Source organism: Flavobacterium anhuiense (genome assembly GCF_900101855.1).
Taxonomy (GTDB): domain Bacteria; phylum Bacteroidota; class Bacteroidia; order Flavobacteriales; family Flavobacteriaceae; genus Flavobacterium; species Flavobacterium anhuiense.
Genome location: NZ_FMVC01000004.1, coordinates 461,371 through 576,713 on the forward strand (window position 1 = coordinate 461,371; position 115,343 = coordinate 576,713).

General features: G+C 34.1%; 96 protein-coding genes, 2 tRNA genes and 1 pseudogene (2 of these 99 only partly in view). 51 read left to right on the plus strand and 48 right to left on the minus strand.

Annotation, left to right across the window (positions count from 1 at the left end; all coding sequences use genetic code 11):
- The 5 genes from BLP44_RS13115 to BLP44_RS13135 all read left to right on the plus strand — a co-directional run.
- Window positions 1-681 carry the 3' portion of a chloride channel protein gene (locus tag BLP44_RS13115; protein ID WP_091133527.1) on the plus strand. 600 nt of this gene lie to the left of the window's left edge, so only the last 681 of its 1,281 coding nucleotides appear in the window; its start codon lies off the left edge, out of view; it ends in the stop codon at window positions 679-681.
- An 84-nt stretch (window positions 682-765) separates the two neighbouring features.
- Window positions 766-1,365: an HPP family protein gene (locus tag BLP44_RS13120; RefSeq protein WP_066033833.1), complete on the plus strand. Its 600-nt coding sequence runs from the start codon at window positions 766-768 to the stop codon at window positions 1,363-1,365.
- Window positions 1,366-1,557: 192 nt separating this feature from the next.
- Window positions 1,558-2,100 (plus strand): IS1096 element passenger TnpR family protein, encoded by a 543-nt coding sequence (locus tag BLP44_RS13125; protein ID WP_008468204.1) that lies wholly within the window; start codon window positions 1,558-1,560, stop codon window positions 2,098-2,100.
- Window positions 2,101-2,214: 114 nt separating this feature from the next.
- Window positions 2,215-2,574, plus strand: a complete 360-nt coding sequence (locus BLP44_RS13130; RefSeq protein ID WP_091133530.1) for a four helix bundle protein — start codon at window positions 2,215-2,217, stop codon at window positions 2,572-2,574.
- Window positions 2,575-2,617: 43 nt separating this feature from the next.
- Window positions 2,618-3,676, plus strand: a complete 1,059-nt coding sequence (locus BLP44_RS13135; RefSeq protein ID WP_008468195.1) for a nucleoid-associated protein — start codon at window positions 2,618-2,620, stop codon at window positions 3,674-3,676.
- Window positions 3,677-3,767: 91 nt separating this feature from the next.
- Here BLP44_RS13135 and BLP44_RS13140 read toward each other — a convergent pair whose 3' ends face one another.
- On the minus strand, window positions 3,768-4,349 hold the full coding sequence (locus tag BLP44_RS13140; protein WP_091133532.1) for a TetR/AcrR family transcriptional regulator: 582 nt from the start codon (window positions 4,347-4,349) through the stop codon (window positions 3,768-3,770).
- Window positions 4,350-4,418: 69 nt separating this feature from the next.
- The gene (locus BLP44_RS13145; protein ID WP_091133534.1) at window positions 4,419-5,171 is read right to left on the minus strand and encodes a glucose 1-dehydrogenase; all 753 of its coding nucleotides are present in this window, start codon (window positions 5,169-5,171) and stop codon (window positions 4,419-4,421) included.
- Window positions 5,172-5,397: 226 nt separating this feature from the next.
- On the opposite strand from BLP44_RS13145, the gene BLP44_RS13150 reads away from it, so the two are divergent.
- Complete coding sequence (locus BLP44_RS13150; RefSeq protein ID WP_091133536.1) at window positions 5,398-7,767, plus strand: GAF domain-containing protein; 2,370 nt, start codon at window positions 5,398-5,400, stop codon at window positions 7,765-7,767.
- A 227-nt stretch (window positions 7,768-7,994) separates the two neighbouring features.
- Here BLP44_RS13150 and BLP44_RS13155 read toward each other — a convergent pair whose 3' ends face one another.
- On the minus strand, window positions 7,995-9,182 hold the full coding sequence (locus tag BLP44_RS13155; protein ID WP_066033828.1) for a Pycsar system effector family protein: 1,188 nt from the start codon (window positions 9,180-9,182) through the stop codon (window positions 7,995-7,997).
- Window positions 9,183-9,208: 26 nt separating this feature from the next.
- Between BLP44_RS13155 and BLP44_RS13160 the strand changes: the two genes are divergently transcribed.
- Entirely contained in the window at window positions 9,209-12,940 is a 3,732-nt protein-coding gene (locus BLP44_RS13160; RefSeq protein ID WP_091133538.1) for a metallophosphoesterase, read from the plus strand.
- Window positions 12,941-13,096: 156 nt separating this feature from the next.
- Here the strand turns inward: BLP44_RS13160 and BLP44_RS13165 are convergent, their stop codons facing one another.
- On the minus strand, window positions 13,097-13,954 hold the full coding sequence (locus BLP44_RS13165; protein WP_091133735.1) for an SdiA-regulated domain-containing protein: 858 nt from the start codon (window positions 13,952-13,954) through the stop codon (window positions 13,097-13,099).
- 76 nt (window positions 13,955-14,030) lie between these two features.
- Complete coding sequence (locus BLP44_RS13170; RefSeq protein WP_008468177.1) at window positions 14,031-15,083, minus strand: hypothetical protein; 1,053 nt, start codon at window positions 15,081-15,083, stop codon at window positions 14,031-14,033.
- Between the two features lie 106 nt (window positions 15,084-15,189).
- Between BLP44_RS13170 and BLP44_RS13175 the strand changes: the two genes are divergently transcribed.
- From BLP44_RS13175 to BLP44_RS13185, 3 genes are read left to right on the plus strand one after another with little or no spacing between them, the layout of a single operon-like run.
- Window positions 15,190-16,101: an ABC transporter ATP-binding protein gene (locus BLP44_RS13175; RefSeq protein WP_008468174.1), complete on the plus strand. Its 912-nt coding sequence runs from the start codon at window positions 15,190-15,192 to the stop codon at window positions 16,099-16,101.
- Between the two features lie 3 nt (window positions 16,102-16,104).
- Window positions 16,105-16,941, plus strand: a complete 837-nt coding sequence (locus BLP44_RS13180) for an ABC transporter permease (protein WP_091133540.1) — start codon at window positions 16,105-16,107, stop codon at window positions 16,939-16,941.
- A 13-nt stretch (window positions 16,942-16,954) separates the two neighbouring features.
- Window positions 16,955-19,306 (plus strand): T9SS type B sorting domain-containing protein, encoded by a 2,352-nt coding sequence (locus BLP44_RS13185; protein WP_244511766.1) that lies wholly within the window; start codon window positions 16,955-16,957, stop codon window positions 19,304-19,306.
- 124 nt (window positions 19,307-19,430) lie between these two features.
- On the opposite strand, the gene typA is transcribed toward BLP44_RS13185, so the two are convergent.
- Window positions 19,431-21,227, minus strand: coding sequence for a translational GTPase TypA (gene typA / locus BLP44_RS13190; RefSeq protein WP_008468169.1), 1,797 nt, complete (start codon window positions 21,225-21,227; stop codon window positions 19,431-19,433).
- Window positions 21,228-21,396: 169 nt separating this feature from the next.
- Here typA and BLP44_RS13195 point away from each other — a divergent pair, with 169 nt between their 5' ends.
- Together BLP44_RS13195 and BLP44_RS13200 are read left to right on the plus strand one after the other, a co-directional pair.
- Window positions 21,397-23,106 carry a PAS domain-containing sensor histidine kinase gene (locus tag BLP44_RS13195; protein ID WP_008468168.1) on the plus strand — a complete coding sequence of 570 codons (1,710 nt, stop codon included), beginning with the start codon at window positions 21,397-21,399 and terminating at the stop codon, window positions 23,104-23,106.
- Between the two features lie 5 nt (window positions 23,107-23,111).
- The gene (locus tag BLP44_RS13200; RefSeq protein WP_008468167.1) at window positions 23,112-23,519 is read left to right on the plus strand and encodes a response regulator; all 408 of its coding nucleotides are present in this window, start codon (window positions 23,112-23,114) and stop codon (window positions 23,517-23,519) included.
- A 206-nt stretch (window positions 23,520-23,725) separates the two neighbouring features.
- Here BLP44_RS13200 and rpsT read toward each other — a convergent pair whose 3' ends face one another.
- The 4 genes from rpsT to proS all read right to left on the minus strand — a co-directional run bounded on the left by rpsT (window position 23,726) and on the right by proS (window position 25,877).
- Complete coding sequence (rpsT, locus tag BLP44_RS13205) at window positions 23,726-23,977, minus strand: 30S ribosomal protein S20 (RefSeq protein WP_012026903.1); 252 nt, start codon at window positions 23,975-23,977, stop codon at window positions 23,726-23,728.
- 154 nt (window positions 23,978-24,131) lie between these two features.
- Window positions 24,132-24,203: transfer RNA gene (locus tag BLP44_RS13210), tRNA-Glu, on the minus strand.
- A gap of 45 nt (window positions 24,204-24,248) precedes the next feature.
- Window positions 24,249-24,320, minus strand: a tRNA-Glu gene (locus BLP44_RS13215).
- 78 nt (window positions 24,321-24,398) lie between these two features.
- Window positions 24,399-25,877, minus strand: a complete 1,479-nt coding sequence (proS, locus tag BLP44_RS13220; protein WP_066033823.1) for a proline--tRNA ligase — start codon at window positions 25,875-25,877, stop codon at window positions 24,399-24,401.
- Between the two features lie 102 nt (window positions 25,878-25,979).
- Between proS and BLP44_RS13225 the strand changes: the two genes are divergently transcribed.
- From BLP44_RS13225 to BLP44_RS13245, 5 genes are all read left to right on the plus strand, one after another.
- The gene (locus BLP44_RS13225) at window positions 25,980-26,990 is read left to right on the plus strand and encodes a hypothetical protein (protein ID WP_091133542.1); all 1,011 of its coding nucleotides are present in this window, start codon (window positions 25,980-25,982) and stop codon (window positions 26,988-26,990) included.
- A 41-nt stretch (window positions 26,991-27,031) separates the two neighbouring features.
- Window positions 27,032-28,534: an OmpP1/FadL family transporter gene (locus tag BLP44_RS13230; protein ID WP_091133544.1), complete on the plus strand. Its 1,503-nt coding sequence runs from the start codon at window positions 27,032-27,034 to the stop codon at window positions 28,532-28,534.
- Window positions 28,535-28,742: 208 nt separating this feature from the next.
- Complete coding sequence (rimO, locus tag BLP44_RS13235) at window positions 28,743-30,056, plus strand: 30S ribosomal protein S12 methylthiotransferase RimO (RefSeq protein ID WP_091133546.1); 1,314 nt, start codon at window positions 28,743-28,745, stop codon at window positions 30,054-30,056.
- A gap of 40 nt (window positions 30,057-30,096) precedes the next feature.
- The gene (locus tag BLP44_RS13240; RefSeq protein WP_066033819.1) at window positions 30,097-30,654 is read left to right on the plus strand and encodes a hypothetical protein; all 558 of its coding nucleotides are present in this window, start codon (window positions 30,097-30,099) and stop codon (window positions 30,652-30,654) included.
- A gap of 28 nt (window positions 30,655-30,682) precedes the next feature.
- Complete coding sequence (locus BLP44_RS13245; RefSeq protein WP_091133548.1) at window positions 30,683-31,588, plus strand: N-acetylmuramoyl-L-alanine amidase; 906 nt, start codon at window positions 30,683-30,685, stop codon at window positions 31,586-31,588.
- 338 nt (window positions 31,589-31,926) lie between these two features.
- Here BLP44_RS13245 and BLP44_RS13250 read toward each other — a convergent pair whose 3' ends face one another.
- The 7 genes from BLP44_RS13250 to BLP44_RS13280 form a co-directional block, all read right to left on the minus strand.
- Window positions 31,927-33,018 carry an outer membrane beta-barrel protein gene (locus tag BLP44_RS13250; protein WP_091133550.1) on the minus strand — a complete coding sequence of 364 codons (1,092 nt, stop codon included), beginning with the start codon at window positions 33,016-33,018 and terminating at the stop codon, window positions 31,927-31,929.
- Window positions 33,019-33,614: 596 nt separating this feature from the next.
- Complete coding sequence (locus tag BLP44_RS13255; RefSeq protein WP_091133552.1) at window positions 33,615-34,580, minus strand: glycoside hydrolase family 5 protein; 966 nt, start codon at window positions 34,578-34,580, stop codon at window positions 33,615-33,617.
- Window positions 34,581-34,591: 11 nt separating this feature from the next.
- The gene (locus tag BLP44_RS13260) at window positions 34,592-35,824 is read right to left on the minus strand and encodes a glycoside hydrolase family 27 protein (RefSeq protein ID WP_091133553.1); all 1,233 of its coding nucleotides are present in this window, start codon (window positions 35,822-35,824) and stop codon (window positions 34,592-34,594) included.
- 89 nt (window positions 35,825-35,913) lie between these two features.
- Window positions 35,914-36,951: an IPT/TIG domain-containing protein gene (locus BLP44_RS13265; protein ID WP_091133554.1), complete on the minus strand. Its 1,038-nt coding sequence runs from the start codon at window positions 36,949-36,951 to the stop codon at window positions 35,914-35,916.
- Window positions 36,952-36,971: 20 nt separating this feature from the next.
- A complete protein-coding gene (locus BLP44_RS13270; RefSeq protein ID WP_091133556.1) occupies window positions 36,972-38,570 on the minus strand; it encodes a RagB/SusD family nutrient uptake outer membrane protein in 1,599 nt (532 codons plus the stop codon).
- A gap of 11 nt (window positions 38,571-38,581) precedes the next feature.
- Window positions 38,582-41,773, minus strand: a complete 3,192-nt coding sequence (locus BLP44_RS13275) for a SusC/RagA family TonB-linked outer membrane protein (RefSeq protein ID WP_091133558.1) — start codon at window positions 41,771-41,773, stop codon at window positions 38,582-38,584.
- Between the two features lie 315 nt (window positions 41,774-42,088).
- Entirely contained in the window at window positions 42,089-42,967 is an 879-nt protein-coding gene (locus BLP44_RS13280) for an AraC family transcriptional regulator (protein ID WP_008468130.1), read from the minus strand.
- Window positions 42,968-43,272: 305 nt separating this feature from the next.
- Between BLP44_RS13280 and BLP44_RS13285 the strand changes: the two genes are divergently transcribed.
- From BLP44_RS13285 to BLP44_RS13305, 5 genes are all read left to right on the plus strand, one after another.
- A complete protein-coding gene (locus tag BLP44_RS13285) occupies window positions 43,273-44,409 on the plus strand; it encodes a glycoside hydrolase family 26 protein (RefSeq protein ID WP_244511768.1) in 1,137 nt (378 codons plus the stop codon).
- A gap of 37 nt (window positions 44,410-44,446) precedes the next feature.
- The gene (locus BLP44_RS13290) at window positions 44,447-45,838 is read left to right on the plus strand and encodes an MFS transporter (protein ID WP_091133560.1); all 1,392 of its coding nucleotides are present in this window, start codon (window positions 44,447-44,449) and stop codon (window positions 45,836-45,838) included.
- A 26-nt stretch (window positions 45,839-45,864) separates the two neighbouring features.
- A complete protein-coding gene (locus tag BLP44_RS13295; protein WP_091133562.1) occupies window positions 45,865-47,055 on the plus strand; it encodes a glycoside hydrolase family 130 protein in 1,191 nt (396 codons plus the stop codon).
- 6 nt (window positions 47,056-47,061) lie between these two features.
- A complete protein-coding gene (locus BLP44_RS13300) occupies window positions 47,062-48,252 on the plus strand; it encodes an AGE family epimerase/isomerase (RefSeq protein WP_091133564.1) in 1,191 nt (396 codons plus the stop codon).
- Between the two features lie 132 nt (window positions 48,253-48,384).
- A complete protein-coding gene (locus BLP44_RS13305) occupies window positions 48,385-49,671 on the plus strand; it encodes a glycoside hydrolase 5 family protein (protein ID WP_091133566.1) in 1,287 nt (428 codons plus the stop codon).
- Between the two features lie 52 nt (window positions 49,672-49,723).
- Here BLP44_RS13305 and mgrA read toward each other — a convergent pair whose 3' ends face one another.
- From mgrA to BLP44_RS13330, 5 genes are all read right to left on the minus strand, one after another.
- Window positions 49,724-50,680 (minus strand): L-glyceraldehyde 3-phosphate reductase, encoded by a 957-nt coding sequence (gene mgrA, locus BLP44_RS13310; RefSeq protein WP_066033809.1) that lies wholly within the window; start codon window positions 50,678-50,680, stop codon window positions 49,724-49,726.
- A 134-nt stretch (window positions 50,681-50,814) separates the two neighbouring features.
- Entirely contained in the window at window positions 50,815-51,381 is a 567-nt protein-coding gene (locus BLP44_RS13315; RefSeq protein WP_091133568.1) for an HdeD family acid-resistance protein, read from the minus strand.
- Window positions 51,382-51,742: 361 nt separating this feature from the next.
- Window positions 51,743-54,040, minus strand: coding sequence for a beta-glucosidase BglX (gene bglX / locus BLP44_RS13320; protein ID WP_091133571.1), 2,298 nt, complete (start codon window positions 54,038-54,040; stop codon window positions 51,743-51,745).
- 401 nt (window positions 54,041-54,441) lie between these two features.
- The gene (locus tag BLP44_RS13325; RefSeq protein ID WP_091133573.1) at window positions 54,442-55,821 is read right to left on the minus strand and encodes a sialate O-acetylesterase; all 1,380 of its coding nucleotides are present in this window, start codon (window positions 55,819-55,821) and stop codon (window positions 54,442-54,444) included.
- Window positions 55,811-56,911, minus strand: a complete 1,101-nt coding sequence (locus BLP44_RS13330) for an SGNH/GDSL hydrolase family protein (RefSeq protein ID WP_091133575.1) — start codon at window positions 56,909-56,911, stop codon at window positions 55,811-55,813. The genes BLP44_RS13325 and BLP44_RS13330 overlap by 11 nt, the downstream gene beginning before the upstream one ends.
- Window positions 56,912-57,127: 216 nt before the next feature.
- On the opposite strand from BLP44_RS13330, the gene BLP44_RS13335 reads away from it, so the two are divergent.
- A complete protein-coding gene (locus BLP44_RS13335; protein WP_091133578.1) occupies window positions 57,128-57,634 on the plus strand; it encodes a C40 family peptidase in 507 nt (168 codons plus the stop codon).
- A gap of 190 nt (window positions 57,635-57,824) precedes the next feature.
- Here the strand turns inward: BLP44_RS13335 and BLP44_RS13340 are convergent, their stop codons facing one another.
- Window positions 57,825-59,402 carry a L,D-transpeptidase family protein gene (locus BLP44_RS13340; protein WP_091133580.1) on the minus strand — a complete coding sequence of 526 codons (1,578 nt, stop codon included), beginning with the start codon at window positions 59,400-59,402 and terminating at the stop codon, window positions 57,825-57,827.
- A gap of 170 nt (window positions 59,403-59,572) precedes the next feature.
- Window positions 59,573-59,989: a DUF1573 domain-containing protein gene (locus BLP44_RS13345; RefSeq protein WP_035691979.1), complete on the minus strand. Its 417-nt coding sequence runs from the start codon at window positions 59,987-59,989 to the stop codon at window positions 59,573-59,575.
- Window positions 59,990-60,153: 164 nt separating this feature from the next.
- Between BLP44_RS13345 and BLP44_RS13350 the strand changes: the two genes are divergently transcribed.
- From BLP44_RS13350 to BLP44_RS13360, 3 genes are all read left to right on the plus strand, one after another.
- Window positions 60,154-61,419, plus strand: coding sequence for a sensor histidine kinase (locus tag BLP44_RS13350; RefSeq protein WP_091133582.1), 1,266 nt, complete (start codon window positions 60,154-60,156; stop codon window positions 61,417-61,419).
- Window positions 61,416-62,102: a response regulator transcription factor gene (locus BLP44_RS13355; protein WP_091133585.1), complete on the plus strand. Its 687-nt coding sequence runs from the start codon at window positions 61,416-61,418 to the stop codon at window positions 62,100-62,102. Before BLP44_RS13350 ends, BLP44_RS13355 begins: the two co-directional genes overlap by 4 nt.
- Window positions 62,103-62,186: 84 nt before the next feature.
- Entirely contained in the window at window positions 62,187-62,951 is a 765-nt protein-coding gene (locus BLP44_RS13360; protein ID WP_008468108.1) for an MBL fold metallo-hydrolase, read from the plus strand.
- On the opposite strand, the gene BLP44_RS13365 is transcribed toward BLP44_RS13360, so the two are convergent.
- The gene (locus BLP44_RS13365; protein ID WP_091133586.1) at window positions 62,948-65,167 is read right to left on the minus strand and encodes a B12-binding domain-containing radical SAM protein; all 2,220 of its coding nucleotides are present in this window, start codon (window positions 65,165-65,167) and stop codon (window positions 62,948-62,950) included. The two genes, BLP44_RS13360 and BLP44_RS13365, sit on opposite strands and share 4 nt — an antisense overlap.
- 112 nt (window positions 65,168-65,279) lie before the next feature.
- On the opposite strand from BLP44_RS13365, the gene BLP44_RS13370 reads away from it, so the two are divergent.
- Window positions 65,280-68,879 (plus strand): DUF7948 domain-containing protein, encoded by a 3,600-nt coding sequence (locus tag BLP44_RS13370; protein WP_091133589.1) that lies wholly within the window; start codon window positions 65,280-65,282, stop codon window positions 68,877-68,879.
- A 96-nt stretch (window positions 68,880-68,975) separates the two neighbouring features.
- On the opposite strand, the gene BLP44_RS13375 is transcribed toward BLP44_RS13370, so the two are convergent.
- Window positions 68,976-70,253, minus strand: coding sequence for an MFS transporter (locus BLP44_RS13375; RefSeq protein WP_008468105.1), 1,278 nt, complete (start codon window positions 70,251-70,253; stop codon window positions 68,976-68,978).
- Window positions 70,254-70,520: 267 nt separating this feature from the next.
- Between BLP44_RS13375 and bshC the strand changes: the two genes are divergently transcribed.
- The 3 genes from bshC to BLP44_RS13390 all read left to right on the plus strand — a co-directional run bounded on the left by bshC (window position 70,521) and on the right by BLP44_RS13390 (window position 74,148).
- Complete coding sequence (bshC, locus tag BLP44_RS13380) at window positions 70,521-72,110, plus strand: bacillithiol biosynthesis cysteine-adding enzyme BshC (RefSeq protein WP_091133591.1); 1,590 nt, start codon at window positions 70,521-70,523, stop codon at window positions 72,108-72,110.
- A gap of 125 nt (window positions 72,111-72,235) precedes the next feature.
- Window positions 72,236-73,507: an acyltransferase family protein gene (locus tag BLP44_RS13385; RefSeq protein ID WP_091133594.1), complete on the plus strand. Its 1,272-nt coding sequence runs from the start codon at window positions 72,236-72,238 to the stop codon at window positions 73,505-73,507.
- A gap of 221 nt (window positions 73,508-73,728) precedes the next feature.
- Window positions 73,729-74,148 (plus strand): nucleoside-diphosphate kinase, encoded by a 420-nt coding sequence (locus BLP44_RS13390; RefSeq protein ID WP_008468102.1) that lies wholly within the window; start codon window positions 73,729-73,731, stop codon window positions 74,146-74,148.
- Window positions 74,149-74,290: 142 nt separating this feature from the next.
- Here BLP44_RS13390 and BLP44_RS13395 read toward each other — a convergent pair whose 3' ends face one another.
- Window positions 74,291-74,587: a DciA family protein gene (locus tag BLP44_RS13395; RefSeq protein ID WP_008468101.1), complete on the minus strand. Its 297-nt coding sequence runs from the start codon at window positions 74,585-74,587 to the stop codon at window positions 74,291-74,293.
- Window positions 74,568-75,008: a lipocalin-like domain-containing protein gene (locus tag BLP44_RS13400; RefSeq protein WP_008468094.1), complete on the minus strand. Its 441-nt coding sequence runs from the start codon at window positions 75,006-75,008 to the stop codon at window positions 74,568-74,570. The genes BLP44_RS13395 and BLP44_RS13400 overlap by 20 nt, the downstream gene beginning before the upstream one ends.
- Window positions 75,009-75,274: 266 nt before the next feature.
- On the opposite strand from BLP44_RS13400, the gene BLP44_RS13405 reads away from it, so the two are divergent.
- Complete coding sequence (locus BLP44_RS13405; RefSeq protein WP_091133742.1) at window positions 75,275-76,345, plus strand: serine hydrolase domain-containing protein; 1,071 nt, start codon at window positions 75,275-75,277, stop codon at window positions 76,343-76,345.
- A gap of 241 nt (window positions 76,346-76,586) precedes the next feature.
- On the opposite strand, the gene ftsY is transcribed toward BLP44_RS13405, so the two are convergent.
- The 11 genes from ftsY to BLP44_RS13460 form a co-directional block, all read right to left on the minus strand.
- Window positions 76,587-77,540 (minus strand): signal recognition particle-docking protein FtsY, encoded by a 954-nt coding sequence (gene ftsY, locus BLP44_RS13410; RefSeq protein ID WP_008468083.1) that lies wholly within the window; start codon window positions 77,538-77,540, stop codon window positions 76,587-76,589.
- A gap of 186 nt (window positions 77,541-77,726) precedes the next feature.
- On the minus strand, window positions 77,727-77,879 hold the full coding sequence (locus BLP44_RS13415; protein ID WP_008468081.1) for a DUF4295 domain-containing protein: 153 nt from the start codon (window positions 77,877-77,879) through the stop codon (window positions 77,727-77,729).
- A 73-nt stretch (window positions 77,880-77,952) separates the two neighbouring features.
- A complete protein-coding gene (gene rpmG, locus BLP44_RS13420) occupies window positions 77,953-78,135 on the minus strand; it encodes a 50S ribosomal protein L33 (RefSeq protein WP_008253902.1) in 183 nt (60 codons plus the stop codon).
- 27 nt (window positions 78,136-78,162) lie between these two features.
- Entirely contained in the window at window positions 78,163-78,399 is a 237-nt protein-coding gene (gene rpmB / locus BLP44_RS13425) for a 50S ribosomal protein L28 (protein WP_008468080.1), read from the minus strand.
- A gap of 71 nt (window positions 78,400-78,470) precedes the next feature.
- Complete coding sequence (locus BLP44_RS13430) at window positions 78,471-79,724, minus strand: competence/damage-inducible protein A (RefSeq protein ID WP_091133596.1); 1,254 nt, start codon at window positions 79,722-79,724, stop codon at window positions 78,471-78,473.
- 183 nt (window positions 79,725-79,907) lie between these two features.
- Window positions 79,908-80,252: an Hpt domain-containing protein gene (locus BLP44_RS13435; RefSeq protein WP_008468078.1), complete on the minus strand. Its 345-nt coding sequence runs from the start codon at window positions 80,250-80,252 to the stop codon at window positions 79,908-79,910.
- Window positions 80,252-80,863, minus strand: coding sequence for a fumarylacetoacetate hydrolase family protein (locus tag BLP44_RS13440; protein WP_008468077.1), 612 nt, complete (start codon window positions 80,861-80,863; stop codon window positions 80,252-80,254). The genes BLP44_RS13435 and BLP44_RS13440 overlap by 1 nt, the downstream gene beginning before the upstream one ends.
- 93 nt (window positions 80,864-80,956) lie before the next feature.
- Complete coding sequence (locus BLP44_RS13445) at window positions 80,957-81,727, minus strand: 3'-5' exonuclease (RefSeq protein ID WP_008468076.1); 771 nt, start codon at window positions 81,725-81,727, stop codon at window positions 80,957-80,959.
- A gap of 219 nt (window positions 81,728-81,946) precedes the next feature.
- Complete coding sequence (locus tag BLP44_RS13450) at window positions 81,947-83,305, minus strand: dihydrolipoamide acetyltransferase family protein (RefSeq protein ID WP_091133598.1); 1,359 nt, start codon at window positions 83,303-83,305, stop codon at window positions 81,947-81,949.
- A gap of 84 nt (window positions 83,306-83,389) precedes the next feature.
- Window positions 83,390-84,553, minus strand: a complete 1,164-nt coding sequence (locus BLP44_RS13455; RefSeq protein WP_091133600.1) for a glycosyltransferase family 2 protein — start codon at window positions 84,551-84,553, stop codon at window positions 83,390-83,392.
- Window positions 84,554-84,584: 31 nt separating this feature from the next.
- The gene (locus BLP44_RS13460) at window positions 84,585-85,766 is read right to left on the minus strand and encodes a BamA/TamA family outer membrane protein (RefSeq protein WP_244511770.1); all 1,182 of its coding nucleotides are present in this window, start codon (window positions 85,764-85,766) and stop codon (window positions 84,585-84,587) included.
- Window positions 85,767-85,892: 126 nt separating this feature from the next.
- On the opposite strand from BLP44_RS13460, the gene BLP44_RS13465 reads away from it, so the two are divergent.
- A complete protein-coding gene (locus tag BLP44_RS13465) occupies window positions 85,893-86,471 on the plus strand; it encodes a hypothetical protein (RefSeq protein WP_091133602.1) in 579 nt (192 codons plus the stop codon).
- 180 nt (window positions 86,472-86,651) lie between these two features.
- Here the strand turns inward: BLP44_RS13465 and BLP44_RS13470 are convergent, their stop codons facing one another.
- A complete protein-coding gene (locus BLP44_RS13470) occupies window positions 86,652-87,842 on the minus strand; it encodes a DUF5009 domain-containing protein (RefSeq protein ID WP_091133604.1) in 1,191 nt (396 codons plus the stop codon).
- A 111-nt stretch (window positions 87,843-87,953) separates the two neighbouring features.
- Here BLP44_RS13470 and BLP44_RS13475 point away from each other — a divergent pair, with 111 nt between their 5' ends.
- Window positions 87,954-88,691 (plus strand): tyrosine-protein phosphatase, encoded by a 738-nt coding sequence (locus BLP44_RS13475; protein ID WP_091133608.1) that lies wholly within the window; start codon window positions 87,954-87,956, stop codon window positions 88,689-88,691.
- 4 nt (window positions 88,692-88,695) lie between these two features.
- Here BLP44_RS13475 and BLP44_RS13480 read toward each other — a convergent pair whose 3' ends face one another.
- Window positions 88,696-90,114, minus strand: a complete 1,419-nt coding sequence (locus BLP44_RS13480) for an undecaprenyl-phosphate glucose phosphotransferase (protein ID WP_066033788.1) — start codon at window positions 90,112-90,114, stop codon at window positions 88,696-88,698.
- 150 nt (window positions 90,115-90,264) lie between these two features.
- Here BLP44_RS13480 and BLP44_RS13485 point away from each other — a divergent pair, with 150 nt between their 5' ends.
- From BLP44_RS13485 to BLP44_RS23165, 7 genes and pseudogenes are all read left to right on the plus strand, one after another.
- Window positions 90,265-91,230, plus strand: coding sequence for a hypothetical protein (locus tag BLP44_RS13485; RefSeq protein ID WP_091133610.1), 966 nt, complete (start codon window positions 90,265-90,267; stop codon window positions 91,228-91,230).
- 90 nt (window positions 91,231-91,320) lie between these two features.
- A complete protein-coding gene (locus BLP44_RS13490; protein WP_091133612.1) occupies window positions 91,321-93,186 on the plus strand; it encodes an ABC-F family ATP-binding cassette domain-containing protein in 1,866 nt (621 codons plus the stop codon).
- Window positions 93,187-93,268: 82 nt separating this feature from the next.
- Window positions 93,269-93,640 (plus strand): four helix bundle protein, encoded by a 372-nt coding sequence (locus BLP44_RS13495; RefSeq protein WP_091133613.1) that lies wholly within the window; start codon window positions 93,269-93,271, stop codon window positions 93,638-93,640.
- 88 nt (window positions 93,641-93,728) lie between these two features.
- The gene (locus tag BLP44_RS13500; protein WP_091133616.1) at window positions 93,729-94,202 is read left to right on the plus strand and encodes an FKBP-type peptidyl-prolyl cis-trans isomerase; all 474 of its coding nucleotides are present in this window, start codon (window positions 93,729-93,731) and stop codon (window positions 94,200-94,202) included.
- A 21-nt stretch (window positions 94,203-94,223) separates the two neighbouring features.
- Window positions 94,224-95,003: an O-methyltransferase gene (locus tag BLP44_RS13505; protein WP_091133618.1), complete on the plus strand. Its 780-nt coding sequence runs from the start codon at window positions 94,224-94,226 to the stop codon at window positions 95,001-95,003.
- Window positions 95,002-95,178, plus strand: a pseudogene (locus tag BLP44_RS13510) (XRE family transcriptional regulator); the annotation flags it as partial. The gene BLP44_RS13505 and the pseudogene BLP44_RS13510, both read left to right, overlap by 2 nt.
- 82 nt (window positions 95,179-95,260) lie before the next feature.
- Window positions 95,261-96,226, plus strand: a complete 966-nt coding sequence (locus BLP44_RS23165; protein WP_244511772.1) for a hypothetical protein — start codon at window positions 95,261-95,263, stop codon at window positions 96,224-96,226.
- Between the two features lie 62 nt (window positions 96,227-96,288).
- Here BLP44_RS23165 and BLP44_RS13520 read toward each other — a convergent pair whose 3' ends face one another.
- Window positions 96,289-96,948, minus strand: a complete 660-nt coding sequence (locus tag BLP44_RS13520; RefSeq protein WP_091133621.1) for a DUF6565 domain-containing protein — start codon at window positions 96,946-96,948, stop codon at window positions 96,289-96,291.
- 291 nt (window positions 96,949-97,239) lie between these two features.
- On the opposite strand from BLP44_RS13520, the gene BLP44_RS13525 reads away from it, so the two are divergent.
- From BLP44_RS13525 to secA, 4 genes are all read left to right on the plus strand, one after another.
- Window positions 97,240-97,926 carry an ABC transporter ATP-binding protein gene (locus BLP44_RS13525; protein WP_091133623.1) on the plus strand — a complete coding sequence of 229 codons (687 nt, stop codon included), beginning with the start codon at window positions 97,240-97,242 and terminating at the stop codon, window positions 97,924-97,926.
- Window positions 97,927-98,055: 129 nt separating this feature from the next.
- Window positions 98,056-98,625, plus strand: coding sequence for a cob(I)yrinic acid a,c-diamide adenosyltransferase (locus BLP44_RS13530; protein ID WP_091133626.1), 570 nt, complete (start codon window positions 98,056-98,058; stop codon window positions 98,623-98,625).
- A 205-nt stretch (window positions 98,626-98,830) separates the two neighbouring features.
- Window positions 98,831-99,052: a DUF2795 domain-containing protein gene (locus tag BLP44_RS13535; RefSeq protein WP_007138072.1), complete on the plus strand. Its 222-nt coding sequence runs from the start codon at window positions 98,831-98,833 to the stop codon at window positions 99,050-99,052.
- 87 nt (window positions 99,053-99,139) lie between these two features.
- Window positions 99,140-102,484 (plus strand): preprotein translocase subunit SecA, encoded by a 3,345-nt coding sequence (gene secA, locus BLP44_RS13540; protein WP_008468051.1) that lies wholly within the window; start codon window positions 99,140-99,142, stop codon window positions 102,482-102,484.
- Window positions 102,485-102,642: 158 nt separating this feature from the next.
- Here secA and BLP44_RS13545 read toward each other — a convergent pair whose 3' ends face one another.
- From BLP44_RS13545 to cysC, 4 genes are read right to left on the minus strand one after another with little or no spacing between them, the layout of a single operon-like run.
- Window positions 102,643-103,305, minus strand: a complete 663-nt coding sequence (locus tag BLP44_RS13545; RefSeq protein WP_091133628.1) for a TrmH family RNA methyltransferase — start codon at window positions 103,303-103,305, stop codon at window positions 102,643-102,645.
- A gap of 60 nt (window positions 103,306-103,365) precedes the next feature.
- Window positions 103,366-104,334 (minus strand): sulfotransferase family protein, encoded by a 969-nt coding sequence (locus BLP44_RS13550; RefSeq protein WP_091133630.1) that lies wholly within the window; start codon window positions 104,332-104,334, stop codon window positions 103,366-103,368.
- 2 nt (window positions 104,335-104,336) lie between these two features.
- A complete protein-coding gene (locus BLP44_RS13555; RefSeq protein WP_091133632.1) occupies window positions 104,337-105,026 on the minus strand; it encodes an aspartyl/asparaginyl beta-hydroxylase domain-containing protein in 690 nt (229 codons plus the stop codon).
- A 4-nt stretch (window positions 105,027-105,030) separates the two neighbouring features.
- Complete coding sequence (gene cysC / locus BLP44_RS13560) at window positions 105,031-105,558, minus strand: adenylyl-sulfate kinase (RefSeq protein ID WP_091133634.1); 528 nt, start codon at window positions 105,556-105,558, stop codon at window positions 105,031-105,033.
- Window positions 105,559-105,723: 165 nt separating this feature from the next.
- On the opposite strand from cysC, the gene BLP44_RS13565 reads away from it, so the two are divergent.
- From BLP44_RS13565 to BLP44_RS13580, 4 genes are all read left to right on the plus strand, one after another.
- Complete coding sequence (locus BLP44_RS13565; RefSeq protein WP_091133636.1) at window positions 105,724-106,425, plus strand: SIR2 family NAD-dependent protein deacylase; 702 nt, start codon at window positions 105,724-105,726, stop codon at window positions 106,423-106,425.
- On the plus strand, window positions 106,422-107,114 hold the full coding sequence (locus tag BLP44_RS13570) for a sterol desaturase family protein (RefSeq protein ID WP_091133638.1): 693 nt from the start codon (window positions 106,422-106,424) through the stop codon (window positions 107,112-107,114). The genes BLP44_RS13565 and BLP44_RS13570 overlap by 4 nt, the downstream gene beginning before the upstream one ends.
- A 69-nt stretch (window positions 107,115-107,183) precedes the next feature.
- Window positions 107,184-108,530 (plus strand): adenylosuccinate lyase, encoded by a 1,347-nt coding sequence (purB, locus tag BLP44_RS13575; protein WP_066033777.1) that lies wholly within the window; start codon window positions 107,184-107,186, stop codon window positions 108,528-108,530.
- Window positions 108,531-108,699: 169 nt separating this feature from the next.
- A complete protein-coding gene (locus tag BLP44_RS13580; protein ID WP_091133641.1) occupies window positions 108,700-110,937 on the plus strand; it encodes a cation:proton antiporter domain-containing protein in 2,238 nt (745 codons plus the stop codon).
- Window positions 110,938-111,085: 148 nt separating this feature from the next.
- Here the strand turns inward: BLP44_RS13580 and BLP44_RS13585 are convergent, their stop codons facing one another.
- Together BLP44_RS13585 and BLP44_RS13590 are read right to left on the minus strand one after the other, a co-directional pair.
- Window positions 111,086-111,724, minus strand: coding sequence for a peroxiredoxin (locus tag BLP44_RS13585; RefSeq protein ID WP_008468040.1), 639 nt, complete (start codon window positions 111,722-111,724; stop codon window positions 111,086-111,088).
- 112 nt (window positions 111,725-111,836) lie between these two features.
- A complete protein-coding gene (locus BLP44_RS13590; protein ID WP_091133643.1) occupies window positions 111,837-112,748 on the minus strand; it encodes an AEC family transporter in 912 nt (303 codons plus the stop codon).
- Window positions 112,749-112,864: 116 nt separating this feature from the next.
- Here BLP44_RS13590 and BLP44_RS13595 point away from each other — a divergent pair, with 116 nt between their 5' ends.
- The 3 genes from BLP44_RS13595 to meaB form a co-directional block, all read left to right on the plus strand.
- Entirely contained in the window at window positions 112,865-113,272 is a 408-nt protein-coding gene (locus BLP44_RS13595; protein ID WP_008468038.1) for an RrF2 family transcriptional regulator, read from the plus strand.
- A gap of 56 nt (window positions 113,273-113,328) precedes the next feature.
- Window positions 113,329-113,970 carry an NAD(P)-dependent oxidoreductase gene (locus BLP44_RS13600; RefSeq protein ID WP_091133645.1) on the plus strand — a complete coding sequence of 214 codons (642 nt, stop codon included), beginning with the start codon at window positions 113,329-113,331 and terminating at the stop codon, window positions 113,968-113,970.
- 298 nt (window positions 113,971-114,268) lie between these two features.
- Window positions 114,269-115,343, plus strand: partial view of a methylmalonyl Co-A mutase-associated GTPase MeaB gene (gene meaB, locus BLP44_RS13605; RefSeq protein WP_091133647.1) — the 5' portion only. The gene runs 23 nt beyond the window's last position; 1,075 of the gene's 1,098 nt are visible here — the first part of the coding sequence; its start codon is at window positions 114,269-114,271; its stop codon lies off the right edge, out of view.

Consider the following 115,343-nt stretch of genomic DNA (forward strand, 5'->3'; position numbering starts at 1 on the left):
GGTTTATTGACAATTTTAAAAGAAGAGCCTTTATTTGCGGTTTCCATTACAACATGGCATTTAAAAGCAATTCCGTATTTCATTCTTTTAGGAATTTTGGCGGGAATGAATTCGGTTTACCTAACACGCTGCGTTTTATTCTTCAAATCACAATTTGGAAAAATCGATAAGCATTATTATAAAATCATTATTGGTTCTGCAGTATTAAGTATTTCATTATTCTTTTTTCCGCAATTATATGGAGAAGGTTATCACGCCATTAAAGGAATTTTTGGAAATGCACATCAAGCGCAACTGACTATAACTTTAGCTTTGACTTTTATTGGGATTTTAATTTTAAAACCCATAGTTACTTCAATCACATTGGCTTCTGGCGGTGACGGTGGTGTTTTTGCACCAAGTTTATTTATCGGAGCATTTTTAGGTTTGTTACTGGCTTCTATTTTAAATAGCTTTTTCCATGTAAATGTGATTCCCATTAACTTTATGATTATCGGAATGGCTGCTGTTTTGAGTGCCAGTATTCATGCGCCTTTCACAGCGATTTTCTTAGTTTGCGGTTTAACAAACGATTATACTTTGTTTTTCCCAATTCTGGCCGTTTGTTTGATTTCAAAATATACAGCTAAAACAATTTATCCGTACACCGTTTACAGTTATTCTCCAAGCTTAGTTAAATAATTTCAGACTAGTATAATCTGAAGATAAAAAACATACATCAAAGTATATTTAAAAGCATAACGAGTAAAATATAATACCACAATAATGCCAACAGAAAAAATAAAAAGAAGCTATCGCAAAACACGTTACATTCTTTATAAGGAAACTTTAATTGATTATAAAGAACACTTTTGGTCGTTTTTAGGTTCGTTTGTCGGAATCGGGATTTTAGCCTATCTTGAATCTTCACAATTTACAGGCAGTGATGTAGTTTATTTAATTGGCTCTTTTGGTGCATCTAGTGTTTTGATTTACGGAATCATACAAAGTCCGTTTTCACAACCACGAAATTTAATTGGAGGACATCTTATTTCAGCTTTTATTGGTGTCACTGTAAACAAACTAGTGCCAGATATTGTCTGGATAACTGCTCCTCTCGCGGTATCGCTTTCCATTATTTTCATGCAGATTACAAAAACATTACATCCGCCTGGAGGTGCAACAGCTCTAATTGCAGTTACAGGTTCAGCACAAATAAAAGGTTTAGGCTATATGTATGTGATTTCGCCAGTTCTAGTTGGTGTTTTAATTTTATTTGTAATCGCTTTGATTTTTAATAATATTACTCCAAGCAGAAGTTATCCGAGTCATAGTACTTATCACAAACATTATCATAAAATTAGAAAAAGATTGGCGAGAAAGTAAAAGTTTTCGAGTCTCGTTTGTCTCCCTGAGCGGAGTCGAAGGGCACTCCTATTGGAAAAAGGCTTCGATTCCCCTCAGCCAGACAAACTAATTTAAAATCAACTTTCTAAAATCTTTTCAACAAATCGCAATTCGAGATTCGAATTTCGTTTTTTATATTTTACCTTTGACCTCTCAATAAAAACAAAGATTATGGTTTATAAATTTAGAGTTATTCTAGACGCCGAAGAAGATATTTTTAGAGACATTGCAATTCTTGAAGATGATACTCTTGAGGATTTACACAATGCAATCTTCAATGCTTTTGGCTTTGACGGATCAGAAGTGGCTTCATTTTATACTTGTGATGATACATGGAATCAAGAAGATGAAATTCCGCTTTTTGATACAGGAGATGTTCCTGGCGAAATAAGAACCATGAACGATTATCCGTTATCTAGTATTTTAGACAAAGAAAATACAAAGATTATCTACGTTTATGATTTTATCAGCATGTGGACTTTCTTAGTTGAATTGGCTGCTATCGAAGATGAAGCTGTTGGAGCAACTTACCCAGAAACTTTATTCTCTCACGGTGAAATGCCAGACGAAGCTCTTGAAAAAAACTTCGAAGCCGATGACATGCACAATGATATCTACGGAGAATTTGAAGACGATCTAGACGAAGACGATCTTGACATGTTCGAAGGCGATGACAGCTTCGAAGATTATGGATTTGAGGAGAATTGGAATTAGTTCTTGAGTGACAAAGATACAAAGTGACATAGTAACAAAGGTTTCCCTTTAACAGTCAAATATGAATTTGTAAGTTTTTGCTTAACTTTACATTTGAATTTTTAAATGTAAAATATGAAAACTTTTCGCGATCTTTTGATCTGGCAAAAATCCATGAATTTGGTGACTGAGATTTACCAAATAACAAACTCATTTCCAAAAGAAGAAATTTATGGATTATCTTCACAAATTCGAAGAAGTTCAATATCAATACCAAGCAATATTGCCGAAGGATATGGCAGAAATGGGAATACAGAATTACTAAGGTTTTTAAATATTTCTATTTCTTCTTTATTTGAAATGCAGACTCAACTTGAAATTTCATTCAATTTAAAATATATAACCGAGTACCAATTCAGTAAAATAAATGGTGAAAGCAGGGAATTAGAACGAATGTTAAGCGCTTTTATAAAAAAATTAAAAGATTGTAGATAAAACTTTGTCTCTTTGTCACTCTGTCACTCCAAACCTAAAATAAATGATCAACTTATTCAACACCCACATCGACACGCTGTCAATACACCGCGTAGGAAACAAAAGCCGTAACGAAGCGATTTTTTTATCAGAGCAGCCGTTTAATTTAAATGACGAAATTGTGCCGCTGATAAAAGAATTCTTTTTTAAGCCTTTTAGAGAAAAAGAAGAAAACTATTATCAGTTTGCACACGAAGTGGACTTGGACTACAACGACATGTTTAAATATGCAACTGAGATTTTTGCTAACCCTTCAAATGTTCATGAGGTTTCTAAAAACATCACAAAGCATTTATTTGAGCAATCCAATCACCCGCATATTAAGAACGGAGAGGTTTATGTAACATATTTGACCAACTTAAGCATTGATAATAATGTAGTTGATGCAATTGGTATTTTTAAAAGTGAGTTACAGGCAGACTTTTTACAGTTTGAAGAAAAAGGAAGCAACCTTGAAATGATTTTACAGCAAGGAATTAACTTGAGTAAATTGGATAAAGGATGTTTGATTTTCAATTACAAAAAAGAAGAAGGATACAAAATCCTGACTGTAGACAGCAACCGTTATGATGCGCGTTACTGGTTAGAACACTTTTTATCTGTAGATGCTTTTGAAGATGAAAATTTCATCACTAAAAAATATTTAAAATTCTGTCAAAACTTCGCAAAAGACGTGGTATTGCCAGCAGAAGACAAGAAAGAGGAAGTAATGTTTATGAACCGATCTGTGAATTATTTCGCTAAAAACGATCAGTTTGAGGAGCAGAATTTCTTGAATGAAGTACTAGACAATCCTGATTTGATTCCTGAATTTAAAAACTATAAAGTTGATAAAGGAGAAAAATACAGCATCGAAGATGTAACCTCATTCCCTATTGCCAACGCAGCAGTTTCTGACGCTAGAAAATCGATTAAAAACGTAATTAATCTGGATACTCATATTCAAATTAAAATGGATTTCATTAATCCTGAAAGTGCAGAGAAATTTGTTGAAAAAGGCTGGGATGAAGAAAAACAAATGTATTACTACTTAGTTTACTTCAACAAAGAAGAAAAAAGCTAAGAAGTTTTCATTTTCTATTACTTACTTATTTAATACAAAAAACGGCGATTACAAATGTAACCGCCGTTTTTTATTTGATAGATTTTATATTCTAAAATAAAGAAAATATCGCTTTTAAAATATCATCGTAAACTTGTTTGTCTTTTTCTCCGGCTCGAGCCAAAACTCTAATTCCAGAATAATTATTGAAAATAAATCTTGCAAGTGATCTTGCATCTTGTTTCTCTGAAATCTGGCCTAATTTCTGTCCTTTTCTTACAGCATTGCAAAAAACATCTTCTACTACTTTCTGATTATCGTGAACAATTTTTGCGATCTCTGGATCATGCATTGCCAATTCAACTGCAGAATTCACCATAAAACAGCCTTTTGTAATTCGATCTTGAAGACTTTCTATAACCGCTTGCTTGAAAATTTCTGTTAATGCCGTTTTTATATTTTCAGCATTTTCAAAAAGCTCATTAAGACTATCTAAATTTTGCTTTTGATATCGTTTTAATGACTTTACAAAAAGCTTTTGCTTATCTCCAAAAGTATCATACAAACTAGAACGGCTTAATCCTAAATGATTTACCAAATCCTGCGCAGAAGTTCCGTTGTAACCTTTGTGCCAAAAAATCTCAATTGCTTTATCTAAAGCCTGATCTTCATTAAATTCTTTCGTTCTAGCCATGATATTCAAATTAAATTCTTCACAAAGATACAAAAATACGGAACAATCGTTCCTGAATTAGTTAAAAAATTATAGCACTGTATTTACAATAAGCCCACCGTCAACCACAATTTCTGATCCTGTAATAAATGAAGCATCGTCTGAGGCTAAGAAACTAACTGTTTTTGCAACTTCAGCAGATTGTCCAAAACGTTTCAATAAAATCTTTTCTCCTAAAGCAGATCCTAAACCTTCAACTTCTTCTTTTTCTAATCCAACTTTTCCATATAAAGGTGTTTCAATTGGACCAGGAGAAACCGCATTTACTCTAATTTTTCTTGAAGCCAATTCTACAGCAAAAACTTTATTTAAAGATAATACTGCTGCTTTACTCGCTGCATAAACGCTAGAATTTGGCATTCCGACATGAGCATTTACAGAAGTATTAAAGATAATTGAACCTCCGTCATTCAAAATTGGAAGCACTTTTTGAACTGTAAAATAAACTCCTTTTACATTCACATTCATAATACTGTCATAATGGTCTTCTGAAGCTGAATCTACTGGTGCAAAAGCTGCAATTCCCGCATTTAAAAATAAAATATCTACTTTTCCGAATTTTGTTTTTACTTCTTCAACTAAACCGTCAATTGATTTCAAATCAGATTGGTCAGCCACGATCCCTGTAACGTTTAGTTCCTTTTCCGCTTTCGCTAAAGCTTCTCTGTTTCTTCCTGTTACAATTACTTTTGCACCTTTTGCCACTAAATCAGCCGCTGCTGCATATCCAATTCCACTGTTACCGCCTGTTACTATCGCAACTTTGTTTTCTAAATTTTTCATTGTTATTTGTTTTTAAGTTATTGATTATTTAATTATTATGATACAAAGATACAATAACGGAACGATCGTTCCGTTATTGTGTTTGTTAATTTTTTGTTAAAACTAAAACTGGCTTTCGTGACGCGTTTATTTTAAAGGCAATCAGCTATTTAACTATAGCGAAAGAAATTACAAAATGTCGTACATTCTTAATTTATGCTTAATTTTGCATTAAAAAATAACTCAGATGGATATTCAATTTTTTAAAGAAAGTCCTTTTACCACTATAATTTCATTTCATAAGCTTATTGAATCTTTTGAAGAAATTGCTCGGTCAGATGTTGATTACAGATCAAACTATGCCAAAGCAATTTTAGAACAAATTGAATTAATTCCGGAACTTAGGACTGGAATCCAGGATTATTCGGTTATCAAAAACAATGAAGCTTTAATTAAGAATATCTTAGCCGATTTATTTCCAACTGCATTGACGCACAATGAAATAAAAGCGGTTACGATTCCATTCCAGAACATCTCATTTAATTATACGGAGCGTTTTAAGAAAATCTTGAAAAATGCCGGAGATGAATTTTATATGGAAATTCGTGATTTTAGCGAACATCAATTCTATATTAATAACTGCTGTTTAATTCTAAGCAATTATTACAAACAGCACGTTGATTTCAATCAGCCCTTTTTCTATGACATTCCGAACGAAAATGGAATTGAAAAACATTATCGTATTTTATACAATGCTGATTTCATGGAAATTACACCGACTGAAAACGCTGTTCCGCTAACTCAAGAAGATATCGATCAATTATTAGACAACTATAACGACATCAATTTATGGAAATCTAAATTTCCAAAAGGAAGTTGGATTTTAAGAGGTTTTGGAATTGTTTCATTATTTGATGCTACCACAGAAAGTGCTATTTCTATTCTAAAAAGCAATTTATTGAAACCTGGCCCTAAAACAGTTACGACTGACGAGGAAGTTTCTAATATTTTTCAATCCATTTTTAATCTTCCAAATTTGAAAGTCGGATTTATTATTTATAATTCCGAGGAAGAGAAATTTATCAGACCGGCAAAATACGAAAATCAGATGAAAAGCTTTCTTCTTTCTGACGATCAGGAAGTGGATTGCAAAAATGCTTTTTTTGGATGTTCTTTCGAAAATCTATTAGACAATCAAGAGCCTTTTGTAATTTCTAACGTCAGCAAGTTTACCAAAGAATCTACAAACAAAAGACTCGGCGAACATTTACTGTCACAAGGCATTCAAAGCTGTATTTTTGCTCCTGTCATTAAAAGTGGACATTTATTGGGCGTTGTGGAACTGGTTTCAGAAAATCCAAGAGATCTGAACAGTGTAAATGCTACAAAACTCGATTTGGTTCTGCCGTATTTAACTGATACGATTGATCGCTATAATACCGATATGCAACATCAGATTGAAGCGATTATTCAGCGCGAATATACTACCATTCACCCGAGCGTATACTGGAAGTTTAAGAGAGAATCGCAAAATTACTTTCAGAATATGAATCATACTAAAGATTATATTTTTAAAGAAATTGTTTTTAAGAATGTATATCCGCTGTATGGTCAAATAGATATAAAAGGTTCGTCTGAACACCGAAACGAAACGGTTAAAATTGATTTAAAAAGTCAACTTACAGCTCTGTTAGAGATTTTTGATAATCAAGACTCTAATTCAAATCTTGTTCTGTTGGAACAAAGAAAATTTGAATTGGAATCGCTTAGAAGCGAATTGGATTTTCCTTTAAAAGCAGACACCGAACAGCATGTACAGCGTTATATTGAAGAAGAAATTCATCCGATATTAAAAAACACTAAAAGCAATCCAAAAAGTAAAAAGCTTGAAGAATTGTATTTTGAAAAACTGGATGAAAAAACCGGCATGTTTTATCAGGAAAGAAAGAAGTTTGACAATGCCATGTCGATTATCAATAAAAGATTAGCAACGGTTTTAGACAGAAAACAAGTTGAAGCCCAGCAGATTTATCCGCATTATTATGAACGTTTTAAAACAGATGGTGTTGAGCACAATTTATATATTGGAGCTTCAATTTCGCCAACAAAACCATTCGATATTATGTATCTGCATAATCTTCGTTTATGGCAATTGCAGACTTTATGCGAAATGGAACTGGAACACCATGATCTTAAAGAATCTTTACCATATGAATTGGATGTCACGTCACTGATTCTGGTTTTTAGTTCTGCGCTTTCTATACGTTTCAGAATGGATGAAAAACGTTTTGATGTAGATGGAACTTACAATGCAAGATATGAAGTGGTTAAAAAACGAATTGACAAATCTCATATTAAAGGCACAAACGAAAGAATTACTGAAAAAGAGAAAATTACAATTGTTTACTCTCAAAATAGTGAAGAAGCAGAATATTTAAAATACATTAAATACTTGCAACACAAAAAAATTCTGGAGCCTTCTATTGAACAATTTGAAGTTGAAGATCTTCAAGGAGTTTCTGGTTTGAGAGCGATTCGCGTGAAAGTAATCAACAATAATTCGAATCCAGGAATTAAAAAAATAACCTATCAGGATTTATTAGATGAGCTCAACTAAATAGTTGAGCTTTTTTTGTTTTTAAAAACATAGATTTTGAAAACCGATAAAAGGCATTTCATTTTTTTGAAAAAAACATAGTCGCACCTAATATTGAAAAAAGCTTTGTCAAAGTCTAAACTTTGACAAAGCTTTCTGAATTTTGAGCTATGTGTGAGAAACAAGTTTCTTTCTCTATTCTTTTTTACACAAAAAGATCTATGTTTCTATGTGTTTAAAATTTTAATTTAAATAGACTTAAAAGCAATCACAAACGCAATTACCGTTATGATAATTCCAAACATAAAAAAATTGTAGGCAATTCGGAGTAAATTATATTTTCGCTGTAAAACCAATCCCAAATAATACAAATCTTTAATCATGGTTGAGTATAAATAATCACGGTCTTTCATCATTTCGTTCATTGCCCAATCATAATCTTCGAGCGGCATTTTGTAGAAATTTCCAAAAAACATCAAATTCACTTTTTTAGCTTCTACATCATCTCGAGTAAAAAATCCAGATGTTACTTTCGGGCGTGTAGAAAGAATCGCAAAAATAATTGTAATTACACTCGACATCAGCATAATAAACGTTGGCACGACCAAATGCGCATTTTTCGGACTATCCAATTTTGGAATAATAGAAGACAAAGCTATCGAAATAATAATGGCATTTACAGACAATAAAATATTGGCTTTGCTATCTGCAATACCGCTTAAACGCGTATGATTTCCAAGAGTGACACGAAATAAAGTATCAATCCCACGATCTGGTTTATCGGCTTTTTCAGCTTTCTCTCTTTTTTTATTTTCTTCTTCGAGTGCTGCGGCGGCTTTCAATTCCTGTTTATTGATTTTTTTCTGAATTAATAAAAGATTTTTTTCTTTCAGAGGCTGCCATTTTCTCAAGGCGTAATCTGTGTAGAATCTGTGTTTATTCAATAAAAAATTCAGGTTTTCTCTTGTCCATTCCTCATTAGAAAAACTCACTATACCTGCATTTTTTAATTCCAAACGCAGTAATTCGCAAGTTGTCGCATATTCAGCTCCCATTAAATGGGCATAATCTGCATCTCTGATAATCTTTTCTAAGTGTGTTCTAGGCTCATATTCTTTAACCGTAGCTAGAATCAAACTCGAAACAAGCGCGATAAATTCTTCCGATTTTCCTTTTTCTCGTAAAAACTCAGCAGCAATTTTTGTACTTGTTTTTTCATGATTTTCATACCCTTCAATATATCCCGTATCATGAAACCATGCAGCAACCAAAAGTGCTTCCTTATCCTCACCGCTTACATCTTCTTTTTTGCAAAGTTCTTTGACTGCAGTAACAACTGTAAAAGTATGATTAAAATTATGGTAAGAATATAAATTAGAAAGTTTATCTTTGAGTAAATTACTCACGAAATCTTCGGATTGTTCTATTAGATTCATAAAGAATATTTTTATACCACTAAATTATGAAATTGTTTTTGGATAATCATTTTATTGCTAAGATTAAAAACTATTCATTAGCAATTATTGCCCTATTCATTGTTTACGCCTGCGCCACTCGCAAACCGCAATACGGAAAAAATGTTAGTGCCAACGAAACAGAAAACGCAACAGACACCATAAAAATTGCACATACTTTTTTCCTTGTTGGAGATGCTGGAAATGCCGACGAAGAACAGGCGCAGCAAACGCTTGAACTTCTGCATAAAAAACTTAAGAAAGCAAGTAAGAAGTCAACGCTTCTTTTCTTAGGCGACAACATTTATCCGAAAGGATTTCCGGGCGATAAGCATCCTGAGGATAAGGCTTTAGCAGAAACTAAATTAACTAACCAATTAAAATTAACTGAAGGTTTTAAAGGAAAAACAATCGTAATTCCTGGAAATCATGATTGGTACAGCGGTATCAAAGGGCTAGAACGTCAAGCTGATTTTGTTACGAAATATTTAAATGATAAAAAAGGTTTTCTTCCAAGGAAATCCTGCCCTATTGAAAACGTAAAAATAGATAGCACGACTACTTTGATAGCTGTTGATAGTGAATGGTTTCTTGAAGACTGGAACGATCATCCAACAATCAATGATAATTGCGAAATTAAAACCAGAGAAGCTTTTTTTGAAGAACTCGAAGGCCTTTTAAACAAAAATCAAGAGAAAACCGTTGTTTTGGCTATTCATCATCCCTTACTAAGCAACGGAACACACGGCGGGCAATTTTCATTAGAAAAACAATTATTTCCTTTAGAGCAAAAAATTCCGCTTCCGATAATTGGTTCGTTTATCAATTTATTACGAAAAACTTCTGGTGTAAATCCGCAAGATATCCAGAACAAACAATATACGATTTATACTAAAAGAATTAAAACCCTTTTGCAAAAGCAGAAAAATGTGATTGTAGTTTCTGGTCACGATCATAATCTGCAATATATCAGTAAAGAAAATATCCAGCAGATTATCAGCGGAGCAGGCTCAAAATCGGAAGCCGCACGAGCGATCAATCCTTATGATTTTTCATATGGCGGAAATGGTTATGCAACATTAACTATGTTTAAAAGCGGAGACGCAAAAGTTTCTTTTTATGGAAATGAAAATGGCAAAGAAAAGTTGCTTTTTGAGCGAGAGATTATAAAAGCCAAAGAAATTAACTGGGCTTCTGATATTCCCAACAAATTTCCTGAAACTGTGACCACTTCGATTTATTCTCCAAAAATGACTCAAAAAAGTGCATTTCACAGATTTTTATTCGGCCAGCATTATAGAAAATATTACAGTCTACCGATTGAAGCGAGAATTGCTACAATTGACACTTTAAAAGGAGGCCTAAAACCCATTCGCGAAGGCGGGGGACATCAATCCGTTTCATTAAGAATGTCTGATCCTCAAGGGCGTGAATATATCATGCGTGCTATGAAAAAAAGTGCGACTGTATTCTTGCAATCAGTGGCTTTTAAAGATCAATATGTGGTAAATGAATTTGAAAAAACATACGCCGAAGATTTTTTGTTTGATTTTTACACTACTTCTCACCCTTATTCTTCTTTCGCTATTGGAAGCATGTCTGATCAAATTGGATTGAGGCATACGAATCCAATCCTGTACTATATTCCGAAGCAAAATGGTCTAGGCGAGTTTAATGCGAGTTTTGGAGACCAATTATATATGGTTGAAGAAAGACCTGCTGACAATCATCTTGATGGCAAAAATTTTGGAAAACCAAGTAACATCATCGGAACTGATGATATGATGCTGAACCTTCATAAAGATGAAAAATATACTGTTGATGAAAAAGAATATATCAAAGCGCGTTTGTTTGATATTCTTTTAGGCGATTGGGACAGGCATAGCGATCAATGGCGTTGGGCTGAATATAAAGAAGATGGTAAAGTGATATACAGACCAATTCCAAGAGATCGTGATCAAGCATTTGTAAAATACGATGGCGCCTTACTTTCACTTATAATGAATATGCCTCCTCTTCGTCATATGCGAACTTTTAAAGGTGATAGAATCAATGTAAAATGGCTTGGAAGAGAACCATATCCTATGGATTTGGCATTTCTAAAAACTGCTGGAGAAAAAGAATGGGTTGAACAAGCCAAATACATTCAGGAAAACTTAACAGATGCAGATATCGATGTGGCTTTCAAAAACATGCCAAAAGAAGTTCAAGACGAAACGGTTGATGAAATCAAAGCAAAACTAAAAAGCAGAAAAAAAGATCTTCAGAAATATGCTCGCGAGTATTCTGAAGTGTTAGATAAAACCGTTATGATTGCGGGAACAGATAAAAAAGACAAGTTTGTTTTAAATCATAATGTAAAGAAAGGTATTGAAATTCAGGTTTTCAGAATTAAAAAAGAAGGAGATGAATTGCTTTACACCAAAAACGTAACTGATGCTAAGACCAAAAATCTTTGGATTTACGGACTAGACGATAATGATGTTTTTGAAGTAAAAGGAACCGAAAAATCTAGCATTAAAATTCGTCTGATTGGTGGTCAGAACAACGATACTTATAATATTGAAAACGGAAGAAAGGTTATTGTTTACGATTTCAAATCTAAAGAAAACACATACAATCTTGATTCTAAAACGCAAACTCAGCTTACAGACGATTACGAAGTTAATGCTTACAATTACGAAAGGCCAAAATATAATGTAGTATCTGGTCTTCCAAACATTGGCTATAATCCAGATGATGGTGTAAAAGTAGGAGTTAATGTCAATTATACGGTTAACAATTTTAAACAAAATCCGTACACGCAAAGACATATTTTTAATGCCTTCTACTATTTTGCAACTGGCGGTTTAGAGTTTAATTATGCCGCACACTTCCCTGGTTTATTGGGAAAATGGGTTATTGATGTAGAATCATTGTATACAACTCCAAATTTTGCCATGAACTATTTCGGTTATGGAAATGAATCGCAATACGACGATGATTTAGGAATGGATTACAATCGTGTGCGCATTAGAAAATTTAATGCTTCGGGCGCTATTCGTCATGTTGGAAGATATGGAAGCGAATTTAGCATTCAACCCATTTTCCAAAGAATGACGGTTGAAGATACAGAAAATAGATACATCAACATTCCGGGTATTGTAAATCCAAATGTATTTGACAGTCAGAATTACGGAAGTTTAAAAGTAAAATATCTCTTTAAAAATTCAGATTTTGCCGCGAAACCTACATTAGGAATGTATTTTATGATCGCAGGAACATGGACGACAAATCTTGACGACACAAAAAAGAATTTCCCTACGCTTGAAAGCGTTTTAGGATTTACCCATAAAATTGATCACAACGGAAAATTGATATTAGCTACTTATCTTAAAGGAAAGGCCATTTTCAACAATAATTACGAATTCTATCAAGGTGCTTCTCTGGGAGGCGATACTGATTTACGAGGTTTTAGAAATGAGCGTTTCTTAGGAAATTCTTACTTCTCCCAAAGCTCTGATTTACGTTTGAGCATAGGAAAAATCCGCAAAACGATTGTGCCTTTTACGTACGGAATTTTAGGAGGTTTCGACTATGGAAGAGTTTGGCTTGATGGCGAAAATTCTAAAAAGTGGCACCAAGATTACGGCGGCGGACTTTGGCTGAATGCGATAAATGTTATTACAGCAAGAATCTCTTATTTCAAATCTCCAGACGAAATTGGAAGATTGATTTTTGGGGCAGCATATAGTTTTTAAAAAAAGAAGCTGAGATTCTGAGATGCTAAGGTTCTAAGTTTTTTTTAGCCCTGAGTTTAAAAAAATAGCCACGAATTCACGAATGATTTAGTTTAATTCGTGAATTCGTGGCTAACTTTTTTGCTTTAAAACTTAGTATCTTAGCAACTTAGAATCTTAGAGTCTAAATTCATAAACCTCACCTCCTATTTTGTTTGTTTTTTCGTCAGCGATAAGCAAAGTGTTGTTGTCTTTAAAAACGATGGCTTCTTTTTGTGAGAAATGATTTAAGTTTAATTCTGTTTGAGTTCCTTTATGGAATAAATCTCCTTTAAAGTTTTTAAACAAAAGCACTTTATCATGACTTAATAAAGCTACTTTTTTTCCGTCTGGACTTATTGTCGCACTTGTCAGGACACAATGATTGTAATTGTTGCAAGTTTTAAATTCCCCCATTTTAACTGCTTTCTGAGTTCCTGCAGCATTTCTGATTTTGTATATAAAAGCTGTTCCGTCAAAACCTTTGCTTCTATTTTTGGTAAAAAGATAGAAATAGCCACCTTGCTCAAAGAAACCTTCAACATCGTAAAACATTTCTTTTTTCTTTGGCGGAAATTCCTTTTGCTCTGGGTATGAAAATGAAATTTTATATTCAGCTTTAGCTACATCATGATTCAATTCATTTTTTGGAAGCTTATAAATGCACAAATCTCTTCTTTCATTATCATTATTTCCAAAATCGCCAATGTAGATATTTCCCGTTTTATCTCTTGTAATATCTTCCCAATCTACATTTGTAGCGTTTGAAATCGTAATGGTTTTGGCTAATTCCCCTTTAGAATCGATAGCATAAATAGCATTTTTATTTCCGCTGTCTTCCAATGTATAAAGGGTTTTGGTTTCAGGAAAATAAGCGATTCCAGAAACTTCTTTTAATTTTTTCGGAAGCGAATAAAGTTCTTTTAAATCAGAACCAGATTGTTTCTGGCAAGCTAATAAAACTATTGAACAGATAACCAAAAAAGATTTTTTCATAAAATTATTTTTTAAAACCATATAATTTAAAAAGATTGGCTTAATTGATCTTATATAATTTATATGATGAAATGATTTAAACTAAGTTAGTGTTTTTAAAATTACGGGTAATAAATTCAAATGCAGCGTGCATAATATGTCCCATTGATTTTGCATTTTTAAATTTCATATCGTTTGTATAACGGTACAATTCCATTTTTAATTGCAATAAATGCTCCTGCGTTGAGATGGTATCATGGCACATAATATTCAGCAATTTTTTTATTCTCGTTTCGGCTGAATGAATACGTTTTGCCAAAATTGCTCTTTCTTCATCCTTATATTGAATGATTGAACGTTCCTCTAATTTCTCCTTGATCAATTGAATCATCGGAAAATTTTCCTTGAAAAACTGCGGGCGATACACTTTAAAATTTCCTTCGTAACATTGCTGGTCAAAATCGATTGGACGAATTTTATAGACTACCTGATCAAAATCGTGAATCGGGACAATTACATAATTATATGCCCTCATATCTCCCAAAAGACGAATCATACAGCGTTCGTTAAATTTGACAAACTCTTTGGCAATCTGTGCTTTTTCCATTTCACTACATTTGTCTAGCAGCGTATCCATAAAAACATCACCAGGAATTCCGATAATATGCTCTTCGATCAAAGTATCTTTATAAACCAAAAAGTTAATTTTATCTGGCGAAAGAATATCCTCCAATTCCAGTCCGTAAATACGAGATGCATCTGCTTTTTTGATGTAAAAATGGACATAGTTATCGTTGAGAATATTTCGGACCTTAATTCTAAAAGGTTTTGAATTTCCGAACGTACAATAATCAATTGCATCGACGTTTAGATATTGAATAATTTCACTATTACCATCAGAATGCAGAAGCGAGTATATTTTCTTCAGATTTAAATCAATTTCATTACGTTCAAATTCGCTATAATATACCCGAATCCAAAGCGTGTCGGTATCATTTTTATCATAAACATTTATCGAACCCGAAAAACGCAGCAAGTCATCATAAAACACAGAAACTTTAGAAATACGCTCGTATCGCTCTAAATAACTTAAAAGTGGTTGTGTTAAAGGAAAAGACGGTTTTTTTAAAACCATTAAAGGCTCGCTCATTTTGAATATCTTTATTACAAATTTACGTCAATACGATTTAAAGTTAGAATTTAAAGTAACAAAAATCAACTTGGCTCGTCATACTAAAAACTAAAACCAGAAAAATTTGGAAACCATATTAACCATTGAGAATTTAAGTAAGAGATACGGCCGTATTCAGGCTCTAAAAAATGTATCTTTTCAAATACAAAAAGGTCGTGTTTATGGCATTCTAGGGCCAAACGGCAGCGGAAAATCGACTACTTTAGGAATTGTATTGAATGTTGTCAATAAATCTTCTGGCAATTATCGCTGGTTTGATGGCAATGTTGAAACTCATGACGCCTTGAAAAAAGTCGGTGCCATAATAGAAAGACCCAATTTCTATCCGTACATGACGGCAGAGCAAAACTTAAAATTGGTCTGCAAAATCAAAAACATCAACTATTCTAAAGTCAATGAAAAACTGGAATTAGTTGGTTTGAGCGAGAGAAAAGACAGCAAATTCAGCACTTTTTCTTTAGGAATGAAACAGCGTCTGGCTATTGCGTCGGCACTTTTAAATGATCCGGAAATTTTAATTTTAGATGAACCCACCAACGGATTAGATCCGCAGGGAATTCATCAGATTCGAGATATCATTAAAAAAATTGCCTCACAAGGAACTACTATTTTATTGGCTTCACATTTATTGGACGAAGTAGAAAAAGTGTGTTCTCAAGTAATTGTTTTAAGAAAAGGTGAAGTTTTATATTCTGGTTCTGTTGACGGAATGTCTTCAAACGAAGGTTTCTTTGAAGTTCAGTCAAATGATAATCTACTTTTAAAATCTTCTTTAATTGAGCATCCTGCTGTAGATAGAGTTTCTGAAGAAGACGGAAAAGTTCTGGTTTACTTAAAATCAGATTTATCAGCTTCAGAGTTAAATCAGTTTTTATTTTCTAAAAATATTGTATTAAGTCATTTAGTAAAACGTAAAAACAGTTTGGAAGCACAATTTTTAGAATTAACCAAAAACGCTATCGCTCAAAAAAACTAAACCATGAAAAGACTTCTTTCTATAGAATTGCAAAAAATCTGGATGAACAAAGCCAGTAAAATATTAACTCTAACTTATTTCATTTTACTTTCTTTTATAGCCTTAATTGCAGCTATAAAATTCGACATAGGACCTTTCAAATTTCATTTGGCAGAAATGGGAATTTTTAATTTTCCTTTTATCTGGCATTTTAATACTTATGTTGCCGCTTGGATGAAATTCTTTTTAGCAATCGTTATTGTTTCAATGATGGCAAATGAATATAGCTATGGAACTTTAAAACAAAACTTAATTGATGGTCTTAGTAAAAAAGAATTTATTCTATCGAAATTCTTAACTGTCGTTTTATTTGCCTTTGCGTCTACTGTTTTTGTTTTTGTAATGAGCTTAATTCTAGGATTATGCTTTTCTTCTTACACAGAGTTCGGGATTATCTTTAGTGACTTAGATTACCTTTTGGCCTTTTTTGTAAAACTGACAGGTTTCTTTTCTTTCTGTTTATTTTTAGGAATCTTAGTAAAACGTTCTGCTTTTGCATTGGGTTTCCTTTTGGTTTGGAACATTCTTGAAGGTATTGTTAAAGCTATTTTGGCATTCAAAGTTTTTCCCGACAGCAACACTAATCAAAAAATAATGCAATTTTTCCCGTTGGAAGCTATGTCTAATTTAATTGTCAATCCAGGCCCAAGATTATCTGTTGTCAAAAATATTGGCACACAAATGGGAATTGAAACCGATGCTGATTTTAGCGTTGATTATTTTGCTGTTTTTATTGTTTTAATTTGGACTTTCGTATTTATACATTTTTCTTACAAATTATTAAAAAATAGAGATTTGTAGTATATTTGCTACTATGAGTCCTTCAAGAATTTTATTTCTAACATTCTTTTTGTGCTGTTTTTATAACAAAATCAGTGCACAGGCTATATCTGTAAATTCTACTGCCATACCAGCCGATTTAATTCAGAATGTTTTAATAAATAGTTCTTGTATAGATACTGAAAGCGTAAGTGCTTCAGGGAATCCGACTCCAAACCAACAGAGTTATGGTTCTTTTACGGGAGGTGCAAATTTTCCATTCTCTAGCGGAATCGTTTTAAGCACTTCCCCAAGCAAAAAAGCTGAAGGCCCTTACATACAGCAAGAGTCAAAAGGCACGCAAGTGCCAGGTTGGAATGGCGATACTGATCTTAATCAGGCGCTGGGAATTAATAGCAGCACTCAAGCAACATTCTTAGAATTTGATTTTACAGCGTTGACCAACTCTATCAGCTTTAATTATATTTTTGCCTCAAATGAATATCAACTCAATTTCCCTTGTATTTATTCAGACGGATTTGCTTTTTTGATTAAAGAAGCGGGAAGCACTGAAAACTATAAAAATCTCGCTGTTTTACCCAATACTACGACAGCAGTTTCAGCAACAACAGTCCATCCAAAAATTGACAACATGAACGGAGCTGGCGGAGAACCACTTATTGGCTGTGCCGCTGTAAATGAAAACTACTTTAATGGATATAATACAACTTCTAGCCCTATTAATTATGCTGGCCAGACAGTAGTCATGAACGCTTATACAGATGTCATTCCAAACAAAAAATACCATTTAAAATTGGTTATTGCCGATGATGCAACAAGACAGTATAATTCGGCAGTTTTTATTGAGGCAGGCAGTTTTGTAACGAAAATAAATTTTGGTGAAGATAGAACTGTAGCAAATAACAATCCTATCTGTTTTGGCGAAAATTACGTTTTAGACACCAATATAAGCTCACCAGCTTACACTTTTAAGTGGTTCAAAAAAGATGCTTCCAACAATTATGTTGAGATTTCTGGAGCAACGTCTTCATCTTATCCTGTACAAACAACAGGAATGTATAAAGTCGAAGCAAACTTGACTGGCTCAACATGTATTTCTATAGGAGAAATTACCATTGAGTTTGCTCCTGAAATTCAATCAACCAACACTTCTTTATTACAATGTGATGATGATGCCGATGGTTTTACCATTTTTGATTTAACGAAAGTTGCTAATATTGTAAAAAACAATAATCCGCAGATCACCAATCAAGGATATTACGAAACTTTGGCCGATGCACAGGCAAAAACAAATCCAATTTCAAATCCGCAGCGTTACACCAATAAAGCTCAGAATCAAATTGTTTTTGCTAGGATTGAAAATGCTTTTGGCTGTAGTGCAATACCTCAAATTACATTAAATGTTTCAAGCGCTGTAATTCCAAATCAGACTCCAATTGCCAAGTGTGATGAAGATGAAACGCAAGACGGTCTATATCAATTTGATTTAGCGACAGAAGTGACTCCTCAAGTTTTAACGGGTTTGCCCCCAGGATTGATCGTCAATTATTTTTTGACAGCTTCAGATGCAGTTACAGAGACTAATCAGCTACCCAATATTTTTAAAAATACTACGCCCAATAGCCAAACTATCTACGCTCGTGCTGCTAATGGCTCAAACTGTTATGACATAACTCCTATCGAATTGATTGTACATACTTTTGACCCGCCTAATTTTGAAGATGTAACACAATATCTTTGTAAAGGTGATGAGATAACATTAGACGTTGCTACTGGCTTTAGCAGCTATACTTGGTCTAACGGAAGTACGACAAATTCAACCCAAGTTAATACCGCTGGTGATTACTCTGTGACGGTAACAGATGTAAATGGATGTAAAAAAACCAAACTCTTCAAAGTAATTTTATCTGAGCCAGCTACAATTACAGGAGCAGATGTAAAAGATTTTTCTGGAATAGACAATTCTGTAAAAATTCTGTACACTGGAGTTGGAAATTATGAGTTTTCTCTTGACGGAAACACTTTTCAAGACGATCCTACTTTCACACAAATAAGTCCAGGAATCTACAATGCAATTGCCAGAGACAAAAATGGTTGTGGTCCGTCTAATGTATTTCAAATATATGTTTTGGATTATCCGCGCTTCTTTACTCCAAACGGAGACGGATACAATGATTTGTGGGCAATTAAAAACATTGACCAAATGCCAGACTATACGATCTCCATTTTTGACCGCTACGGAAAATTATTAAAACAAATGAATCAGAATGGATCTGGTTGGAACGGAATTTTTAACGGAAGAGAAATGCCTTCAGATGATTATTGGTTCACACTTCTTTTTGTTAATGGAAAAAATGTAAAAGGACATTTTAGTTTAAAAAGATAAAACTACTTCAAATTTCAACTTTTTTAAATTCCAAATCCCAATAAATGATTAGTTTTATAGATAAAAAGAATCCCAAACTCCATAATTGGAATTTGGGATTTTTTATATTGAATTTTAAATCAGATTAGATTTTAAATCTTTTTCTATCATTTTCGTTCAAGTAAATCTTTCTTAAACGTAAAGATTTTGGAGTAACTTCAACATACTCATCTTTTTGAATGTACTCTAAAGCTTCTTCCAATGAGAATTTGATAGCTGGAATAATTCTAGCTTTATCATCAGCTCCAGAAGAACGAACGTTAGAAAGTTTTTTCGTTTTTGTAACGTTAACCGTCATATCGTCGCTACGAGTATTTTCTCCAATTACCTGACCTTCATAGATATCCTCGTTTGGATCAACGAAGAATTTACCACGATCTTGTAATTTATCGATAGAGTAAGGAATTGCTTTTCCGTTTTCCATAGAGATTAATGAACCGTTATTACGTCCAGGAATTTCTCCTTTGTATGGTTCGTATCCAATGAAACGGTGTGCCATAATTGCCTCACCTGCAGTAGCAGTAAGCAATTGGTTTCTCAAACCGATAATTCCACGAGATGGAATGTTGAATTTGATGATCATACGCTCTCCTTTACCTTCCATAGAAAGCATTTCTCCTTTACGGATAGTTACGAACTCAACCGCTCTACCTGAAAGGTTTTCTGGCAAATCGATAGTTAATTCTTCAATTGGCTCACATTTAACACCATCAATTTCTTTGATGATAACTTGTGGCTGACCAATTTGAAGCTCGTACCCTTCTCTTCTCATTGTTTCGATAAGAACAGACAAGTGAAGTACACCTCGACCAAAAACCATGAATTTATCAGCTGAATCAGTTTCTCCAACTTTCATCGCTAAGTTTTTCTCAAGCTCTTTTGTCAATCTTTCACGGATATGTCTAGAAGTAACAAATTTACCTTCTTTACCAAAGAAAGGAGAATCGTTAATTGTAAACAACATACTCATTGTTGGCTCATCGATAGCGATAGTTTGTAAAGCCTCTGGATTTTCAAAATCAGCGATGGTATCACCAATTTCAAAACCTTCAACACCTACAACAGCACAAATATCACCAGCAACAACTTCTTCAACTTTTCTACGGCCTAAACCTTCAAAAGTGTGTAATTCTTTAATTCTAGACTTGATGATTTTACCATCTCTCTTTACCAAAGAAATTGGCATTCCTTCTTTTAAAGTACCTCTTTCAAGACGACCAATAGCGATACGACCTGTAAAAGAAGAGAAATCTAAAGAAGTAATCAACATTTGAGGAGTACCTTCAGTTACTTTTGGCGCAGGCACATTTTTAATAACCATATCCAACAATGGCTCAATGTTTTGCGTTTGAACTTTCCAATCATCAGACATCCAGTTGTTTTTTGCAGAACCGTAAACTGCTGGGAAATCTAACTGCTCTTCAGTAGCTCCTAATTCGAACATTAGGTCAAAAACTTTTTCATGAACTTCCTCAGGAGTACAGTTTTCTTTATCTACTTTATTGATAACCACACAAGGTTTCAATCCTAAATCAATCGCTTTTTGCAAAACGAAACGAGTTTGAGGCATTGGTCCTTCAAAAGCATCAACTAGCAAACATACACCATCGGCCATGTTCAATACACGTTCTACTTCACCTCCAAAATCGGCGTGGCCAGGAGTGTCAATAATATTGATTTTTGTTCCTTTATATTGAACCGATACGTTTTTAGAAGTAATTGTAATACCTCTCTCACGCTCTAAATCGTTATTATCTAAGATTAAATCACCTGTGTTTTCGTTCTCACGAAATAACTGACAGTGATACATAATTTTATCAACCAAAGTTGTTTTACCGTGATCGACGTGGGCAATAATTGCAATGTTTCTAATAGATTCCATCTGTGATTTTTAATGGGCGCAAAGGTACACTTTATTTTCTAAAAAAAAATGTTTCTGACATAGTTTGCGTATATACAATCAATTAGTTAATACAAAAACACGAAAATATCGTTTTCAAAATGACATTAAGATACGTTCTGTTATAGTTAAATTAACTATATTTGAGGTGATGAAAAGTAAAACTCTCCAAATTACTCTTATTTATACCATCATCTCGATAATTATGGCGGTCTTATGTCATAAATTACTCATAACCTACTTTTCTTCTTCAGAATATCTATACTTATCTTTAATAAAAGATGTTGTTTTTATTCTAATCACAGGACTGGTTTTCAGATTTATACTTTCAAAAAACGAAAAAAGAAACATAACCATCTTTGAAAAGTTAAACAAAACCAATGAAGAAATAGAAGAATCGAATGAGAAATATGACATTGTAGCAAAGGCGACTAGCGATACAATCTGGGATTGGAAAATTCAAGAGGACAGTATTAATTGGAACAAAGGAATCGAAAGTGTCTTTGGTTACGATCCAAAAGAAGTGGGTAAAACTTCTAAATGGTGGTTTGACAAAATTCACCCGGAAGACAGCATCCGAATGTCAATAAAATTATATTCCTTCATAGAACAGAAAACTGAAAAATGGCAGGATCAATACCGCTTTAGATGTGCAGACGGATCGTATAAATATGTTTTAGACCGAGGTTTTTTATTGAAAGATGAAAATGGAAGAGCCATCAGAATGATTGGAGCTATTCAGGATATTACAAAACAAAAAGAAGAAGAACAGCGACTAAAACTTTTAGAAACCGTAATTACACAATCTAAAGACTCTATTTTAATTACTGAAGCTAATACTTCTGAAAGAAAAATACCTAAAATAGTCTATGTGAATCCCGCTTTTTCTCAAATGTCAGGCTATCAGTCGAATGAAATTATTGGAAAATCGCCAAACATTTTTAAAGGACCAAAATCAGATTCTGAAGAACTGAAAAAACTCTTAACGGCTATAAAAAATGAAGAAGAATGCCTAATTGAAACCATTACTTATACGAAAAGTAAAAAAGAATACTGGGTACGCTTTTCCATGATTCCTATTTTTAATAATGAAGGAGTGATTTCGCATTGGATTTCAATACAAAGAGATATTACTGACGAGAAAAAATTGGAGACAGAAAAAGAACATCTTATCCGAGAATTAACCCAAAACAATAAGGATTTAAAGCAATTCTCATACATAACATCCCACAACCTTAGAGCACCACTTTCTAATTTAATTGGTCTTTTAAATTTAATAGAAGACATTCCTATAGAAAATGAGGAGCTAGAAGAAATATTAGCTGGATTTACAAAATCAACGCATTTACTAAATGAAACCATCAATGATTTGGTAAAAGTCATCATTATTAAAGACAATCCTTCGATGCAAAAAGAAGAAGTATCTTTAAAAGAAGTTTTTGAAAATGTTTTCAGTCAACTTTCGTTTCAAATTGAGTTACACAAACCCATAATTAAGCTTAAATTTGATAAAGTTCCAGAACTTATTACAAACAAGGCTTATATTGAAAGTATTTTATTAAATCTGCTCACCAATTCTATAAAGTACAAATCGGAGAACAGAAAACTGAAAATATCCATAATAGCCGAACAAATAGAACAAAGAACCATCTTAACCTTTAAAGATAACGGAATCGGAATTGACCTTGAACGAAATCGCGACAAAGTATTTGGCCTTTATCAAAGATTCCATAATTATCCTGACAGCAAAGGCTTAGGGCTATATCTTGTAAAATCGCAGGTAGAAACAATGGGCGGTACAATCTCCATTGATAGTGAAGTTAATAAAGGAACTACATTTACGATAACATTTAAAAATTAATTATTATGCTTGAGCAGATTTTATGCATTGATGATGACCCTATCACATTAATGCTATGCAAAAAAGTCGTTTCAAAATCTTCATTTTCGCATGAAGTTGTTACAGCTCAAAACGGCGAAGAAGCCCTTCATCATTTCAATGTTTTAAAATACACAAATGACAAAGCAAGAAAAAGGCCTGAATTAATTTTTTTAGATTTGAATATGCCAATTATGGGCGGATGGGAGTTTTTAGATCATTTCACTTCCCCAGATTATAGAGAATTCAACATGGTTCCCGTAATTGTATTATCTTCTACTATAGACCCTGAAGATCTTGCAAAGGCAAAAAAGTACCCTATTATTGTAGATTTTCTTTCAAAACCTATTACACAGCCAATGTTGGAATATCTTAAGAGGAAAATTGATTTATAAAATTCCAATGTTCTAAATACCAAACCCCAAAATTCCTTAACATAGAAAATTAAAATTCAATAATTCAATTTTTTAAAACAACAAAATCCAAATTCCCAACATTACAAATATTAGAATTTGGATTTTCAATTGAAATTTCCTTTTCGAGTTAAAACAAAAAAGTCCTCTAAAAGAGGACTTTTTATATCTTTAGTAAATTGTTTTAATTACAATTTAGCAACATGTTTAGTTAATTTAGACTTCAAGTTAGAAGCTTTATTATCATGAATGATGTTCTTTTTAGCTAATTTATCAATCATAGAGATTACAGTAGATAATTTAGCAGCAGCATCAGATTTATCAGTAGCTAATCTTAATGCTTTAATAGCATTACGAGTAGTTTTATGTTGATATCTGTTAAGAACTCTTCTCTTTTCGTTACTTCTGATTCTTTTTAATGCTGACTTATGATTTGCCATTTTCTTTTAATTTTAGATGTAATAATTATTATAAATACTAGTTAAAAAAGAAAAACCTCCCACAATTGCTATGCAATCACTTTGGTTTTAACTAATAAAACAAAAACCGAGACACCAATTTTTGTTTTACAAAACTTATTTACAACTAATTTTGTAGTCCGTAGGGGAATCGAACCCCTGTTACCAGGATGAAAACCTGGCGTCCTAACCCCTAGACGAACGGACCTCAATTCTCCTAAGTTGGAAACTTTTCAATATGTAATATAACTTGTAGTCCGTGGGGGAATCGAACCCCCCTTACCAGGATGAAAACCTGGCGTCCTAACCGATAGACGAACGGACCGTGCTTCTGTATTGCGGATGCAAAGATACATCTATTTTTTATTTGCGCAACACCTAATGCAAAAAAATATATCTTTTTTTAATATGCCTTAGCAAAAAGCACTCTTTTAGAAGAAGGTTTCCCAGTAAACACACAGGTTCCCGCCTCTTCAACAGCGTCCAAAGGAATGCAACGAATCGTCGCTTTTGTCAATTCTTTTATCTTTTCTTCTGTCTCAGCGGTTCCATCCCAATGAGCAGATAAAAAGCCTCCTTTTCCTTCTAAAACTTCTTTAAATTCCTCAAAACTATTTACTTCCGTAATATGAGTGTTACGATAATCTAATGCTTTTGTAAATAAGTCCCTCTGAATCTGTTCTAGAAGATCATTAACATGTTCAACGATTTTTTCGCTAGCAACAACTTCTTTTGTCAAATTATCGCGTCTTGCCACTTCAAAAGTTCCGTTTTCTAAATCTTTTGGACCAACTGCAATTCGAACAGGAACTCCTTTCAATTCCCACTCTGCAAATTTAAATCCTGGTTTTTGAGTTGTTCTGTCATCGAATTTAACCGTGATTCTTAATTTTCTCAATTTAGCCGTCAAGTCCTTAACTGCTTCCGTAATTTGAGCCAGTTGTTCATCTGTCTTATATATAGGTACAATAACCACTTGAATCGGAGCCAAATTCGGAGGCAATACCAATCCTTGGTCATCAGAATGCGTCATAATTAGCGCCCCCATCAAACGAGTAGATACTCCCCAAGAAGTTCCCCAAACATGCTCTTGTTTTCCTTCAGCATTAGCAAATTTAACATCAAATGCTTTTGCAAAATTTTGCCCTAAGAAATGAGACGTACCAGCCTGCAATGCTTTTCCGTCTTGCATTAATGCTTCGATACAATATGTTTCATCCGCTCCAGCAAAACGCTCTGTTTCAGTTTTAAAACCTTTTACAACTGGAATTGCCATAAAGTTTTCAGCAAATTCAGCATAAACATTCATCATTTTTTCAGACTCTTCCAATGCTTCTTCTTTTGTAGCATGAGCGGTATGCCCTTCTTGCCACAAAAACTCAGCAGTTCTCAAGAACAAACGCGTACGCATTTCCCAACGAACCACATTTGCCCATTGATTAATTAACAAAGGCAAATCTCTATACGACTGTACCCATCCTTTATATGTAGACCAAATAATAGCTTCACTTGTTGGACGAACGATAAGCTCCTCCTCTAATCTTGCATTGGGATCAACCATTAATTTACCTGGTCTTTCCTCGTCATTTTTTAATCTGTAATGCGTTACAACCGCGCATTCTTTAGCAAATCCCTCAGCATTTTTCTCCTCCGCTTCAAACATGCTTTTCGGCACAAACAAAGGGAAATACGCATTTTGATGTCCAGTTTCTTTGAACATGCGATCTAACTCGGCTTGCATTTTTTCCCAAATAGCATATCCGTATGGCTTGATTACCATACATCCTCTAACTCCTGAATTTTCAGCTAGATCTGCCTTTACAACCAGTTCGTTATACCATTTCGAATAATCTTCTGATCTTGTAGTAAGGTTCTTACTCATATTATATTTTTTGGCACAAATTTTGTTTTAAATAATTTTAACTAAATAGTTTGACAAAACTAACTAATTTTGTAATGTGCAACAATAAAAAACACCACAGATATGAAAACTTACCTTTCACTCCGCCAAAACTCTAATCATTTTTACTTAATTGGATTACTGAGTTTACTGCTAGCATCATGTGGTTCTTACCAAAACTCCTCTTATTACGATAATGATGGCGTTTATGGTGGTTCATCTGTTAAATATGTAGCAAATGGAACAAACAACCAATACAAGGAATATTTCAGATCATTACAAGACGACAATCAGCCAACTGAAATATTCACTGACGTTGACAATTATACTAATTATTCTGACAGCACTCAAACTGCTTCTGTAGCTTATCCCGCATGGGGAAGCAGCAGTTCTGACGTTTCTGTAAACTTCTACACTACCCCTACATGGTCATTTGGATTTGGATGGGGATATCCTTATTACGGATGGGGATATGGTGGTTATTGGGGATGGGGTTACCCTTATTATGGATGGGGATATCCAGGATGGGGCTACTACCCAGGCTGGGGTTATCCAGGATGGGGATATCCTTATTACGGCTACAACTATTCATACAGCTACGGAAGAAGAGGATCTGCTGGATATTATGGAGACAGAAACTATGCTTACAATAGAAATTATAGCACCAACAGAGGCTACACAACCAATAGAAACTACACCACTACTAGAGGATACTCTACTAATAGAGGAGATTATACAACAAACAGAAATTACACCACAAATAGATCAAACAGCTATACTGACTTCAGAAGAACCTCTACTTTAAACAGAGGAACTACAAGTCCTACATTTACTAATAGAGGAACATATAACAACGGTTCTAATTATAACTACACCAACAGAAGATCTTACAACAATAGCGGAAATACCACAACAAACAGAAGCTATACGCCTAACTACAACAACGGCTCTTCTAGAAGTTATACACCAAGCAACAGTGGCTCATCAAGAAGCTACTCTCCTAGCATGGGAGGTGGTGGCGGTTCTAGATCATACAGCGGCGGTGGCGGCGGTGGCGGAATGAGATCTGGCGGCGGTGGCGGAGGAAGAAGATAATTTTCCTCAGCACACTTACATTCGAACTAAAACTTATCAAAATGAAAAAAATATTTTTCCTATTTATAACGGGACTAACTGCCTGCGCGTCATATTCTCAAGAAGTTTCAGATGCTCTACGTTATTCACAAGAAAATCTTACCGGAACTGCACGCTACAGAGCCATGAGCGGTGCTTTTGGAGCTGTTGGAGGAGACATTTCTGCCTTAAGTGTCAACCCTGCCGGATCAGCAATCTTTAATAGCAATCAAGTTGGAGTATCATTTAGCAATCAGAATATTAAAAACAACTCTAACTACTTTGGCACTCAGACTTCAGACAAGGAAAACTCTTTTATACTGAATCAAGCTGGTGGTGTTTTTGTTTTTAAAAACCACGATCCAAGAGTTGGCTGGAGTAAAATTGCAATTGGGGCAACTTACGAGAATACAAATAATTTCAACAATGAAGTTTTTTCTGCAGGAACGAATCCTACGAATTCTGTTGGCGCTTATTTCTTAGATTTCGCAAATGGCATTCCTTTAAAATATATAGATGGCTTAGACTATAGAGATTTAAACTATACAGAACAGCAAGCATATATGGGATATTGGGGACATGTCATTGACCCAGCTGCTATTGATCCCGAAAATACCCAATACCTCAGCAATATTCCTCCTGGCGGGAATTATTATCAAGAAAATGAAGTTTATACCAGAGGCTACAATAGCAAACTAGGCTTCAATATAGCAACTTCTTACAAAGACCGCCTTTATTTTGGAGCGAATTTAAATGTTCACATAACCGATTATAGAAGATCTACAAGTTTCTATGAAGACAATGACAATCCATTGCAACCATACGAAACAATTTCAAATTTACGTTTCAACAACGAGCTATATACATACGGAAATGGATTCTCTTTTCAACTTGGAGCAATAGGAAAAGTTACCGAAGCTTTTAGGCTTGGTATAGCTTATGAATCAAACACTTGGTACGAACTATACGATGAAACCTCTCAAAGCATCTACACAACTAGACAAGCAGACGGCGGACCTGCATTAAATGCTAATGTAAATCCAAATGTTGTAAACGTATATGATTCCTACACCTTACAAACACCAGACAAATGGACTTTTAGCGCTGCTTATGTTTTTGGAAAATCTGGTTTATTAAGTATTGATTACGGCATAAGAAATTATGGCAACAGCAAATTTAAGCCTACTAGCGATCCAGGCTTCAGAGGAATAAATAATGATATCAGCAATACTTTAACCAGTACAGGCGAACTTCGTATAGGAGCCGAATACAAAATCAAACAATTAAGCTTAAGAGGCGGATACCGTTATGAAGGAAGCCCATATAAAAATGGAATCACAGTTGGAGAATTAAACAGTTATTCGGCCGGTTTAGGTTATAATTTTGGATCTACAAAACTAGATTTAGCTTACTCTTATTTAGAAAGAGATTCAAATCAAGGTTTCTTCACAAGAGGATTCACTGATGGAGCTAACATCACTTCGAAATTAAACAATGTCACTATGACCTTATTATTTGAATTGTAATTAAAAATCAAAATAGATGATTGAAATTTCCGTCAGGTTTTCCTTGACGGATTTTTTTTATCCATTAAAAGAAGCCTTTAATTTTAATTCAAATCAAAAAACACAAGCAACCAAACTAGTTAACTTCATAAAAAACAGCTAAAACAAACTGCAAACTAGCGTAGTTTGAATAAAAAAAGTGTAATTTTGCACTCCAATTTATAAAAGTATGAGAACCAAGTCTTTAAAAAAGAACAAAATTAACGTAATCACTCTTGGGTGTTCAAAAAATGTTTATGATAGTGAAGTCCTAATGGGACAGATTCGCGCGAATGGAAAAGAAGTTGAACATGAAGCTCCTGCAGAAAAAGAAGGAAACATTATTGTAATCAATACTTGCGGATTTATTGATAATGCTAAAGCAGAATCGGTAAATATGATTTTGGAATATGCAGATAAAAAAGATAAAGGACTTGTTGACAAAGTTTTTGTAACAGGATGTTTGTCTGAACGTTACAGACCAGATTTAGAAAAAGAAATTCCGAACGTTGACCAATATTTTGGAACTACTGAATTACCTCAACTATTAAAAGCGCTTGGAGCCGACTATAAACACGAATTACTTGGAGAGCGTTTAACTACAACTCCGAAAAATTACGCTTATTTGAAAATCGCAGAAGGTTGTGATAGACCATGCAGTTTTTGCGCAATACCATTGATGAGAGGTTCTCATGTTTCTCAGCCAATTGAAAAATTGGTTAAAGAAGCTGAAGGTTTAGCCAAAAATGGAGTTAAAGAATTAATCTTAATTGCTCAAGACTTGACTTATTACGGACTTGATCTCTATAAAAAAAGAAATCTTGCTGAATTACTTGAGGCATTGGTAAAAGTAGAAGGAATTGAATGGATTCGTTTACACTATGCTTTCCCTACTGGTTTCCCTATGGATGTTTTAGAAGTAATGAAACGCGAACCAAAAATCTGTAATTATATTGATATTCCGTTGCAGCACATTTCAGATTCAATTTTGAAATCAATGCGCCGTGGTACAACTCAAGCCAAAACAACTCAGTTATTAAAAGATTTCCGCGCTGCGGTTCCAGGAATGGCAATTAGAACTACTCTTATTGTTGGTTACCCTAGCGAAACTCAGGAAGATTTTGAAATTTTGAAAGATTTTGTTCAAGAGATGAAATTTGACAGAATGGGATGTTTTGCTTATTCTCATGAAGAAAATACTCATGCTTACTTATTAGAAGATGATGTTCCAGATGATGTAAAACAAGCTAGAGCAAACGAAATTATGGAACTGCAATCTCAAATTTCTTGGGATTTGAATCAAGAGAAAGTTGGCAAAGTATTTAGATGCATCATTGACAGAAAAGAAGGTGCTCATTTTGTGGGTCGTACTGAATTTGACAGTCCAGATGTTGACAATGAAGTTCTTATTGATGCTTCTAAGCATTACGTAAAAACTGGCGAATTTGTTAATATCAAGATAATTGAAGCGACAGAATTTGATTTATACGGAGAACCTGCTTAAATTTACACTGCGCTATTGCAAATTTTAGACAAATACTTTTATGAAATCTACTCTTAACCTAATCGTTTTCGTTTTTACTTTATTCTGTTTCAACACTATATCTGCTCAATATGGTGGATACAATAATGGTTACGGTTATGGCAACGGCTATGGCGGTTACGGAAGAGGTGGCGGAATGGGTATGGACAGAAGCATGATGGCTGGTCCGTCTCAAGGCACGCAAAGCAAACCAAAAGAAACACCTCCTGAAGAAATTGCTGCGATTATTATCGAACAAATGAAACCGCAAGTAAATCTAGATGAGCTTCAGGCAATTGCAATTTCAAATGTTTTAGCTGAAAGCATTAGAGAGCAAGGTATTTTGCTGAAAAACGAAAGCAGCAGTCAAGATCAGAAAATTGAGCAGATTAAAGCTTTAAAAGAAAGTACTGATAAAAAAATCAGCGCTTTTTTAAATCCTGATCAAATTGAAAAATATAAGACTTTCATGGATACTTTTAAAGACATGAAAAAGTCAAAATCTAAAAAGAAAAAAGATAAAGATTCTAAAGAAGACTCAAAAGAAGCAAAAGACACAGATACGAAAATATCAGAATAATCGTTTTTAACCTATAAAACAACGTATTATGACAAAAAAACATTTTTGTTATCTGATTTTAGCTGTTATTGTCAGTGCTTGTTCTACAAATCCGTACAAGAATACTGAAAAAGCTTACGATCAGCAGCTGAAAAATTTAGAAAACCAGATTACAAGCAAAGAAGCCAAACCTATCCCAGCAGTCTCTCCTATTGTGATTGACACTTCGTATGCACAGCAGCTTAGAATTATAAAAGATACATTATCAAAAACAAACTCTACTTATTTACAAAACGGAATTAACACCGAATGGATTGGTACAGTAAATTTCAATTTAAGAAAGCCAAGTTTTGTTATTATCCATCATACTGCTCAAGATTCTCTTCAGCAAACAATTAATACGTTTACAAAAACCAAGACTCAAGTAAGCGCACACTATATCATTTCTGAAAACGGAAAAGTAGTGCAAATGCTGAATGATTATTTAAGAGCTTGGCATGCTGGAAATTCTACTTGGGGAAAAACGACAGATTTAAACTCTTGCTCAATCGGTATTGAGTTAGACAATAACGGTTTCAAACCGTTTACCGAAGCTCAAATCAGTAGTCTGGTGGCTTTATTAACCAAGTTAAAAAAGGACTACAATATTCCGACACAAAACTTTTTAGGCCATGCCGATATTGCGCCTGGAAGAAAACAAGATCCAAGTGCTTTATTTCCTTGGAAGACCTTAGCTGAAAAAGGATTCGGAATCTGGCCAGACGAAGTCTTAGAACCAGCTCCTTTTGATTTTAAAATTGAACCAGCATTAAGAATTATCGGTTACAACACTAAAAATCTAACAGCAGCGATTCAGGCATTTAAACTGCATTATATTCAAACTGATGTAACTTCAGTTTTAGACAGAAAAACAATCGATACGATTTATTCGATTTATAAAAAACAGGTTCAATAAAACCTCAACAATTAAATAAAAAAAGCGTTTCTGTAAAAACTACAGAAACGCTTTTTTTATTGTTTATTATAGAAGATTTCTTGTTTTCGACTACCAATCAAACGTTCCTACGGAACGTTTAACCCCGCAGCAATCAATTCAATTCTACCGACAAACATTCCTACGGAATGATTATTGCCTGTTCAACTTCAACTGGAAACTTCGAACTTCGAACTTCGAACTTGAAACCTGAAACCTGAAACCTGAAACTTGAAACTTGAAACAAATAAAAAAGCTGCCAAAACATTAGAATGTTTCGACAGCTCCAAAAAAAAAAAAAAAAATATCAATCTTTATCTCTAGAAAGAGTATGTTGTTGCAATTAGAGCAAAGAAGCTTCCACCAGTAGGCAATGCATCTTTATCTAAAAATATATCTTCAGACGCTGCATCGTATCTTAGCTCAGGAATTATAGTTAGTTTTCCAACTTTGTAGTTTAAAGAAACTGTGTTAGCAAATACACTTGATCCTGCCAAAGTCCCTAAACTTGGAGCTGCATCTTTAGCATCAAAATATTCCATTCTGTACGCTAAAAGCAAGGCCGGATTGAAAGAATAAGTAGCATATCCTACTAATGAAAACCAATCTCCATCTAAATTACTGTCAAAATCATTTGTCGTTTTAGCATAAGTTGCATTTAATCCAAGTGAAAAACTATCTGAAATTGCTTTAGAAGCTGTTAAATCAAACTGCGTTTTATTTTCGTCAGAAACTGGAATTGTACTTCCTGGTATTGGGTTAGTGCTTCCTGTTGTAAAATTCAAATACGCACTCCCTGTATCTCCTATATATCCTACTTGCCCTATGAACGTTTTTTGGTAAGAGCCTGCATCCATAGCCGATTTAAAGTCTGTTGGGTTGGTTAATCCTAACATGGCTGTAAATTTGCCAGAAGTATATTGTGCTTTTACCCCCGTATTGAAAAACGGTCCATAAGAAAACGCATAAGACATACTGTAGTTTTTATTATCTACCGCATCTAATACTTCATAACCGATATGGGTTCCGAAACTACCCGCTACTACTTTAAATTCATCGGTCAAATTGTACGTAAAGTATAATTGTTTAATTAAAAATTTTGCACTTGCATCTTTATCTGGTGTTTCGTTATATGAAAATTCTGCTGCTCTTTTTCCGAAACCTAAGTCTACAAACACAGAAGCTTTTCCAAAAGTATGGCCCGCTTCGATCGATGCCATTCCTAATTCAAATGAATTCTGTGAGTTGGTAAAGCTCGTTAATCCATTCATTTGTTTTGAAAAATCATATTTATAGTACGCATCTGCAGAACCTCCCCATGTGGTTGCTGGCGGAGCTGCTGCTTCCTCTTCTTGGGCAAAGGCAAAAGAACTAGTTAACATCGCGGCTAAAATGTGAAATGCTTTTTTCATGTTTTAAATTGGTTTTTAGTTATTAATTGATTCTGGTTAGTTAATCTTTTATATATCTATTTAATAGTATAAGTCATTTCTAAAACCTTTCATGCGCCTTCAAATCATCATCATTTTCATTAGCGAATTTATTAACTTTTGCATGAGTAGAATAATTCAAAAGTGCTTTTTTGACGTTTTAGACGAAGAATTATGGATTACAAAAATTAAGTCGCCAATAATCGTGATTTGATATTTATAGATAATTGTTTTTGAAAATTCAATAACACATTTTAAACCAATTTTACTATTTTCACATGGGTAAAAGTAAAAATTACTACAAAAATTAGACTAAAAACATCATTTAAAACATTTAAAAACAAAAACACCCCATAAAAAACATGGGGTAAATTTAAAATTATAAAAAACAAAGAAATACAGAACCTATAGAAAAATCAAAACAAAGATATTTTTTATCAAGAATAAATTCCTACAAATTTAATCCTTCCAAAATGCTTCTCTACATAAGATTAGGGGGCGATTTTACTCTATAGAAAAACCAAAAAAAAGCCCGTTCGTTTAAATGAACAGGCTTTTATATAAATGGCTTAAATGATCTATTCTTCTTTATTATATTTTCTTAAATATTCACGGACTTTAATTCCTGAATCTTTCAAATCTTCATCTCTCCATTTTCCATCAGATTTAGCGGATTTTTTTAGAATAGAACAAGTTTCATCCTTATCTGATACTGACCAAGTAATCCAGCTTAGTTTTTTAGACTCCATCCAATCTATATATTCTTGCCAAGCTTTATAATTGAGAGGCCCATCTCCAGACGCTTCCATCCCAGCAGATTCAGAAATAAACACTGGTAAACCTCTCTTAATAGCCAAATCTGTTCTATCTCTCAATTCTTTGCCATGCGTTGCCGCATAAAAATGCATAGTATACATTATATTAGTATAACCTCTTATTGGATCTTCGGCTGGAAGATCGATATCCTGATCCCAATGTGGACAGCCGACAAGAATAATATTATTAGGATCGTTTTCACGAATTACTTGAATTATTTCTTCTGCATAATTTTTTACTTCCCACCAAGTTTCATAATCTGGTTCGTTAAATATCTCATATATAATATTAGGATACTTGGCATACTTTTTTGACATTCCTTCAAAAAACTGTTTAGCTTCTTTCAGATTTACATTATGGCTGTGCCAATCTATAATGACATAGATGTCAGATTTTATAGCTCCATTTACAACCGCTTCTATTTTCTCTTTAGAAAACTGTGGATCCTTTATATATGAGTAATCACCCAGTTCGATTCCCATGGCGGCACGAACTACATTACAATTAAAATCTTTTTTTAACCAGCTTACTGCTTTTTCATTATAAAATCTTGGCCACATGCTATGCCACCCAAAACTTAATCCGCGAAGGACAATCGGATTGTTATCTTTATCTACAAGCTGAGTTCCGAAGACGCTTAACTGGCCGTGCTTTTTTACAAATTGCGCTTTTGAAACATTTACAAACAGCAAAAGCAAAAAGGCGGCACACCAAAACTTTGATTTCATAATGTATTGATTTAAGGAATTAGTTTTAAGGTAACAACACCATGTGAAGCGATTTCAGCATTGAAAGCTTTTTTTGTGTTTCCGATTTCTTTGTTTTTCCAAAGGTCTTTTATTTTAAAGATTGTTTTATTAAAATCTGCTTCATAACCAAAATCAGCATCTTTGATATTGTTTTTCTTCCAATCAAAATTAATCTTTTTTGAAGTTTCAGTTCTGTTTACAAAACTCACTGCCCAAGCACCATCTGAAAGCGGTTTAACCCATACTTCTACTCCATCTAAAATAGCATATTTAAATCCCTGAATTCCTAGTTTATCTTGATTTATGGCAAGAAGTTCTTTATTGGTCAAAATTGACAAAGTCTCTTTTGACATTTTTCTGTAATCATTACCTGTAAATAAAGGAGACGAAAGCATGCACCACATTGCAAAATGCGTTTTATCTTCGGTATCATTCATTTCGTTTCCAACTTCCATCATATCAAAATCATTCCAATGATCAGGACCAGAATATTTACGGATATCTTTTCTCATATCGGCAATTTTCATGAATCCCCAAGACGACCAATTTTCTGGATGCTTGAATTCGCAGTCAAAGCATGGATAGATATCTCCTGATATTCTCCAAAGGTTTCCAACTGGTTTTCCCCATTCCCATGGCTGATTGTCTCCCCATTCGCAAAGACTAAAAACAATTGGCCTTCCAGCTGTTTTTAATGCATTGCTCATTGTTGTATAAGCTTCTTTTGCTGTAATACCTTCTGTATTGCACCAATCGTATTTTAAAAAATCGATTCCGAGTTTTGCATAAAATCTAGCATCTTGATATTCATAGCCTCTTGTTCCTGGATAACCCGCACATGTTTTTGTTCCTGCACAATTATATAAACCGAATTTCAGGCCTTTATTATGAACATAATCTATAAGCGCTTTCATTCCGCTTGGAAATTTTTCTGGATCCGGCACTAAGTCACCGTTTGCATCACGCTCGTGCGTCATCCAGCCATCATCTAAGACAATATAGTTATAACCCGCTGCAGCCAAACCAGAAGAAACCATAATATCGGCCGTTTCTTTTACTAATTTTTCATCAATATTGGTCGCAAAGGTATTCCACGAATTCCATCCCATTGGAGGTGTCATTGCTAATCCTTCAAATTTTCCAGCTTGCTGTTTATGCGTGTTGCCTTGACTGAAACTTAAAACTGAAAAGCACAGAGAAAACAATAAAATTATTCTTTTCATAAATTAAATTTAAATGTGTTAAAAAAAGCATTCCCTAATTGAGTAGATTAGGGAATACTTGAAACAAAACTCAAACCAATACTAAGATTTTATTTTAAAACAAATCCCATGTCATCCATAAGAATGGTATTTCCTCCAAAACTTCCAGATTCCTGAAGCGTCAGCTGATCAAATGTTGTAGGATTTCCAATATCAGAAAACGGAATCTCAATTGTAGTCCATTTGTTCGTTAATGGCTTTTTAATTTGATAAGCCCATCCGCCAAAAACAAATATCACACTGGCATTTGCATTTGTAGAAACACTTTTTACTTTTACTCTAAAGGCTTTGTATTTAGAAACATCTCTTGAGTTAAATTTCATATCAGCTCCATTCCATCCGCCAAAAACAAATTTAATAGCTGCTTGCCCCTGGACTACATCATCTTTAAAATTTGTATCAAAAGTATCACTTCCGCTCCACATCCAATGTCCGGCATCACCTTGAATAACATCATCATACAATGCTGATCCAACTGCTTCTTCAGATGTGGTAGTTCCTGAGATATTGGTAACACTTACATATTTATCTGCAGAATTTGCTGGCATTTTAAATTTAATCTCTGTTAATGATGAAGAAACTATCTCTGCCTCTGTGGTTCCAACCTTAACTATAGGATCAAGGAAATAATCTCCATAAATGGTAACCACATCACCATCTGCCGCATTTATCGGGTTATAACTTCCAAACTTAGGCGTTGGAGGCGCTATAACAAAATCGTATAAAACTGTTCCTTGTTTTGTAACCAATTTCAATTTATTGCTTGCATCTGCATAAGGTGTTTTTTCATCGATTAAAACAAAAATTGCAGTATCGGTAACTAGTGTAGGGTTAAAATAAGTATCAAAATCATTAAAGTAGATTTTTGTTACACCTGAAAGTCCTTTTCCTTGAATAATATAATAATTTTTAGGATCTCCAACTGTAACAGGAACCAAATCACCTTCAACAGATTTTGCAACACTTGTAATGACTGGCGCTCCGGAACTTCCAGAAGAGTCATCATTGTCGCAAGATGAAAACACGCCCAGCACTATAAATGCCATTGTAATGAAAGGCAAAACGTATTTTATTTTTATATTTTTCATATCAGTCTAATTTTTAGGGATTATTTAAAAGTATACGGAACTGGAGCCTGTAACAATTTAGGATTTTTAGCCACTTCGTTATCTGGATAGTCCATATAAAAGTCATTTGTTGCGTGATCTTCACTATAAACTGGTGTATAGTAACGCTCTCCATATCTGTCTCCTCTATTTTGTGCCGACATAATAGCGATTGCTTTCGCTTTGTCTATACGCCCCAGATCAAACCAATAATCTCCTTCAAAACATAATTCTTTTCTTCTTTCTAAAAATATATCATCAAAAGTAATTGAAGTTAAAGCGGCTAAACCTGCTCTCTTTCTTACTGCATTTATTGAACTTAAAGCTGATGCATCTGAAGTGCTTGCTCCTCCAGCTAAAACTGCTTCAGCATGAATTAACAACAATTCTGCATAACGCATTACATACGTATTATTATCCATCATTGCCCATGCATCTGCCTGACCTGTAACATTTCCGTTAACTACACCAATACAATATTTTTTAATTGCTCCACCAGAAGCTTGAGCAAGATCTTTACCTGATGGAACTGTAAATCCTATTCCTTGCGTAGTTTTAATATTTGGATAAGTGTCACCGCCAACCATTACAGTTTCATGTTTTCTTAAATCTCCAGCATCATATAAAGAAAGCATAACTTCTTGGCTCGGGCCAAAAACTCCCGCATAAGATGCATTTGAAGTTGACAATGTGCCATCTTGGAATCCGAATTGTGTATTACAGTTATTTGCAGAACCATAAGCTCCGTCTCCTTTCCATTGAAGAGCAAAAATCGATTCTTCGTTATTATTGTTTGCATATGTAAACAAATCACCAAAACTTTTTCCAGGAAGCTGATCTCCTCCTAAAAGTTTAAATTCACCGCTATTGATAACATCTTCTGCCATTGCTCTTGCCTTTGCATAGTCTTTTTGATACAAATACACTTTTGCCAGCATTGCTTTTGCAGAACCTTTAGAAACGTGTCCGTTATTTGCATAATTAGCCCCTCTGTTTTTTGCCACCAATAAATCAATTGCCTTTAAATAATCAGATGTAATTAATTTATAGATATCTTCAACGGGATTTGTATTTACATAAGGATTACTGGTATAGTCTAATGGATTTTCAATAATGGGCACTGGTCCCCAAAGTCTCACTAAATCAAAATAAGCAGTAGCTCTCATAAAATACGCTTCTCCAATAGTATTATTCAAAACATCTTGAGAAACACCTGGTCCTACTCTTGCCGCAAGAAAGTTAATAATCATATTGGACTGCTGTACGTTTGCCCATAAAGATGACCAACCATTTACTAATTCTGGATCGCTTCCGTTTAAAGAGAAAGTTCTTAATCCGCTCACGTCAGGAGAACCAGAATACATGTTTCCAGATCCTACTTCCAGCGCCCACCAGAATTTATTATACATTTGAAACCAAGTTCTGCTATACATCCCATTTGTTGCCGATGACACTTGCTCGTCTGTGCTGTAATACGAATCCAAACTTATTCCATCTTCAGAAGGTCTATCAGTAAAATCGTCCTGACAAGATCCAAAAGTCAAAAATGCCACTGCCATAAAAAGCAGGCTATATCTATTTAAAAAAGATTTCTTTTTCATTTTCTTTAATTTTAAAATTCTAGGTTAAGTCCAACTAAAAATGTTCTCGCTACGGGATATCTTCCGTTGTCAATTCCTGATAAAAGCACATTCTGATTAAATGAACCAATCTCCGGATCATAACCTGAATAATTTGTAAACGTATACAAGTTCTGTGCAGACCCGTACAATCTTAATCTTGAAATTTTATATTTTGAAATTACATCTTGCGGCAAAGAATACCCTAGTGTTATATTCTGAATTCTTAAGTACGATCCATCTTCAACATAACGATCTGAAATAAGAAGGTTATTATTTGAAGAATCTGCAATTGGCCTTGGGTTATTACTTGCTGTATTTGTTGGAGAATAATAATCCATTGCCTCCACTAATTGGTTATCATATAAGGAAGCATTTGTTGTACCAGCTCTTCTTGTCAAATTCATAACATCATTTCCGTACGAACCTTGAAGAAAAATAGAAAAATCTACGTTTTTATATTTGAAATTGTTTGTAAATCCGTAAGTGAATTTTGGATGCGGATTCCCAATGAATGTTTTATCATTTGCATCAATTTTTCCGTCTCCATTTACATCCACATATTTAACATCTCCCAAAGCTGTTTCTCCTGCTCCCGTTCCTACCGCCTGACCAAATTGAAGCGGTGCATTATCCAAAACTGTTTGATCCTTGAAAATTCCGTCTGTTTTATACCCGTAGAACAATCCAATCGGATTTCCAATTGTAGTATTGGTAACTACTACTGGCTGATATCCGTTGGTATTAACCTCTTGAGTTAACACAATTCCGTTAGCAATTTCGTCTAGATTATTTTTGTAATGAGAAACCACCAAAGATGCATCCCAATTAAAGTTTCCTGAAGATCTTAAATCGTATCCAACCGTAATATCATAACCTTTATTACTCATAGTTCCCAAATTCGAGTATGGAGCAGAAACTCCTCCGTACTGACCTCCACCACCTGTCAGATATAAAGGTAACGGCACTTGAAATAAAAAACCTTTAGATTTTTTGTCATAAACATCAAAACTTGCAGAAAGTTTATTATTCAGCAATGTAAAATCAATACCTAAGTTGGTCTGATTCAAAGATTCCCAAACTAAATCTGGATTCGGATAATTTGATGGCAAGAATCCGCTTCCTAAACCTGAATTCTGCGTTCCTAACATTGCAGAGTAACTGTTATTTGGAATCTGCTGATTTCCTGTTTCTCCATAACCCACTCTAAATTTAATATTGTCTATATATTTACGAGTTCCTTCCATAAAAGACTCGTTAGACAATTTCCATGAACCAGAAATAGCGTTAAAAACCCCTTTTTGGTTATCTGTAGTCGGATCAAATTTCGAAGAAACGTCCTGTCTGATAGAAGCCGTAATACTATATTTATCATTAAAGTCATAAATAACACGAGCAAACAAAGACGAAAGTGAAGCACTTCCTTTATATTGTGTTATCGTATTATTATCAACATCTGCTAAATTAATGGTGTGAATTGAATTTGTTTTAAAACCTTGCGCAGATGCAATCAAACCTTCCCAATGAGAATCATTTGCTTCCTGACCTGCCAAAAGCGTTATTTTGTGCTTGCCAAAAGTTCTGTCGTAAGTCAGTAAATTTTTAATATTTGTAGAATACCAGTTTTGTCTTCTTACGTCCAAATCTGCCAATAAATTTACCTGGCTTCCCCATGCATACGATGGTCTGAAGTCATCATTCTCAGAAAACTCCGTATTTGCGGCAATTTCAATGCGATATTTCAATCCTTTGATGATATCTGCCTCAGCATAAACATTTCCTAAGAAATTTTTTCTAACCAATTTATTTTCCCTAGTTAACGCCTCAGCAACTGGATTATAATAGGTAACGCTTTGTTCAGAAGATGGCGGACCTGCAAATGAGCCATCAACATTTCTAACCGGAATATCAGGAGATTGCAATAATGTATTCGAAATTAATCCTGAATAACTTTGGTTTACCGTAATTCTTTCATTTGTAATACCTCCTGTTAGATTTCCACCAATTCTTAACCAAGATTTAATTTTTGAATCCAAATTCAATCTAACCGTATATCTCTTTAACCCCGAATTGATAATCGTTCCTTCATTATCCAAGTAACTTCCAGACAAATAATAGCTTGTTCCATCTTTCGCACCAGAAAATGAAAGCTGATGACTGTTAGAAATAGCCGTTCTATATACTTCATCCTGCCAATTTGTGCCAGCTCCTAGCAATTCAGGATGAGAAAACTCCTGACGAGTCTGAAAACCCCATAATTTAGCCAAATTGGTTTTTAAAGTTGCGTATTCTGACAATGTCAAAACATCCAATTTATTGCTTATTGTTGCAAAAGAAGTATAGTTCTCATACGATACTTTTCCGCCGCCTTTCTTACCCGATTTAGTTGTAATAATAATAACACCATTTGCACCGCGAGACCCATAAATTGCAGTTGCCGAAGCATCTTTCAAAATATCCATAGATTCAATATCATTTGGATTGATCATAGACAACGGACTCATAGCTGTATTACCACTTCCTCCAGAGGCAGAAAACCCGTCCTTACCTGCCAAGGTCTGCCCGCTCGTAGATTTACCAGTTGCATCTCCAGAAATTGGCACACCATCAATGACGTACAAAGGCTCATTTGTTCCTGTGATAGAAGTCGTTCCGCGAACTCTTACAGAAGCTGCACCACCCGGCTGGCCAGAGTTATTTGTTACCGAAACTCCCGCAGCCTTACCTTGAAGCATCTGATCAATAGAAACTTGTTTTAAGTTTTCAATATCTTTGGAGCGAACAGAAGAAATAGCTCCATTTACATCTTTCTTTTTCTGAGTTCCATATCCAATTACAACAACTTCTTTTAAGTCTTCTGAAGACGGTTTTAAAGAAATATTGATTTTAGTTTTGCCCGCAATGGCAATTTTTTGGGAATCAAAACCGATAAATGACACTACCAAAGTCCCATTTGAAGGGGCATCAATACTATATTTACCGTCAAAGTCTGAAGATGCGGTATTTTTAGATCCAACAACAGAAATGTTGGCTCCAGGAATTGTCATTCCTTTATCATCAGACACTACTCCTGTTATTTTAACCTGAGCAGTAATAAAATTACTAGTCAGCAGCAAGAATACAATCAAAGGAACCGCTCTGTGGTTAGCATTCCAATGAAGAAAGTGAGTCATTAGTTTTTTCATAATAATGTTTGGTTAGTTAAATTTGTTTATTGCATAATCTTAAAAGCAAATGCCAGGGTAATTTTTACTTTTAAATTATTTCAACAAATCTATAACAGCGAGAATTATCAAATCGATAATATTATATCATTTAATGATAATATTTTTACTATAGGCGATTAAAAAAACATATACAAAAATAAAACCGCCTAAAAATTAAATTATTCGCAATGACAATCCTCAAAAAGAACCTAAACAATGAATAAAAACTAATGAAATATCAAAAATCAAACGTTTTCGTTAAAAATAATATTTATTTGTGATAAAAAAGTATCACTATAAAATACGTTTCAGCCCCGAAAATTCTTCACGATATTGACTTGGCGTACAATTTTTTGTCGCTTTAAAACTGCGATTGAAGTTTGCAATGTTATTAAAGCCAGATTTAAAAGCAACCTCAGAAACACTCATGTCTTTTTCTACCAGCCAACGTGCTGCGTAACCAATTCGGATATCATTTATATAATTGACGAAAGTTTTTCCTGTACGTTTTTTAATAAATCTATTAAAAGAAATGATAGACATACTGGCTACATTTGCTGCATCTTCTAAAGTAATTTTCTCAGCGAAATTTTTCTGCACGTATTCGTAAACCAATTTCATTTTATCATAATCATCAAACGTATCATAGTCTACAGTATATGTAGAAAGTAAACGCTGATTTCTGGAATTAGCCAGATCATATAACAAAGAAGTAATCTCTAAGAAATAATCCATACCATCCAATTTAGAAAGCTTCACAAGCCTTGGCGTTAATTCTTCGGCTGTTTTTTTCGAAAACAAAATGCCGTGAATAGATCGGTTAAACATATCCCTGATCGGATTCATAATACGTCTTGCAAGCAAAGATTCATGAAATAAATCATTATGAAATTGTATCGTTATCTCGTGTATTTTTTTATTGGTGCATTTATTCAATTCCCATCCATGGTATAAATTCGGACCAATGAGAACCAACTCTACATTATCAATTTCTTCAATATTATCTCCTACAACCCTCTTTACTCCTTTTCCATTTAGAATAAAATTGATCTCAAATTCTGGATGATAATGCACCGGGAAATCAAAACTATCTTTTACGCGATCAAAAACCAAAAAGCTGTCACTAGCAGCAAGCGGCGCTATTTCTCTATAAAAATTTTTCGTAGTACTCATATTAAAAAGTATTTTTCAGAAAGGTGATATTCTATTTTTTGATTGCAATAATATGATATATAATTGATAAAATAATATTAATCACAGTTTAATCATCCGTTTATCTTTGAAAAAATTAATTATCATATCTTTAAAAAGAATATTAGTAATAAACATTAATCATTTTTAATCAAATAACTTTTTATAGTTTTAATAATGTTAAAGACAAATTGCTAAAGAATTTTAGAATAAAAAACTAACAGATTTTAAAATCATAAATATCATATCTTTAGCAGTTAGTGCCATTAACTATCAATAAATCGACAATGAAAAAACATTTTATCATGCTTCTAACGGCTGTTTTTGTAAGCACTTCATGCGAATCGCAAAAAAGCAACAGTAATACAATTTTGTCACTTTCAGATAAAAAAGCAACAGCTGAAACTCAATCACTTTATAAAAACTTAAATACATTATCTCAAAAAGGATTCTTATTTGGGCATCAAGACGATTTGGCTTATGGTGTAAAATGGAAATATGAAGACGGACGAAGCGATGTAAAAGATGTTGCAGGCGATTATCCAGCAGTTTATGGATGGGACATTGCAGGTTTAGAAAATGATAAACCTAATAATATTGACGGTGTTCCTTTCAATAAAATGAAACAATATATCATAGAGGCAAATGCACGTGGCGGAATTTCAACCATCAGCTGGCATTTTGACAATCCCGCAACAGGAAAAGATGCTTGGAATAATATTCCTAATTCTTTAAAAACCATTTTACCTGGAGCTCAAAATCATAAAAAATTCACTTCTTGGCTAGATAAAGCGGCAACTTTCTTTTTGTCATTAAAAGATAAAAACGGAAAAAACATCCCGATACTTTTTAGACCTTTTCACGAACTTACGGGCGGATGGTTTTGGTGGGGAAAAGGAAACTGCACTCCAGAAGAATTTAAAACCGCTTGGAAATTCACTTTCGATTATCTCCAGAAAAAAGGGGTTCACAACCTTATTTATGTATATAATACAAGCAGTTTCAGCAGTGAAGACGATTTCTTGGCCAATTATCCTGGAGATGAATATGCTGATATTTTAAGTTTTGACACTTATCAAAATAATGATGATTCGACTGGTGAGAAGTTTATCAGCGAAGTTCAAAAGCAATTTAAAATTTTAAACGAAATATGTCTTCAAAAAAGCAAACCAATGGCATTGGCTGAAGCTGGTTATGAAGCCATTCCAGATCCAAAATGGTGGACAGGCACTTTATTGAAAGCAATCGGAGACTATAAAATTTCTTATGTTTTAATGTGGAGAAACCATGGCTGGCAGGAAAAAGAACAAAAAATGCATTATTATGCTCCATTTTCTGGTCAAGTAAGCGAGAAAGATTTTGTTGATTTTTATAATCTAGATCAGACAATATTTGAGAAAGACATTCCGAAAAAATTAAAATAACTGCCACAAAACAAATTAAAACCTTAAAAAATAACCAATGCACGACAAAATTAGTTTAAAAGAAAAAATCGGTTACGGACTTGGAGACGCTGCTTCATCTATGTTCTGGAAAATTTTCAGCATGTATCTCCTCTTTTTCTACACCGACGTTTTCGGATTAGCGCCTGCCGTAGTGGGAACCATGTTTTTAATCACTCGAATCTGGGACTCTTGCTTTGATCCGATTGTTGGAATTCTAGCCGACAGAACCAAAAGCAAATGGGGAAAATTCAGACCTTATCTTCTTTGGGTTGCCATACCTTTTGCCGTGATTGGAGTTTTAACTTTCTATACTCCAGATTTTGACGAAAAAGGAAAAATCATCTATGCCTATGTGACGTATTCTTTAATGATGATGATTTATTCTTTAATCAATGTTCCGTACGCATCACTTTTGGGCGTAATGTCTTCTGATAGAAAAGAAAGAAATACGCTTTCATCTTATCGAATGGTTTTTGCTTTTGGAGGAAGTCTTTTGGCACTTTGGCTGATTGAACCTTTGGTAAACTACTTTGGTGGAAATCTAAATTCTAAAAGTGGCTGGCTGGCAACAATCGCAGTTTTCGGATTAATCACAACCATATTTTTTTGGGCTTGTTTTGCATTTACTAAAGAAAGAATAAAACCTATTGCAGACGAACAAAATAACCTAAAAGAAGATTTAAAAGATCTCCTAAAAAATAAGCCTTGGTGGATTTTACTCGGAGCAGGGATTGGAACTTTGGTGTTTAATTCCATTCGCGACGGAGCTGCGGTTTATTATTTCAAATATTATGTCAGTAGTTCTATCAATTTTGATTTTTCATTTTTCGGAACCGATTTTCATATGACACCAACCTCAATCTACTTGGTTTTAGGACAAGCTGCAAACATCATCGGAGTTATTATAGCTACGCCAATTGCGAATAAAATTGGGAAAAAGAAAACCTTTTTTGGAGCAATGGCTTTAGCTGCAATCTTAAGCCTTATTTTCTATTTATTCGGAAAAAAAGATATTTTCTTAATCATGAGTTTCCAAGTTTTAATCAGTATTTGTGCAGGCTGTATTTTTCCATTAATCTGGTCAATGTACGCCGATAGCGCCGATTATTCAGAATGGAAACAAGGACGTAGAGCTACAGGACTAGTATTCTCGGCTTCATCCATGTCACAAAAATTTGGCTGGACCATTGGCGGCGCTGGAGCGGGCTGGCTTTTAGGCTACTTTGGTTTTCAGGCCAATGTCGAGCAGACTGCGACAGCTCAAAACGGAATTCAATTAATGTTAAGCATACTACCAGCAATTGCGGCCGCAATCTCGGTAGCTTTTATAGCATTTTACCCTTTATCAGAAGAAAAATTACAGATTATAGAACAGGATTTAAGCGAAAAGAGAGATCAAAATCAATAAAAAACCAAAGACAAAGCAATCAATTTATGACAACAATAACATCTTCAGTCCATTTTCAAGAAAGAAAATCGGCATTAGAAAAAGAACATAAAATACTTATTGAACAAAAAAACGAACCACAGGAAATTGTTGGAAATGGCATTTATGACCGTTACAAAAATCCTGTTGTTACGGCTGCTCATATTCCGTTAAACTGGCGTTTCGATTTTAATGAAAAAACAAATCCGTTTTTACAAGAAAGAATTGGCATCAATGCTGCTTTCAACGCTGGAGCAATGAAATGGAATGGAAAATATCTTTTGGCTGTTCGTGTTGAAGGAATAGACAGAAAATCATTTTTTGCCATTGCCGAAAGTCCAAACGGGATCGACAATTTCAAATTTTGGGACAAACCTTGTGTAATTCCGCAAACAGAAGATCCAGATACAAATGTGTATGACATGCGTCTGATTAATCACGAAGATGGTTATGTATATGGCATTTTTTGTACTGAAAGAAAAGATCCAAATGCTCCAAAAGGCGATACAAGTTCGGCCGTTGCTAATGCAGGAATTGTTCGATCTAAAGATTTAGTAAACTGGGAAAGATTGCCAGATTTGATTTCAAATACTGGCCAGCAGCGAAATGTAGTGTTGCATCCGGAATTTGTAAACGGAAAATACGCTTTATACACGCGTCCACAAGATGGTTTTATTGATGTTGGATCTGGAGGCGGAATCGGTTTAGGATATGTTGAAGACATGAAAAATCCAGTTGTTAAAGACGAAAAAATTATTTTCGGAAAACAATATCATACCATTTACGAATTGAAAAACGGTTTAGGGCCAGCGCCAATCAAAACTTCAAAAGGATGGCTGCATTTAGCGCACGGAGTTCGTAATACTGCTGCTGGATTGCGTTATACTTTGTATATGTTTATGACTGATTTGAATGATATTTCGAAAGTAATACACGTTCCAGCTGGACATTTTATGGGACCTGAAGGAATTGAAAGAGTGGGCGACGTTTCGAATGTTTTATTTTCTAACGGATGGATTGAAGATGAAGATGGAACTGTTTACGTTTATTACGCTTCATCGGATACAAGAATGCACGTGGCAGTTTCAACTGTAGACAAATTAGTAGATTATGTTATAAATACACCCGCAGACACTTTTGTTTCTGCTGGTTCAGTACAAACTATCATCAATCAAATCGAAAAAAATAACGCAATCTAAAATACCGTGTCATTACAACTCAAGCTTTTAAAATCGGAATTAACGGCAGAACTGAATTCTATTCTTAACTATTGGTCAGAACATACTATTGATGACCAAAATGGTGGTTTTGTCGGGCAAATTGATTTTAATGATCAACTCATTCTCAATGCTGAAAAAGGTTCGGTTTTAAACGCCCGAATTCTTTGGACGTTTTCTGCCAGTTACAAAACCACTAAAAGCGAAAACCACAAAAAACTGGCAGAAAGAGCATTTGAGTTTCTCGCAACTTACTTTTATGACACACAATTTGGAGGTCTTTTTTGGAGTATAAATGAGGATAAAACTCCAAAAGACACCAAAAACCAGATTTATGCTTTAGCTTTTGCGATTTACGGATTATCTGAATTTTACAGCATTACAAAAGAAGAAAAAGCTTTAGAAATAGCTACAAATTTGTATTTAAAAATTCAGGAACACAGCTATGATCCTGTAAACAAAGGCTATTTTGAAGCTTTTACCAGAGATTGGCAACCCATGGAAGATTTGCGTTTGAGCGCAAAGGATGCCAACGAAAAGAAAACCATGAATACGCATCTTCATATTATTGAGGCTTATGCGAATTTATACAAAGTTTGGAAAGACGAAAATTTGCTGGCAACGATTATCGAATTATTAGAAACTATCGAAAAATATTTTATCAATACCGAAACAGGACATTTACGTTTGTTTTTTGATGAAAACTGGAAAGAGAAGCCAGATGTCATTTCGTATGGACATGATATTGAAGCGGCTTGGCTTTTGCAGCAATGCGCTGAAATTTCAGGAAATGAAACTTTGATTGACAATTATAAAAAACATGCCATTCAAATTGCAGAAGTAACCAAAGAAGGTTTAGATGCTGATGGCGGTTTATGGTATGAATTTGATGCTGAAAAAGATGAATTAATAGCAGAAAAGCATTGGTGGCCACAAGCCGAAGCTTTAATCGGTTTTTACAATGCGTATCAATTGACAGGAAAAGTAGAATATCTTGATATTGTTTACAAAAACTGGAAATTCATAAAAAAACACATCATAGACCCACAAAACGGAGAATGGTTTTGGGGAGTGTACGAAGATTATAGTGTAATGCAAAAAGATAAAGCTGGATTCTGGAAATGTCCATATCATAACAGTCGTGCATGTCTGGAGCTTATTCGTCGAATTGAAAATTAAAATTTCAAATAAAAATCAAAACGTCTTATAGAACGTAAAGCCCTAGCCCCGATAGAAGCGGCATCCTTTTATGGTGGGGTTCACCATAAAAGATAGAGCGGATAGCGGGATTAGCTCCTTAAAATATAAATTATGAAAAATAGATTTTTTAAAACACTTTCATTAATCTTAATTTTTACTGCAATTGCTTGTCAGGCACAGGAAAAAATTACTGTGAAAGGAAATCAGTTCTATAAAGGCGACAAACCTTACGCTTACATTGGAACCAATTATTGGTACGGAAGCATGTTGGCATCAAAGAAAATAGGAGACCGTAAAAGACTGTTGCGCGAATTGGATTTAATGAAGAAAAACGGAATCGATAATTTGCGCATTTTGGTTGGAGCAGATGGTGGGAAATACGATTTCACGGTTCGTCCTGCGTTGCAATACGAACAGGGAAAATACGACGAAGATTTATTGGACGGACTGGATTTCCTGATTAGCGAAATGAGCAAACGAAATATGTATGCCGTTTTATATTTGACCAACAACTGGGAATGGTCGGGCGGAATGTCACAATATTTGGAATGGAATGGCAAAGGTCCGGTTCCAGTTCCTAATATTCCGCCGAATACTTGGCCGCAGTTCATGTCGTATACAGAACAATTTCACAGTTGTGAACCTTGTATGGAAGCTTTAAACAGTCATGTGAAGTTTATTATTGGCAGAACAAATGCGTATTCTAAAAAGAAATACAATGAAGACAACACGATTATGTCGTGGCAGGTTGGAAACGAACCAAGACTTTTTACGGTAGAAAATGAAGCAAAATTCACGAAATGGCTAAATTCTATTGTGGATTTGATTGATAGTTTAGACAAAAACCATTTGGTTTCTACAGGTTCTGAAGGAAAAAATAGCTCGAATGATAGCATGGAAATTTTCGAAAGAACGCATCAAAACCCGAATATTGATTATTTGACCATGCACATTTGGCCAAAAAACTGGAACTGGTTCAAAGCTGATAATGCCGAAACAACATTTCCAAAAACCATTGAAAACGCTGGAAAATATATTGACGATCACATCAAAGTAGCCAACAACTTAAACCGTCCAATAATTATTGAAGAATTTGGTCTTCCGAGAGAAAATGAAAATCTGAATGCTGGAGCTCCTTCTGTTTACAGAGATAAATTCTACAGTTATATTTTCGGAAGAGTTGCCGAAAGCGTTAAAAATAACGGTCCGTTAAGAGCTGCCAATTTCTGGGGTTACGGCGGCGAAGGAAAAGCAATTCATCCAGATGGAAAATGGAATCCGGGAGAACCGTTCACAACAGATCCGCCACAAGAACCTCAAGGTTTAAATTCGGTTTTTAATGGAGATAAATCAACATTAGAAATTGTGAAAGAGTATAATTTGAAGTTAAAAAAATAAATGATGATTAGGGGCAACCTAACAGGTTTTAAAAACCTGTTAGGTTTAATTATTATGATAAAATACTCTCAATCGCATTCAATTCATCATGCGAAAATTCGGTATTCTGTAAACAATCAATATTGTTACACAATTGTTTTACAGAACTAGCGCCAATTAAAACTGATGTAATTCGTTTATCTTTCTGAAGCCAAGCCAAAGCCATTTGCGCCAAAGACTGATTTCTGTTCTGAGCAATTTCATTCAGCTGAATTAATTTCTGAATTCTTTCCTGCGTCACCTCATCCTCTCTTAAATGCCCGTTTGGATTATGCGCTCTTGAATTTTCTGGAATTCCGTTTAAATATTTATCAGTCAAAAGTCCTTGTGCTAAAGGCGAAAATGCAATACAGCCGACTCCCTTTTCTTCGAGAACATCCAACAAACCATTTTCAACCCAACGCTCCAACATCGAATATTTAGCCTGATGAATCAAACAAGGCGTTCCTAATTGTTTTAAAACATCAACCGCAACACGAGTCTGTTCTGCCGAATAATTACTAATTCCAACATACAAGGCTTTTCCACTTCTAACAGCATGATCTAGCGCCATCATCGTTTCTTCAATCGGAGTTTCTGGATCTGGGCGGTGCGAATAAAAAATATCTACATAATCAATACTCATTCGTTTCAAACTTTGGTCTAAACTTGAAAGCAGATATTTACGAGAACCCCAGTCGCCATATGGCCCTTTCCACATGGTATAACCCGCTTTTGTAGAAATCACGATTTCATCACGCAAATTTCCCTGAAAGTTATGCCATAATATTTTTCCGAAATTCTCTTCAGCAGAACCTGGAACAGGACCGTAATTATTCGCCAAATCGAAGTGTGTAATTCCTTTATCAAAAGCCTCAATAGCAATACTTTCGGCATTTTCAAAATTATCAACCGATCCGAAATTATGCCATAAACCTAAAGAAATCTCAGGCAATAATAAACCACTTTTTCCACATCTATTATATTTCATTGTTTTAATTTAAAAGTTGGAGTTTTAATAGATTTTAAAGATAAAAAAAACTCCCGCAGATTTGGCAGATTTAGGAGATTAAAAAATCCACTTGATCTGCTAAATCTACGGGAGAAAATAAATCTTATTCTTTTTTAAACTAAATCATGCAGTTTTTTCAGTTTAAAAGAAAAATAAATATAAAAAATCCCGCTTGCGATGAAAGCAAAAGCAGTCCAATATACTATTGAAAGTCCTGCAAAAACAGGATTCCATAATAACAGAAAAGAAAACAAAAGTCCCAAAATTCCTAATCCTAAAAGATTTTTCCAGTCGGGAACAGAATAGCTTTTTAAGTTAAAAGCCATAAAAATAGCCATTACAGAACGAAACAAAATAGCCAATCCGACATAAAGTGGCAAAAGTGTTACTGAAACTAATGGATTAGCAATTAATACTATTCCAACACCTAAACCAATAATTCCTGATACCAGTGTCCAGCCCCAATTGTCTATTTTTTTTCTATTTGAAAGCGCAAAAATAATTTCAAAAATTCCGCTGACCAGAAATGACACACTAAATAAAAATGCCAATGTTAAATATGCCTTTACAGGTGTGGCAAAAGACCAAAATCCGATGATTACAAAAAGTATTCCCACTAATAACGGAATGTACCAATAATCAATTGCTGCCTTCACTTTTTTAAATAAAGAATGTTCCATAATACTATTTTAAAATCTTGCCTACTCTAGAAAGTTTTCAGCTTACCTTAAATCACCAATTAAAAATATTTAATTGGCTGTCTATCAAAGATAAAACAAAAGCATAAACCAAACACTTTTTCTGTAATAAAATACTGATATATAAATACTTGAGCAACATGACAAATCAATAGTGTCCAACTTTAGCTGGATGAAAACATAAACACAATCAAAAGGGCTTTAGCCAAACTTACAAAGTTTGGCTAAAGCCCTTTTCTTATTCTTATTCCCCTAGCTAAAGCTAGGGGCTATTCAAAAATCTTCGCGTCTTTGCGAGATTAAAAAAACTTAGTGTCTTAGCGCCTTCGTGGCAAAAACCCTTTTACTCTTTTATCTCGAAACCACTTTGCAAACCTTTATCAGAGCTTCCTCCAACCATGATTTTAAAAGTTCCAGGTTCTACTAAATAAGCTCCTTCATTATTGTAAAAACCAAGTTGTTTGTCCGTTAAAGTAAAAGTTACCGTTTTAGTTTCACCTTTTTTCAGATTCACCAATTCAAAACCTTTTAGTTCTTTAATTGGGCGAACGATACTGGCATATTCATCATGAATGTACAATTGCACCACTTCTTTTCCATCATAATTTCCAGAGTTCGTAACCTCAACGCTCACTTGCACTTTTTCATCTTTTGCAAAAGAAGTTTTATTCAATTTCAGGTTCTTATAATCGAAAGTGGTGTAGCTCAAACCAAAACCAAACGGAAATTGAGGTGTTTTCTCGACATCCATATAGTGCGACCAGAAAACATTTTTATCACTATCAATTGGTCTTCCTGTACTGTATTTGTTGTAATAAATTGGCACCTGCCCTACATTTCTTGGAAACGACATTGGCAGTTTTCCACTCGGATTATAATCTCCGTATAAAACCTGAGCAATCGCATTTCCAGCCTGAGTTCCCAAATGCCAAGCCTCAACAATTGCTGGAACATTTTCTGCCGCCCACGGAATACTCAACGGACGGCCGTTATTTAAAACCAAAACTACATTTGGATTTACTTTATAAATTTCTTCTAATAACTCTTGTTGTAAACCTGGCAGATTCAAATCAGTTCTACTTCTTCCCTCACCGCTTTGAAAACCATATTCACCTAAAACCATTACGACAACATCTGCATTTTTTGCTGCTTTTTTCGCCGCTTCAAATCCCCTTTTGTCTGTTGTGTTGAAAACTGTTTCAGTTAAGAAAGTCGCTTTTTGTTTTAACAAATCAACACCTTTTTCAAAAGTCAGCTGATTGCCTTTATACTGCTGCATTCCTTCTAAAACTGAAACCGCAGTATCATCAGAAGCTGCAATTCTCCAGCTTCCCAACGGACTGTTTTTATCATTTGCCAAAGCGCCAATCAAAGCAATTTTCTGTCCAGATTTCTTTAGCGGAAGCAAATTCTTTTCGTTCTTTAATAAAACGATAGATTTTTTTGCCATATCCAAAACGCCTTCATTGTTGGCTTTACTCCCAACCACTTCTTTTTCGCGTTTTTCATCACAATATCTGTACGGATCATCAAATAATCCTAATTCAAATTTTACGCGAAGAATTCTGCGTACGGCATCATCAACCAAAGATTCTTTTACTATTCCAGATTTTACCAAATCAACCAATTTGGCCACATACAAATACGATTCCATATCCATATCAGAACCTGCAATAACTGCTTTTGCCGTTGCATCGGCTTCGTCTTTGGCATAACCGTGCGCAATCATTTCGCGAATCGAAGCATAATCTGAAATTACAAATCCGTCAAACTTCCATTTTCCTTTCAAAATATCTCTCTGTAAAAAAGCATTTCCAGTTGCCGGAACACCATTCAACGTATTAAACGAATTCATAAACGTACGAACTCCGGCATCTGCAGTTGCTTTAAAAGGAGGCAAAACCGAATTGTATAATTTCGAATTACTTATGTCTACAATATTATATTCCAATCCCGCTTCAACATAACCATAGGCGGCAAAGTGTTTTGCACAAGCTGCAATCGTATTTACTTTTGCCAAATCAGCAGTCGTTTCGCCCTGAAAACCTTTTACACGCGCATAAGCGACTTTACTTCCCAAATACGGATCTTCTCCCGCACCTTCCATCACACGTCCCCAACGCGCATCATTTGCCACGTCAACATTTGGCCCAAAAGTCCAATTAATTCCAGATGCCGAAGCTTCATCTGCCGCAATAGCCGCCGATTTTTTAATCGCTTCTAAATCCCAACTCGCTGCTTCTGCCAACGGAATCGGACTTAACGTTTTATAACCATGTATTACATCAAAACCAATAATTAGCGGAATCCCTAATCGCGTTTCTTCAACCGCAATTTTCTGAACCGCACGAACTTCTTTCACTCCACGAACGGTCAGCATCGATCCGACTAATCCTTTTCTTAAATGTTCGTATTTTAATTCCGCCGTTCCACCTTTTGGCGCTGGTCCCGTTACATCCCAAAAACCATTGTATTGATTCATTTGCCCTACTTTTTCCTCAAGCGTCATTAACGGTAAAAGCAAATCGATACGTTGTTCAACAGTTTTATTTTTATCCAGATATGGCTTTTTCTGTGCATTCATATTTCCAATCGTAAAAAGGGAAAATACCCCAATAATTAGTATTTGTTTATTTTTCATATGTGGTTTAGTTAGTTTTTTCTTTAAGATTCTGAGGTTATGAGATGATAAGATTCTAAGTTTTTTTGGGGCGTGTCCCGCCGAAAAAGGCGGGTCGGGCTTTCGGCTATATCTTTTGTTCCGTTTCTCTTCACAAAAGGATACCGCCTCTATCCCTCACGCAAATCGTTTTCAAAAGAGTATTTTCGGCTATCTTGTCATCCTGAGAAGGATCACACTAGAAACTCCGCATAGAACTTCGTCAATCTTTGTCGGCTCCCGAGTATGATCCTTCGTTCCTCAGGATGACAAACTTTGTGTCTTTACTTTGTGGAGCTTCTTGCGGGGCTTCGACTTCTCATAGCCTGACAAAAAATCTAAAATCTAAAGTCTTGCTTCTTAATCCTTTCTTCTTTAAACACTCACTCAGAAACAAAACAAGACGCCGGCAAATTCGCTTTATTAAACAAATCTGACTGAATCGTATTTCCCCATGCAAACCTTACTTTTGTTGGAGAAACCACTTTTTTACTTGTCAATATCACTTCGTTATTTTTAATTGAAGCTTCGGCTGGATAGAAAACTCCATCTGTTCCCGCAACTTCAAACTGATTCGATTTTTTATCTTTGAAATATAATCCTTCAGCATAATCAAAAGAAACGGTAACTTTGTTTTTATCTATTTTAATGGATTTAAAGAGCGGCCCATTAACTAAATTAGAATTTACTTTATAGGTTTCAGCCAAAGCTAAATTGGCCAAACGAATTCCAACCGCTTTTTTATTTTTTGGATGAATATCAATAGTGTCTGAAACATCGCTGATAACTACCATTCCGGTTTTCGAAACCTCTTTCAGCAGTTTTCTCTGGGAATTTCGAACTGTTACATTGGAGAAATTATTCGAACCTGTTTTAAATGGCGCTATCTGAACATAATAAAACGGAAATTCGTCTTTCCATTCTTTTCTCCAAGACGTAATTAAAGCGCCTAACGTTTTATCATAAACCAAAGAGCCAACATTTGATTCTCCCTGATACCAAAGCGTTCCTGCAATTTTAAATCCAACTATTGGATAAATCATGGCATTGTAAGCACGTCCAGGCTGCCTTGGTCCGTATTCTTGTTCGTTGAGTTTTTTGGCATTTTCCAATAAAACAGGATCGTTGTTTACCACTTCTTGTGACATCCAGATTTCAGCAGGAGTTCCTCCCCAATTGGAAGAAATTAATCCGACTGGGACATTTTTCAAATCTTCGCGCAGACGTTTGGCAAAAAAGTAGCCAACCGCACTAAAATATTTCATTATTTCAGGAGTCGATTCCGTCCAGTTTCCCAGTAAATTGTTCTGCGGATTTTCTGCCGTTAATTTCGGAACTGTAAAAAATCGAATGTTAGGATTTGTGGCATTTTTCATTTCTTCTTCGCCATCATCAATTCCCCAACTTACCGACATTTCCATATTCGATTGTCCAGAGCAAAGCCAAACTTCTCCAATCAAAATATTTTTAAAAACAACTTCATTGTAACCTTTTATCGAAATGGTAAAAGGTCCGCCAGCTTCTGGAGTTTTAATGGTTAATTCCCATTTTGCCTGATTGTTGGCAACCGTTTTATATTCCTGATTATTCCAGCTAGAAACCAGTTTTATTTCTTCTTTTGGATTACCCCAACCCCAAATTTTCACTTCAGAATTGCGCTGTAAGACCATATTATCACCAAAAATATTCGGAAGCGAAACGTTTGCCATCATAGTACTGGAAATCAATAGAAAGAAAACAAACTTAATTATATTATTTTTCATTTAGCAATTTCTTTAAAAATGGTGCATATTCATTTGCCAAAACCTTATGATCTGCAACATCAGGATGTCCGCTACAGCCATTTGGAGTCATCGGTTTAAATTTGAAAATTTGAATCGGTTTGTGCGCTTTATCATTCGCGAAAGCATTTTTAACTTTATTCAAGCAATCTTCAAAAACTACTGCTCTATCTCCGCCAACCATTGGACTGTTTGTAATGACAATCTGTGCTTTCGGATTATGTAGGTACAACATCTTTATAAAACTGATGTAATTCGAAACATATTTTTCAGGATTGAATGGTAGACGCTCTTTCTTACCGTCTCCACCAGAAAAATCATTTGTTCCTAAAGCAATACTTATAATATCTGGCTGAAAAGCAAAGTCGTACTTTGGCTTTGACACATCTTTTGTGAGATATAAATTTGGATACACATCTGGCATTATGGCTTCATCTTTATGCTCGTCATTCCAATTTCTGTACATTCCGATTCCCGAAACACAGCTCATTAAATAATCTGCTCCAATTGCTCTTGAAAGTGTTGGTCCATAAGCGTAGTAACCATTGTGATGATCCATATATTCTCCTTTATCACAAGGAATATCTGACGGATCGCTCGCTGCGCCGCACGTAATAGAATCACCGATAAATTCGATTTTCTTTTTCTTTTTAAATGAAATTGGAACCAGTTTTGCCGTTGTTCCAGCAAACAAAATATTACCGCTTTGGGCTTCTGTATTTTTGTAGATTTCTAGTCGATGCTCTTTTTGATTTGAAGTCACTTTGATTGGAAATGACTGAATCGCTCCTTTTTCAATTCTAACCTTTCCTATATATTTCCCATCCAAAACTAATTGCACATAATTATGATGTTCATAAGAATCAACGCTTTGAAGTGAGATTGAGCATTCATTTCCTGTAAAATTAAAAGAAACCGAAGAAGCCGTTCCGATTAAAATTACCTGATCATTTTGAAGTTGATCAACTCGGCCTTCGTATAAAAAAGTTTTATTCGTATTTTGAGTTTGGGCATTAGAAAAAGCCGAAATCAGCAAAAACGAAATTAAAATAGCTGTTTTTTTGGGAAACATAATTTATTTGTTAAATCTAAATACGATTAACAAATATATTGGAAAGAGTTTATCTAAAAAGATACTAAAATGTCAAAAAGCAATAAAAAAACACCACATAAACACATCATTTGGGAACTAAATAGTACTTATTTGTATTTTTTAGGGTGCTCATGTTCTTTTTAAAATAAAATAACAGTTTATATTTAGCGTTTCAATTGATATAAGACCAGAGAAATGAGATCGCGCCTACTATTTTTTTTATTGCCATTTGTTTTACTTTCTTTCACAATAAAAAAGAAAGAGCCTCAACATTTAATTCCAAACACTAAAATTCAGACCGAAATAAATCGCGATTCCATTATTGCTTACGCGAAACAATATTTAGGAACTCCTTATGTATACGCCAGCAGCAATCCCAAAAAAGGTTTTGATTGTTCAGGTTTTGTCAGCTATGTTTTTAACAATTTCGGATTGACATTACCAAGAAGTTCCAGTGGTTACAAAAACATAGGCAAAGCTCTAAAACCAGAAGAATTTAAAGTGGGAGATGTATTAGTTTTTTATGGTTACAAAAACAGAAATGTTGTCGGTCACCTCGGAATAATTTGTGAGGCCAACGGAATGCAGTCAAAATTTATTCATGCTTCCTCAGGAAAAGCACAACAGGTAACTATAACAGCGCTTGATACAGAACATTATACCAAACGCTTTTACAAATGTGTTGATGTCTTATCGAAATAAGTTTTGCCACAAATTACACAAATTTCCACAAATTTATTTTTGCCACTCCCGATAGCTATCGGGATAAAAAGATTAACACAGATTTTTTATAATCATTTCAATCCTTTAATCTGTGGCTTTAATTTTTTCACCCAATTATTGAATAGATTCAGTTTTGGAATTTGGATTTTTGAAATTGGAATTTAAAATTTTATTCTTCTGTTAAGAGTTTAATCATACTTTCATCTCTTCCATAAATATCTTTATAGAAATTTAAATTACCTTGTCGATCTACCCAAGCGGTAAAATATCCAATATAAACTGGAACTTTTTTCTTAAGCGTATACCAACTTTCTTTTCCAGCATGCATGGCTTTATCAATTCTTTCGGGAGTCCATGCAGGGTCTACTTTTAACAACTCTATGGCCAACTCTCTTGGTTTTGCTACACGCACACATCCGTGGCTAAAAGCTCGACTTTCTCTTTCAAACAAACTTTTTGATGGCGTATCATGCAGGTAAATATTGCTTGAATTCGGGAATAAAAATTTCACCAATCCTAAAGAATTATTTTTTCCTGGAAGCTGACGCACTGCACCATTGTTCCATTCTAGATTTTTCTTTTGCAGATAGTTTTTATCCTTAGCCATGCCTGGCTTAATTTCCGATTTTATAATACTTGGCGGCACATTCCAATACGGACTGAAAACAATATTGCTCATCATTCCGCTGAAAATAACCGTTTTTGTCATAGCTCTACCCACAACAACTGGCGATACAAAAGCAATTTTACCATCTTCGACTATATACAATCTAAATTCAGGAATATTGACTTCTATATACTTCTGCCCTTTCTCTAATTCCGGATCTATCCAGCGGCAGCGCTCCATATTAACAATAATGGTCTTGATACGATCTGAAACAGAAATGTTCAAATCATTTATATGCTCGAGAAGAATCGTGTTTTTTGGGGTATAACCATGACGCAATTCATAGTTTTTCATGGCTTTAATCAAAGTCGTATCACAAATAGCACTTTTATTGTCCTCTTGAATGTCTTTGGTAATAAAAAGTCTCTCTCTAATTTGCGCCACAACAGCAGACGAATCTCCTACTTTCAGGCTTTTATAATCTTCACCTGTTTCAATAGTTTTCCAACCTCCATTTTTCTCAATTTCTCTATACTCTTTCAGAGCATCGCGCAGTTTGTAATACTGGCTGAACATCTTTTTTTTCTTATCATCCAAAATGGTTGATTTTTTAAAAATAGAATCTGAAAGCACTTGGTAATTAAGCTTTTTACGAGGTAAAAGCCATTCTAAAGAAACCACTGTTTTTTCGTCAAAACCGCCTACTTTTTCACCATAATAGTAATATAAATTAGAAAGCAGTAAATCGGTATCTTCTTTTGTGATTTTGGTGTTTGCATTATTATCAAAAACAGAACTTAATTGCTCATTATAAGGATAATTCGCTTTTAATCCTTCTTGATCCAAATTTTTGTATTGGTTAAATAACGTATTGGCAAATTCTACAATTCCTTTATTATCTTGCCACAATTGAGTCGACTTATTTTTTTGATATAAAGCAGTTACATCATTTTTAAATTTATCCAGTTTTGGATAATTTTCATAAAACTTCGCAATACGAACACTGTCAATTGTAAGTTTTAATTCAGGGACTTTTTCAACTGTCTTTGTTAAGTTTTCCTCTTTTTTATCAGCTTTCGAATTACACGAAAAAACAGCAAAAAAAACAATAGCAATAATAGGCGTATACCAGATTTTCATAACTCAAAATTTTTGATTAAAAGTAGAAAAAATTATATTAAAACAAAGAACACAGCAATAAATCTTAAACCTTATTTTTTTGAAGTTTAAGCGGTTAATAAAAATAAAAAGCTCCAAACAATTTACATGTCTGGAGCTTTCGCCATATAACCAACCTATTAAAATTCTAATTAAATAACTGTCCCTTTTAGAGTAAGTACTTTTGGTGTTGTTTCTGCACTAGTAGTAACAGTTACTGTTTTTGTAAAAGCGCCTTTGTTTGCAGCATTGTAAGTGGCAGTAACTTTTCCAGATTTACCAGCCTGAATTGGCTCTTTTGTGTAATCTGTTGCTGTGCATCCGCAAGATCCTTGCACGTTTGTAATAACTACAGCCGTTTTTCCTGTATTTTTAAATTCGTAAACAATTGCTTTTGGAGTTCCCTGCGGAATTTGTCCAACATCAATTGTTTCTGCTTTCCAAACAATTGTAGAAGCTGCAGTTGCTGAAATTTCAGTTTCTGAAACTAAAGATTGTACTGGGGCAATTGCTGAAAAAGACATTAGGCCTAAAGCCAAAGCTAACATCGAAATTTTGATCATTTTCATAACTGATATATTTAAAATGGTTTATAGTTCATTTTGATATTACAAAGGTAATTCAGACAAATTCAAGTCGCTGTTAACTGGTTTCAAACGTTTGTTAATGACTTGTTAACCGCCTGTTTTTAGGCCAAAATTGATTAATATTACACTCTCAAAATTCTTTATTCTTGAAAATTAATAAACTCAACAGCATCATTCTCTTAGGATTAGTCGCTATCATTAGTATTTTGGTAGCACAATTGCTATGGACAAAAGAGGCTTTTACAATCGAACAAAAAAAACTGAGCCAGAAAGCACATATTGCCTTACTGGAAGTGGCTAAAAAATTATACGAAGGAACCAATCACGAATTGCCTGTTCAGAATCCCGTTCAGAAAATTGCAAATGACTATTACATTGTAAATGTCGATAACGAATTTGAGCCTGATATTTTAGAATTTTATCTGAAAATGGAATTCAAAAAAATGAATATTACGACGGATTTTGAATATGCAATGTATAACTGCCAAAGCGACGAAATGATTTATGGTGATTATATTTCGCTTTATAAGAAAAAAGCGGAATGTAAAAAGACCGTTTATTTCCCTAAGCACAAAAATCTGGTTTATTATTTTGCCGTGCGTTTTCCAAACGAAACGACTTATCTTTTTAGTTCGATGCGTTTTTGGTTTATCCTTTCAACTGCATTAATTCTCATTCTGCTGATCTATGTGTATTCGATTTTTACCCTTTTGCAGCATAAAAAATATTCAGAATTGCAGCGTGATTTTATCAATAATATGACGCACGAATTTAAAACGCCACTGGCTTCTATTCTAATCGCTTCCAAATATTTGATTGAACAAAAACCAATTAAAGAAGATAAGAAACTCTATACGTATACTGACATTATCATAAATCAAGGAAATAAGCTAAACGGACATATCGAAAAGATTCTAAATGTCGCAAAAGCAGATTATGCGCCTTTAGAACTTAAAAAAGAAAATATTTTGATTGTTCCTATTATTGAAGAAGCGATAGAAAACATCAAATTAAAATATCCTGAAGCTTCGATTACAATTGAAACGGTTTCTAGAGAATATTTACTCGAAACAGATACTTTTCATTTTGCCAATTTAGTGTACAATCTGCTGGATAATGCAATGAAATACTGCAATGATAAACCAGAAGTCACGATAAAAATTATCGAAAATAATAACTGTTTAAAATTAGAGTTTACTGATAAGGGAATTGGGATTAATCCTAAAAAAATATCTTTTATCTTTGATAAGTTTTACCGCGTTCAGAACGAAAAAAGCAATGAAGTGAACGGATTTGGACTTGGTTTGTATTATGTAAAAGAAATCTGCAGTCTTCAAAACTGGAAAATAAAAGCCGAAAATAATCAAGAAAAGGGTATTACCATAACTTTATCAATTCCTTATAAAAAATGAGAAATTTCAAAATACTATATGCCGAAGATGATGAAACTTTAGCGTTTTTAACCAAAGACAATTTGGAGCAAAACCATTATGAGGTAATTCATTGTTCTGATGGAAAATCGGCGCTGAAAATTTTTGAGGAAGAAGAATTTGATATTTGCATTTTTGATATTATGATGCCAAAAATGGATGGTTTTGAACTTGCTGAAGCGGTTCGAAAAATTGATCTTGAAGTTCCGATTATTTTTCTTTCTGCCAAAACTTTAAAAGAAGATCGCATTAAAGGTTTGCGTTTAGGCGCGGATGATTATTTGGTAAAACCTTTTAGTATTGAAGAATTACTTCTCAAAATTGAAATTTTCCTAAAGCGTTCACAGAAAAATATTCCAACTGCAAAAACTATTTACGAAGTTGGCAAATATCAGTTCGACACCAAAAACTTCATTCTTTTTAATGATGACGAAAAAGTGGGTTTAACACAGCGTGAAGCCGAATTATTGAAACTTTTCTTGGACCATAAAAATTCTGTTTTGAAAAGAGAACAAATTCTAACTTCTTTATGGGGAACTGATGACTACTTTATGGGAAGAAGTTTGGATGTTTTTATTTCGCGTTTACGTAAAATCTTAGCAAACGAACAAGGAATTTCTATTGAAAACCTACACGGAATTGGATTTAGATTTTCTATTGGGTAAATCACAATTCTGTTAAAAATAAAGAAAAATCTGTAATCACTTTTTCGAAAAACTTTGTATTTTTAATATCTAATTTTCTTGGATATGAAATTACATCATTTGCGAAATGCCTCTTTGGTAATTGAAACAGAAAAGCATGTCATTTTAGTTGACCCAATGTTAGGTAAAAGAAAAACAATTCCGCCTTTTACTATTTTCAGATATAAACCAAAACGAAATCCGCTCGTGGCATTGCCAAAAAATAGCCGTGATATTTTAAGTCGTGTAACGCATTGTTTGATTACACATTTACACCCAGATCATATTGATAAAGCTGGCGAAGTTTTTTTGAGAAGAAAAAGTATTCCGGTAATTTGCAGTTCAAAGGATGAAAAAGCGCTTGTTCAAAGAGGATTAAGCGTAATTCAAACTTTGGAATATTGGGAACCGCAAAAATTTCTTGATGGAAAAATAACAGGAATTCCAGCCATTCATGGCTATGGATTTGTTGCCAAATTAATGGGGAATGTAATGGGTTTTCTTATTGAGTTGGCAGATCAAAAATCTATTTATATCAGTTCAGACACTATATTTACAGAACATGTCGAAAAAGTCCTAACACAATTGAACCCTGACATTTCTATTGTGGCTTGCGGTACAGCGAGATTAGATTTCGGACAGCCTTTGTTAATGCGAATGGATGATATTCTGAAATTCGTAACACTTGCCCCAGGAAAAGTTCTCGCCAATCATTTAGAAGCATTAAATCATTGCCCAACTACAAGACTGCAATTAAGAACTGCACTTTCAGATCATGGTCTTTTAACGAAAACTTCTATTCCAAATGACGGAGAATGCATTGAGTATTAAAGCACCAATAACCCAAATTCTCGTAAAGTGTTTATAGGTTTAGAATACCAGAACAATTCGAAATCTTCCAATTCGGTTTCAAAATCATTTTTAACCTCCTGAAAAGTATAGTTTTTAGAACCCGAAACAGCAATTTTTGATAAAATTGAAGTCAGCCACTCGCCTTCTTCTTTACTGGTTTGAATATTGAAACTTTCTTTTTTGTCATGAAAAGTTAATGACATCATTTCCCAGCTTCTTCCTTTTTTTGATTTTGTAAAGATTTCTGTTGCAGGTTTTCCTCCTAGCCAAACCACTTTTGCATTTGGTTTTGTATTGAAATCGTTTTGTTCTTCTAACGCATTAAAAATAAAATCAGGGTGAATTTTGGTTTTCGGGATTTTAAAATCGAACCATTCTTGAAGTTCATAATCAAAACAGATTCCGTGCATGAAATTAAAAAGCGATTTCTTTAATCCGAAACTAAATTTATCGTGATTGATTCCTGTTGCATCAGTATATTCAATATCGTTATTGGCAAAAGTTCCAATTACTTCCGTTTTTTTGGTCACGCCAAATTGTTCCGGATATAATCCTACTGGACTATGAGCCGTCAAAGCAAACTGATGCCAAAATCCTGACTGTAAAACTCCCGCTTCAAACAATTGGCGAACCATTTCAAGGCTATCAACTGTTTCCTGAATCGTCTGAGTTGGATATCCGTACATCAAATACGCATGAACCATAATTCCGGCTTCGGTAAAATTTCGTGTTACTTTGGCAACTTGTTCAACCGTTACGCCTTTGTCAATTAATTTCAATAATCGATCCGAAGCTACTTCTAAACCGCCTGAAACTGCAATACATCCAGAAGCTTTTAACAAGAGACATAAATCTTTTGAGAAGCTTTTTTCAAAACGAATATTGGTCCACCAAGTTACAGCTAGTTTTCTTTTTAAGATTTCAAGCGCTAAAGCACGCATTAAAGCTGGCGGTGCAGCTTCATCTACAAAATGGAATCCATTTTGACCTGTTTTCTCGATTAGTTCTTCGATTCTGTCGCATAAAAGACTTGCAGCAACAGGTTCGTAAACTTTAATATAATCTAAAGAAATATCACAAAAAGTACATTTCCCCCAATAACAGCCGTGCGCCATTGTCAGTTTATTCCATCTTCCATCGCTCCACATTCTGTGCATTGGATTTACAATTTCGATAACCGAAATGTATTTATCCAAAGGAAGATCTGAATAATCCGGAGTTCCGACCTGAGATTGTTTATAATCGTGTTTTAGAGAATTATTTTTATATACAACTTCTCCGTTTTCTAATAAAAATGTTCGTTTATAACGCTTCTCTACTTCGGTCGAAGTGACAGAATTTGGATTTTCCAAATTGAAAATTAATTCCTCAATTGGAACTTCTCCATCATCTAAAGTGATGAAATCGAAAAACTCAAAAACACGTTTATCAGAAAGCGAACGCAATTCAGTATTTGGGAAACCGCCTCCCATTGAAATCTTAATTTCAGGATGATTTTGTTTTACCCATTGTGCAGAACGAAACGCGCTATATAAATTTCCAGGAAAAGGAACAGAAATTAAAAACAAAGTCGGTTTTATGGCCTCAATTTTAGCTTTTAAAAGCGAAATTAAAATCGAATCGATGTAAGTTGGTTCTTGCTGAAGTGCATCATACAATTCATCAAAAGAATTAGCACTTCTACCTAAGCGTTCTGCATATCGGCTAAAACCAAAATTTTCATCAACACATTCGACAATAAAATCTGAAATATCCTCAAGATATAAGGTCGCCAAATGTTTTGCTTTGTCTTGAGTGCCCATTGTTCCGAAAGCCCAATCCAATTCTTCCAATTGCGCAAAACGAGAAGCTTCTGGAAGAAAATCTTCCTGACAAATCTGCAATGCCAAAGTTGGATTTTTTCCTTGAAGAAACTGAATTACAGAATCGATCGTTTTGATATATTCACCTTGAAGGGCAAAAATACGTTTCGAATTGTCTGAGATTTCAGAACCTGAAACTTGAAACTCTGAAACTTGAAACAAATCTTGCAATCCTTTTTTCGAAAACAATTCCAAAATCACATCAATACCCAAATCAGCTTGAACCGATTCGATGTTTTTGGTATTCAGAAAACCTTTTATATACGCCGTTGCCGGATACGGAGTATTCAGTTGAGTAAATGGCGGCGTAATTACAAAAAGTTTCGTTTTCAAAGGGATTTATTTTTTGCAAAAATACGGGTTATTTTGAGACTTTTCAGCGTTTCATTTTTTGATTTGAGTTTGTAAACAATTAATTACATTTGCCACTAGCCAAATTATTCAAATGAAACATACATTACTATTCCTTTTTTTCTTACTAACACAACATTCATTTTCTCAAAACAAAAATCAATCTATTGGTTTTATAGAAAATAAAGGACAAATTATAGATCAAAATGGAAAACTAAATATTGCTGTAAAGTACTTATTGAATTCTAATGGCTTGAATGTTCAACTGAAGAAAAATGGATTTTCTTATGATGTTTATGAAATAAAAAAGACTCCAATTGTTCGTTCTGTAACAGCAAAAACACTTCCCTATTTAAGTCCTGAAAAGGAAGAATTTAATTTAGAATACGCTTTTCATCGAATAGATATTGACTTTGTAAACTCCAATTATAAAGTTGAAGTGATTACAGAACAAAAGTCAAGAGATTTTGACAACTACTATAATATACCAAATAAGCCTGAAGGAGTTACTGAAGTTTACAAATACAAACAAATTACATATAAAAATATTTATCCAAATATTGATGTTGTTTTTACAATTCCCGAAGATCCACAAAAAACAGTAGAATATAATTTTGTCATTCATCCTAAAGGAAAAATCTCTGATATTCAATTAAAGTTTAATGGAGCAGAAACCAATTTGGCTGATAATAAAATCCAAATGAATACTCGTTTTGGAAAAATGGAAGAAACACTTCCTGCAAGCTGGATTGAAGAAAAAGGGCATAAAAAGGCAATTGTTGTTGGATATCAAAAATTAAAGAAAAATGTTTATGGATTTCGTTCTGCAAACTTCTTAGCGGGTAAAACAGTTGTTATTGATCCTGTGCCTACGAGACTTTGGGGGACCTATTATGGTGGTTTACAGTGGACAGAGTTAAACGCTTTGGATAAAGATAGTTTTGGAAATGTCTATTTTGCAGGAAAGACAGCAAGCACTTCAAATATAGCGACTTCAGGTTCTCACCAACCTAATGCTGGATTTATAAATTATCCAGGTCGAATTACATATGATGGCTACATTGCTAAATTTGACGGCAATGGAAATAGATTATGGGCAACCTATTACGGCGGAGACCTAGATGACAACATTAAATCCATAAAAGTATCTGCGGATAAAAACCTTATCTTTTGCGGGAACACTTCCAGTACAAATAATATATCGACGGCAGGTTCTTTTAAAGAGAGAAAATCAGGATATCATTCTGAGATGTTTTTAGGGAAGTTAGATTCAAATGGAATTAGACAATGGGCTTCATATTATGGAAATGACAATGGATTGACATTTGCCAACAGCGTTGTCGCTGATGAGCAAAACTATATTTATCTTTCGGGTACAACTACTAGTGACGAATATATTTCTACTCCAAATTCTTTTAAAGAAAATAGAATAGACAACAATCGTTTTGATGGTTTTTTAGCAAAATTTGACTCGAACGGAAATAGAATTTGGGGAACCTATTTTGGAGGTGATAAAGATGATTCCTTTGAAGATTCTGCAATTGATAAAGATGGAAACATAATTTTAGTAGGTTACTCTCAAAGTGACACTAATGTAGCAACATCAGGTTCATATAAACCTGACTATAGTATTGGAAATCTATCTTCAACAGGAGATGGAATAATTGTAAAATTTAATCCAAATGGACAACGAATCTGGAGTACATATTTTGGTAAGGCAAATAGTGATTGGATTTATACTTGTAAAATATTTGGAGATAATTTATATATGACAGGGGAAACTGAAAACGATAACATTTCAACTCCTGATGCTTTTGAACCTGTAATGAAAGCATCTTATAGAAGTACTTATTTTGCAAAATTTAATTTAGCTCTTCAAAAACTTACTTGGTTAAGTTATTCACAGGGAAAGGTTACATCAATTTTTCCAAAAAATGACAATGAAATTTTCATTGCAGGGGAGTCTGTATATGGTTTTGACATAGCATGTCCAAATGCCTATAATCCTGTCAATTATACTTTCTCTGGATTTATGATAAAATTAGATGGAAATTGTAAAAAACAATGGGGTACTTATTTTGGCAAAACAGGATCGATTGATAATCCGCTAGTAATGAGCGAAGGATCAAATAATATTTTTATAAGTGGAATTATCAATGGAAGTTTTGCAGATACTGATATTGCAAGTTCTGGAGCTTTTATGGAAGCGCCTTTAGATTGGCCTTCTGGTTTTCTTATGAAATTTCAAGAACCAAATCCACTTGGGATTCCCAATGCTATAAGCAACTCTCCTATATGCAAAGGGACAGCATTAGAACTTAAAGCATCTGGAGGAACTAGTTATTTATGGACTGGCCCAAACAATTTTGCTTCAACTGAACAAAGTCCTGTGATTGCAAATACTAGTACTATTAATAGTGGCGAATACAGTTGTCAGATCAACGGAATAGACAATTGCGATAACATAAAAAAAATATTTGTTTCAGTTATAGAAACAACTTCTCCAACAGGAAATACAAACCAGCCGTTTTGTTCAGCACAAAATCCAACAATCGCCAATCTTGAAATTAACGGAACTTCTATAAAATGGTATGATGCATTAACAAATGGTAATTTATTATCTGAAACAACAAATCTCCAAAATGGAAAAACATATTACGCATCACAAACAGAAAACAGTTGTGAAAGCCCAAGATTTGGAGTTACAGTTTCAATCGTAAATACTCCTTCAGCTCCATTGGGAAATCCGGAGCAATCTTTTTGTAAAAAGGAAAACAAAACGCTTAATGACATTCAAATAACAGGGCAAAATATAAAATGGTTTGACACTAGTTTTTCTGCTTCTGTTTTACCAAATACAACTCTTTTAGAAGATAATCGAACGTATTATGCTTCGCAAACAATTGGCTGTGATAGTGACAGAACACCAATTCTTGTTCGCGTATATAACACGCCTTTACCAACAGGAAATAATAATCAACAGTTTTGCATTGATGAACTTTCAACAATTGAAGAGCTTAAAATTGTAGGATCTTCTCTAAAGTGGTACGATGCTGCAACAAATGGGAATACATTACAAGAAACCGATTTATTACATACTGGAACGTATTATGTAACTCAAACCTTAAACAACTGCGAAAGCGAAAGATTTGCAATTACTGTAAAAATACAAGACACTCCAATTCCATCTGCTGATTCTCCACAACAATTCTGCAGTCAAAAAAATGCAAAAATTAGTGATATTGAAATTGATGGACGAAATATCAAATGGTATGAAAGTTATTCTTCTACCAATAATTTATCAGAATCTACTTTGCTCGAGAATGGAATCACTTATTATGCTTCTCAGACCGAAAACACTTGCGAAAGTGATAGAATTCCAGTCACTATAAATATTTTAGAAGCAACTTCTAAGGATTGCATTAATTTAATAAATGAACTTCCGTATCCAAAATTCTTTACACCAAATGGTGATGGTTTTAATGACACTTGGACAATAGATCCAGATTATTTAGCTCCTAATTCGTCTATTAGAATATTTGATCGTTACGGAAAATTAATTAAAGAATTAGCATTAAACACCTCTTGGAACGGAACTTATCTTGGTAATCAGGAACCAGCATCTGACTATTGGTTTACTGCTACTAGAATAAACGGAACAGAATATAGGGGACATTTTACTCTGAAAAGATAGATTAATAGAAAAGAAAAACCACAAGAATGAAATTAATCTTGTGGGTTTTGCTTTATTCTTAGGTTTGGCAATTACGGTTTCTTAGTTTAAATATTTTCAAAACTTATGTTCGTCTTTACTAATCACTAAAAACGAAATTAAAGATATAAGAGCAGCAGCAATTAAATAGAACCCTACATAACTCACATCATAAGTCTTAGCTAGCCAAATTGCAATCATTGGCGCAAAAGCAGCTCCTAGAATTCCTGCCATATTAAATGTCAAAGATGCTCCCGAATAACGAACATTTGTTGGGAACAATTCAGAAAGAAAAGTCCCAAGCGGTCCATAAGTGAATCCCATCAGAGACATTCCGATACAGGCAAAAACAGCTACCAAAGCAATATTTCCTGAACTTAAGAAAAACGAAAAGAAAAATCCAAAAACAGCAATTGCTGCTGTTGCCGCAATAAGCATTTTACGACGGCCAATTTTATCTGCTACGACAGCCGAAACTGGAATAAATAGCGCGAAAAACAATACTGAGAATAATTGAATTAATAACCCATCTCTTTTTGCAATTCCTAAATCTGACGTTGCCCAACTTAGAGTGAAAACCGTCATCAAATAGAAAACCAAAAATGTTGTAATGGCTGCAAAAGTTCCAAATATTAACTGGTTTTTATATGATTTCACCAATTCTAAAAAAGGAACTTTAACTTCTTCTTCGTGTTTTTTAGCTTCTTCAAAAGAAGGAGTTTCTGTAATTTTTGTTCTAATATAAAAACCAACAATTACCAAAAGTGCGCTGGCAATAAAAGGAATTCTCCAACCATAATTCATAAAATCTTCATTACTCATCGAATCGGTAAGCAATAGAAAAGTTCCGCCTGAAAGCAACAATCCGATTGGAGCTCCTAATTGCGGAAACATTCCATACCAAGCGCGTTTGTGTGGTGGAGCATTCTCAATGGCAAGCAAAACGGCTCCTCCCCATTCTCCGCCTAAACCAACTCCTTGTCCGAATCGGCATAACATCAATAATAATGGTGCCGCAACACCTATACTGGCATAACTTGGCAAAAACCCAATGGTAACGGTCGAAATTCCCATGGTCAGTAAAGCAGCAACAAGGGTAAATTTACGTCCAATTTTGTCGCCATAATGCCCAAAAAAAGCAGAGCCTAACGGACGTGATAAAAAGGCGATGGAAAAAGTGGCTAAGGATTCCAGAGTGGCCATCGTCGAATCTGAACTTGGGAAAAATAATTGAGGAAAAACCAATACAGCTGCATTAGCATAAATATAAAAATCAAAAAATTCGATTGTAGTGCCTATAAGGCTTCCAAAAAGAACATGTTTTAGGGAGTTCTTTTTACTCGGGCTATTTTTCATGAAAATTGATATCTTTTTTATTTGCAAAAATAAAGTTTCATTATTAAAAACTCATGTTTATACAAATTACTTTTACCACTACTTTACAATTTTAACAAATTATCTAAATTTTCAATTTTCCACAATGTAATATAATCAAAATTTAAAATCCTGATTACAACGTTTTTAAAAGCATCAGAAAAAAATCAAATCTTAAGCAATTGTTAATAGCGTTTTTAACTGTATATTTTCATTAAATTTACAGCTGTCAAAAATAAATTTAAAATTATGCCTACCGACTGTATCAGCTTTCAATCTTCTGGATATTTCTCTAAACTAATGCAGGATTATTTAGATCAAAAGCCAGAATTAAAACCGCTGTACAATAATTTTCCAACATTAGAAAATTTCGAAAAACAAATTGTTGAAAAATCAGCCAATTTTGACCATAATAACCGAGCAGTATTGGTTGACACTTTGCAGAAGCAATATCAAAACATTGAGGTTTCTGATTTAACGAGACAAAATATTTCGCTATTAGCACTCGAAAATACTTTTACCATTACAACAGGACATCAGCTAAATCTTTTTAGCGGACCGTTATATTTTTTATATAAAATTATTTCTACGATTAATTTAACTAAAGAATTAAAATCAAAATGTCCTTCTTATAATTTCGTTCCAGTTTATTGGATGGCGACAGAAGATCATGATTTTGAAGAGATTAATTATTTTAATTTTAAAGGAAAAAAAATCCGTTGGAATGCCGAAAGCACTGGGCCAGTCGGAAGGCTTGCAACTGATGGCTTAGAAGATTTATTTGAAGTTTATTCTAAAGAATTAGGCTCAAGCACAAATGCAAATGCGCTTAAAAAACTTTTTGAAGACGCTTATTTAAAACATGAAAATCTAGCAGATGCAACGCGTTATTTGGCCAATTCTCTTTTTGCCAATTATGGTTTGGTTATTATAGATGCAGACAGTGCCGATTTAAAACGTGCTTTTATTCCGTTTGCAAAAGAAGAATTACAGAATCAGACTTCATATAAAGCAGTTCAAAAATCAATTGAAGAACTTGCTGATTATACCGTTCAGGTAAATCCGCGTGAGATTAATTTGTTTTATATTGAAGATAAACTGCGTGAAAGAATCATTTTTGAGAATGATAAATATTTCGTAAACAATACCAAAATCTCATTTTCAAAAGATGAAATTTTCAAATTGTTAGAAAGCAATCCTGAAAAGTTCAGTCCAAATGTTATTATGCGTCCGTTGTATCAGGAAATTATTCTTCCTAATCTCTGTTACATTGGCGGAGGCGGAGAAATTGCTTATTGGCTGGAACTTAAAGCCTTCTTTGAAGCTGTAAACATTACTTTCCCAATATTATTAGTGCGAAATTCTGTTCTTTTGGCAACAGAAAAACAAGTTAAAAAAGCGGATAATTTAGGTTTGACTTGGAAAGATTTATTCAGCAAATCAGAGAATTTAATTAATTCGATAACACACAAACTTTCTCCATTTCCTATTGATTTAACAGAACAAAAAGAAGCGCTTGAAAAACAGTTTGGCTATCTTTTTGAATTGGCCGAAAAGACAGACAAATCTTTCTCTGGAGCCGTAAAAGCACAAGAAGTGAAGCAAAAGAAAGGGCTGGAAAATTTAGAAAAACGCTTATTAAAAGCGCAAAAAAGAAAACTTCAAGATCAATTGCAACGCGTTACTGATTTACAATGCGAATTGTTTCCAAATTACAGTCTTCAAGAACGCCAATCTAATTTTTCTGAATTTTATTTAGAAAAAGGAGATCAGCTGATTCCGCTTTTAATTCAGAAATTAAAACCTTTAGAACATAATTTTGATATCATAATAATCTAAAATAATTATCTTTAGAAATTCAAAAGCGATAATTTAGGAATCAAATAACCAGCTCATTTCCGATCTTATTGCTCTCTCAAACCAAATAGAATTATATTTTTATAACCTATTAACGACCTAACCAAATGGTAAGAGAACGCCTAATTTCGCTTGATGTCTTTCGCGGACTGACTATTCTATTGATGACTATTGTAAACAATCCCGGTGACTGGGGAAATGTTTATCCTCCGCTTTTACACGCACACTGGAATGGCTGTACGCCAACCGATTTAGTATTTCCGTTTTTCATTTTCATAATGGGAGTTGCTGTACCGCTTGCCATGCCAGAGAAAAAATACGACGAGACAACATTCAACAAAATCCTGATTCGTTCTCTAAGAATGTTCTGTTTAGGGATTTTCTTTAACTTCTTTGGAAAAATTCAATTGTTTGGTCTTGATGGAATTCCGCTTCTGCTAGTAAGGCTGATCATTACTTTTGCTGTTGGTTATGCGCTAATGGGAAATTTTAGCAAAAAGCTAAAAAACATTTTTGCTTTTAGCATTCTAGCTATATACATCATTTTAGCTTATGGAGGTTTTGAAAATTATGCAGACGCCAGACTTCCTGGAGTTTTACAGCGTATTGCAATAGTTTACTTTGTAGTTTCCTTATTATATTTAAAAACATCTCGCAAAACACAACTTTTTACTGGAATTGTTTTACTTTTCGGCTATTGGGCAATTATGACTTTAGTTCCTGTCCCTGGAATCGGAGAAGCTAATTTAGAAAGAGGAACGAATTTGGCCGCGTGGGTTGATAGCGTCTTATTAAAAGGACATATGTATCATGAAACCAATACTTGGGATCCGGAAGGAATCTTAAGCACAATTCCATCTATTGTAAACGGAATCATTGGATTATTTATTGGTCAGATTCTGCTTCTTAATGTAACTAAAATCCGGAAAGCACAAAGAATGGGAATGATTGGTACATCGCTAATCTTTTTTGGATTAATCTGGGATTTAGTTTTTCCCATAAACAAATCCATCTGGACAAGCAGTTATGTTTTATATACTACAGGATTAGCGACAGTATGTTTAACTGTATTGTATTACATAATTGACATTGCCGAATATAAAAAAGGATTCAAATTATTTGTTATTTGGGGAGTCAACCCAATGATTGTTTTCTTTGCTTCGCAGATTATTCCGCAAGCTTTAGTAATGATTCGTTTTCAAAATCCATCAATTCCAAGTGAGCAGACTAATCTTTTAGATTATTTGTACCGTTTTGGCATTGCACCATTTTTCAGCAATCCGATGGCAGCTTCTTTGGCTGGAGCGTTAACTTATGTAGCCATTTGGACCTTTATTTTATGGATTTTCTATAGAAACAAATTGATTTTTAAAGTCTAATTTTTAACCATATAAGTGGATATAAGATCATTTTTAGTAGTGCTGCACAATTTGCAAACAAATATTTTTCAATAAGCTTTTAAATGAACTTACATCACTTATATGATTTCAAAAAAACTTTTTCTAAGCAAAACATCATTCTAGTATGTTTAAATTATGAATTTATTAAAATCAATTCATAAAAAAAGTATACTTTTGCACAAAATTTAATAAAATACAAAATGGCAACAAATAGAACTTTTACAATGATTAAACCAGATGCTGTTGCAAACGGACACATCGGGAATATCTTAGCAATGATTACTAATGGTGGTTTCAAAATCGTTTCATTAAAATTAACTCAATTAACTGTAGCTGATGCTAAAGCATTTTACGCAGTACACGCAGAAAGACCTTTCTACGGAGAATTAGTTGAATTTATGTCTCGTGGACCAATTGTTGCTGCTATTTTAGAAAAAGAAAACGCAGTAGAAGATTTCAGAACTTTAATTGGTGCTACAAACCCAGCTGAAGCTGCTGAAGGAACTATTCGTAAAGCATACGCTACTTCAATCGGAGAAAATGCAGTTCACGGATCTGACAGCGACGAAAACGCTGCTATCGAAAGCGCATTCCACTTCGCAGTTAGAGAGCAGTTTTAATTTGACTTCTTAGATGGTTAGAATTTTAGACTAACTTAGATTTCTTAGAATTAAATAAAAAAAGAAACCCACCTCAATGAAGTGGGTTTCTTTTTATCATCTACATTTTTTTTTAATAATCTGAAAAGAAGTCTAATTTAGTCTATCTTAAAACCACATCTTTCACCACCTCACGTCCCAATTCTTCATTGATCATTTTCACAATTTTATATTTTCCGTGAGTTAACTCTTCACGCAAAACAGAAGAACCTAACTCAACATAAAGCGTACTGCCTTTAAGAACAACATTTCGGGTATACGTATTCACGCCATTTCCCATAAGCTGTCGCCAAGCCTCACGAACATCAATTTGATCCATTCCAGGCTGCAATTTATTAACCTGAATAATTTGCTGTAAAACAGCGCCAATAGTTGTTTCGTTATTTAGTCTTTTCGCCATCGTTCAAAAGATTTACTGGTCCAGCTTTTTTATAATGATATTCTATTTTTTGAGGGTTTTTCACCACGAATTTATCATCCGAAAGCGAAATAATTTCTTCGCTCCATTTGGTGTATTTCGTTTTATAATCCAAGAAAACCTGATCTCCTGCAAAACGTACTGCAACATTTTCAAAAGTATCTGTTGTCAAAAAAGTGCCGTCAAATTGCGGCATCACTTTCGTTCGAAGACCTTTATTATTTTTGATTTGAAAAAAATCAAAAGTTTCATTCATTTTATACTCCTTCTCTTCACCTTTCTCGAAAACCACTTTTTCAATTTCCCAATAGCCATTTAGTTTAGCAATATCAGCAGGTTGTATTTCCTGTTTACAGCTCACAAACAAAAGCGAACAAAACAAAACTATGAAAGCATTTTTCATAAATAAAAATATTAAAATTTATTCTTTTTTCTTTAAATGAAGTCGAAGATTTAGGAGCTAATCCTGCTATCCGCTGTATCTTTTGTTTTTTAAAGAAAAAAACAAAAGGATGCCGCTCCTATCAGGGCTAGGGCTCCCGTTTTCAAAAGAAATTTTTCTTGGACTACAAAGATAGTCTTATAATCATCAAAAGAAATAAAAAATCAAAAAACACATTAAACTATTTTGCATATTTTTGGTCAAACCCCAAACCAAAAGCAAAAAACATGAACAGAATAATTTACACCATCCTGGCATTCTTGTCGTTAACTGCATGCAGTAAGGATTCAGCCGAACCAGATCCCGTTCCAACTCCTGAAGAAAAAATGTATTTTCCTCCCTTAACAGGAACAACTTGGGAAACAAAATCTATTGCCGAATTAAAATGGAATCAAAATGCCGTTCAACCTCTTTTAGATTACTTAGAACTTAAAAATTCTAAATCATTTATGATTTTAGTAAATGGCCGAATTGTTTTAGAAAACTATTTCAATAACCATACAGCCACATCAAATTGGTATTGGGCAAGTGCAGGAAAGACATTAACCTCAACCATGACAGGAATTGCTCAGCAAGAAGGGCTTTTAAACATTAACAATAAAGTATCTGATTATATTGGAACTGGCTGGACAAGCGAAACTCTGGCAAAAGAAAACTTGATAACTTGTAAACATCTTTTAACCATGACTTCTGGTCTTGACGATACCTCAGACGAAGTCGATCCAGAAGATTTAATTTATAAAGCCGACGCCGGAACCAGATGGGCATATCATAATGTATATGTAAAACTTCAGGACATTGTAGCAAAAGCAAGTGGACAAACTTGGGAGAATTATTTCAACACTAAATTAAGAGACAAAATCGGCATGAACGGCACTTGGGTTCAACTTGGCGTAAATAGCGTTTATACAAGCACAACAAGAAGCATGGCACGTTTTGGATTATTAATGCTGAATAAAGGAAAATGGGAAAACAATGTAATTCTCAATGAAGCTTTCTTTAATGAAGCAACCACAACTTCTCAAAACATCAATTTAGGTTATGGGTATTTATGGTGGTTAAACGGAAAATCAAGTTATCATTTGCCTCAATTGCAGTTAACTTTTCAAGGAAGTGTAATCCCAACTGGACCAAGCGATATGTTTATGGCTTTAGGCAAAAATGACCAAAAGATTTATGTAATTCCAAGCAAGAAAATGGTTGTAATCAGAATGGGAGATGCCGCCGATAATGTAAATCTCGCGCTTTCTGATTTTGACAAAACGTTGTGGGAGAAAATTAATGCACTATATCAATAAAAAAATAGCTTTTAAATAAAAGTCATTAGAATACTTCTATTTAAAAGCTCAAATATTTTTAGATAAAAAACTATCGATTAGTTTTTATTCTTTTAAGCACTCCCAAAAAGAATAAAACAATTCCTAAAACCAGTAGAATATAGTATACTGAAAGATTTTTATCCTTTAAAACGTTTGCCAGAACGAAAGATATTACACTAGCAAAATAGAACGTTAAAGCCGATATATTTTTCATTATAAATTATTTAAAAAAACTGTCAACGAATTCATATTTATTGAAGACTTGTAAATCTTCAATTCCTTCGCCAACACCAATATATTTAACAGGAATTTGAAATTGATCTGAAATTCCAATCACAACTCCACCTTTTGCAGTTCCGTCCAATTTAGTAACAGCTAATGAAGTAACTTCTGTTGCTGCTGTAAATTGTTTTGCTTGTTCAAAAGCATTTTGACCAGTAGAACCATCTAAAACTAAAAGTACATCGTGAGGAGCATCGGCTACAACTTTCTGCATTACACGTTTTACTTTTGTAAGCTCATTCATCAAGTTGATTTTATTATGAAGACGGCCAGCGGTATCAATAATTACAACATCAGCATTTTGAGCAACTGCCGACTGCAAAGTATCAAATGCTACAGAAGCAGGATCGCTCCCCATCTGCTGTCTTACAATAGGCACATTTACACGATCAGCCCAAACTTGCAACTGATCGATCGCCGCTGCACGAAAAGTATCTGCCGCACCTAAAACCACTTTATGGCCCGCTTTTTTAAATTGATAAGCCAATTTACCGATCGTGGTAGTTTTCCCTACTCCATTTACTCCAACAACCATTAAAACATATGGCTTTTTATCTTTCGGAACTTCAAATTCTGTTGCCTCACCGGTATTAGTCTCAGATAACAAAGCGCCAATTTCATCACGAAGAATCTGATTTAATTCGTCTGTTCCTAGATATTTATCTTCTGCAACACGTTTTTCAATTCTTTGAATGATTTTCAATGTCGTGTTTACTCCAACATCAGAACCTACAAGAACTTCTTCAAGATCATCTAAAACATCATCGTCAACTTTAGATTTTCCTGCAACGGCTTTGCTTAACTTTGAGAAAAAAGTAGTTTTTGTTTTTTCAAGACCTTTGTCTAAAGTTTCTTTTTTTTCGCTAGAGAATAATTTTTTAAAAAAACTCATTTTTTGTAGTTTATTAGATTATTAGATTTCTCGATTTCTAGACAAGAAATCCAAATCTTTAAAGAAAGCGCAATTGTTTCTCAAAAAAAGGCCAATTGTTACGATTCTTTAAATTTTTAGACAAATATAGGTAATAAAAAAGCTACTTCCGAATGAAAGTAGCTTTTCTATATAATGTAATTGTAATTATTTCTTTTTCAAGAATTCATCAACTTCTTCAGGAGCCATAATAGATTCTACGAATGTATATGCACCAGTTTTAGGAGATTTTACCATTTTGATGGCTTTTGATAATCTCTTAGAAGATGTTTGTAACGATGCTACGGTTTTCTTTGCCATGATTCAAATGTTTTGGAATTCAATAAATCTTCAAATGAAAAACCATTTGAGATTTTATCAAAATCTCTAATTATTACTTAATTTCTTTGTGAACAGTTACTCTTTTTAAGATTGGATTAAATTTTTTAATCTCTAATCTATCTGGAGTATTTTTTTTGTTCTTAGTTGTAATATATCTAGAAGTTCCTGGAACACCAGAAGTTTTGTGCTCAGTACATTCTAAAATTACTTGGATTCTATTACCTTTCTTTGCCATCTTGCTATATATTTATTTAGGAAAAGATTATTTGATAAATCCTTCTGACTGCGCTTTTTTCAAAACTGCAGTGATTCCATTTTTATTAATTGTTTTTATCGTAGATGCTGCTACTCTAAGAGTAATCCATCTATCTTCTTCTGGAAGATAAAAACGCTTTTTAACTAAGTTTACAGAAAACTTTCTCTTAGTTTTGTTCATAGCGTGAGAAACGTTATTTCCTACCATCGCTCTTTTACCTGTAAGGTCACAAACTCTTGACATTATACTTATCTTTTATCGTTATTCAAAATCAGGGTGCAAAGAAAAGAAAAATAAACCATTGTAGCAAAAAATTATTGCACAATTTTTAAAATTTCTTTCTGCAGTATTTCTAAACTCTTAACAGATGCCCTATCTATCACTTTTTCACGAGGTTGTCCAAAGTTAAATTCCTCTACAATTACTCCGTCTGGCGTTGCTAAAGCGATAAAAACAGTGCCAATTTCGGCATCAGAATCACCTTTTGAAGGCCCTGCATTGCCCGTCGTTGCCAGCGCATAGTCGGTTTTCAGCAATGCTTTAACGCTCAAAGCCATAGCAGATGCAACCTCAGCACTAACCACTGAAAATTGGTTTATTAAATCTTGCGAAATTCCTAAAACATTTACTTTAGCTTCTGTTGCATAAGACACAACGCTTCCTTTAAAATAGCTTGAGGAACCCGGAACAGATGATAGCAGAGAAGCAATTCTTCCTCCAGTGCAACTTTCTGCCGTTGAGATGGTTTTATTTTGCTTAGAAAGCAATTTGCCAATTACAGTTTCAATTGTTTCATTTTCTTCATAACCTACAATTATATCATGAATTATAGCATCTAAAGACTGAACATTAGATTCTATTGCTTCTTCTAATTCTTCTTTATTGGTTCCTCTTGCCGTTAAACGCAGACGAACTCTTCCTGGATTTGGCAAATAAGCCAGTTTTATAAACTCTGGAAGATTGTTTTCCCATTGTTCAATACGTTCTGCAACTAAACTTTCGCCTTGACCATACGTTAAAATGGTTTTGTGGATAATATAAGGACGTTTGTATTCGCGAACGATTTTTGGGATTATTTCCTCTTCAACCAAATATTTCATTTCATAAGGAACTCCTGGAAGCGAAATAAAAACCGTATTTTCTTTTTTCATCCACATTCCTGGCGCCGTCCCCACTTTATTATGCAATACTGTACAAGTTGACGGAACTAGAGCCTGATCTTTATTCAATTGAGAAATTGGCCTTTTGTAGAAACCTTCTATCAATTCTGTAACGTGAGCCAAAACTTTTTGATCTACAACCAACTCATCATTAAAATACTCACAGAATGTTTTCTTGGTAACGTCGTCTTTAGTTGGCCCCAATCCGCCTGTCACAATAACAACATCTACTTTGTTCTGCAATTGAGCAAAAGTGTCTAAAATGTGTTTTTTATCATCGCTTATCGACAGCATTTCTGCCACCTCAACTCCAATTCTATCGAGTGATTTAGCAATAAAAGCCGAATTTGTATCTACGATTTGGCCAATTAAGATTTCATCTCCAATAGTAATAATTGCTGCTTTCATATCAGTGAAATATTTTTGATTCTTACATTAAGCAAGACTATAATTTATAAGTAGAAAATTTAAATTTTGTGTTGGAGGAAAATATTAACAGCTTTTACAAATTATAAGCCGCTTACAAAATTTAAAAAATGATTTTGACTTATTCCTTAATTTAAAGAAATCAGGAATAAGTCAAATTTTATATTAAAGATCAAAATCTTTTTTAATTTCTTTAATCGCTTCTTTTACCTGTACTTTAATACTTTTAAAAGTTTCGATAATATCTTTTTTCTTGCCTTCGGCTTTTGTCCATGCCTCTACCTGCAAGATTTCTTCAAAAGCTACATTTAATCCCATTAAATCTAATGTTGGCTTTATTTTGTGCGCATACGAATAGGCATATTTATGATCCTTCTTTTTAATTCCCTCTTTTATTTGTTTTAAATCTTCCGGAACTTCTGTAACAAATAAAGTTAAAATTTGATTTACAAATTCAGGATCGTTATCTGAAAGCGCATATACTTTCGAAAGGTTATACTTTAAAGCCATTATTTTACTTGTATTCTGAATAATTTTTTATCTTCTAAAAAGCCTTCTAAAACATCATTTGGTTTTACAGCCGCAACGCCTGCTGGAGTTCCCGTAAAAATAATATCTCCAATTTTTAAAGTAAAAAACTGAGATACATGAGAGATTAATTCATCAATCTTCCAAAGCATCATACTCGAGTTTCCTTTTTGAACTGTTTCTGAATTGCTTCTTAATTCAAAATTAAGATTTTCCATAGAAACAAAGTCAGTTTTTGGCAAAAAATCTCCAATAACTGCTGAGCCGTCAAATGCCTTGGCTTTTTCCCACGGAAGTCCTTTTTCTTTTAATTTACTTTGTAAATCTCGAGCCGTAAAATCGATCCCGACACTTATTTCATCATAATATTTATGAGCAAATTTTGGCTCAATATATTTTCCGACTTTATTAATCTTCACGATTATTTCCACTTCATGATGAACATCTTCAGAAAATTCAGGAATAACAAATGGATGCTGTTTCAACAAAACTGCAGAATCTGGTTTCATAAAAACAACAGGCTCGCTCGGACGTTCGTTTTTTAACTCTTCAATATGATTGGCATAATTCCTGCCGACACAAACTATTTTCATCTTTTTAGTTTTCAGTCACAGTTTTCAGTCGCAGTTACCTAAATACAGAAATAGTCTCAGTCAAAACTGAAAACTGAGACTGCGACTGATAACTTATTTTGTATTTAATTTTCTTAATTTAATTGCTGTCAAAACTTTTTTGGTGTACAGCGGAAAATCAGCATTTTGAATCCAGCTGAAATATCCTGGCTCTGCTTCTAAAACTTTCTCCACCTTTGCTCCTTTATGTTTTCCAAAAGTAAAAATTTCTTCGTCATCTTTATCAAAAGCAATCATTCCTGCAAAATCAGCAATTTTCTTGCGCGTTGTAAATTCAGATAGCGATTTGATATCATTTTCCAATTCTGGATAACGATCTAACTGTGCTTTTAAAATTTCATAAGTTGCCATTGTATCAGCCTCTGCAGAGTGAGCATTATCCAAACTTTTTCCGCAATAAAACTTAAATGCAGCACTTAATGTACGCTCTTCCATTTTGTGAAAAATAGTCTGAACATCTACAGAAACTTTGTTTTTCATATCAAAATCGACTCCTGCTCTAAGCAATTCTTCAGCTAAAAGTGGAATATCGAAACGATCTGAGTTGAATCCGCCCAAATCACTGTCTTTAATCATATTGTGAATGTGTGGAGCAAGTTCCGCAAAAGTTGGTTCGTTAGCTACTTTCTCATCAGTGATGCCGTGAACTGCAGTGGTTTGTGGAGGAATTGGAATTGTTGGATTAACCAGCCAGGTTTTACTTTCTTTGTTTCCGTTAGGAAAAACTTTGAATATTGAAATTTCTACGATTCTATCTTTACCGATATCAATTCCCGTTGTTTCGAGATCAAAAAAGCAAATTGGTTTGTTTAGTTTTAATTCCATTTCTAATTTTTATAAGTTTACAAATGTAATTTTTAAAGCGGAATATCTTCCTTTATTCTGGAGTTTTTTTGTCTAAAAAAGCTTTCAATTCGCGATTTTAACTTTTTCAAAATAAGCCTGGAGCGAGGCTAGGCATCTCGATTTAATTTTTTTCTTACAAAAGAAAAAATCCGACAAGTTTTTAAACCTATCGGATTTGATTCTATCTTTTAAATGATTTTAGAAATCTCTATCGACATCAAAAGCTTCCAAGTATTCTGCTACTCTTTTCACAAAACTTCCTCCCAAAGCTCCATCAACAACTCTATGATCGTAAGAGTGTGACAAGAACATTTTCTGACGGATTCCGATAAAATCTCCTTCTGGAGTTTCGATAACCGCAGGAACTTTACGAATTGCTCCAAGCGCTAGAATACCTACTTGTGGCTGATTGATAATTGGCGTTCCGAAAACACTTCCAAAAGTACCCACATTTGTTACGGTATAAGTTCCGCCTTGCGTATCGTCTGGTTTTAGTTTTCCAGCTTTTGCACGGTTTCCTAAATCGTTAACCGCTTTTGCCATTCCAACCAAATTCAACTGATCTGCATTTTTTATTACAGGAACAATTAAATTTCCGTTTGGCAATGCTGCCGCCATTCCTAAATTGATATTTTTCTTTTTAATGATATAATCTCCGTCAACCGAAATATTCATTCCAGGAAAATCTTTTAAAGCTTTCGCAACAGCTTCCATCATAATTGGAGTAAAAGTCAATTTCTCGCCTTCTCTTTTCTCAAAAGCAGCTTTTACTTTATCTCTCCATTTCACAATGTTCGTTACATCGACTTCAATAAAAGATTGTACGTGAGCCGAAGTCTGAACCGAAGCCACCATGTAACCTGAAATCAGTTTACGCATTCTGTCCATTTCCACAATTTCGTCTGCGCCATTTACAGAAACCGGAACTGCTTGCTGGCTTTTTTGAACAACAGGCTCAACCGCTTTCGGAGTTTCAGTTTTTGGAATTTCAGCAACTACTTTTGGAGCGGCTTCAACTGTTTGAGGCGCTTGAACAGAACCCGATTTACGAGCCTCTACATATTTTAGAATATCTTCTTTCGTTACTCGTCCGTCTTTTCCAGAACCAGCAATATTTTCAAGTTCACTTAAAGAAAGACCTTCTTCTTTCGCAATATTTTTTACCAAAGGAGAAAAGAATTTATCTGATCCTGAAAAATCATGAGAAGTTACTGTTTCTTTAACCGATTCGATTGTTTTTTCGATTTCCACAGCTTCTGCAGGAGCAGCAGTCTCTTGAACTGCGTTTACAGCTTCTGGATTCGCTGTTTCTCCGCCCTCAGTTTCAATAATAGCAATAGTCTGTCCTACTTGCACTAAATCATCTTTACCAAACAATTGCTCAACTAAAATTCCTGATACTTCGCTAGGCACTTCGCTGTCAACTTTATCTGTTGCAATTTCGAGTACGGCTTCATCAGCCTCAATTTTGTCTCCAACTTCTTTCAACCAGTTTGTAATGGTTGCTTCAGCGACACTTTCTCCCATTTTAGGAAGCTTTAATTCAAATCTTGCCATATTGTTAATCTAAAAGATGTTTTTGATTTTCAGATTGCGAAATTAATGAAAATTTTAAACATAAATTACACTTAATATAATTTTTTACTCAATTTTCACGATTTGCCCTCTGTCATTCCTTGAATTACTTCCAATAATAAAACCCGTCTTTTTGGGAAAAATTTTAAAAGTAACCTGCTTATCTTTAAGAGTTTCTAGGATTTCGATACATTTTTTGAATGAAATATAGTGATTATCCAAAATGATCTCTGCCTTTTTACCCTTTAAAATTAGGCACGAATTTACCATTTTTTCTCCTTTGAAATCTAAAAAAGCAACTTTATTTTCCAAAATCGAAGCTAGTTTTTTAGCGAAATTCTCATTTTCGGAGTATAAAAAATAACTTTCTGGCAATGGGTTTTCTTTTGGTTTTCCTTGAAACATTTTAGCAATTGAAAACAAAAAAGCACCAACTTGAATAAAAACACTAAAAAGCCAAGACTTCTTAAAATGCTTCTGATAAAAGAAATTCATGGCTTCCTGAAAGCGCTTCATGTATTTTTCGTCTTTTACGGTGCTTTCTCCTTTAAAATGCAAAACGGTGGTTTCATTGAAATAATAATTTGTTTTTTGCATTTGCAAAGCGCGATACGACAAGTCAATATCATCGGCATACATAAAACAATCTTCATCAAAACCATTCAAGTCTCCATACAATTTTCTTTCTAAAAACATAAAAGCGCCAACAAGAATATCGACTTTTCCTGTTTCATTTTCATTGAGATATTGCGCGTAATATTGATTAAAAAATCTGTTTTGGGGAAAGACTTTATACAATCCTAAGATTTTTGTGAAGGCAATCCAAGGCGTTGGAATTCCTCTTTTGCTTTCTGGCAGAAATGCTCCAGTTCCATCAATCAGTTTACAGCCGATAATTCCGAGATTATTTTGCCTTTCGGCGAAAGCCAGAATCTTTGTAAAAGTATCTTCTGCAACAACGGTGTCGGGATTTAAAATACAAACGTACTTTCCTTTCGCTTGACGAACACCAATATTATTGCCTTTTGGGAAACCAAAATTTTCTTTGTTTTCAATAAGCTTTACGTCTGGGAATTTTTGTTTCATCATCAAAACACTTCCGTCTGATGAATTATTATCTACCACGATAATTTCTGCATCGATTGTTGCAATTGCTTCCTGCACGCTTAAAAGGCATAGTTCGAGAAAGTAACGTACATTGTAATTTAAAATAACAACCGATAATTGCATGAATAATTGAATCTGTAGATTTTGGCCGAAGTTAGAAATTTTCTGATAATCCTAAGCGCAGCGACCAATCGTTTTTACTGATTCCGTAATCCAAAGCCAAATTACTGCCGTTGCGTTTATTCCATTTAATGCGAATTCCAGTTCCAACCGCGGGATTCCATTTTTTAAATTCATACGTATCAAGCTTGGAAACTGAAGAAATATTGGTAAAAAAAACAGCGCCAAAAAATCCGTTTCGGCTTATATCGGTTCTGTATTCCGTTTCAAAATACATTAAAGCATTGCTTCGATATCTGTTTTTGGTAAATCCGCGGCCCGTTTTTCCTTCACGGTCCCAACCAATGCTGGGCAAATCCAGATAATGGGGTTTTCCTCCAAAAGTTGACCAAAAAAATGCTCTAGAAGCCCAAATCCGATGTTTGGTTTTGCTAAAAGAATGGTATTTTCGGGCATCAAAATAGATAGACTGCCACTTGTCGCCTTCTACTCCACTGGTATTAAGCCGTAAATCGGCTTCAACATATAAACCCTGTTCTGGATTAATAATATTTTCTCTTGAGTCGTACAAACCTTGAATCGCAAATCCGAAAGAAGTCTCATCAGAATAATCGCCATTCATATATTTATAATAATCGGTTTCTCCATCGATATAAGATTCTTCAGAAATATTTTTATAATTGTCAAAAAGAAAACCCACTCCCAAACGATAATTTCCGACAATCTGCCTTGTTATAAATTGATAAAAACGCCACTGTTTGTAATCGAGAGTTGACATTTCTTTATCAGAATTGTCGGCGCCCAATCCGTAAGTATCCTGAGGATAAATCATATACCGATAATCTCCAATTAGATTCCATTTATTATCACTTGTGTAAATATAAGATTGGATTGGAAATACAAATTGATTGCTGAAACTGAAATAAGGCGAAAAAGTGATCTGAGACATTTTAGTTTTTTCTGCATCTCCCAAATAAAAAGTCGTCAGAAAAGAAACCACCAGGCCATTACTGGAATTAGCGCCGACAGGGACAGGCAACAAAGAAAAAGTTAGTTTTCGCTTTCTATCTGGCCGAATCGTATCCTGCTTATCAAAAATTTTATGAATAACATCAAGAATATCTCGAGTTCCCACGTCTGTACTATCATTTTGAGCGTGACAAAACGATCCTATTAATAGTAAAACCAATACATATTTAACTTGTAAAACATTCACAAACAATATCTTAAAAAAACCATTTCTTACAAATTTAAAATTTTATTAAGAATAAAATCAAAATTTTATCTGAATTAAAAAGATTTTTGAATGAAGCAAAAAAGTTATATTTGAAATGATAAACTTATGATTTTGAAAAACTTGCAAACGCTACGAATTTTTATTTTTTTACCATTAATGCTGCTTTTTGGTTTTTCTGCAAAATATCAGAAGAATGGACCAAACCTTGTAAAATCGAATAAATGGTTTATTGCTGGGCCTGCAATAGAAAGCGAAGAGGAAATAAACAAAATTAGACTAGAAAAAGGAATTGTTGCTGTTACAGCAAAAGACAATCCTAAAGGAGAAATAGAACTGAATGTCATGATTACGCCTTCTGAAACCAATGACGGAGTTCCAACCCATCTTTCTGATGATTCTAAAACAGTAGAAATTACTTATCAATCAACCCAAATTATAAAACTACAGGCAAGAGAGGGAAATAATGAGGAAACGGGTTGTGTACATGGAGGTTCACACCCAAGAGTAAGTATTCCCGCTTCGCCAAAACATTTTTCTACCATAAAAATTCCTTGGTCAGATTTTAGACAAGACGAACTTCCTGACGGAAACCTTTTGAATATCCATAATATATGCAAATTCAATTTTGTCAATTATAATCCTGTTTCTGGTTCGGTTTTAAAGATTAAATCGGTTATTTTATAGTTCTTTTTGTTTCAGGTTTCAGGTTTTCAAGTTTTCAAGTTTTCACCGCAAAGCACGCAAGGTTTTGCTAAATATCCTACTCATTATAAACGCAAGGTTCGCAAAGCTTTTTGTAAAAAACTTTGCGAACCTTGCGTATAGCTTTGCGCTCTTTGCGGTTAAGTTCATCAACTTGAAACCTTAAAGATGCAACTGAATTTTATATCTGTTTAAAATTTTCATTACAAAAAGCATAATTATTGAAAACAACAGAGACCATAAAATTCCTGGAATTCCTTCTCTAAAATATCCTGGTATAATATGAAGGTTGAAAGCTTTACAGAAATAATAAATAACGCCTGGTAAAATATAAATCAACAATGGGTTTGCCGCTGCAGGCATAAAGAATTCGCTCCATTTGGTTTGTTTTTTAACTTCCATCAGCCAATACAGAAAATAGAACAAAGCGGCGCAAATTGCTGCAGAGAACATTGTCCAAGATGGCGTTCCTTTTATTTTTGAAATTCCGAAATATGGGCGAAGCAGAACTGCTGTTACCGTAAACAAAACAATAAAGCCAATTACTGGCCAGTTGATTTTGGAACTGATTTTTCGATCAAAAAACAATAAAGAAATTATAATTCCTGCCGAAGTCAGCGAAACATGCGTTAGATGTCCCGCTATAAAACTCAACCAAGAAGTGTTTTGAACAAAAGAGTTTTCGATTAAATTGAGAGAATTCATTACAACAGCAAAAACTAAAAAAGCAATCATAGCCCACAGATTTCCTGAAACCAGCCAATAATAAATGACCGTAAAAAGGTACGCCCAACCTATCAAACCGAGAATTCCCCACCATTTTGGCGTCATTCCGCGATCTCCTGTATCTTGCACATATATAAAGTAGAGTGCTATGAGAACCAAAATTCCTCCGTATTGCAATACGTTTTTTAGCCAAAGAGGAAAATCTTTTGGATATTTATTCCAAATCGGAATTGGCATTGAATAAGCCAAAAGTCCCCAAAATGCAGGCGTAATTATCATTTTAGCGGCATCATATCCATATTCGGCATTGACCATAAAAACACCAATTATAATAAGTGCAATGGTTCTTTTTAAAGTGTGTGTCCAGATTGTTTTTGGACTGTCTCCTTTTATAAGTCGGGCATTAAAAGCAAACGGAATAGACATTCCGACGATAAATAAAAAAGCAGGAAAAACTAAATCAACAAAAGTCATTGCATCAGCATCTGCGGGCATGTGCTTCATCCATTGAGGCACATTTTGAATACTCGCCAATTCGTTTACAAAAATCATTACAAAAATGGTAATTCCACGCAAAGCATCAATAGAAATAATACGCTGATTAAACAAATTCTCTTTTATTTTCATAATTTTTTACTTTTTTACTAAAAATCAAATATAACATAATTCTAAAATGTCTTGTTACAAATTCTCGACTAATTTTGCGCGTTATAAAACTGATTTATACATTTTTGTTACATGCTTTCATTCCTCAAATCGAAACCCGCATTAAAAGAACTGCTTGATGGCAGTTTTGTAGATATCCATTCTCATATCTTGCCTGGAATTGATGACGGAGCAAAAAACATGACAAAATCAATTGAATTGGTTTCGGCTTTACAAAAACTTGGAGTTTCTCAAATGGTAACAACGCCGCATATCAACCATTATGTTTGGAATAATTCTCCTGAAATTATTCAGTCTAAACTCAAAGAAACCCAAAAAACATTAGAAGAAAACAAAATTAAAATGCCTGCTCAGGCTGCAGCCGAATATTTTATTGACAGCTGGTTTGAAAATCATTTTAAAGAAGAAAAACTTCTGACTTTAAAAGACAATTATGTTTTGGTGGAAATGTCATATTTAAATGCTCCGCTAAATATTTACAAAACCATTTTTGAGATACAAGTTGCGGGTTACATTCCGGTTTTGGCACATCCTGAACGATATGTTTTTTACCACAACAGGTTTTCGGAATATGAAAAATTGAAAAATGCGGGCTGTGTTTTTCAGCTGAATCTTCTTTCTACAGTAGAATATTATGGATCGCAGATTGCTAAAACTGCCGACGATCTTTTAGCAAAAGGAATGTATAATTTTTGCGGAACCGATGTTCATCATAAAAAGCATATTGCGGCCTTTGACGATAAAATAAAAATTAAAAATATTGAGCCTTTAAAAGAAGTTATTAAGAATAATCAGTTTTTTAAGTTCTAAAAACCTAATAGGCGTTTTCTTCTCCTTTAAAAATATTGATAATAGTCTTTACAATAATTTTAATGTCAAGCAGAAAACTCCAGTTTTCGATATACCAAATATCATATTCCACTCTGTTCTCCATATCGCTTAAGACTTTTGTTTCTCCTCTAAAGCCATTTACCTGCGCCCAGCCCGTAATTCCAGGTTTGGCATATTGACGCACCAAATAATTATTAATAAGATCACTGTACTCTTTAGCGAGATTAACCATATGAGGTCTTGGACCTACGACAGACATATCGCCAAGAAAGACATTAAAAAATTGTGGCAGTTCGTCTATACTCGTTTTTCGGATAAAAGCACCAAATTTGGTAATTCGGCTGTCTCCTTTTTCAGCTTGTTTTTTATGAGCCATACCATTTACATACATACTTCTAAATTTTATGCACATAAACGACCTGTTGTCTCTTCCTGATCTTTCCTGCTTAAAAAAGACAGGGCCAGGCGACTCCAGTTTTATAATGAGCATAATAATCGGGAACAGCCACGGAAATACGAGTAAAATAACTAGACTCGAAAAACAAACATCAAAAGCTTTTTTTAAAAGTCTGTTTGAAGCAAACTCTAAAGGTTCTGGACGAAACATTAAAACTGGCGTATTTTCATAAAAAGCAACTTCTACTTTGCTTGCTTTTGTATAAAGCTGAAAATCGGGAATGAATTTGATACGAATCATATTTTGCTCGCAAATTCTGGTCAATTCATTAATGATTTCGATATTGTCAATATGCAGCGCCACATACATTTCGTCAATTTTTTTATCGATAACAAACTTTTCAACGTCATCGAATCTCCCAACAATCAAATCGGAATCAACTACCTGATTATTATTTGTTTCATCAAAAAAACCCAAAAAACGATATCCGAAAGTTAAATCCTTTGCAAGCACTTTACGAATTTTTTCTCCAGATTCATTTGCTCCAACAATTATAAAAGTTTTAAAATTATATCCTTGTGCTCGAACGTACTTTAAAAGCTTCATTGAACAATATCGCGAAATCATGAGCAGTCCAAAAAATATCAGATAAAAATAAACCAATCGAAGTCTTGAAATATCAACGTATTTTAAGTAAACGACAAATATCGACACTAAAGCCGCATGAATAGAGATCTTTTTGATTGTTCTCCATAAGATCGATTCGATTGGTTCTACCCTCACGCTTCGATTGGAATCTTTTTGAAGCAGTAAAGCAACCCATATTAAAACAGCCAAAAGCGAAATGGTTCTTTCGTCTTTAGATAAAAGTTTGTCTAAATTGCCAAATCTAGCCAATGCAGAAAGAATAGTCGCAAGATTTAATAATACAATATCAACTACTACAAACAAAAGTTTATAATAACGTGAAATTCGGTAATGTGATAATTTTTGTAAAATTTTCATTGCGGGGCTTCGTTTTATCCAAAAGAATAAAAAAGACTTTTGCACTTAAAGTCAATGCAAAATAACACTTAAATTATATTTTTTGAATACTTATTTCATTCTATTATTTAAAACTTTACTTTTATCTTATGCAGACTTAACATTGCACTCATGCTAAAAATTCTATTTTTCTTCCTGACCATCACCGCTTCGGTTTATTCTCAAATTCCCGGCTGTACAGATCCACAGGCAGAAAATTACAATGCTGCATCTGGACAAAACAACGGAAGCTGCAGCTATAAAAATCTGAAAATAAAGCCCGAATATTCTTTTCAGTTAAGCGATTCGTTAAAAGAAACTTCTGGGTTAATTGCCTTCGAAAATCTGCTTTGGACACATAATGATGATCACGATAAAACAATTTACGGATTAGATTCTTTAGGAAAAATTAAAAAGAAAATCGTTTTGGAACAGGCAGTAAATCACGATTGGGAAGAAATCTCGCAGGACAGTACGCACATTTATATAGGAGATTTTGGAAATAATTATGCCGGAAATCGATCGGATTTGAAAATTCTTAAAATCGAAAAAAAATCTTTTATGGAAGGCAATCCTAATATTGAAACTATTTCTTTTGCCTATTCTGATCAAACCGACTTTTCTCGTTCAAAACCCAACAAAACCGATTTTGACTGCGAAGCTTTTATTGTTTCTAAAGACAGTATTTATCTGTTTACCAAACAATGGAAATCGTCTAAAACCAATATTTATGTTTTGTCGAAACAAGAAGGAACACAAATTGCAAGATTTAAGGCAACACTCGATACCAAAGGTTTGGTTACTGGCGGTACTTATTTGGAAGATAAAAAACTCATTACTTTGTGCGGCTATACCAAAGTTGGAAAACCATTTTTGTATCTGCTTTACGATTTTAAAAATCAGGATTTTTTATCTGGAAATAAAAGACGCATCGATTTAAAACTTCCTTTTCATCAAGTAGAAGGAATTGCAACAAAAGACGGATTGCATTATTTTATTACGAATGAATCTTTGGTTCGCAAACCTGTCTTAAACAATCCACAGCAAATTCATTATTTAGATTTGAGTTCTGCATTGGGTTCGTATCTCCATAAATAATTCGAAAATGCAAGATAATAGTTTACTTTTGCAGAAAGTTGTGATTTAGAAACATTCATAACTCATAATTTATAACTTATAATTACAAAAGTGAATTACTTATCTGTAGAAAATATTTCAAAGTCATTTGGAGAAAGAGTCCTTTTTGACAACATTTCTTTTGGAATCAACAAAGACCAAAAAATCGCTTTTATTGCAAAAAATGGTTCTGGAAAAACCACTATGATGAACATCATTAACGGAGTTGAAGAACCAGATACAGGACAAGTTGTTTTAAGAAAAGGAATCAGAATGGCGTTTCTTTCACAAGACAATAATCTTCAGGATGAACTTACGATTGAAGAAAGTATTTTCGCCTCAGACAATGAAACTTTAAAAGTTATCGAGGCTTATGAAAAAGCTTTAGAAAATCCTTCAGACGAAGAAGCTTACCAAAAAGCTTTTGACGCGATGGATCAGCACAATGCATGGGATTTTGAAACGCAATACAAACAGATTTTATTTAAATTAAAACTGGAAGATTTTAAACTTAAAGTAAAAAATCTTTCTGGGGGACAAAAAAAACGTCTTTCATTGGCTATAATTCTAATCAATCGCCCAGATTTATTGATTTTGGATGAGCCAACCAACCATTTGGATTTAGAAATGATCGAATGGCTTGAAAGTTATTTTGCCAAAGAAAATATTACGCTATTTATGGTAACGCACGACCGTTTCTTTTTGGAACGTGTTTGTAATGAAATTATCGAATTAGACAACGGAAAGTTGTATCAATACAGAGGAAATTACTCTTACTATCTTCAGAAAAAAGAAGAAAGAATCACTTCTGAAAACGCCAGTATTGACAAAGCGAAAAACCTTTTTGTAAAAGAATTAGAATGGATGCGCCGCCAGCCGAAAGCGAGAACTACCAAATCTAAATCGCGTCAGGACGATTTTTACATTATTAAAGAAAAAGCACAAAGCCGAAGAAAAGAAAACAAAGTTGAGCTTGAAATTAATATGGAAAGAATGGGAAGCAAAATTATCGAGCTTCATAAACTTTCTAAAAAATTCAAAGACAGAGTTATTCTGGACAATTTCAGTTTTGATTTTCAGCGTGGCGAAAGAATCGGAATTATCGGTAAAAACGGAACTGGAAAATCTACTTTCTTAAACCTGCTTACAGGAACAATTCCGCCAGACAGCGGGCGCGTTGTAAAAGGTGACACGATAAAAGTGGGTTATTATACGCAATCTGGAATTAATCCAAAACCAGGTCAGCGCGTTATCGACGTTATTAAAGAATACGGAGAATATATTCCGCTGGCAAAAGGAAAGATTATTTCGGCTTCCCAGCTTTTAGAGCGTTTTCTTTTTGATGCGAAAAAACAATACGATTATGTCGAAAAATTGAGCGGTGGCGAATTAAAACGTTTGTATTTGTGTACCGTTTTGATTCAGAATCCAAACTTTTTGATTCTAGATGAGCCAACAAACGATTTGGATATTGTAACGCTTAATGTTTTGGAAAGCTTCCTTTTAGATTATCCTGGATGTTTATTAGTGGTTTCTCACGACCGTTACTTTATGGACAAAATTGTAGATCATTTATTTGTTTTTAGAGGAAATGGAATTATCGAAAATTTCCCAGGAAATTATTCTGATTTCCGTGCTTATGAAGACAGCGCCGATGTCTCTGTTGCAAAAGAAGATACAAAAACAGAGAAAAAAGACTGGAAACAAAACAATACATCTGGAAATCTGACTTTTAACGAACAAAAAGAATATCAGAAAATCGAACGAGAGATTAAAGACTTAGAAATCGAAAAAGCCAAAATAGAACAGTTATTCTCTGACGGAAAAGTTGCTGATGCTGATATCGAGAAAAAAGCCAATGAACTTCAAAATATAATCAATAAAATAGATGCGAAAGAAGAACGCTGGTTTGAACTTTCTGCTAAACTGGAAGGGTAGGTTTAGTTTCCAGTCGCAGTCGCAGTTTTCAGTTTTTATTCTTTTTAGAAAGAAAATTCTTAATTTAGCTAAAAAATAAATTATGGATTTTAAAGAATTATTAGCCTATAAAAAGTCGTTTGAACTTGCTATGGAAATTTTTGAATTATCAAAAACGTTTCCTAAAGAAGAAAGATTTTCACTAACCGATCAAGTACGCCGATCTTCAAGAAGTGTTGCTGCTAATATTGCTGAATCATATAGAAAAAGGAGATATACAAATCATTTTATAAGCAAATTAACTGATAGCGATGCTGAAAACTCAGAAACAAACACATGGCTACAGTTTTCGTTAGAATGCCAATATATTTCAAAAGAAACATTTGATAGACTAAATATTAAAAATCTCGAAGTTGGAAGATTGATAAATTATATGATCAACAACCCTAGTAAATTTGGATGCAGTCAGAACTAATGATTGCTACAAAACTGAAAACTGCGACCGCGACTGAGACTAAAAACTATTTTACTATATTCGACACATTAAAAAATAAAATATCAAAATGAAAAAATTATTAGTCGCCCTATTTACTTTAACATTATTCATTTCTTGTGCAAACTCTGAGAAAGATACACCTGCAACTCCTCCAAAAGATTATACTCAAGAAAACGACAAAGAAATCACAGATTATTTAACCAAAAATAATTTAACTGCAACCAAAAGTGAGTCTGGTTTATATTATATCATTAACGAACCTGGCACGGGCGTGCAGCCAACTGCTTCTTCAAAAGTAACTGTGGCATACAAAGGCTATTTCACCAATGGAAATATTTTTGACCAAAGTAACTCGAGCGGCATTACATTTCCACTTTCTGAAGTAATTAAAGGCTGGACAGAAGGAATTCCGTATTTTAAAGAAGGCGGAAGCGGAGTTCTGCTTATCCCTTCTCATTTAGCATATGGGAGTTATCCACGTCCTGGAATACCAGCCGGATCAGTTCTTATTTTTGATGTGAAATTGATTAAAGTAAATTAATATTTCATTTTAGACCTCTAAATGTTGTTTCAAATACAATCTTATTTAAAATTTCTTTGGTATTCTAAAAACGAACACGCGGTTCATTCGCCATTTGTTTTTAGTCTGCTGACAAAATGTTTTTATGACAAGAAATCTAAGCCAGAATATGCCACTCTTAAAAAGTATAGAAAAACACTTTTAGAGAATAAAAACTTTATTGAAGTGACCGATTTTGGAGCGGGTTCGAGAGTTTTCAAATCCAATAGAAGACAGATTTCTAAAATTGTGCAAACAGCTGGAATTTCACCAAAACGTGCCGAATTATTGTTTCGAGTTACCAATTACTTTAAACCAGAAAAAATCCTAGAAATAGGAACATCTTTAGGCTTAGCAACTGCGGCTTTGGCTTTAGGAAATCCAAAAGCGAAAGTGGTTACGATTGAAGGCTGTCCAAACACCGCAAATGTTGCTCAGAATCAATTAACTGAATTTGATTGCCATAATGTTGAAAATGTAATTTCTGAGTTTGAATCTTTTTTGATTTCTGAGAACATTCAAGCAACAAATTACGATCTGATATATTTCGACGGAAATCATTCAAAAAAAGCAACTCTAGAATATTTTGAACTTCTATTACCAACAATCAACAATGATTCTGTTTGGATTTTCGATGATATCCATTGGTCAGAAGACATGGAAGAAGCTTGGGAAATGATTAAAACCCATCCTCAGGTAAAAGTCACAATTGACACTTTTCAATGGGGATTTGTATTCTTTAGACGAGAACAGCCAAAAGAGCATTTTATAATACGAACATAAACAAGAAGCATTGGCTTATGATTTGGTAGAAGACTGGACATAGAAGAAAATTTCTATGCTGGAACAGAAAGACATGATCGAAGACAGCTTGTTAAAACTAATCTCAAATTATTTGAAAATTCCTATTGAAGCTTTTCAAAATTTTGATGAAGAACAGACTGTTTATGTTATTGCGTAAATAACACAATTATTCCTATATTTGGCACAACTCAAATATAAAACTAATGTATTCTATTCACAAAAAAACAAAAAGAAGATTGTTAAATAAAAATTGTTTAGCAGGATTATTTTTATTATTAGGAACAATTGTAAACGCTCAATTTTTAGCACAGACATTCTCTGCCGATTTAAATACATTCGCTAATGATTTAGCTATTTATACCCCAGCCACACTAAATAAGCCTTCAAATTTCGGCACTGTTTTAGCACTTCGGTACTGGGAAGGGCCTGGAACTTCTGATTGGAGAAGCCAATTGGCATTTGGCACTGAAAATGAGCTTTACTATAGACAATCAACAAACAATGGTGGAACTGTATGGTCATCTTGGAATAAAGTATACCATTCAGGAAATCTCAACAACAATCAAACTGATTTTCACGCAAAAAATTTAACTGCAAAAGAACTAGCAATCTATAGCAATGAAAGCGTAAACGGGTGGGGCATTTCACATCTTTATTGGCAAGGTCATTCATTAATTATGGGATCTCCAAAAGGAGCTTATGCTCATAATAGCATAATATTGAGACCTGGAGGAGCAACAAATGGTGTTTTAGAAAGTACATTTGAAATAGATGCAGCCAACGAAATAGACAATTACGATACTCGCATACGTTTTGCAACATCTGGCAGTTCATTTATAAATGCAGGAAATGTTGGAATAGGCACAAAGAATCCTCAAAATAAATTAGACGTTAATGGTACCATTCATTCAAAAGAAGTCAAAGTTGATATGGATGGGTGGTCAGATTTCGTTTTTAAAAAAGAATATAATTTACCAACCCTACTAGAGGTTGAAAAACACATTAACGAAAAAGGGCATTTAGAAAATATTCCGAGTGAAAAAGAAGTTATCAAAAACGGCATAAATTTGGGCGAAATGGATGCTAAACTTCTCCAAAAAATTGAAGAGCTAACATTATATGTAATAGATTTAAATAAAAAATTAGAAGAACAAAACAAAGAGCTAGAACAAATGAAAAAAGAACTAGCAAGTAAAAAATAAAAAAATAAAAGACGATCATTTCTGATCGTCTTTTTCATTTCTAATTCAAAATTTTTAAAAGTCTATTTTTTAGCTTCTTTATTTTCTTCAGATTTAGCTCCCATTCTGTTTACAGTGTACATTGGTGCAAACTTAATTTTCAAACCAGCAATTTTTCTGTTATCCTCGGCTGACAAACCTTCTTTCTCAACTGTATTTTTACGGCTATCAAGCGCTTCATACATTAATTTGATTTCATCCCAGTCTTCTCTAGAATATTTATCTTTATTATTTTCTACAGTATGAACAAACTGCTGATAAACACTATGAATATTTTGGGCATTAACCCAATTAAAATTCATATCGTCACCAATTTTTCCTGCGCCAAACAAAGCATCTCTTAACTGCTGTTTCGGACTAGGAGTTGGAGGGGCAAATTGGGCGGTCAATTCTTTTTTAAATTCTTCGTATTTAATTTTACTTGCATTTACTTTTTCAGTCGCAGCAGCATTGTCTTTAATATCTGCTAAAGCGGCTTGAGCTTCTTGAGATCTTCTATCGTATTCAGCTTCTACGCTTTTCCAATTGTCTTTCAAATCAGCGGCAGCAACATTTTTAACAGAGTCAACATACACTACATAACTTTCTACTGTTTTCTGAGCTCTTTCTTGTTTTTCATCTTTACATGATGTTAATGCTAATACTAATACTGCAATTCCTGTAGTTATTTTTATGTTTTCCATAATCTTAGTTATTAATTAATTGATATATTCAAATTTACTTAATACCAATTCTAATAAATTACATTATTATCATATTTTTAAAATAAAAAACATTTTAAAACTATAAAATATCACATATAATGAGAATTACGCAAAATTAATTCTGAATTATATAACCGCTTTTGTTTAAAAAAATCTATTTATTAATTATCCCGGTTTTATTGTACGCCAAAACGATTTGTAACAAAAACCAATTATCAACTACTTATTCAAAAGTGTTTTGTACTTTTAAATCCAAAATTGTAAACTAAAATGGCTGAACCATTAATTAAAATAACCGACATCAAACGAAATTTTACTTTAGGAAATGAGATAGTTTATGTTTTAAAGGGAATAGATCTAGAAATACAAAAAGGCGAATATGTTGCTTTAATGGGACCTTCTGGATCAGGAAAATCTACATTAATGAATTTATTGGGCTGTTTAGATACGCCAACTTCGGGTCGTTATATTTTAAATGGAAAAGATGTCAGCAAAATGAAAGATGATGAATTGGCGGAAATTAGAAACAAAGAAATTGGTTTCGTTTTTCAGACCTTCAATCTTTTACCAAGAACAACTGCCTTAGATAATGTTGCCTTGCCAATGATTTATGCCGGTCACGGAAAATCTGAAAGAATGGCCCGCGCAACCGAGGTTTTAAAACAGGTTAATCTGGCAGACAGAATGGATCACCAGCCCAATCAGCTTTCTGGAGGACAGCGCCAGCGTGTTGCTGTTGCCCGCGCTTTGGTCAACAAGCCTTCTATAATTCTGGCCGATGAGCCAACAGGAAACTTAGACAGTAAAACTTCTGTTGAAATTATGAAGCTTTTTGGAGATATTCATGCACAAGGAAATACTGTAATCCTAGTAACTCACGAAGAAGATATTGCTGCGTATGCTCACAGAATTATCCGTTTACGAGATGGTTTAATTGAAAGCGACACGAAAAAATAATTTTAGATTTCCGATTTTAGATTTCTGATTTTAGATTTTAGATTTTAGATTACTTGCTAAATCTTAAATTTTAAACAACAACATTTCAATCAAAAATCTAAAATCAAAAATCAACAATCTACAATCACCATGAAAGTATATACCAAAACAGGCGATAAAGGCACAACGGCTCTTTTTGGAGGAACTCGCGTACCAAAAGATCACATCAGAATTGACAGTTATGGAACTGTTGATGAGCTGAATTCTTATATTGGATTAATTCGCGATCAGGAAATGGATTCGCATTACAAAACCATTTTAATCGAAATCCAAGATCGCCTTTTTACGATTGGTGCCATTTTGGCAACTCCACAAGAGAAAGAAGTTTTAAAAAACGGAAAACTTCGCCTGGAAAATCTCGGAATAATTGAATCAGATATTGAATTACTCGAAAACGAAATAGATAAAATGGACGAGAGTCTTCCGCCAATGACTCATTTTGTTTTGCCTGGAGGGCACCCTACCGTGTCACATTGTCATATAGCACGCTGTATTTGCCGTCGTGCAGAACGTTTAGCAGTGCATTTAAGTCATAATGAACACGTTCCGGAAATAGCAATACAGTACCTAAACCGACTTTCTGACTACCTTTTTGTCTTGGCACGAAAGTTGTCCTCAGACTTAAAAGCGGAGGAAGTGAAATGGATTCCAAGAAAGTAAACAGTCGCAGTTTTCAATTTTCAGACTGCAAAACTGAATACAGAAAAACACAGTAGTTAGTAGCAAATTTCAGTTTTAAAACTGAGAACTGGCACTGAAAACTGAGTACTAGCAAAGACGTTCTTAAATTTTATTAAAATAAATCAAAATTTACTTGTCTTTTTCAGTAAAAAATTTATTTTTGCACAAACTAAACAGATAACAGATGTATTGGACATTAGAATTAGCATCTTATTTAAGTGATGCGCCATGGCCTGCTAACAAAGATGAACTTATTGACTACGCCATTAGAGCTGGTGCTCCATTAGAGGTAGTAGAAAACCTTCAGTCAATCGAAGATGAAGGTGAGATATATGAATCAATGGAAGAAATTTGGCCTGATTATCCAACAGACGAAGATTATCTTTGGAATGAGGATGAATATTAAAAAATAAACCAAAGGAAAAAGTCTCATCATAGAGACTTTTTTTTTGGTTCAAATACATATTATATAATAAAAGAAATACAATAAATCATGAGTTTCATAAACAGTATTATTAAAGTCTTTGTCGGCGATAAGTCGCAGAAAGATGTCAAAGCTTTACAACCTTACTTAAATAAAATTAAAACATTCGAAGCTCCATTAATGAGTCTTACAAACGACGAATTAAGAGGAAGAACCGTTTATTTTAAAGATAGAATCAAAGAAGCTAGAGCTGAAAAAGATGCTAAAATTGCTTCGCTGAAAGCCGAAGTAGAAAACATCGAAGACATCGATAAAAGAGAAGACATTTATGATGCAATAGATGCTCTTGAAAAAGAAGCTTATGAAATCTCAGAAAAAACTTTAATGGAAATTCTTCCAGAAGCTTTTTCTGTTGTAAAAGAAACGGCTCGCCGTTTTAAAGAAAACTCACACATTGAAGTTACAGCAACTCCTAAAGATCGCGAGTTTTCAGCAACAAAATCATATATCACTATTGATGGTGATAAAGCTATTTGGGCTAACAAATGGAATGCTGCTGGAAAAGACATCACTTGGGACATGATTCACTACGATGTTCAATTAATTGGTGGTATGGTATTGCACGAAGGTAAAGTTGCCGAAATGCAAACGGGAGAAGGAAAAACTTTGGTAGCTACTCTTCCACTTTACTTAAATGCTTTGACTGGAAACGGTGTTCATTTAGTAACGGTGAACGACTACTTAGCGAAACGTGATAGCACATGGAAAGCTCCTTTATTCGAGTTCCACGGTTTATCTGTTGACTGTATCGACAATCACCAACCAAGTACAGAAGCTAGAAAAAAAGCTTACGATGCGGATATCACTTACGGAACCAACAACGAATTTGGTTTTGACTACCTAAGAGATAACATGGCGCACTCGCCTAGCGATTTAGTGCAGAGAAAACACAATTTTGCCATTGTCGACGAGGTTGACTCTGTATTGATTGATGACGCTAGAACACCTCTTATCATTTCAGGACCAGTTCCTCAAGGAGATCGCCATGAATTCAACGAATTGAAACCAAAAATCGAAAACTTAGTTGCACAACAGCGTCAGTTAGCAAATGGTTTCTTAGCTGAAGCTAAAAAATTAATCAAAGAAGGTAATACAAAAGATGGAGGTTTCCAATTATTGAGAGCTTACAGAAGTTTACCTAAAAATAAAGCATTAATTAAATTTTTAAGTGAAGAAGGAATTAAACAATTGCTTCAAAAAACTGAAAATCAATATATGCAAGATAACAATCGTGAAATGCACAAAGTTGACGAAGCTTTGTATTTTGTGATTGAAGAAAAAAACAATCAAGTTGAATTGACAGACAACGGTATCAAATACCTTTCTGGAGATACTGATGCAGATTTCTTCGTTTTACCAGATATCGGAACAGAAATCGCTGCTATTGAAAAACAAAAATTAGATAAAGACGCGGAAGCTGAAGCCAAAGAAAGATTATTCCAAGATTTTGGCGTAAAAAGCGAACGTATCCATACTCTTACTCAGCTTTTAAAAGCATATGCTTTATTCGAAAAAGATGTAGAGTACGTTATCATGGACAACAAAATTATGATTGTCGATGAGCAGACAGGTCGTATCATGGACGGACGCCGTTATTCAGACGGTCTTCACCAAGCGATCGAAGCAAAAGAAAACGTAAAAATCGAAGCTGCAACTCAAACTTTTGCAACAGTTACATTACAGAACTATTTCAGAATGTACAGCAAATTAGCAGGTATGACTGGTACTGCTGTTACAGAAGCTGGTGAGTTATGGCAAATCTATAAATTGGATGTTGTTGAAATTCCGACAAACCGTCCGATTGCGAGACAAGATAAAGAAGATTACATTTACAAAACCACACGCGAAAAATTCAACGCTGTAATTGAGGATGTTACTGAATTATCAAAAGCAGGAAGACCAGTATTGATTGGAACAACTTCTGTAGAGATTTCAGAGTTATTAAGCCGTATGCTTAAAATGAGAGGAATCCAACACAACGTATTGAACGCTAAAATGCACAAACAAGAGGCACAAATCGTTGAAGAAGCTGGTAAAGCTGGAGTTGTAACCATTGCAACAAACATGGCTGGTCGTGGTACCGATATTAAATTATCTCCAGAAGTAAAAGCTGCGGGAGGTTTAGCAATCGTTGGTACAGAGCGTCACGACTCTCGTCGTGTAGACAGACAGTTGCGCGGTCGTTCTGGCCGTCAAGGAGATCCAGGAAGTTCTCAATTCTACGTTTCCCTTGAAGATAACTTAATGCGTTTATTCGGTTCTGAAAGAGTTGCGAAAGTAATGGACAGAATGGGATTAAAAGAAGGTGAAGTTATTCAGCATTCTATGATGACTAAATCTATCGAACGCGCTCAGAAAAAAGTAGAAGAAAACAACTTTGGGGTTCGTAAACGTTTATTAGAATATGATGACGTGATGAATTCTCAACGTGAAGTAGTTTACAAACGTCGTCGTCACGCATTGTTTGGAGAGCGTTTGAAACTGGATATCGCGAATATGCTTTATGACACTTGCGAATTAATCGTAAGCAATAATAAAGTGGCGAATGACTTCAAAGGATTTGAATTTGATTTGATTCGTTATTTCGGAATTACATCTCCGATTTCAGAAGCTGAATTTGCAAAATTAAATGATATTGAAGTTACTGGAAAAGTTTACAAAGAAGCCTTAGCATTCTATACAGAAAAAACAGAAAGAAGCGCAAGAGAAGCTTTCCCAATCATTAAAGGAGTTTACGAAGAGCCAAACAATCATTTCGAAAGAATTGTAGTTCCATTTACAGACGGAATCAAAACTTTGAATGTGGTAACAGACTTGAAAAAAGCTTATGACAGCGAAGGTGCTCAATTAATTGCTGATTTTGAGAAAAACATCACGCTTTCTATTGTTGATGAAGCTTGGAAAAAACACTTACGCAAAATGGACGAATTGAAACAATCTGTTCAATTGGCGGTTCACGAGCAAAAAGATCCATTGCTTATCTACAAATTAGAAGCTTTCAACTTGTTTAGAGGAATGTTGGATAACGTTAATAAAGAAGTAATTTCATTCTTATTTAAAGGTGACTTACCTGCTCAAAACGCTCCTGAAATTCACGAAGCAAGAGAGGTAGCTCGTCCAAAAGAAAACTTACAACTAAGCAAAGACGAAATTCCAAACAGCGAAAGTTTAAACCGTGAAGCTGGAGAAACACAACAGCGTCAGGTTACTGAAACTATCGTTAGAGATATGCCAAAAATCAACCGAAATGATACTGTAACAGTTCAGGAAGTTGCAACTGGTAAAACAGAAACAATGAAGTACAAAAAAGCTGAGGCATTAATCGCTGCTGGAACTTGGGTTTTGATTAACTAAATATTTTTTTAGTATTCAGTCGCAGTCTTAGTTTACAGACTGATACTTTAAATACCATAAAAAAGACCGATAGTTTAAACTATCGGTCTTTTCTTTTATTTATTTATCTAAATTTCTAGTTTATGCTTCGAACTGTGACTGAGACTGAAAACTGCGACTTATCTAGGATTATCCTGATAATATCTTGCCTCAATTCGTTTTATATCACGTATCGAATTTTTAGCCCAATCTAATCTTTTTGCTAAAATTTCTTCATCGCTTAATTTCCAATCAATATCAGATCTTCTAAGTCTGTTTGTCAAACTTTGAATAATAATCGCTGCAGAAACTGAAATATTCAAACTTTCTGTAAAACCTACCATTGGTATTTTTAAGAAACCATCTGCGTTATCCATAATTTCTTTTGACAATCCTTCTTTTTCTGTTCCAAAGAATAAAGCGCTTGGTTTTGAGATATCAAAATCTTCAAGCATACAGTCTTTTTCATGTGGAGTTGTGGCAATAATCTGGTATCCTTTGCTTCTTAAATCTGAAAGGCATCCTGAAACCGAATCAAATCGGTTAATGTCAACCCATTTTTGCGCACCTAAAGCAATTTCTTTATCGATTCTTTTTCCAAAGCGCTGTTCAATTACATTTAATTCCTGAATTCCAAAAACTTCACAGCTTCGCATTACCGCACTTGTATTATGCATCTGATAAACATCTTCTACTGCAACTGTAAAATGTTTTGTTCTATTTTCTAGTACTTTTAAAAAATTAGCTTTTCTATTTTCAGTTAATATGTTTTCTAAGAATGCGAGATAATCTAAATCAATCATTTTATTTAAGTTTGGCGCAAAAATACATAAATAAAAGAAAAAGAAGCTTCGTGCAAATTTTCAACGCGCCAAATCTTCAATGAAATTGGCATTCAGCTTTTCGTGAAGCAGATTAACTTCATTCAAATTAATAGACAAAATATCGTCTTTGTAAGAATCTCCAATAAAAACAGTATTTTCATTTTTAGAATGTTTTTTAAGTCGTTCCAACATGCCATTTAATTCAATTTCGGAAAATTTGACATTTATGAAAGCTATAAATCTTTCTACGACATTTTTCATTCCATCATTATAATTCAGCAGTATCACATTGCTGTCTTTTTCATAAAAATGGAGAAAACCTTGAAAATATTTTTCTAAAACCAAAGCTTGATACTGCTGAAAACTTACCTCTTGAACTTCTTTAGAAGTAATTCCAAAAACACTCGACGGAATTAAATTTGGAATCATATGCATACCCGCCATCTTTTGGTGCGACCTTAAAACTTCTCCTGGATTTCGATACAGTAATGCAAAAGGAATTTTAGGAAAAACCGATCGCAAATAAGAAGCCTCAAAAATGCTCCACGCGTCTAGTTTTATAATCAGATTTTTTTGTTCAGTAGATCGTTTCTGTCCAAACAATCTTATAAGCGATTGAAGCAAAATGGTTTTAGTACCTGCATCAAAAGCATCGCTTCTTAAAATCTGATCGACAATTGGAGCTTCAGACACCATAATGTTTTCAGACGAAGTCGCTAAGCACTGACTTAACATAGTAGAGCCACATCTTGATATATGAAAAACAAATCCTTTTAATGGTACAAATTCGAGTTCGTTAGACCATTCAATTAGATTTTCTGTTGTACTTATTAATTTAAACAGTTTTGAATTATAGTTGTGGCTTCTACATTTCGCAATTGTTTCTTCAAAAAAAGGATCTGCAAAAGGAATATCAGAAAAATAAAGCCATTCAAAATAGACTTCATTTTCTTTTTCAATCAATTTAATCGGAATCCAATTTGAGATAAGATGCTGTATACTTTCCATTTTTATGGGTTCATTTGTGATTGAAGTTCGGCAATAATCTTAGCATTGGTTTCAGATGGGTTTCTGGAAAGCTCTGCAATAATCTGTCGTTTTACCTCATCTGAATGCTGTATTTTGGGTACGAAATTCACATCAAAACCCATTTTAGAAAACAATTCATCAGACCAATCATTTCTTATGCAATCTAAAGTCAAATGAATTCTAGGTTCTGAACTTTTATTCTGAACACTGTGCGGCAATTGAAAATTGGCATACCAACACTCTCCCATTTTCATTGGAACTAGTTTTTTATCTACATAAAAATAAACTTCAGAATTGGTTACAATAGGAACATGAATCCTGAAAAAACCATCTTCATACGACGTATCATTATCAACATGCTCTTTTATCTCACTATTAGGACCCAGTCTTAGTAATCTCACCGCTTCTTTTTCGCATTCAAACCAATCCATTATTTCTTTAAAATACGGACAGCTATCCAACAAAGGCGTATTTTTATATTCTTTATCTGCAAAAGAAAGTATGTCGGTTTCCAAACCAGATTGCGACCGCAAAGAAACGCTTGTCCATTTTCCTTCGTAACGATTCGTATTAAAATGCGGTGTCCATAAATTGGTCTCGCAAGTCTGTAAATCGTTTTGCAGTTTTTCTATTGAAAAAGAAATGGGAAGCTGGCAGGAAGAAGGATTCATAACCTTAAGATTTTAAATTGCTAATTATAAAATTGTAGAGTTTATTGGCAGAAACCAAAACAGCTTCTGAATCTGTTTTTAGTACTAGATCTGCTTTTTCTGGAATTTCAAAAACATCGCTTATACCCGTAAAACTTCTAATTTTATTTTGATCATGATCTGGCAGTAATGCTCTTTTGTATAATCCCTTCGGATCTCTTTCAATCAAATTAGCAATAGAGCAATCAAGGAATACCGTTTTTACAAATTCAAAAGCTCTTAATTCACTTCTAACATTTTCATACGGATTTATAACCGACATCAAAACGATTTTATTTTCCTCGATTAAACTTCGGCCAACCTTAAAAAGACGCCGTACATTTTCGCATCGGTCTTCTTTAGAAAATCCCAAATCTTTACAGATTGTCTGCCGATAAACATCACCATCTACTATTTCAGCTTCGTAATTATTTTGAAGCAGCAGATGCCTGACATTTTCTGCCAAAGTCGTTTTCCCTGAACCAGAAAGCCCTGTAAATTGAATTAAAATCATTTAGAAACGCTTTTTTCAAATAGAACATTAAAATTAAATAATTCAGAAAGAGAGACAAAGCGTATAAACCCCCATTCTTTTATCCCAAAAAGTATAGTTTCTCCTCGCTATTTACTAAACATTGAATAAAGAAATCACTATTTTTATCTTTTAATATAACTACGAATGAAAAAGAAACTGGTTGTTTTAACAGGAGCAGGAATTAGCGCTGAAAGCGGCATTAAAACTTTTCGCGACAGTGATGGTTTATGGGAAGGACATGATGTTATGGAGGTCGCAACTCCACAAGGCTGGCATAAAAATCAGGAATTGGTTCTGGATTTCTACAATAAAAGACGCCAACAGTTAAAAGAAGTAAATCCGAATTTGGGTCATATTATTTTGGCTGAATTGGAAAAAGACTTTGACGTACAGATTATAACTCAAAATGTTGACGACCTTCATGAACGCGCAGGAAGCACAAACGTTTTGCATTTACATGGCGAACTGCTAAAAGTGCGAAGCACTCAAAATAAAAACCTGATTTTAGATTGGACAGAAGATTTACTTACAGGAGATTTAGATTTGAACGGATATCAATTACGCCCGCATATTGTTTGGTTTGGCGAAGAAGTTCCTGCACTCGAAGAAGCTATTGACATTACAGAAACCGCAGATTATTTTGCTGTAATCGGGACTTCTCTGCAAGTTTATCCTGCCGCTGGATTAATTTCTTATACTCCAAGCACAACTCCTGTTTTTTATATTGATCCGAAACCTATTTCGATTCCGAATCTTAGAAATAAAGTTGAAACCATTGCCAAATTTGCTTCTGAAGGAGTTGCCGATTTAAGGGAGAAATTATTGAATTTAGAAAAAACAACATGATTTTTGAAAGTTGGTTACAGCAATTATTTCCGTTTAATCTATTCTGCCTCTTTGTTTTCTTTTTAATTGAAAACTCTGCGCTGGTTGTTTTATCGGTTTTAATTGGAAAGATGCTAGAACCCGAAAACACTTTTTTAAAGAATAAAGATCGAAAATGGGTGCTTTCTACGCTGCTTTGCAATACATTCATCACTTTAATCGGTTTTGAATTGTATCGCTACGGAATTATGAAAGTAGATTTTTCAGCCTCTATTAAACTTATCATTTTTGATACTCTTTTATTGATTCTTCTGATGGATCTTTTCATGTTCATTTTTCATTTTCTGGTTCATCATTTAAAATGGCTTTACCCAATTCATAAATTGCATCACACGCATGTAGAAACTAATGTTTATAGTTTATATGTTCTTCATCCGATAGAAACTTTGGGTTTTGGCTTTATATGGCTGTTTTTAATTACGATTTTGAAGTTTAATTATTTGAGCATCATTATTTATCTCGTTTTAAATCTGTCTTATGGAATATTCGGGCATTTAAAAAAAGACATATTTCCATCTTTTTGGTACAGCAATTCCTTTACAAAATGGATTTCGACTACTAAATTCCATAACGATCATCATAAAAATGAGTCTCACAATTACGGTTTTTACTTTACCATTTGGGATAAAATTTTCAAAACCATGATTTAAGCTCAAATATAGCTTTCAGAAGTTTTAACAATACCTTATATTTGCACCTTTCGAAAAAACAACATCACAATGACTACTCTAAACGAATTGAATGCTATATCACCAATTGACGGAAGATATAGAAATAAAACTCAAAATTTAGCACCTTTCTTCTCTGAAGAAGCTTTAATAAAATACCGCGTTTTGGTTGAAGTGGAATACTTCATTGCTTTATGCCAAATTCCGTTGCCTCAGTTGCAAGGTATTGATTCTAGTCTATTTGAAAGCTTGAGAAACATCTACAAAAACTTCTCAACTGAAGATGCTCTTTGGATTAAAGAAACAGAGAAAGTAACCAATCATGACGTAAAAGCGGTTGAATACTTTATTAAAGATGCTTTTGAGAAATTAGGTTTATCTCAATACAAAGAGTTCATTCACTTCGGATTAACGTCTCAAGATATTAATAACACTGCCATTCCGCTTTCTACAAAAGAAGCGTTTGAGCAAGTTTATATGCCAACTTTAATTGCTGTAATTGCAAAATTAAAAGAATTGAGCGTTGAGTGGAAAGACATTCCAATGCTGGCACGTACACACGGACAGCCTGCATCTCCTACTCGTTTAGGAAAAGAGATTTTGGTTTTCGTAGAGCGTTTAGAAGAGCAAATGCGTTTGTTATTTAACATTCCGTTTGCTGCTAAATTTGGAGGAGCAACCGGAAATTTCAATGCGCACCACGTAGCATATCCACAAATTGACTGGAAACAATTCGGAAATAAATTTGTTGAAACTGATCTTGGTTTAAAACATTCTTTCCCAACTACTCAAATTGAGCACTACGATCATTTTGCCGCTTTCTTTGATGCTTTAAAAAGAATCAATACGATTATCATCGATTTAGATCGCGATATCTGGACGTATGTTTCAATGGATTATTTCAAACAAAAAATCAAAGCTGGAGAAATTGGTTCGTCTGCAATGCCACACAAAGTAAATCCAATTGATTTTGAAAACTCAGAAGGAAACTTAGGAATTGCAAATGCTATTTTTGAACACCTTTCTGCAAAATTACCAATCTCAAGATTACAGCGTGACCTAACTGACAGTACTGTTTTACGTAATGTTGGTGTTCCTTTTGGACATACAGTTATTGCTTTTGAAGCTACTTTGAAAGGATTAAATAAATTGCTTTTAAACGAAAGTAAATTTGCTGAAGATTTAGAGAAAAACTGGGCAGTAGTTGCTGAAGCTATTCAAACTATTTTACGTCGCGAAGCGTATCCAAACCCTTACGAAGCTTTAAAAGGATTAACAAGAACTAATGAAGCAATCGACAAAAATGCGATTCATAACTTTATTGCCACTCTGGAAGTTTCAGATGCCGTTAGAGCAGAATTATTGGCTATAACGCCTAGTAATTACACAGGAATTTAAGAAAAATACCAAATATTTTACCAAAAAAAGCTATCTTTATCGAGATAGCTTTTTTTTATTAAATCCAGAGGCAAATCCAGGTTAGACTCCTTTTATTTTAATAGGAGCCAATGAATTTCATTTGAAATAAAAAGCTGGATCAGCCGCTAAAAAAATACCACGTTTTTATATGATTGCATTAAATGCCGCTGCGGAAACTTCACACCACTTACAACCTTTAATTAGTGATTTAGGATTAATCCTGATGACCGCCGGAATCGCTGTTCTATTATTTAGAAAAATGAAACAGCCTTTGGTTTTAGGTTACCTTATTGCAGGATTTTTAGCTGGAAACCATTTTGATTTCTTCCCATCTATCACCGATATGAAAAGTGTCGAAGTTTGGGCAGAAATTGGGGTTATATTTTTACTTTTCAGTTTAGGACTCGAATTCAGCTTTAAGAAACTAATGAAGGTTGGAGGGACTTCTTCTGTCACCGCCATAACCCAGATCTTGTTTATGACCGTAATTGGTTACGCAGTCGGGCAATGGATGGGCTGGGGAAAAATGGACAGTATTTTCTTGGGAGCCACACTTTCTATTTCGTCCACAACTATTATTATCAGAGCTTTTGATGAGTTGGGCGTAAAAGGAAAAAAGTTCGTCGGAATTGTTTTCGGAGCTTTAATCGTCGAAGATATTGTGGCAATTCTGATGCTGGTTTTGCTATCAACTATTGCTGTAAGCGATCAGGTTTCGGGAACAGCATTATTACAATCTGTTTTAAAACTTATTTTCTTTTTAATTATCTGGTTTTTAGGGGGAATCTTTATTATTCCAACTATTTTCAAAAAAGCTAAACATCTGATGACAGATGAAATGCTACTCATCATCTCATTAGCATTATGTCTAATGATGGTCATTTTTGCTTCAAATGTTGGTTTTTCTCCAGCATTAGGCGCTTTTATCATGGGATCTATTATTGCTGAAACTACAATGGCAGAGAAAATTGAACATTTAATTCAGCCTGTAAAAGATTTTTTTGGTGCTGTTTTCTTTGTATCTGTCGGAATGTTAATTAATCCTGTAACATTGATAAATTATGCACTCCCTGTCGCCATAATTACTTTACTGACCATATTCGGAAAAGCTTTTAGTTCTTCTATTGGTGCTTTGATTTCTGGCCAGCCGTTAAAACAATCTGTTCAAACCGGAATGAGTTTGGCACAAATTGGAGAGTTCTCATTTATTATTGCCACTCTTGGAATGTCCTTAAAAGTTACTAGTGATTTCTTGTACCCAATTATTGTGGCTGTATCTGCAATCACGACATTTACCACACCTTTCTTAATTAAATATTCTGAACGTTTTGCTTTCTTTTTAGAGGCAAAAATGCCTAAAAGATGGGTTAAAAACATTAACCGTTATAGTGTAAATGCACAAGCCATTAAATCTGTCAGTACTTGGCAAATTGTACTTCGTTCTTCGATTACGCAAATTATTCTTCATACCATTATTATTACAGCCATTATATTATTGTCCTCCAAATTTGTAGCGCCATTGGTTGCCGATACACGATTCGGAAATACATTAGCCGCTTTATTGACTCTGGTTGTAATTGCTCCATTTTTATGGGCACTTTCGCTCCGTCGAGTAAAAGTAGATGAAGTTGAAACCCTTTGGGAAGAACGCAAATATCGTGGCGCACTTTTAATGCTGATTCTGATAAGAATGAGTCTCGGCCTATTCTTTGTCGGGTTTTTATTGAATATTTTCTTCTCCCCTTTAGTAGCTTTCGTAGCGCTGATTATTGCAATAGGAGCTTATCAAATTTTCCCTAAAAAACTAAATGAGCAATACCATAAAATTGAAAATCACTTTTTGAAAAATCTAAACGATCGCGAAAACAAAAAGATCGATAGACGATATGCCAATTTAATGCCGTGGGACGGACACATGTCTTTCTTCGAAATTAAAAAAGAATCAAATTTAGTGGGTCAGACTTTACAGGAACTCAAAATTCGTGAACAATTAGGAATTAATATCGCCTACATTAAACGAGGAGAAGTCACCATTCCAATTCCGACGAAAACGGAACGTCTATTTCCAGGCGATGAAATATGTGTAATTGGAACTGATGCACAAATAGCAGAATTCACCAAATTCTTAACTCAAAACGAAACAGAACCGCCTACAAAAGTAGAAGAAACCGATATTGTTTTACGACAGCTTGAAGTTTTTCAAGACGAGTTTATTCAAAAAAGCATCGGACAGTTCAGAGCCAAAACAGACGGAATGGTCGTAGGAATTGAACGAAACGGAAACCGTATTCTAAATCCAGAATCTAGTTTGATATTAGAGAAAAATGATATTCTCTGGGTTGTAGGAGATAAGAAAAGAATGAATGCTTTGTTGGCGGCCAAGTAATTTCTTTTTTTAAAAGGGACAAAGTAACAAAGGGACAGAGTAATAAAGGTCCTGGTAAAAATAAAAAGGCTGAGATTTTTCTGTTTGAAAAATCTCAGCCTTTTTAACTTTGTCTCTTTGTTACTTTGAACCTTTGCCCCTATAAAAATTATTTATTCGGCTGCGGAGTCAATCTCAAATAAGGTTTGATTGGCGTATGTCCTTTTGGAAATTTAGCTGGAATATCGCTATCTGGAATTGCAGGTGCGATTACCACATCTTCTCCATCTTTCCAGTTTGCAGGAGTGGCAACGCTATAATTGGCAGTCAATTGTAAACTGTCAATTACACGAAGTAATTCGTCAAAATTTCTTCCAGTTGAAGCTGGATAAGTCAAAGTCAATTTTATTTTTTTATCTGGTCCGATAACGAAAACAGAACGCACTGTAAATTTATCGCTTGCATTTGGATGAAGCATATCGTATAGATTTGCTACTTTCTTATCCTCATCGGCAATGATTGGGAAATTTACTTCTGTATTTTGAGTTTCGTTGATATCTTTAATCCACTCTTTATGCGAATCTAAACCGTCTACACTCAGAGCAATAACTTTAGTATTTCTTTTTTTGAATTCTGGCACATAATTCGCCACAGTTCCCAATTCAGTAGTACAAACTGGCGTAAAATCTGCTGGATGTGAAAATAAAACACCCCACGAATCTCCTAACCATTCGTGAAAATTAATTGGTCCTTGCGTGGTTTCTGCTTGAAAGTCCGGAGCTATATCGCCTAATCTTAATGTTGACATAATTTCATTTTTTTAGTTCATCTAAAATTAACCAAAAAAAGCATATAGAAAACATTGATTTTCTTAAAAAAAGTTAAAATTCTACTTTGTCGATATAATTAGTATTTTACTCCTAAATAAAACTCAAAACAAAATACCAAAAAGCAAGCGTAACAAAGGAAATTGGAATTCCAAAACCGATCATCATACTGCTTAATTTTGGTTTTAATCCATAAGTTGAAGCTAAGATCGCACCCGTTATCATGGGCGCCATGGCGGTTTCCATTATTGTAATTTTTATGACTTCAGAATGTTGGTTAAAAATAAAAACATATAGCACAAAAATTATAAAAGGAATCAAAAGCAATTTAAAGAAAAGTCCAAGTCGTAAAAATTTCCAATGCTGGCTTTTTCTATCAAAAGTCAATTGCAAACCAACAGAAAGCAAAGCTAAAGGTGTTACTAAACTTCCTATTTTTAGCAATACTGACTGAAAGTTATCATTTAAATTATAATCGAAAATATTCATTAGACATGCCAAAACAAACATCAGAAATGGCGGAAACGTGATAATTTTTTTGAAAATTCCTAAGGCATTCGGACTTCCTTTAGAATAAAAAGCCGCTGTAAAAACCCCAAGTGTTGAAACTACTACAAAAGTTCCCGGCTGATCAACTAATACAGCCGTTTCCAAACCTTTCTTTCCAAACAAAGCCTCAATAATCGGGTATCCTAAAAAAGAACTGTTGCTTAATCCTGCTGTCAAAATCAAACAGCCAATCAGTTTATTGGACCAGCCATTTCTTCTTCCTAAAAAATGAAAAAAAATAAAAGCCAGAATATAAGTAATCCACCCCGCTCCTATTGGAAATAGCAATTCGCTGCTCCATTTTATTTTAGGAATATGATATAAAGTAATGGCAGGAAGGCAGAAATAAATAACAATTTTATTGAGCGTCTTATAGATATGAGTGGGAAACTGTTTTACGTGCTGTAAAACCAAACCCAGCGAAAGAAAGAGAAATATTAGTATAAAGTTGTTCATATGTAAGATCATCACAAAAATAAGTATTTAAAATTTGAGGTAAAGAATTAATTTTTAGTTAAATTAGTACTTTGTGTTACAAAAAGATGTAAATTTGTAACATATTTTATTACAGTATGATTTCAGGTAAATTTGCCATAACGATTCACATTCTTACTTTGCTCCATAAATTCCCCAATGATTATTTGTCATCGGAGTTTATTGCGGGAAGTATTAATCTAAATCCTGTTTTGGTTCGAAAAGAAATTGCCAATTTAAAAGCTCATCATATTGTAGAAAGTAAAGAAGGAAAAAATGGCGGTACAAAATTAGCGGTCAATGCTGCTGATCTAACTTTAAAACAAATATTCGAAATGACCTTTGAAACAATTGGGTTAGGCTTTGCAAAGAATCAGCCGAATCCTGATTGTCCTGTTGGAAAAAACATCAATCAGCATTTGGAAGCTTTATATAGCGAAATGAATCAAAACGTCAGCAGACAGCTGGAGGGAATTTCATTGGAAGATTTTTCGAATCAATTTTAAAACTATTTTTTTACCCGAAACTGTAACATTTTTTATTACTAAATAAATTTAATATTATGAAAATCGCACTTATAGGAGCTACAGGATTTGTTGGCTCAGCAATTTTAAACGAATTAGCAGACAGAAAACACGAAATCACTGCTATTGCAAGAACTCCAAAAGATACAGCAAATGCTAAATGGATTGCTGCAGATATTTTTAATGTTGACGCTTTGGCAGAAATCTTGAAAGGTCACGATGCTGTTGTCAATGCTTACAATCCCGGTTGGACTAACCCTAATATTTACGATGATTTTTTAGCAGGTTCACAAGCTATTCAGGAAGCGGTTAAAAAATCGGGTGTTAAACGTTTTATTACAATTGGTGGAGCTGGAAGTTTATATGTTGCCCCAGATTTACAAGCAGTTGACACTCCAGATTTTCCAAAGGAGATTTTCCCTGGAGCCAACGCCGCCAGACATTATTTAAATATCATCAAAGAAGAAAAAGATTTGGATTGGGCATTCTTTAGCCCTGCTTTCGAAATGCATGCTGGAACTAAAACAGGAAGAACTGGAAATTACCGTTTAGGTTTAGAAAATCCTGTTTTTAATGACGAACAAAGAAGTATTTTATCTGTAGAAGATTTAGCTGTTGTAATTGCTGACGAAGTAGAAACTCCAAAACATCATCAAGTACGCTTTACAGCTGGATATTAATTTTTAAAGATGCTAAGATGCTAAGGCACTAAGATTCTAAGTTTTTTTTGCCACGACTCGAGCGATAGCGAAAAGGCGAAGCAATTCACGAATTTTCATTTGAAAAACTATGTCTGATATTATTATTCGAATTAATTCGAAAAAATAATCTCAAAGATTTTAAAAATAAAATTCGTGAATTCGTGGCAAATCTTTTTTCAGCTCATTTTGAGAATAACAAATTCGTGCAATTCGTGGCGAACTAACTTTTTGAAACTGTTTTTGTTTTCTGTACTTTTACATTTCTAAAAAGTGCGTTTTGTCAAATTCTAATAAACAAACTGGCAATATATCTGAAAAAGCTGGAATTTCACCTCCCGAAATCACCAATATTTCGGCTATCAATCAAATTAAAAGCAAACGCAGGCAACAGCCCACTTCTCAAGAACTAATTGATGGCATTTTAGAAGGAAACAGAACTTCTCTCAGTCGCGCGATTACTTTAATTGAAAGCACTAATCCAGATCATTTTGAGAAAGCTGGCGAAGTTATTCAAGGCTGTTTGTCTCATGCCAATAAATCAATTCGCATTGGAATTACTGGTGTTCCGGGTGTTGGAAAAAGTACTTTTATTGAGGCTTTTGGAAAACACCTGACACAATTAGGAAAAAAGGTCGCAGTTTTAGCAGTTGACCCAAGCAGTTCTCTTTCACACGGAAGTATTTTAGGCGACAAAACTAGAATGGAGGAATTGGTTAAGGACGAAAATGCATTTATCCGACCAAGCGCTTCGGGAGAGACTTTAGGCGGTGTAGCAAGAAAAACCAGAGAAACTATCATACTTTGTGAAGCCGCAGGTTTTGACACCATTATTATTGAAACTGTTGGTGTAGGCCAAAGTGAAACTGCTGTTCACAGTATGGTCGATTTCTTTTTACTTTTAAAGATTTCTGGTGCTGGCGACGAACTTCAAGGCATTAAACGTGGCATTATGGAAATGGCAGATGCTATTGTCATTAATAAAGCTGATGGCGATAATGTAAAAAAAGCCAATCAGGCGAAAGTAGAATTTAATCGCGCTTTGCATTTATTTCCTCCAAAAAAATCAAACTGGCAGCCGAAAGTAACTACTTGCAGTTCGTTGACAAAAGATGGCATTTCTGAAGTTTGGAACACTATTTCTGATTATTTTGAAATGACGAAAGAAACCGGGTTTTTCCAAGAAAAAAGAAATGAGCAAAATCACTTCTGGATGATGGAAACCATTAACGAACAGCTAAAACAAAATTTCTATAATCAGCCAGAAATCATATCATTATTAGAAGAAAGTAAAAAAGCAGTGCAAAACAATGAAATTTCATCGTTTGCAGCTGCTTCTAGTTTGTTGAAAATAT

Bases quoted from the DNA above. Each gene is read 5' to 3' on its own strand.
- rpsT (WP_012026903.1), bottom strand. From the start codon at position 23,977: ATGGCAAATCATAAGTCAGCATTAAAAAGAATCAGAAGTAACGAAAAG.
- BLP44_RS13245 (WP_091133548.1), top strand. From the start codon at position 30,683: ATGACAAAAAAACATTTTTGTTATCTGATTTTAGCTGTTATTGTCAGT.
- BLP44_RS13400 (WP_008468094.1), bottom strand. From the start codon at position 75,008: ATGAAAAATGCTTTCATAGTTTTGTTTTGTTCGCTTTTGTTTGTGAGC.
- BLP44_RS13465 (WP_091133602.1), top strand. From the start codon at position 85,893: ATGATTTTGAAAAACTTGCAAACGCTACGAATTTTTATTTTTTTACCA.
- BLP44_RS13330 (WP_091133575.1), bottom strand. From the start codon at position 56,911: ATGTTTCCCAAAAAAACAGCTATTTTAATTTCGTTTTTGCTGATTTCG.
- BLP44_RS13280 (WP_008468130.1), bottom strand. From the start codon at position 42,967: ATGAGTACTACGAAAAATTTTTATAGAGAAATAGCGCCGCTTGCTGCT.
- BLP44_RS13445 (WP_008468076.1), bottom strand. From the start codon at position 81,727: ATGGAATTAAAACTAAACAAACCAATTTGCTTTTTTGATCTCGAAACA.
- BLP44_RS13395 (WP_008468101.1), bottom strand. From the start codon at position 74,587: ATGGCGAAAAGACTAAATAACGAAACAACTATTGGCGCTGTTTTACAG.
- BLP44_RS13520 (WP_091133621.1), bottom strand. From the start codon at position 96,948: ATGGAAAACATAAAAATAACTACAGGAATTGCAGTATTAGTATTAGCA.
- BLP44_RS13125 (WP_008468204.1), top strand. From the start codon at position 1,558: ATGGTTTATAAATTTAGAGTTATTCTAGACGCCGAAGAAGATATTTTT.
- BLP44_RS13340 (WP_091133580.1), bottom strand. From the start codon at position 59,402: ATGAAAATCTGGTATACGCCTATTATTGCTATTGTTTTTTTTGCTGTT.
- BLP44_RS13370 (WP_091133589.1), top strand. From the start codon at position 65,280: ATGAAACATACATTACTATTCCTTTTTTTCTTACTAACACAACATTCA.
- rpmG (WP_008253902.1), bottom strand. From the start codon at position 78,135: ATGGCAAAGAAAGGTAATAGAATCCAAGTAATTTTAGAATGTACTGAG.
- BLP44_RS13415 (WP_008468081.1), bottom strand. From the start codon at position 77,879: ATGGCAAAGAAAACCGTAGCATCGTTACAAACATCTTCTAAGAGATTA.
- secA (WP_008468051.1), top strand. From the start codon at position 99,140: ATGAGTTTCATAAACAGTATTATTAAAGTCTTTGTCGGCGATAAGTCG.
- proS (WP_066033823.1), bottom strand. From the start codon at position 25,877: ATGAGTAAGAACCTTACTACAAGATCAGAAGATTATTCGAAATGGTAT.
- BLP44_RS13135 (WP_008468195.1), top strand. From the start codon at position 2,618: ATGATCAACTTATTCAACACCCACATCGACACGCTGTCAATACACCGC.
- mgrA (WP_066033809.1), bottom strand. From the start codon at position 50,680: ATGAAATATAATAGATGTGGAAAAAGTGGTTTATTATTGCCTGAGATT.
- BLP44_RS13585 (WP_008468040.1), bottom strand. From the start codon at position 111,724: ATGTCAACATTAAGATTAGGCGATATAGCTCCGGACTTTCAAGCAGAA.
- BLP44_RS13530 (WP_091133626.1), top strand. From the start codon at position 98,056: ATGAAAGTATATACCAAAACAGGCGATAAAGGCACAACGGCTCTTTTT.
- BLP44_RS13440 (WP_008468077.1), bottom strand. From the start codon at position 80,863: ATGAAAATAGTTTGTGTCGGCAGGAATTATGCCAATCATATTGAAGAG.
- BLP44_RS13555 (WP_091133632.1), bottom strand. From the start codon at position 105,026: ATGAATCCTTCTTCCTGCCAGCTTCCCATTTCTTTTTCAATAGAAAAA.
- BLP44_RS13225 (WP_091133542.1), top strand. From the start codon at position 25,980: ATGAAAACTTACCTTTCACTCCGCCAAAACTCTAATCATTTTTACTTA.
- BLP44_RS13195 (WP_008468168.1), top strand. From the start codon at position 21,397: ATGAAAAGTAAAACTCTCCAAATTACTCTTATTTATACCATCATCTCG.
- BLP44_RS13150 (WP_091133536.1), top strand. From the start codon at position 5,398: ATGGATATTCAATTTTTTAAAGAAAGTCCTTTTACCACTATAATTTCA.
- BLP44_RS13185 (WP_244511766.1), top strand. From the start codon at position 16,955: ATGAGTCCTTCAAGAATTTTATTTCTAACATTCTTTTTGTGCTGTTTT.
- BLP44_RS13325 (WP_091133573.1), bottom strand. From the start codon at position 55,821: ATGAAAAATAATATAATTAAGTTTGTTTTCTTTCTATTGATTTCCAGT.
- BLP44_RS13405 (WP_091133742.1), top strand. From the start codon at position 75,275: ATGAACAGAATAATTTACACCATCCTGGCATTCTTGTCGTTAACTGCA.
- BLP44_RS13255 (WP_091133552.1), bottom strand. From the start codon at position 34,580: ATGAAATCAAAGTTTTGGTGTGCCGCCTTTTTGCTTTTGCTGTTTGTA.
- BLP44_RS13355 (WP_091133585.1), top strand. From the start codon at position 61,416: ATGAGAAATTTCAAAATACTATATGCCGAAGATGATGAAACTTTAGCG.
- BLP44_RS13455 (WP_091133600.1), bottom strand. From the start codon at position 84,553: ATGCAATTATCGGTTGTTATTTTAAATTACAATGTACGTTACTTTCTC.
- BLP44_RS13450 (WP_091133598.1), bottom strand. From the start codon at position 83,305: ATGGCAAGATTTGAATTAAAGCTTCCTAAAATGGGAGAAAGTGTCGCT.
- BLP44_RS13590 (WP_091133643.1), bottom strand. From the start codon at position 112,748: ATGAACAACTTTATACTAATATTTCTCTTTCTTTCGCTGGGTTTGGTT.
- cysC (WP_091133634.1), bottom strand. From the start codon at position 105,558: ATGATTTTAATTCAATTTACAGGGCTTTCTGGTTCAGGGAAAACGACT.
- BLP44_RS13155 (WP_066033828.1), bottom strand. From the start codon at position 9,182: ATGAATCTAATAGAACAATCCGAAGATTTCGTGAGTAATTTACTCAAA.
- BLP44_RS13315 (WP_091133568.1), bottom strand. From the start codon at position 51,381: ATGGAACATTCTTTATTTAAAAAAGTGAAGGCAGCAATTGATTATTGG.
- BLP44_RS13550 (WP_091133630.1), bottom strand. From the start codon at position 104,334: ATGGAAAGTATACAGCATCTTATCTCAAATTGGATTCCGATTAAATTG.
- BLP44_RS13435 (WP_008468078.1), bottom strand. From the start codon at position 80,252: ATGGCTTTAAAGTATAACCTTTCGAAAGTATATGCGCTTTCAGATAAC.
- BLP44_RS13390 (WP_008468102.1), top strand. From the start codon at position 73,729: ATGGCAACAAATAGAACTTTTACAATGATTAAACCAGATGCTGTTGCA.
- typA (WP_008468169.1), bottom strand. From the start codon at position 21,227: ATGGAATCTATTAGAAACATTGCAATTATTGCCCACGTCGATCACGGT.
- BLP44_RS13475 (WP_091133608.1), top strand. From the start codon at position 87,954: ATGCTTTCATTCCTCAAATCGAAACCCGCATTAAAAGAACTGCTTGAT.
- BLP44_RS13275 (WP_091133558.1), bottom strand. From the start codon at position 41,773: ATGAAAAAACTAATGACTCACTTTCTTCATTGGAATGCTAACCACAGA.
- BLP44_RS13200 (WP_008468167.1), top strand. From the start codon at position 23,112: ATGCTTGAGCAGATTTTATGCATTGATGATGACCCTATCACATTAATG.
- BLP44_RS13145 (WP_091133534.1), bottom strand. From the start codon at position 5,171: ATGAAAAATTTAGAAAACAAAGTTGCGATAGTAACAGGCGGTAACAGT.
- BLP44_RS13500 (WP_091133616.1), top strand. From the start codon at position 93,729: ATGAAAAAATTATTAGTCGCCCTATTTACTTTAACATTATTCATTTCT.
- BLP44_RS13240 (WP_066033819.1), top strand. From the start codon at position 30,097: ATGAAATCTACTCTTAACCTAATCGTTTTCGTTTTTACTTTATTCTGT.
- BLP44_RS13270 (WP_091133556.1), bottom strand. From the start codon at position 38,570: ATGAAAAAGAAATCTTTTTTAAATAGATATAGCCTGCTTTTTATGGCA.
- BLP44_RS13495 (WP_091133613.1), top strand. From the start codon at position 93,269: ATGGATTTTAAAGAATTATTAGCCTATAAAAAGTCGTTTGAACTTGCT.
- BLP44_RS13290 (WP_091133560.1), top strand. From the start codon at position 44,447: ATGCACGACAAAATTAGTTTAAAAGAAAAAATCGGTTACGGACTTGGA.
- bshC (WP_091133591.1), top strand. From the start codon at position 70,521: ATGCCTACCGACTGTATCAGCTTTCAATCTTCTGGATATTTCTCTAAA.
- BLP44_RS13335 (WP_091133578.1), top strand. From the start codon at position 57,128: ATGAGATCGCGCCTACTATTTTTTTTATTGCCATTTGTTTTACTTTCT.
- BLP44_RS13170 (WP_008468177.1), bottom strand. From the start codon at position 15,083: ATGAGCGAGCCTTTAATGGTTTTAAAAAAACCGTCTTTTCCTTTAACA.
- BLP44_RS13505 (WP_091133618.1), top strand. From the start codon at position 94,224: ATGTTGTTTCAAATACAATCTTATTTAAAATTTCTTTGGTATTCTAAA.
- BLP44_RS13375 (WP_008468105.1), bottom strand. From the start codon at position 70,253: ATGAAAAATAGCCCGAGTAAAAAGAACTCCCTAAAACATGTTCTTTTT.
- BLP44_RS13260 (WP_091133553.1), bottom strand. From the start codon at position 35,824: ATGAAAAGAATAATTTTATTGTTTTCTCTGTGCTTTTCAGTTTTAAGT.
- BLP44_RS13160 (WP_091133538.1), top strand. From the start codon at position 9,209: ATGAAATTGTTTTTGGATAATCATTTTATTGCTAAGATTAAAAACTAT.
- BLP44_RS13545 (WP_091133628.1), bottom strand. From the start codon at position 103,305: ATGATTGATTTAGATTATCTCGCATTCTTAGAAAACATATTAACTGAA.
- BLP44_RS13265 (WP_091133554.1), bottom strand. From the start codon at position 36,951: ATGAAAAATATAAAAATAAAATACGTTTTGCCTTTCATTACAATGGCA.
- BLP44_RS13525 (WP_091133623.1), top strand. From the start codon at position 97,240: ATGGCTGAACCATTAATTAAAATAACCGACATCAAACGAAATTTTACT.
- BLP44_RS13600 (WP_091133645.1), top strand. From the start codon at position 113,329: ATGAAAATCGCACTTATAGGAGCTACAGGATTTGTTGGCTCAGCAATT.
- BLP44_RS13385 (WP_091133594.1), top strand. From the start codon at position 72,236: ATGGTAAGAGAACGCCTAATTTCGCTTGATGTCTTTCGCGGACTGACT.
- BLP44_RS13485 (WP_091133610.1), top strand. From the start codon at position 90,265: ATGCTAAAAATTCTATTTTTCTTCCTGACCATCACCGCTTCGGTTTAT.
- ftsY (WP_008468083.1), bottom strand. From the start codon at position 77,540: ATGAGTTTTTTTAAAAAATTATTCTCTAGCGAAAAAAAAGAAACTTTA.
- BLP44_RS13165 (WP_091133735.1), bottom strand. From the start codon at position 13,954: ATGAAAAAATCTTTTTTGGTTATCTGTTCAATAGTTTTATTAGCTTGC.
- BLP44_RS13570 (WP_091133638.1), top strand. From the start codon at position 106,422: ATGATTTTTGAAAGTTGGTTACAGCAATTATTTCCGTTTAATCTATTC.
- BLP44_RS13480 (WP_066033788.1), bottom strand. From the start codon at position 90,114: ATGAAAATTTTACAAAAATTATCACATTACCGAATTTCACGTTATTAT.
- BLP44_RS13130 (WP_091133530.1), top strand. From the start codon at position 2,215: ATGAAAACTTTTCGCGATCTTTTGATCTGGCAAAAATCCATGAATTTG.
- BLP44_RS13595 (WP_008468038.1), top strand. From the start codon at position 112,865: ATGATTTCAGGTAAATTTGCCATAACGATTCACATTCTTACTTTGCTC.
- BLP44_RS13580 (WP_091133641.1), top strand. From the start codon at position 108,700: ATGATTGCATTAAATGCCGCTGCGGAAACTTCACACCACTTACAACCT.
- BLP44_RS13295 (WP_091133562.1), top strand. From the start codon at position 45,865: ATGACAACAATAACATCTTCAGTCCATTTTCAAGAAAGAAAATCGGCA.
- BLP44_RS13285 (WP_244511768.1), top strand. From the start codon at position 43,273: ATGAAAAAACATTTTATCATGCTTCTAACGGCTGTTTTTGTAAGCACT.
- BLP44_RS13470 (WP_091133604.1), bottom strand. From the start codon at position 87,842: ATGAAAATAAAAGAGAATTTGTTTAATCAGCGTATTATTTCTATTGAT.
- BLP44_RS13535 (WP_007138072.1), top strand. From the start codon at position 98,831: ATGTATTGGACATTAGAATTAGCATCTTATTTAAGTGATGCGCCATGG.
- BLP44_RS13430 (WP_091133596.1), bottom strand. From the start codon at position 79,724: ATGAAAGCAGCAATTATTACTATTGGAGATGAAATCTTAATTGGCCAA.
- bglX (WP_091133571.1), bottom strand. From the start codon at position 54,040: ATGAAAAATAAACAAATACTAATTATTGGGGTATTTTCCCTTTTTACG.
- rimO (WP_091133546.1), top strand. From the start codon at position 28,743: ATGAGAACCAAGTCTTTAAAAAAGAACAAAATTAACGTAATCACTCTT.
- BLP44_RS13120 (WP_066033833.1), top strand. From the start codon at position 766: ATGCCAACAGAAAAAATAAAAAGAAGCTATCGCAAAACACGTTACATT.
- BLP44_RS13180 (WP_091133540.1), top strand. From the start codon at position 16,105: ATGAAAAGACTTCTTTCTATAGAATTGCAAAAAATCTGGATGAACAAA.
- purB (WP_066033777.1), top strand. From the start codon at position 107,184: ATGACTACTCTAAACGAATTGAATGCTATATCACCAATTGACGGAAGA.
- rpmB (WP_008468080.1), bottom strand. From the start codon at position 78,399: ATGTCAAGAGTTTGTGACCTTACAGGTAAAAGAGCGATGGTAGGAAAT.
- BLP44_RS13360 (WP_008468108.1), top strand. From the start codon at position 62,187: ATGAAATTACATCATTTGCGAAATGCCTCTTTGGTAATTGAAACAGAA.
- BLP44_RS13565 (WP_091133636.1), top strand. From the start codon at position 105,724: ATGAAAAAGAAACTGGTTGTTTTAACAGGAGCAGGAATTAGCGCTGAA.
- BLP44_RS13250 (WP_091133550.1), bottom strand. From the start codon at position 33,018: ATGAAAAAAGCATTTCACATTTTAGCCGCGATGTTAACTAGTTCTTTT.
- BLP44_RS13345 (WP_035691979.1), bottom strand. From the start codon at position 59,989: ATGAAAATGATCAAAATTTCGATGTTAGCTTTGGCTTTAGGCCTAATG.
- BLP44_RS13305 (WP_091133566.1), top strand. From the start codon at position 48,385: ATGAAAAATAGATTTTTTAAAACACTTTCATTAATCTTAATTTTTACT.
- BLP44_RS13140 (WP_091133532.1), bottom strand. From the start codon at position 4,349: ATGGCTAGAACGAAAGAATTTAATGAAGATCAGGCTTTAGATAAAGCA.
- BLP44_RS13230 (WP_091133544.1), top strand. From the start codon at position 27,032: ATGAAAAAAATATTTTTCCTATTTATAACGGGACTAACTGCCTGCGCG.